At 64.6% G+C, this 112,699-nt stretch carries 102 protein-coding genes, 7 tRNA genes and 1 pseudogene (2 of these 110 running past the window's edge); 76 read left to right on the forward strand and 34 right to left on the reverse strand.

All coding sequences use genetic code 11. The features are described 5' to 3' along the window. A pseudogene (locus tag NH14_RS14870) lies at positions 1–159 on the forward strand (IS256 family transposase); its annotated part reaches 36 nt to the left of the window's first position; the annotation flags it as partial. 79 nt (positions 160–238) lie between these two features. On the opposite strand, the gene NH14_RS14875 reads toward NH14_RS14870, so the two are convergent. The 3 genes from NH14_RS14875 to fdxA form a co-directional block, all read right to left on the reverse strand. Further along, positions 239–314, reverse strand: a tRNA-Asn gene (locus NH14_RS14875). Between the two features lie 69 nt (positions 315–383). Next, positions 384–459, reverse strand: a tRNA-Asn gene (locus tag NH14_RS14880). A gap of 134 nt (positions 460–593) precedes the next feature. Next, positions 594–917 carry a ferredoxin FdxA gene (fdxA, locus tag NH14_RS14885; protein WP_035522616.1) on the reverse strand — a complete coding sequence of 108 codons (324 nt, stop codon included), beginning with the start codon at positions 915–917 and terminating at the stop codon, positions 594–596. A 277-nt stretch (positions 918–1,194) separates the two neighbouring features. Here fdxA and pncB point away from each other — a divergent pair, with 277 nt between their 5' ends. The 5 genes from pncB to NH14_RS14905 all read left to right on the forward strand — a co-directional run bounded on the left by pncB (position 1,195) and on the right by NH14_RS14905 (position 7,060). Beyond that, the gene (gene pncB, locus NH14_RS14890; RefSeq protein WP_035523036.1) at positions 1,195–2,397 is read left to right on the forward strand and encodes a nicotinate phosphoribosyltransferase; all 1,203 of its coding nucleotides are present in this window, start codon (positions 1,195–1,197) and stop codon (positions 2,395–2,397) included. Between the two features lie 81 nt (positions 2,398–2,478). Continuing rightward, entirely contained in the window at positions 2,479–3,153 is a 675-nt protein-coding gene (locus tag NH14_RS33495) for a LutC/YkgG family protein (RefSeq protein ID WP_035522619.1), read from the forward strand. Beyond that, positions 3,150–4,517 (forward strand): sodium:proton antiporter, encoded by a 1,368-nt coding sequence (locus tag NH14_RS14895; RefSeq protein WP_035522622.1) that lies wholly within the window; start codon positions 3,150–3,152, stop codon positions 4,515–4,517. Before NH14_RS33495 ends, NH14_RS14895 begins: the two co-directional genes overlap by 4 nt. 63 nt (positions 4,518–4,580) lie before the next feature. Next, positions 4,581–5,570 (forward strand): 2-hydroxyacid dehydrogenase, encoded by a 990-nt coding sequence (locus NH14_RS14900; RefSeq protein ID WP_035522624.1) that lies wholly within the window; start codon positions 4,581–4,583, stop codon positions 5,568–5,570. A 14-nt stretch (positions 5,571–5,584) separates the two neighbouring features. Beyond that, positions 5,585–7,060, forward strand: a complete 1,476-nt coding sequence (locus NH14_RS14905) for a DNA recombination protein RmuC (protein WP_035523038.1) — start codon at positions 5,585–5,587, stop codon at positions 7,058–7,060. 100 nt (positions 7,061–7,160) lie between these two features. On the opposite strand, the gene NH14_RS14910 is transcribed toward NH14_RS14905, so the two are convergent. The 6 genes from NH14_RS14910 to NH14_RS14935 form a co-directional block, all read right to left on the reverse strand. After that, positions 7,161–7,658 carry a GNAT family N-acetyltransferase gene (locus NH14_RS14910; protein ID WP_035522627.1) on the reverse strand — a complete coding sequence of 166 codons (498 nt, stop codon included), beginning with the start codon at positions 7,656–7,658 and terminating at the stop codon, positions 7,161–7,163. Beyond that, positions 7,658–7,933 carry a DUF3566 domain-containing protein gene (locus tag NH14_RS14915; RefSeq protein WP_035522630.1) on the reverse strand — a complete coding sequence of 92 codons (276 nt, stop codon included), beginning with the start codon at positions 7,931–7,933 and terminating at the stop codon, positions 7,658–7,660. Before NH14_RS14915 ends, NH14_RS14910 begins: the two co-directional genes overlap by 1 nt. 85 nt (positions 7,934–8,018) lie before the next feature. Beyond that, entirely contained in the window at positions 8,019–9,347 is a 1,329-nt protein-coding gene (moeA, locus tag NH14_RS14920) for a molybdopterin molybdotransferase MoeA (protein ID WP_035522633.1), read from the reverse strand. Positions 9,348–9,450: 103 nt separating this feature from the next. Beyond that, positions 9,451–10,080, reverse strand: a complete 630-nt coding sequence (gene mobA, locus NH14_RS14925; RefSeq protein WP_035522637.1) for a molybdenum cofactor guanylyltransferase MobA — start codon at positions 10,078–10,080, stop codon at positions 9,451–9,453. A 23-nt stretch (positions 10,081–10,103) separates the two neighbouring features. Further along, positions 10,104–11,216: a GTP 3',8-cyclase MoaA gene (gene moaA, locus NH14_RS14930; RefSeq protein WP_035522640.1), complete on the reverse strand. Its 1,113-nt coding sequence runs from the start codon at positions 11,214–11,216 to the stop codon at positions 10,104–10,106. Positions 11,217–11,405: 189 nt separating this feature from the next. Further along, a complete protein-coding gene (locus tag NH14_RS14935; protein ID WP_035523041.1) occupies positions 11,406–14,693 on the reverse strand; it encodes an Rne/Rng family ribonuclease in 3,288 nt (1,095 codons plus the stop codon). A 915-nt stretch (positions 14,694–15,608) separates the two neighbouring features. Between NH14_RS14935 and NH14_RS14940 the strand changes: the two genes are divergently transcribed. The 4 genes from NH14_RS14940 to NH14_RS14955 all read left to right on the forward strand — a co-directional run bounded on the left by NH14_RS14940 (position 15,609) and on the right by NH14_RS14955 (position 18,786). Further along, a complete protein-coding gene (locus tag NH14_RS14940; protein ID WP_052147834.1) occupies positions 15,609–16,646 on the forward strand; it encodes an RluA family pseudouridine synthase in 1,038 nt (345 codons plus the stop codon). Positions 16,647–16,720: 74 nt separating this feature from the next. Continuing rightward, the gene (locus NH14_RS14945) at positions 16,721–17,380 is read left to right on the forward strand and encodes an HAD-IIIA family hydrolase (protein WP_035522642.1); all 660 of its coding nucleotides are present in this window, start codon (positions 16,721–16,723) and stop codon (positions 17,378–17,380) included. Beyond that, positions 17,377–17,796 (forward strand): Rieske (2Fe-2S) protein, encoded by a 420-nt coding sequence (locus tag NH14_RS14950; protein WP_052147835.1) that lies wholly within the window; start codon positions 17,377–17,379, stop codon positions 17,794–17,796. The genes NH14_RS14945 and NH14_RS14950 overlap by 4 nt, the downstream gene beginning before the upstream one ends. Before the next feature lie 15 nt (positions 17,797–17,811). Next, the gene (locus NH14_RS14955) at positions 17,812–18,786 is read left to right on the forward strand and encodes a S49 family peptidase (RefSeq protein WP_035522645.1); all 975 of its coding nucleotides are present in this window, start codon (positions 17,812–17,814) and stop codon (positions 18,784–18,786) included. A 118-nt stretch (positions 18,787–18,904) separates the two neighbouring features. On the opposite strand, the gene NH14_RS14960 is transcribed toward NH14_RS14955, so the two are convergent. Both NH14_RS14960 and NH14_RS14965 read right to left on the reverse strand, forming a co-directional pair. Further along, positions 18,905–19,627, reverse strand: a complete 723-nt coding sequence (locus NH14_RS14960) for an SAM-dependent methyltransferase (protein ID WP_035522647.1) — start codon at positions 19,625–19,627, stop codon at positions 18,905–18,907. Continuing rightward, a complete protein-coding gene (locus NH14_RS14965) occupies positions 19,624–20,283 on the reverse strand; it encodes a Maf-like protein (protein ID WP_052147856.1) in 660 nt (219 codons plus the stop codon). The genes NH14_RS14960 and NH14_RS14965 overlap by 4 nt, the downstream gene beginning before the upstream one ends. A 319-nt stretch (positions 20,284–20,602) precedes the next feature. Between NH14_RS14965 and NH14_RS14970 the strand changes: the two genes are divergently transcribed. The 22 genes from NH14_RS14970 to nagZ all read left to right on the forward strand — a co-directional run bounded on the left by NH14_RS14970 (position 20,603) and on the right by nagZ (position 41,255). Continuing rightward, positions 20,603–21,268, forward strand: a complete 666-nt coding sequence (locus NH14_RS14970) for a DUF177 domain-containing protein (protein ID WP_035522651.1) — start codon at positions 20,603–20,605, stop codon at positions 21,266–21,268. Between the two features lie 130 nt (positions 21,269–21,398). Continuing rightward, positions 21,399–21,578 (forward strand): 50S ribosomal protein L32, encoded by a 180-nt coding sequence (gene rpmF, locus NH14_RS14975; RefSeq protein ID WP_018441573.1) that lies wholly within the window; start codon positions 21,399–21,401, stop codon positions 21,576–21,578. Positions 21,579–21,723: 145 nt separating this feature from the next. Beyond that, a complete protein-coding gene (gene plsX, locus NH14_RS14980; protein WP_035522654.1) occupies positions 21,724–22,881 on the forward strand; it encodes a phosphate acyltransferase PlsX in 1,158 nt (385 codons plus the stop codon). Then, complete coding sequence (locus NH14_RS14985) at positions 22,881–23,870, forward strand: beta-ketoacyl-ACP synthase III (RefSeq protein WP_035522657.1); 990 nt, start codon at positions 22,881–22,883, stop codon at positions 23,868–23,870. The genes plsX and NH14_RS14985 overlap by 1 nt, the downstream gene beginning before the upstream one ends. Positions 23,871–23,980: 110 nt before the next feature. Further along, the gene (gene fabD / locus NH14_RS14990; protein ID WP_035522660.1) at positions 23,981–24,919 is read left to right on the forward strand and encodes an ACP S-malonyltransferase; all 939 of its coding nucleotides are present in this window, start codon (positions 23,981–23,983) and stop codon (positions 24,917–24,919) included. Positions 24,920–24,960: 41 nt separating this feature from the next. Next, a complete protein-coding gene (fabG, locus tag NH14_RS14995) occupies positions 24,961–25,710 on the forward strand; it encodes a 3-oxoacyl-ACP reductase FabG (protein WP_035522664.1) in 750 nt (249 codons plus the stop codon). A 169-nt stretch (positions 25,711–25,879) separates the two neighbouring features. Continuing rightward, positions 25,880–26,119, forward strand: coding sequence for an acyl carrier protein (gene acpP, locus NH14_RS15000; protein WP_004197638.1), 240 nt, complete (start codon positions 25,880–25,882; stop codon positions 26,117–26,119). 198 nt (positions 26,120–26,317) lie between these two features. Next, the gene (gene fabF, locus NH14_RS15005) at positions 26,318–27,559 is read left to right on the forward strand and encodes a beta-ketoacyl-ACP synthase II (RefSeq protein WP_035522666.1); all 1,242 of its coding nucleotides are present in this window, start codon (positions 26,318–26,320) and stop codon (positions 27,557–27,559) included. Between the two features lie 31 nt (positions 27,560–27,590). Beyond that, a complete protein-coding gene (locus NH14_RS15010; protein WP_052147836.1) occupies positions 27,591–28,094 on the forward strand; it encodes a protein YgfX in 504 nt (167 codons plus the stop codon). Between the two features lie 233 nt (positions 28,095–28,327). Continuing rightward, positions 28,328–28,927 (forward strand): RNA polymerase sigma factor RpoE, encoded by a 600-nt coding sequence (gene rpoE / locus NH14_RS15015; protein WP_035522669.1) that lies wholly within the window; start codon positions 28,328–28,330, stop codon positions 28,925–28,927. A gap of 85 nt (positions 28,928–29,012) precedes the next feature. Next, on the forward strand, positions 29,013–29,666 hold the full coding sequence (locus tag NH14_RS15020) for a sigma-E factor negative regulatory protein (RefSeq protein ID WP_035523056.1): 654 nt from the start codon (positions 29,013–29,015) through the stop codon (positions 29,664–29,666). 6 nt (positions 29,667–29,672) lie between these two features. Then, positions 29,673–30,743: a MucB/RseB C-terminal domain-containing protein gene (locus NH14_RS15025; protein ID WP_035522673.1), complete on the forward strand. Its 1,071-nt coding sequence runs from the start codon at positions 29,673–29,675 to the stop codon at positions 30,741–30,743. A gap of 20 nt (positions 30,744–30,763) precedes the next feature. Beyond that, entirely contained in the window at positions 30,764–32,275 is a 1,512-nt protein-coding gene (locus NH14_RS15030; RefSeq protein WP_035522676.1) for a DegQ family serine endoprotease, read from the forward strand. 3 nt (positions 32,276–32,278) lie between these two features. Then, positions 32,279–32,587 (forward strand): glutaredoxin family protein, encoded by a 309-nt coding sequence (locus NH14_RS15035; protein ID WP_052147837.1) that lies wholly within the window; start codon positions 32,279–32,281, stop codon positions 32,585–32,587. 178 nt (positions 32,588–32,765) lie between these two features. Continuing rightward, a complete protein-coding gene (gene lepA / locus NH14_RS15040) occupies positions 32,766–34,559 on the forward strand; it encodes a translation elongation factor 4 (protein ID WP_035522681.1) in 1,794 nt (597 codons plus the stop codon). 41 nt (positions 34,560–34,600) lie between these two features. After that, positions 34,601–35,494 (forward strand): signal peptidase I, encoded by an 894-nt coding sequence (lepB, locus tag NH14_RS15045; protein ID WP_035522683.1) that lies wholly within the window; start codon positions 34,601–34,603, stop codon positions 35,492–35,494. 169 nt (positions 35,495–35,663) lie between these two features. Continuing rightward, a complete protein-coding gene (gene rnc / locus NH14_RS15050; RefSeq protein WP_035522684.1) occupies positions 35,664–36,878 on the forward strand; it encodes a ribonuclease III in 1,215 nt (404 codons plus the stop codon). Positions 36,879–36,986: 108 nt separating this feature from the next. Beyond that, positions 36,987–37,892, forward strand: coding sequence for a GTPase Era (gene era / locus NH14_RS15055; protein ID WP_035523058.1), 906 nt, complete (start codon positions 36,987–36,989; stop codon positions 37,890–37,892). A 31-nt stretch (positions 37,893–37,923) separates the two neighbouring features. After that, positions 37,924–38,910 (forward strand): DNA repair protein RecO, encoded by a 987-nt coding sequence (gene recO / locus NH14_RS15060; RefSeq protein WP_035522687.1) that lies wholly within the window; start codon positions 37,924–37,926, stop codon positions 38,908–38,910. Then, positions 38,907–39,674, forward strand: a complete 768-nt coding sequence (pdxJ, locus tag NH14_RS15065; protein WP_035522689.1) for a pyridoxine 5'-phosphate synthase — start codon at positions 38,907–38,909, stop codon at positions 39,672–39,674. The genes recO and pdxJ overlap by 4 nt, the downstream gene beginning before the upstream one ends. 49 nt (positions 39,675–39,723) lie before the next feature. Further along, positions 39,724–40,143 carry a holo-ACP synthase gene (acpS, locus tag NH14_RS15070; RefSeq protein WP_035522692.1) on the forward strand — a complete coding sequence of 140 codons (420 nt, stop codon included), beginning with the start codon at positions 39,724–39,726 and terminating at the stop codon, positions 40,141–40,143. Between the two features lie 71 nt (positions 40,144–40,214). After that, positions 40,215–41,255: a beta-N-acetylhexosaminidase gene (gene nagZ, locus NH14_RS15075; RefSeq protein ID WP_035522695.1), complete on the forward strand. Its 1,041-nt coding sequence runs from the start codon at positions 40,215–40,217 to the stop codon at positions 41,253–41,255. A 182-nt stretch (positions 41,256–41,437) separates the two neighbouring features. Here nagZ and NH14_RS15080 read toward each other — a convergent pair whose 3' ends face one another. From NH14_RS15080 to earP, 4 genes are all read right to left on the reverse strand, one after another. Further along, positions 41,438–42,823: a sigma-54-dependent transcriptional regulator gene (locus NH14_RS15080; RefSeq protein WP_035522697.1), complete on the reverse strand. Its 1,386-nt coding sequence runs from the start codon at positions 42,821–42,823 to the stop codon at positions 41,438–41,440. 227 nt (positions 42,824–43,050) lie between these two features. Next, positions 43,051–43,275 carry a hypothetical protein gene (locus tag NH14_RS15085; protein ID WP_152617076.1) on the reverse strand — a complete coding sequence of 75 codons (225 nt, stop codon included), beginning with the start codon at positions 43,273–43,275 and terminating at the stop codon, positions 43,051–43,053. A gap of 315 nt (positions 43,276–43,590) precedes the next feature. Beyond that, entirely contained in the window at positions 43,591–44,148 is a 558-nt protein-coding gene (gene efp, locus NH14_RS15090) for an elongation factor P (RefSeq protein ID WP_035522703.1), read from the reverse strand. Positions 44,149–44,290: 142 nt separating this feature from the next. Beyond that, complete coding sequence (gene earP, locus NH14_RS15095) at positions 44,291–45,583, reverse strand: elongation factor P maturation arginine rhamnosyltransferase EarP (RefSeq protein WP_052147838.1); 1,293 nt, start codon at positions 45,581–45,583, stop codon at positions 44,291–44,293. Between the two features lie 193 nt (positions 45,584–45,776). Between earP and uvrC the strand changes: the two genes are divergently transcribed. The 7 genes from uvrC to NH14_RS15130 all read left to right on the forward strand — a co-directional run bounded on the left by uvrC (position 45,777) and on the right by NH14_RS15130 (position 50,367). Then, positions 45,777–48,029, forward strand: coding sequence for an excinuclease ABC subunit UvrC (uvrC, locus tag NH14_RS15100; protein WP_035522706.1), 2,253 nt, complete (start codon positions 45,777–45,779; stop codon positions 48,027–48,029). A 150-nt stretch (positions 48,030–48,179) separates the two neighbouring features. Next, complete coding sequence (gene pgsA / locus NH14_RS15105) at positions 48,180–48,770, forward strand: CDP-diacylglycerol--glycerol-3-phosphate 3-phosphatidyltransferase (protein ID WP_035522709.1); 591 nt, start codon at positions 48,180–48,182, stop codon at positions 48,768–48,770. A 176-nt stretch (positions 48,771–48,946) separates the two neighbouring features. Beyond that, positions 48,947–49,022 (forward strand) — tRNA-Gly (locus NH14_RS15110). Between the two features lie 80 nt (positions 49,023–49,102). After that, a tRNA-Gly gene (locus NH14_RS15115) sits at positions 49,103–49,178 on the forward strand. Between the two features lie 124 nt (positions 49,179–49,302). Next, a tRNA-Cys gene (locus tag NH14_RS15120) sits at positions 49,303–49,376 on the forward strand. A gap of 134 nt (positions 49,377–49,510) precedes the next feature. Beyond that, entirely contained in the window at positions 49,511–49,783 is a 273-nt protein-coding gene (locus NH14_RS15125; RefSeq protein WP_035522712.1) for a DUF2164 domain-containing protein, read from the forward strand. An 83-nt stretch (positions 49,784–49,866) separates the two neighbouring features. Then, entirely contained in the window at positions 49,867–50,367 is a 501-nt protein-coding gene (locus tag NH14_RS15130; protein ID WP_035522715.1) for a GNAT family N-acetyltransferase, read from the forward strand. A gap of 27 nt (positions 50,368–50,394) precedes the next feature. Here NH14_RS15130 and NH14_RS15135 read toward each other — a convergent pair whose 3' ends face one another. The 4 genes from NH14_RS15135 to NH14_RS15150 form a co-directional block, all read right to left on the reverse strand. Further along, entirely contained in the window at positions 50,395–51,264 is an 870-nt protein-coding gene (locus tag NH14_RS15135) for a cytochrome c oxidase assembly protein (protein WP_035522718.1), read from the reverse strand. A 120-nt stretch (positions 51,265–51,384) separates the two neighbouring features. Further along, positions 51,385–51,831: a copper chaperone PCu(A)C gene (locus NH14_RS15140; protein WP_176329255.1), complete on the reverse strand. Its 447-nt coding sequence runs from the start codon at positions 51,829–51,831 to the stop codon at positions 51,385–51,387. A gap of 89 nt (positions 51,832–51,920) precedes the next feature. Further along, complete coding sequence (locus tag NH14_RS15145) at positions 51,921–52,592, reverse strand: SCO family protein (RefSeq protein WP_084225122.1); 672 nt, start codon at positions 52,590–52,592, stop codon at positions 51,921–51,923. 121 nt (positions 52,593–52,713) lie between these two features. Further along, a complete protein-coding gene (locus tag NH14_RS15150; protein ID WP_152617077.1) occupies positions 52,714–52,926 on the reverse strand; it encodes a hypothetical protein in 213 nt (70 codons plus the stop codon). A 71-nt stretch (positions 52,927–52,997) separates the two neighbouring features. On the opposite strand from NH14_RS15150, the gene otsB reads away from it, so the two are divergent. Both otsB and otsA read left to right on the forward strand, forming a co-directional pair. Then, positions 52,998–53,747 (forward strand): trehalose-phosphatase, encoded by a 750-nt coding sequence (gene otsB, locus NH14_RS15155; RefSeq protein ID WP_035522723.1) that lies wholly within the window; start codon positions 52,998–53,000, stop codon positions 53,745–53,747. Positions 53,748–53,812: 65 nt separating this feature from the next. Further along, on the forward strand, positions 53,813–55,246 hold the full coding sequence (otsA, locus tag NH14_RS15160; RefSeq protein WP_052147839.1) for an alpha,alpha-trehalose-phosphate synthase (UDP-forming): 1,434 nt from the start codon (positions 53,813–53,815) through the stop codon (positions 55,244–55,246). Between the two features lie 126 nt (positions 55,247–55,372). On the opposite strand, the gene NH14_RS15165 is transcribed toward otsA, so the two are convergent. After that, complete coding sequence (locus tag NH14_RS15165) at positions 55,373–57,220, reverse strand: ABC transporter ATP-binding protein (protein ID WP_035523066.1); 1,848 nt, start codon at positions 57,218–57,220, stop codon at positions 55,373–55,375. Between the two features lie 742 nt (positions 57,221–57,962). Between NH14_RS15165 and NH14_RS15170 the strand changes: the two genes are divergently transcribed. The 3 genes from NH14_RS15170 to NH14_RS15180 all read left to right on the forward strand — a co-directional run bounded on the left by NH14_RS15170 (position 57,963) and on the right by NH14_RS15180 (position 60,763). Then, positions 57,963–59,027: a glycosyltransferase family 4 protein gene (locus NH14_RS15170; RefSeq protein WP_035522726.1), complete on the forward strand. Its 1,065-nt coding sequence runs from the start codon at positions 57,963–57,965 to the stop codon at positions 59,025–59,027. A 301-nt stretch (positions 59,028–59,328) separates the two neighbouring features. Next, the gene (locus NH14_RS15175) at positions 59,329–60,195 is read left to right on the forward strand and encodes a hypothetical protein (protein ID WP_035522729.1); all 867 of its coding nucleotides are present in this window, start codon (positions 59,329–59,331) and stop codon (positions 60,193–60,195) included. A gap of 103 nt (positions 60,196–60,298) precedes the next feature. Continuing rightward, positions 60,299–60,763: a DUF2214 family protein gene (locus tag NH14_RS15180; RefSeq protein WP_035522732.1), complete on the forward strand. Its 465-nt coding sequence runs from the start codon at positions 60,299–60,301 to the stop codon at positions 60,761–60,763. A gap of 154 nt (positions 60,764–60,917) precedes the next feature. Here NH14_RS15180 and NH14_RS15185 read toward each other — a convergent pair. From NH14_RS15185 to NH14_RS15200, 4 genes are all read right to left on the reverse strand, one after another. Then, positions 60,918–60,992: transfer RNA gene (locus NH14_RS15185), tRNA-Val, on the reverse strand. A gap of 49 nt (positions 60,993–61,041) precedes the next feature. Further along, positions 61,042–61,788, reverse strand: coding sequence for a DNA polymerase III subunit epsilon (dnaQ, locus tag NH14_RS15190; protein WP_035522735.1), 747 nt, complete (start codon positions 61,786–61,788; stop codon positions 61,042–61,044). Between the two features lie 77 nt (positions 61,789–61,865). Next, positions 61,866–62,315 carry a ribonuclease HI gene (rnhA, locus tag NH14_RS15195; protein WP_035522736.1) on the reverse strand — a complete coding sequence of 150 codons (450 nt, stop codon included), beginning with the start codon at positions 62,313–62,315 and terminating at the stop codon, positions 61,866–61,868. Beyond that, positions 62,312–63,145: a class I SAM-dependent methyltransferase gene (locus tag NH14_RS15200; RefSeq protein WP_035522738.1), complete on the reverse strand. Its 834-nt coding sequence runs from the start codon at positions 63,143–63,145 to the stop codon at positions 62,312–62,314. The genes rnhA and NH14_RS15200 overlap by 4 nt, the downstream gene beginning before the upstream one ends. 19 nt (positions 63,146–63,164) lie before the next feature. Here NH14_RS15200 and gloB point away from each other — a divergent pair, with 19 nt between their 5' ends. From gloB to NH14_RS15230, 6 genes are all read left to right on the forward strand, one after another. Further along, positions 63,165–64,010, forward strand: a complete 846-nt coding sequence (gloB, locus tag NH14_RS15205) for a hydroxyacylglutathione hydrolase (protein ID WP_052147841.1) — start codon at positions 63,165–63,167, stop codon at positions 64,008–64,010. 154 nt (positions 64,011–64,164) lie between these two features. After that, entirely contained in the window at positions 64,165–65,808 is a 1,644-nt protein-coding gene (locus NH14_RS15210) for a transglycosylase SLT domain-containing protein (RefSeq protein ID WP_035522742.1), read from the forward strand. Positions 65,809–66,407: 599 nt separating this feature from the next. Then, positions 66,408–67,544 carry a glutamine-hydrolyzing carbamoyl-phosphate synthase small subunit gene (carA, locus tag NH14_RS15215; RefSeq protein ID WP_035522745.1) on the forward strand — a complete coding sequence of 379 codons (1,137 nt, stop codon included), beginning with the start codon at positions 66,408–66,410 and terminating at the stop codon, positions 67,542–67,544. 140 nt (positions 67,545–67,684) lie between these two features. Beyond that, entirely contained in the window at positions 67,685–70,939 is a 3,255-nt protein-coding gene (carB, locus tag NH14_RS15220; RefSeq protein WP_035522747.1) for a carbamoyl-phosphate synthase large subunit, read from the forward strand. Positions 70,940–71,159: 220 nt separating this feature from the next. Continuing rightward, positions 71,160–71,636, forward strand: a complete 477-nt coding sequence (greA, locus tag NH14_RS15225) for a transcription elongation factor GreA (RefSeq protein WP_035522750.1) — start codon at positions 71,160–71,162, stop codon at positions 71,634–71,636. Positions 71,637–71,705: 69 nt separating this feature from the next. After that, entirely contained in the window at positions 71,706–72,179 is a 474-nt protein-coding gene (locus NH14_RS15230; RefSeq protein ID WP_052147857.1) for a DUF4149 domain-containing protein, read from the forward strand. A gap of 100 nt (positions 72,180–72,279) precedes the next feature. On the opposite strand, the gene NH14_RS15235 is transcribed toward NH14_RS15230, so the two are convergent. Then, the gene (locus NH14_RS15235) at positions 72,280–72,822 is read right to left on the reverse strand and encodes a YhbY family RNA-binding protein (RefSeq protein WP_035522753.1); all 543 of its coding nucleotides are present in this window, start codon (positions 72,820–72,822) and stop codon (positions 72,280–72,282) included. Between the two features lie 266 nt (positions 72,823–73,088). Here NH14_RS15235 and NH14_RS15240 point away from each other — a divergent pair, with 266 nt between their 5' ends. The 11 genes from NH14_RS15240 (at position 73,089) to phoR (ending at position 85,681) form a co-directional block, all read left to right on the forward strand. After that, positions 73,089–73,751: an RlmE family RNA methyltransferase gene (locus tag NH14_RS15240; RefSeq protein ID WP_035522754.1), complete on the forward strand. Its 663-nt coding sequence runs from the start codon at positions 73,089–73,091 to the stop codon at positions 73,749–73,751. Between the two features lie 229 nt (positions 73,752–73,980). Beyond that, on the forward strand, positions 73,981–75,870 hold the full coding sequence (gene ftsH, locus NH14_RS15245) for an ATP-dependent zinc metalloprotease FtsH (protein ID WP_035522756.1): 1,890 nt from the start codon (positions 73,981–73,983) through the stop codon (positions 75,868–75,870). Between the two features lie 234 nt (positions 75,871–76,104). Further along, positions 76,105–76,914, forward strand: coding sequence for a dihydropteroate synthase (gene folP, locus NH14_RS15250; RefSeq protein ID WP_084225150.1), 810 nt, complete (start codon positions 76,105–76,107; stop codon positions 76,912–76,914). 81 nt (positions 76,915–76,995) lie between these two features. Next, entirely contained in the window at positions 76,996–78,348 is a 1,353-nt protein-coding gene (gene glmM / locus NH14_RS15255; RefSeq protein ID WP_035522759.1) for a phosphoglucosamine mutase, read from the forward strand. A gap of 381 nt (positions 78,349–78,729) precedes the next feature. Beyond that, complete coding sequence (pstS, locus tag NH14_RS15260; RefSeq protein WP_035522762.1) at positions 78,730–79,761, forward strand: phosphate ABC transporter substrate-binding protein PstS; 1,032 nt, start codon at positions 78,730–78,732, stop codon at positions 79,759–79,761. Positions 79,762–79,965: 204 nt separating this feature from the next. After that, on the forward strand, positions 79,966–80,952 hold the full coding sequence (gene pstC / locus NH14_RS15265) for a phosphate ABC transporter permease PstC (RefSeq protein WP_035522765.1): 987 nt from the start codon (positions 79,966–79,968) through the stop codon (positions 80,950–80,952). Further along, positions 80,949–81,845, forward strand: a complete 897-nt coding sequence (gene pstA, locus NH14_RS15270; RefSeq protein WP_035522768.1) for a phosphate ABC transporter permease PstA — start codon at positions 80,949–80,951, stop codon at positions 81,843–81,845. Before pstC ends, pstA begins: the two co-directional genes overlap by 4 nt. 15 nt (positions 81,846–81,860) lie before the next feature. Continuing rightward, on the forward strand, positions 81,861–82,697 hold the full coding sequence (gene pstB, locus NH14_RS15275) for a phosphate ABC transporter ATP-binding protein PstB (RefSeq protein WP_035522771.1): 837 nt from the start codon (positions 81,861–81,863) through the stop codon (positions 82,695–82,697). Between the two features lie 25 nt (positions 82,698–82,722). After that, positions 82,723–83,427 (forward strand): phosphate signaling complex protein PhoU, encoded by a 705-nt coding sequence (gene phoU, locus NH14_RS15280; protein ID WP_035522773.1) that lies wholly within the window; start codon positions 82,723–82,725, stop codon positions 83,425–83,427. Positions 83,428–83,492: 65 nt separating this feature from the next. Beyond that, positions 83,493–84,194, forward strand: a complete 702-nt coding sequence (phoB, locus tag NH14_RS15285) for a phosphate regulon transcriptional regulator PhoB (RefSeq protein WP_035522777.1) — start codon at positions 83,493–83,495, stop codon at positions 84,192–84,194. Positions 84,195–84,367: 173 nt separating this feature from the next. Further along, the gene (phoR, locus tag NH14_RS15290) at positions 84,368–85,681 is read left to right on the forward strand and encodes a phosphate regulon sensor histidine kinase PhoR (protein ID WP_035522780.1); all 1,314 of its coding nucleotides are present in this window, start codon (positions 84,368–84,370) and stop codon (positions 85,679–85,681) included. Between the two features lie 129 nt (positions 85,682–85,810). Here the strand turns inward: phoR and ppk1 are convergent, their stop codons facing one another. Beyond that, complete coding sequence (gene ppk1 / locus NH14_RS15295) at positions 85,811–87,874, reverse strand: polyphosphate kinase 1 (protein ID WP_035522783.1); 2,064 nt, start codon at positions 87,872–87,874, stop codon at positions 85,811–85,813. 228 nt (positions 87,875–88,102) lie between these two features. On the opposite strand from ppk1, the gene ppx reads away from it, so the two are divergent. Next, positions 88,103–89,692 (forward strand): exopolyphosphatase, encoded by a 1,590-nt coding sequence (ppx, locus tag NH14_RS15300; RefSeq protein WP_176329254.1) that lies wholly within the window; start codon positions 88,103–88,105, stop codon positions 89,690–89,692. A gap of 123 nt (positions 89,693–89,815) precedes the next feature. Here the strand turns inward: ppx and NH14_RS15305 are convergent, their stop codons facing one another. Both NH14_RS15305 and sixA read right to left on the reverse strand, forming a co-directional pair. Further along, a complete protein-coding gene (locus NH14_RS15305) occupies positions 89,816–90,634 on the reverse strand; it encodes a GNAT family N-acetyltransferase (protein ID WP_035522790.1) in 819 nt (272 codons plus the stop codon). Between the two features lie 146 nt (positions 90,635–90,780). Beyond that, on the reverse strand, positions 90,781–91,245 hold the full coding sequence (gene sixA, locus NH14_RS15310; protein ID WP_035522792.1) for a phosphohistidine phosphatase SixA: 465 nt from the start codon (positions 91,243–91,245) through the stop codon (positions 90,781–90,783). 154 nt (positions 91,246–91,399) lie between these two features. Here sixA and NH14_RS15315 point away from each other — a divergent pair. Further along, positions 91,400–91,476: transfer RNA gene (locus tag NH14_RS15315), tRNA-Pro, on the forward strand. 83 nt (positions 91,477–91,559) lie between these two features. On the opposite strand, the gene NH14_RS15320 is transcribed toward NH14_RS15315, so the two are convergent. Next, positions 91,560–92,243, reverse strand: a complete 684-nt coding sequence (locus tag NH14_RS15320) for a response regulator (RefSeq protein WP_052147842.1) — start codon at positions 92,241–92,243, stop codon at positions 91,560–91,562. A 430-nt stretch (positions 92,244–92,673) separates the two neighbouring features. Here NH14_RS15320 and imuA point away from each other — a divergent pair, with 430 nt between their 5' ends. The 3 genes from imuA to NH14_RS15335 are packed head-to-tail and all read left to right on the forward strand — an operon-like array spanning position 92,674 to position 98,611. Further along, on the forward strand, positions 92,674–93,519 hold the full coding sequence (imuA, locus tag NH14_RS15325) for a translesion DNA synthesis-associated protein ImuA (protein ID WP_052147843.1): 846 nt from the start codon (positions 92,674–92,676) through the stop codon (positions 93,517–93,519). Continuing rightward, positions 93,413–95,059 (forward strand): Y-family DNA polymerase, encoded by a 1,647-nt coding sequence (locus NH14_RS15330; protein ID WP_035523077.1) that lies wholly within the window; start codon positions 93,413–93,415, stop codon positions 95,057–95,059. Before imuA ends, NH14_RS15330 begins: the two co-directional genes overlap by 107 nt. A gap of 21 nt (positions 95,060–95,080) precedes the next feature. Next, complete coding sequence (locus NH14_RS15335; protein ID WP_152617078.1) at positions 95,081–98,611, forward strand: error-prone DNA polymerase; 3,531 nt, start codon at positions 95,081–95,083, stop codon at positions 98,609–98,611. Between the two features lie 61 nt (positions 98,612–98,672). Here the strand turns inward: NH14_RS15335 and NH14_RS15340 are convergent, their stop codons facing one another. Together NH14_RS15340 and NH14_RS15345 are read right to left on the reverse strand one after the other, a co-directional pair. Further along, on the reverse strand, positions 98,673–99,593 hold the full coding sequence (locus NH14_RS15340) for a dTDP-4-dehydrorhamnose reductase family protein (RefSeq protein WP_035522794.1): 921 nt from the start codon (positions 99,591–99,593) through the stop codon (positions 98,673–98,675). A gap of 13 nt (positions 99,594–99,606) precedes the next feature. Continuing rightward, on the reverse strand, positions 99,607–99,813 hold the full coding sequence (locus NH14_RS15345; RefSeq protein WP_035522796.1) for a heavy-metal-associated domain-containing protein: 207 nt from the start codon (positions 99,811–99,813) through the stop codon (positions 99,607–99,609). A gap of 169 nt (positions 99,814–99,982) precedes the next feature. On the opposite strand from NH14_RS15345, the gene cueR reads away from it, so the two are divergent. From cueR to NH14_RS15360, 3 genes are all read left to right on the forward strand, one after another. Continuing rightward, entirely contained in the window at positions 99,983–100,399 is a 417-nt protein-coding gene (gene cueR, locus NH14_RS15350) for a Cu(I)-responsive transcriptional regulator (protein ID WP_035522798.1), read from the forward strand. 328 nt (positions 100,400–100,727) lie between these two features. Continuing rightward, the gene (locus NH14_RS15355) at positions 100,728–100,874 is read left to right on the forward strand and encodes a DUF3563 family protein (protein ID WP_129562385.1); all 147 of its coding nucleotides are present in this window, start codon (positions 100,728–100,730) and stop codon (positions 100,872–100,874) included. Positions 100,875–100,983: 109 nt separating this feature from the next. After that, entirely contained in the window at positions 100,984–101,316 is a 333-nt protein-coding gene (locus tag NH14_RS15360) for a hypothetical protein (protein ID WP_035522800.1), read from the forward strand. A 63-nt stretch (positions 101,317–101,379) separates the two neighbouring features. On the opposite strand, the gene NH14_RS15365 is transcribed toward NH14_RS15360, so the two are convergent. Together NH14_RS15365 and NH14_RS15370 are read right to left on the reverse strand one after the other, a co-directional pair. Next, positions 101,380–102,225: a 23S rRNA (adenine(2030)-N(6))-methyltransferase RlmJ gene (locus NH14_RS15365; RefSeq protein ID WP_035522803.1), complete on the reverse strand. Its 846-nt coding sequence runs from the start codon at positions 102,223–102,225 to the stop codon at positions 101,380–101,382. A 169-nt stretch (positions 102,226–102,394) separates the two neighbouring features. Then, positions 102,395–103,366, reverse strand: coding sequence for a potassium channel beta subunit family protein (locus NH14_RS15370; protein WP_035522805.1), 972 nt, complete (start codon positions 103,364–103,366; stop codon positions 102,395–102,397). Positions 103,367–103,605: 239 nt separating this feature from the next. Here NH14_RS15370 and NH14_RS15375 point away from each other — a divergent pair, with 239 nt between their 5' ends. Next, a complete protein-coding gene (locus NH14_RS15375; protein ID WP_035522807.1) occupies positions 103,606–104,409 on the forward strand; it encodes a 3-hydroxybutyrate dehydrogenase in 804 nt (267 codons plus the stop codon). A gap of 15 nt (positions 104,410–104,424) precedes the next feature. Further along, positions 104,425–105,783: a DUF3734 domain-containing protein gene (locus NH14_RS15380; RefSeq protein WP_035522809.1), complete on the forward strand. Its 1,359-nt coding sequence runs from the start codon at positions 104,425–104,427 to the stop codon at positions 105,781–105,783. An 83-nt stretch (positions 105,784–105,866) separates the two neighbouring features. Here the strand turns inward: NH14_RS15380 and NH14_RS15385 are convergent, their stop codons facing one another. Beyond that, complete coding sequence (locus NH14_RS15385) at positions 105,867–107,066, reverse strand: amino acid aminotransferase (RefSeq protein WP_035522812.1); 1,200 nt, start codon at positions 107,064–107,066, stop codon at positions 105,867–105,869. Between the two features lie 268 nt (positions 107,067–107,334). Here NH14_RS15385 and uvrB point away from each other — a divergent pair, with 268 nt between their 5' ends. The 5 genes from uvrB to NH14_RS15410 form a co-directional block, all read left to right on the forward strand. Continuing rightward, entirely contained in the window at positions 107,335–109,416 is a 2,082-nt protein-coding gene (uvrB, locus tag NH14_RS15390) for an excinuclease ABC subunit UvrB (protein WP_035522815.1), read from the forward strand. 231 nt (positions 109,417–109,647) lie between these two features. Beyond that, positions 109,648–110,196, forward strand: coding sequence for an iron transporter (locus NH14_RS15395; protein WP_035522818.1), 549 nt, complete (start codon positions 109,648–109,650; stop codon positions 110,194–110,196). A gap of 63 nt (positions 110,197–110,259) precedes the next feature. Further along, positions 110,260–110,613, forward strand: a complete 354-nt coding sequence (locus NH14_RS15400) for a cupredoxin domain-containing protein (RefSeq protein WP_035522820.1) — start codon at positions 110,260–110,262, stop codon at positions 110,611–110,613. Between the two features lie 96 nt (positions 110,614–110,709). After that, on the forward strand, positions 110,710–111,555 hold the full coding sequence (locus NH14_RS15405; RefSeq protein ID WP_035522824.1) for an FTR1 family iron permease: 846 nt from the start codon (positions 110,710–110,712) through the stop codon (positions 111,553–111,555). Further along, on the forward strand, positions 111,552–112,699 hold the 5' portion of the coding sequence (locus tag NH14_RS15410) for a 4Fe-4S binding protein (RefSeq protein ID WP_035522827.1). Its footprint extends 283 nt past the window's final position; the window shows 1,148 of its 1,431 coding nt (coding positions 1–1,148); the start codon lies at positions 111,552–111,554; its stop codon lies off the right edge, out of view. Before NH14_RS15405 ends, NH14_RS15410 begins: the two co-directional genes overlap by 4 nt.

Below are 112,699 nucleotides of genomic sequence, written 5' to 3' on the forward strand. Positions count from 1 at the left end.
TCGCAGGCAGCGGCCCGCGGGCCGCTGCCTGAACTGCCCACGGAACTGCTGGATCAACTGGTCAAGGGGCCGATGACTCCGGTCGAGGTGCAGGATCTGATGCTGGCGTTCAACAAGGCCGTTATCGAGCGGGCAACGAGTGCAGCGATGTCTGGCCATGGCTTGATTCAATCAAAGGCCGAGCCGCCGCGCAAAAGAAAAAAGCCGTTGCGCAAGATACGCAACGGCTTCGATATTTTGGCTCCCCGACCTGGGCTCGAACCAGGGACCTACGGATTAACAGTCCGGCGCTCTACCGACTGAGCTATCGGGGAACAGCAGTACAGCTACAACCTTTTACTTCATGAAAAAGCCCGTTCTGGTTAACGGGCTTTTGTAAATCTTGGCTCCCCGACCTGGGCTCGAACCAGGGACCTACGGATTAACAGTCCGGCGCTCTACCGACTGAGCTATCGGGGATCAACAAAAGCAGAGAACGAGATTCTATGGGGTCTGGCGTAACCTGTCAACACCTTGTCGTCATCTTGTTATTCATTCCTGCAAAAAAGACGCCAGGAATTCAGAATGACGACGCCCCAACGGCAGAACGATGCTTAGCGCGCGAGCAGCGCGAGCTTGTCCTTCACGTCCTTGAACTCGTCGGCTTCCGGCAGCGGCGCCTTGGTCTTGGTGATGCTGGGCCAGCCCTTTGCCAGTTCGGCGTTCAGCTCGGTGAAGTGCTGCTGGTCGCCAGGCACGTCCTCTTCAGCGTAAATGGCGTTCACCGGGCATTCGGCAACGCACACGGCGCAGTCGATGCACTCGTCCGGGTCGATCGCGAGGAAGTTGGGACCTTCGCGAAAGCAGTCCACCGGGCACACATCGACGCAATCGGTATAGCGGCACTTGATGCAGCTTTCGGTCACAACGTGGGTCATTCAGGCAGCTCCTGCATGCTTGTATCGGGGGTAGGCGCGGGGTTGACGATGCGCCAAAACCAATATTGTAACTGATGCCGATTTTCCGCAGCCAGAGGTCCGCAGCGGTTCTTAGATCGTTTCGTGATTAGTTTATGCATCACGTCGGGCAAGCACGATTCATCTGCGCGTGCGGACCGATGCGACATGAGGGCTAGCCGGCGAGCCGCGGGCGCATTCGGGTAACATGCAGGCATCTTCGGCGCATGCCGTTTGCGGCACAGCCGCCTCGCTCATCATGATCATTACTTCGCTGCTCGATACCGACCTGTACAAATTCACGATGATGCAGGTGGTGTTGCATCATTTCCCCGCGGCCAATGTGGAATACCGGTTCCGCTGCCGTACGCCCGACGTCGATCTCGTCCCTTACGTCGACGAAATCCGCAGCGAGATCCAGAAGCTTTGCAGACTGCGCTTTGCCGAGCCCGAGCTCGAGTATCTGCGCAAGATGCGCTTCATCAAGGGCGACTTCATCGATTTTCTCGCGCTCTTCCATCTGAACGAGAAGTACATTTCGGTCGCGCCTTCGCCAAAGGGCAACGGCGAAATCGACATCGAAATCAAGGGGCCGTGGCTGCACACGATTCTCTTCGAGATTCCGGTGCTCGCCATCGTCAACGAGGTCTATTTCCGCAACACGCAGCAGCATCCGCAGTACGAGGAGGGGCGCGAGCGCCTGCGCCACAAGATCGAATTGCTCGGCGCGAAGCCTGAGTTCGCCGACTGCAAGATCGCCGACTACGGCACGCGCCGCCGCTTCTCGAAGCGCTGGCACGAGGAGGTGATCCTCACGCTCAAGGAGGATCTCGGCGAGCAGTTCACGGGCACGAGCAACGTCTACTACGCGATGAAGCACAACCTCACGCCGCTCGGCACCATGGCGCACGAGTATCTGCAGGCGTGCCAGGCACTCGGCCCGCGTCTGCGCGACTCGCAGATCTACGGCTTCGAGATGTGGGCGAAGGAGTATCGCGGCGACCTCGGCATCGCGCTTTCGGACGTCTACGGCATGCAGGCTTTCCTGCGCGACTTCGATATGTACTTCTGCAAGCTCTTCGACGGCGCGCGCCACGACTCGGGCGATCCGTTCGAGTGGGGCGAGCGTCTGCTCAAGCACTACGAGGACAACCGCTGCGATACACGTACGAAGACCATGATCTTCTCTGACGCGCTCGACATTCCGAAGGTGCTGCGCCTGTACGAGCGTTTTCGCGGGCGCTGCCGCCTCGCGTTCGGGGTCGGCACCAATCTCACCAATGATCTCGGCTATCAGCCGCTGCAGATCGTCATCAAGATGGTCCGCTGCAATGGCCAGCCGGTCGCCAAGCTTTCCGATTCGCCGGGCAAGAACATGTGCGACGACAAGGCTTATCTCGCGTATCTGCGTCAGGTGTTCGGCATCGAGCAGCCCACGGAAGAAGAGAGCGCGGGTCAATAAGCCCCTTTGCTCCAGGTCAGAAGAAAAGCGACGCCCCGGTATAATCGGCGCGTCGCTTTTCTTCATCTGTCGAGGTCGCGTATGGACTCCAAGGTCGACACCACGGCCGCCCGCCGCAGCATACTCGCGCGCATCCGCGCAGCGCAGGGCCGCGACGCGACGCCCGCCGCGCACGAGCGCGAAGCTGTCGCCGACTACCTCGCACGTCATCCGCAAGGACCGCGTCCGCCGCTCGAAGGCGATCTCGTTGTTCGCTTCATGGACGAGGCGAAGAAAATGGCGTCGAGCGTCGATGAAGTCGCGCAGCTCGCCGACGTACCCACTGCCGCCGCGCGCTATCTTGCCTCGCTCGGGCTCCCGACCCAGGCCGTTGCCTGGAAGGTGCTCGAATCATTCGACTGGGCCGGCGCGGGATTGAGCGTCGAATTTCGCAAGCCGGAGGACCGCGATCTCGTCGGCCTGACCGGATGTTTTTGCGCGACCGCCGAAACGGGCACGCTGGTTCTGCTGTCCAGCCCGCAAACGTGGGCCTCCGGCGCGCTGCTGCCCGAGACGCATATTGCCGTCGTGCCGGCGTCGCGCATCGTGGCCGGTCACGAGGACGCTTTCGCGCTCATGCGGGCCGAACGCGGCGAGCTGCCGCGCGCGGTCAACTTCGTTTCGGGACCGTCGCGCACCGGCGATATCGAACAGACCATCGTCCTCGGCGCGCACGGGCCGTATCGCGTGCATGTCATCGTCGTGAAGGGCGCATGACGGTTGAGGCGGCCGTCGTCGACGGCGCAACGCTTCCCGCTGCATGGGGCCTGCCGTTCGCGTGCATGCTGCTGTCGATCGCGCTCTTTCCGATGTTTGCGGCTACGTTCTGGCATCGCCACTTCGGCAAAATCTCGGCGGCCTGGGCCTTCGCGTTCCTGCTGCCGTTCGCGGCGACGCACGGTTTCGCGGCCACTTGGCCGCTCATGCTGCACGCGTTCTTCGACGAGTACGTGCCGTTCATCGTCCTGCTCGGCGCGCTCTATACGATATCGGGCGGCATCTGCGTGTACGGGAACCTGCGCGGCTCGCCGCGCACGAATACCGCGATTCTCGCGCTCGGCACTGTGCTCGCTAGCGTGATGGGCACGACCGGCGCGGCGATGCTGCTGATCCGGCCGCTCCTGCGCGCGAACGACAACCGGCGCCACAACGTCCACGTCGTCGTGTTCTTCATCTTTCTTGCGGCCAATGCGGGCGGCTCGCTCACGCCGCTCGGCGATCCGCCGCTGTTCCTCGGCTTTCTCAACGGCGTGGGTTTCTTCTGGACTACGCAGCATCTCGCGCTGCCGATGCTGTTCGTCTGCGGCGTGCTGCTTGCCGCGTTCCATGCGCTCGATTCGTGGTACTTCCATCGTTCGGGTGAGGCGCGCGCAGCGTTTCTCGATCCGACGCCGGATACGCCGGAGCTTTATGTCGGCGGCAAGCTCAACTTCGTGCTGCTCGTGCTCGCGATTGCGCTCGTGCTGATGAGCGGCGTCTGGAAGCCCGGCATCGATATTGCGTTGCCCGGCGTGCACCTCGAGTTGCAGAACCTCGTGCGCGACATGGGGCTGGTCGTGCTGGCGATCGTGTCGCTCGTGTTCGTGGCCCGCAAGGCGCGCGCGGACAACGACTTCGACTGGGCGCCCATCGTCGAGGTGGCGAAGCTGTTCGCGGGCATCTTCGTGACGATCGCGCCGGTGATTGCGATGCTGCGGGCGGGCGAGGCGGGCGTGTTCGCTGCGCTGATCCAGTTCGTGAACGGCGCGCCCGGCCAGCCCAACGACGCGCTGTACTTCTGGGCCACGGGCCTGCTTTCTTCGTTTCTCGACAATGCGCCCACCTATCTCGTGTTCTTCAATCTCGCGGGCGGCGACGCGCAGGCGCTCATGACGGGCGGTGCGAAAACGCTCGCGGCCATCTCGGCCGGCGCGGTCTGGATGGGCGCGATGACCTATATCGGCAACGCGCCGAATTTCATGGTGAAGGCGATCGCGCAGCAGCGCGGTGTGCGCATGCCGGGCTTCTTCGGTTTCCTGGGCTGGTCCTGCGCAATCTTGCTGCCGGTGTTCGCCGTGGCGACCTGGCTCTTTTTCGTCTAACGGTTGGGTTCGGCCCGACTTGTTGAGTTGACCTTTATTTGATCTGCAGTGCGGAGAGTACCCATGCAAAAAATTCTCGTGGCGAGGCCGATCTTTCCGGACGTGATCGATCGTCTCAAGCAGTATTTCGACGTCGACTGGAACAACGGCGAGACGCTGTCCGCCGACGCCCTCAAGGCGCGGCTCGCCGACAAGGACGGCGCGCTCACCATGGGCGAGCCGATCGACGCGGCAGTGCTGGCCGCCGCACCGCGCCTGCGCGTGGTTTCGAACATGGCGGTGGGATACAACAACTTCGACATGCCGGCCTTCAACGCGGCGAACGTGCTGGGCACCAATACGCCCGACGTGCTCAACGAAACCACTGCCGACTTCGGCTGGGCGCTGATGATGGCAGCCGCGCGCCGCGTGAGCGAATCGGAGCACTTTCTGCGTGCGGGCAAATGGCGCAAGTGGTCCTTCGACATGTTTCTCGGCGCGGACATTCACGGCTCGACGCTCGGCGTAGTCGGCATGGGCCGCATCGGCCAGGCGCTCGCGCGCCGCGCGCGCGGCTTCAACATGCGCGTGATCTATCACAACCGCTCGCGCGTCGCGCCCGAGATCGAGGCCGAACTCAATGCGGAATATCGCTCGAAAGAAGCGCTGCTCAAGGAGGCCGATCACGTCGTGCTCGTGCTGCCATATGTGCCGGCGAATCACCATACGATCGGCGCTGCCGAACTCGCGCTGATGAAGCCCACGGCCACGCTCACGAATATCGCGCGCGGCGGCATCGTCGACGACGCGGCGCTCGCCGAGGCGCTGCGCACGCGCCAGATCGCCGCTGCGGGACTCGATGTGTTCGAGGGCGAGCCGAGCGTGCATCCGGCCTTGCTTACCGTGGACAACGTGGTGCTCACGCCGCACATCGCGAGCGCGAGCGAAGGCACGCGCCGCGCGATGGCCAACCTCGCCGCCGACAACCTGATCGCCGCGCTGGGCGTTGGTCCGCGCGCGGGCCAGCCGCCGAACCCGATCAATCCGGACGTGATGGGGAAGGCGCGTACATGAACGCGGAGCCGTTGATGGCGGTGGCGACGCTCGTGCTTGCGGTCGCGCTGGCGATCGCGGTGTTCGCGCTGTTGCGTGCGCGCCGGGGCACGCAGGACGACGAGCACGCGGAAGCCATGCTCGACGCGCTCGACCAGTTGAGCGACCGCATCGCGGGTTCGACCGACAACCAGGCGCGCGCGGCCGAGCGCATCGAGCGCGAGTTGCGCAATGAAATCGCGCGCACCGCGCAGGCCTCGCGCAGCGAGTTCGGTGGAGGCTTCGCGCAGGTGCAGCAGGGGCTCGCCGCACATCTCACAAGCATCGCGACCGTACAGAACGGCCAGTTGGAGAGCTTCGCGCAGCAGCTCGAAGCGGTGCGCCAGAGCCAGCAGTTGCAGGCGCAACAGGCGCGCGACGAGCAAGGCCAGGCGCTGCGCCATTTCGGCAATGTGCTTAATCAACAGCTCGCGCAGCTGAGCGAGGCCAACGACCGCCGCCTCGCCGAGGTGCGCGCGACGCTCGAACAGCGCCTGAAGGACATCGAAGCCAACAACGCGGCCAAGCTCGAAGAGATGCGCCGCACCGTCGACGAGAAACTGCACGCGACGCTCGAACAGCGCCTCGGCGAATCGTTCAAGCTCGTCTCCGACCGGCTGGAGCAGGTCCATCGCGGGCTGGGCGAGATGCAGACGCTCGCGGCGGGCGTCGGCGACCTGAAGAAAGTGCTCACCAACGTGAAGACGCGCGGCACATGGGGCGAAGTGCAGCTCGAAGCGCTGCTCGAACAGATGCTCACGCCCGAGCAGTTCGCGAAAAACGTGGCGACGGTGCCGGGCAGCAGCGAGCGCGTGGAGTTCGCGATCCGGCTGCCGGGGCGGGGGCTCCAGAGTGGTGCTGTCGGGGCAAGCCCGGACAGCGCGCCGGTCTGGCTGCCGGTCGACGCCAAGTTCCCGCGCGAGGACTACGAGCGGCTCATCGATGCGCAAGAGCGCGCCGACGCGGCCGGCATCGAGGAAGCCGGCCGCGCGCTGGAAGCGCGTGTGCGCGCCGAGGCTCGCACCATCGCCGAGAAATACGTCGCGCCGCCGCACACGACCGACTTCGCGCTGCTGTTTCTGCCCACCGAAGGGCTTTACGCCGAGATCCTGCGCCGCCCTGGCCTCACCGATCTGTTGCAGCGCGACTACCGCGTGAGCGTCGCGGGCCCGACCACGTTGACGGCGCTGCTCAACAGCCTGCAGATGGGTTTTCGCACGCTCGCGATCGAGAAGCGTTCGAGCGAGGTCTGGCAGGTGCTGGGCGCGGTGAAGACGGAGTTCGGCAAGTTCGGCGAAGTGCTCGCGCGCACCAAGTCGCAGCTGGAGACCGTAACGCGTTCGATCGAAGCCGCCGAAGTGCGCACGCGCGTGATGAACCGCAAGCTGCGCGAGGTCGAGGCCTTGCCTGGCGAGGCTGCGTCGAACCTGCTCGGCGATGCGCTACGCAACGGTGAATGCGGCGACGAATGACGCGCGCGTCGCGCAGGCCACCCAACGAAGCATTTCCCAAAAGACATCGGGCCGTCCGCAGATCGCTGCGGACGGCCCGATTTTCATGCTGCTGGCGTTTTTAGCTCGCGACCGGTTCGGCAGGCGCCGCAAGCTGGTCGAGCGCATCGCCCGTCACGCGCACCACGCGCCAGTCGGGCAGGATGGTTGCGCCCATCTTCTCGTAGAAGCGGATGGCCGGCGTGTTCCAGTCGAGCACGGTCCACTCGAAGCGGCCGCACTTGCGCTCCACGGCAATGGCCGCGAGGGCGCGCAGCAGCGCCGTGCCCAGTCCCGTGCCGCGCTGCGACGGCTGCACGTACAGGTCTTCGAGATAGAGTCCGCGACGCCCGAGGAAAGTCGAGTAGTTGTGGAAGAACAGCGCATAGCCGACGATGCGGCCCGCGTCCTCGGCCACCAGTGCCTCGGCCGCCGGGTGCGCGCCGAACAGCGCATCGGCGAGTCCTTCGGGCGTGCCCGTGAAGAGGTGCGTGAGCTTTTCGAACTCGGCGAGTTCGTACATCAGCGCGTGCATGGCGCTGACGTCGGCGGGCGCGGCTGCGCGGATCGTAGCGGCCATCACGCCTCCTCGGGTACGTCGGAGAGATGGATCTCGATGCCGCCGAAGCGCGCGGCGACCCAGTTGTACAGGTGGCAGGCAATCCACAGCAGCACGAAGCCGACGATTGCATTGAGGATCAGCGCGCTGAACACGGTGCCGAGCTCGAAGGTGCCGTAGCGGAAGAACGCGACTACCGCGACGAGCAGCACGACCGGAACGCTGAAGGTCAGGTACACGAGGATGAGAGCCTTCGCGGTCTGTCCGGCGGCGATGAACGAAATCTGTTTTTTCATGTGAATCGGTCCGTAGGTCGAGGGGACGTCTCAGATGGACGCCGAATCATGTTGAACGATGCGGTGACGGGTCATGGGCGCGGTGCTAGACGAGGCCGTCGAAGAGCATGATGTCGACGGTGTCGCCGGCATCGAGGTCGGCGCTTTCGTGGGCGAGTACGATGAAGCAGTTCGCCTCGCTCATCGTGCTGAGCGCGCCCGAGCTTTGCGAGCCCGTGGGCGCGACACGCCACTGGCCCTGCGCATCGCGTCCGGCGACGCCGCGCTGGAATTCGGTGCGGCCCGGGCGCTTTTTGATGGGCATTTCGCAGCGCGCCGGAATGAGCGGCATCGGCTGCGGCGCTGCGCCCGACATCGCGATCAGCGCGGGGCGCACGATCTGGTAAAACGCGACCATCGTGGCGACCGGATTGCCTGGCAGCCCGAACAGCAGCGCCGCGCGGCCGGCGCCGGGACGGCCGCCCGACCAGATGCGGCCGAACGCGAACGGGCGGCCCGGACGCATCGCGAGGCCCCAGAAGGACACGTCGCCGAGCGTCTGCAACTGGGTGCGCGTGAAATCGGCTTCGCCGACCGAGACGCCGCCCGAGGTCAGCACGACGTCGGCGCTTTCGGCGGCGGCCTTGAGCGTGGCCGCGAGCGATTCGGGGTCGTCGCGCACGCGGCCGAGATCGATCGGCTCGGCGTTCAGGCGCTGGAGCATCGCGCCGAGCGTGTAGCGGTTGCTGTCGTAGATGCAGCCGGCGTCGAGCGGCTCGCCAGGCGAGCGCAACTCGTCGCCGGTCGAGAAGAACGCCACGCGCAGACGCCGCTTCACCGCCACGTCGACAATGCCGAGCGAGGCCATCAAGCCGATGTCGCTCGCGCGCAGCACACGGCCCGCGCGTAGCGCCACGCCGCCGCGCGCGAGATCTTCGCCTTTGCGGCGGCGGTTTGCGCCGGGTGTCACGGCATCGGCGCGGAAGGTGACGGCTACGGCTTCTGCGCTCCCGCTATGCTCCACGCGCTCCTGCGGCACGACGGTGTCGCAGCCGGCGGGCATCGGCGCGCCGGTCATGATGCGCACGCACGCTCCCGGCGCGATGGCGCCTGTGTAGGGATGGCCGGCAAACGCCTTGCCGGCCACGTCCAGCGTGAGCGTCGCACCAGCGGGCGCAGCCTGTGCGAGCAGCGACGCGCCGTCGAAGGCATAGCCGTCCATGGCCGAGTTGTCGTGCGCGGGCACGTCGATAGGCGAGATCACGTCTCTCGCGAGCACGCGCGCAAGCGCATCGCGCAACGGCACGCGCTCGCTTTGCGCGAGCGGCGTGACCCACTGGAGCACGATGGTCTGGGCGGCACTGACGGGCAAGGCTTGTGGGTCGAACTGGCCAAGGCTTCCTGCGCTGCCGGAAATACTGTTAAGCGTGGTCATGGAGTGGAGAAGCGTCGCATCCGCACGGATGGGTGTGGCGATCGTCCTGGGGGGCGTGCATCAGGCCGGTGGCGGGCGGCGGCAGTCGAGCCGGACGCGCTCGTCAGGCACGGTCGAGCTCGGCAAGTTCCTGTAAGGAATTGACATTGTAAAACGCACGCTCGTCGGCAAAGACCACTTCGGCCGCCGTGTGGCGCGCGTACCACGCACGCACCTTGCGCTCTCCCGCGTCAAGGAACGCGGCGAGATCGCCGGCGAGCGAAGTGTGGACGAGCGCGAAGACGGGGTGCAGGCTGACTTCGCCGGCCGCGTTCACCGTGGTTGCGGTGGCGATGAGTGTGCCTCGCGCGTGCGCCGCCTCGGCCAGACGCGCGCCGAGATCGGCGGGCAGCCATGGCGAATCGCACGGCGCGCTCAGCAGCCATTCGGTGCGGGCGGCGCGCAGGCCGGCAAGCAGTCCCGCGAGCGGGCCGGGGTAGTCGGGCAGCGTATCGGCGATGACTTGCGCGTGCCACGGCGCGCCGAGTTCGGCATAGACATCGTGGTTGCGATTGGCGCTAATGACAAGTGCGCTGACTTGTGGCGCGAGGCGCGCCAGCACATGGGCGGCGAGCGGCTTGCCTTGCAGGCGCTGGAGGCCTTTGTCGACACCACCCATGCGCTGGCCGCGACCGCCCGCGAGCACTAGGCCGGTGAGCGCAGCGGTGGGGATGGCGGGCGAAGCGGAGGGCATCGGCGTATCGATGTATCGCAGTATCAGCCGCCGATATAGGACATTTCGATACGGCGTTCTTCGCCTGCGGCCGGCGCGGCGTCGCTGCCGCGCAATTGCGAATAGCGGTCGGTCCGCTGCTCCCAGATCTGGGCAATCGTGGCGGAAATAGCTTCGTCGCTCGCGTCGCCTCGCAGCAGCGCGCGAAGGTCGTAGCCCATCGAGGCGAACAGGCACAGATACAGCTTGCCTTCAGTCGAGAGCCGCGCGCGCGTGCAATCGCCGCAGAATGCGCGCGTGACGCTGGAAATCACGCCGATTTCGCCGGCGCCGTCCGCGTAGCCCCAGCGCTGCGCCGTTTCGGCGGCGCTGTGCGCTTCGAGAGCGACGAGCGGGAAGTGCTCGGCGATGCGCGCGACCACGTCGGCGGACGGCAGCACCTCGGCCATGTTCCAGCCGTTCGAAGTGCCCACGTCCATGTATTCGATGAAACGCAGCGTCACGCCCGAGCCGCGGAAGTGGCGCGCGAGCGGCACGATCTCGCTGTCGTTGGTGCCGCGCTTGACGACCATGTTGACCTTGATCGGATCGAGACCGACCGATTGCGCGACCGCGATGCCATCGAGCACGTCGGCGACCGAGAAGTCGGCGTCGTTCATGCGGCGAAAAAGCGCGTCGTCGAGCGCGTCGAGGCTCACCGTGACTCGTGTGAGGCCCGCGTCGCGCAATGCGCGCGCCTTGCGCGCGAGCAGCGATCCATTTGTCGTGAGCGTGAGGTCGAGCGGTTCGCCTTCGGTCGTGCGCAGCTTCGCGAGACGCTCGATCAGGAATTCGATGTTCTTGCGCAGCAGCGGCTCGCCGCCGGTCAGGCGGATTTTGGTGACCCCGTGCGCGACGAAAAGCCGCGCGATACGTTCGATTTCTTCGAGCGAGAGAAGCGACGAATGCGGCAGGAACGGGTAGTCCTTGTTGAAAACCGCACGCGGCATGCAGTAGACGCAGCGGAAGTTGCAACGGTCCGTGACCGAGATGCGCAAGTCGCGCAACGGCCGCGCGAGGGCGTCGACCAGCTCGCCAGACGGCGCGCGCGCGGTCTGCGCTGCCGGGCTGGGCGGCAGCGAGCGGATGTCGGCAACAGGGATGATGCGTCGGGGCATGGTGTCTTCGCTCTATCGTTGGTTCGATTTTAGCCGAACCTCGCCTTGCGCACCGACAAGGGTGAATGCTGATATATCAAAAAAAAGCCCGCCGGGAGCGGCGGGCTTCGTGTCGCGATGCGGTGTTGCCGCCGGGGGCGGAAGCGGCCCAAAGGCCGACTTCCGTTCCGACTGACTCGCGTGTGCCGGTTAGGGCTGGCGGGTCGTCTCCACCTGCTGCATCGGCGCGCTATCGGCCGGCGGCAGGGGCTTGCGCTCGCGCGGCACGCGGGCGGGCTTCACCACCTGGGCGGCGGCGTCCTGCGCCGCGCGCAGCTTGGCGGCGTCGGTGTTGACCCACTCGAGGCCTGCCGATTCCAGCATCGGACGCAGCGTGTCGGCCGTGGCCGCAACGCTCGTTTGCGTGTGACGCTGAGTCGCGGGCTCGGCGACCGGCGCTGCCGCTTCGGCTTGTGCCACGACAGCTTCGGCACGCGTCTCGACAGGCGCGGGTTGAGCGACGGCAGCCGGTTCGGCGGTCGCTGCGGGCGGGGCCTCTACGCGATCCTCGCGGAACACCGGCGCTGTGGCTGCTGCGGGTTCTTCGGCCTGCACGGCCGGCGTTGCAGCAACTGCAGCCGGTTCCACCGCGGTTTGAGCCGGGGTGGCGGCCGCGACCGGTTCGATGGCGGGCGCGGCAGGTGCGGCAGGTGCCACAACCGGCGCTTCGGGCGCGGCAGCAGCAACCGCGGTTTCGACCGGTGCGGCCGCCGGTGCTTCAACAGCCGGTGCTTCGGCCGCTTGCGCGGGTTGTTCCGCTTGAGCCGAATGGACGGCTTCGGCGGCGGCAGCAGCTGCGACCGGCAAGGCCGTCACGACCACCGCTTCGGTGACGGAGGTGTGAACGACGGTTTCGACGCGCTCAACCTGCTCGACAACGGGTTGTTCGACAGCAGGGTATGCGGCGGCCACGTCGTCGGCGTTCTCGTCGGCGCCGGTTGCGCCTTCGAGCCCTTGCGAGCCTTCCGCATCGCGCTCGCGGCGACCACCACGGCGACCACGGCGGCGGCGGCGGCGTTCTTCACCTTGCGGTGCGCCGTCTTCCTCGGTGCCGGCATGGGTCACGCCGTCAGTGAGGGCGGCCTGGGCGGCTTCGGCGACCTCGGCTTCAGTACTTGCGGCGTCGAGGCGCGCCTCTTGTGCCTCGGCGGCCTCGGGCTGCTGCTGACGGCGGCGTTCGCCACGTTCGGCGCGCTCACCACGCTCCGTGCGTTCACCGCGTTCACGGCGCTCGCCACGTTCCTGGCGTTCGCCGCGCGGAGCGGCTTCGGCTGCTTCGTTGCGGTCCTGGCCACGTTCGACGCGTTCGATGCGCTGCTCGCGTTCGGCGCGGGGCTCACGGCTCTCGCGTGCTTCACGCGGTTCGCGTTGCTCGCGCGGCTCGCGCTGTTCACGGGGGGCGCGGCCTTCGCGGCTGTCGCGACCTTCACGACCTTCGCGCGGCTCGCGAGATTCACGCGGCTCGCGCGATTCACGCGGTTCGCGTTCCTCACGGCGGCCCGAGGGCTGGCCGGCGCGTGCGCCGCCTGCCGCTTCGCCACGGCCTGCCGCGTCGCGGCTACCGCCACGGCGGTTGCGGTTGCGATCGCCGGAGCCCGCGCCAGCCTTCTCGCCACGCTCGGTGCGTGCTTCGCGTGCCGGACGGCTGGCCTTCTCCTGCTGCTCGGCCGGTGCCGGCGCGGGAGCCGGTGCCGGCGCGCCGCCGAAGATGCGCTTGATGAAGGCGAAGAAGCCGCCGCCGCTTGCCGGCGCGGCTGCGACCGGTGCGCCAACGGGCATCGGCTCGGCCACGGGCTTGGCCTGGGCGGTGGGCGCCGGACGTTCGGGCGTGATGCCCTTCACCGCGGCTTCCTGCTTCGGCTTGGCTTCGGCCGTGCGCTTGCTGTAACCGGTCTCCGACTCGAGCTCGCGCGCAGCCTCTTCGGCCATCTTCCACGAGGCGCGCGGGTCGTCGAGGCGCGCATCGTCGTGACGCAGGCGCTCGAGCTTGTAGTGCGGCGTTTCGAGGTGCTTGTTCGGGATCAGCACGACGCCGACCTTGAAGCGCGACTCGATCTTGTTGATTTCCGCGCGCTTCTCGTTGAGCAGGAAGGCGGTCACTTCGACCGGCACCTGGCAATGGATTGCCGCGGTGTTTTCCTTCATCGCTTCTTCCTGGATGATGCGCAGGACCTGAAGCGCCGACGATTCCGTATCGCGGATATGACCCGTGCCGTTACAGCGCGGGCAGGTGACATGGCTGCCTTCCGAGAGCGCCGGGCGCAGGCGCTGGCGCGAGAGCTCCATCAGGCCGAAGCGCGAGATCTTGCCCATCTGCACGCGCGCGCGGTCGTGGCGCAGCGCGTCTTTCAGGCGCTGCTCGACTTCGCGCTGGCTCTTGGCCGACTCCATGTCGATGAAGTCGATCACGATCAGGCCGCCCAGGTCGCGCAGACGCAGCTGGCGCGCGACTTCGTCGGCGGCTTCGAGGTTGGTGCGCGCGGCGGTTTCCTCGATGTCGGCGCCCTTGGTGGCGCGCGCCGAGTTCACGTCGATGGCGACGAGCGCCTCGGTGTGGTCGATCACGATTGCGCCGCCCGAGGGCAGCGGCACCGTGCGCGAGTACGCGGTCTCGATCTGGTGCTCGATCTGGAAGCGCGAGAAGAGCGGCACGTCGTCGTGGTACCGCTTCACCTTGTTGACATTGTCCGGCATCACGATATCCATGAAGGCGCGCGCCTGGTCATAGATCTCGGTGGTGTCGATGAGAATTTCGCCGATATCGGGCTGGAAGTAGTCGCGGATCGCGCGGATCACGAGGCTCGATTCCAGATAGATCAGCATCGGCTGGCCGGACTGGCCGGCTTGCGATGCGGCTTCGATGGCGCGCCACAGTTGCAGCAGGTAGTTCAGGTCCCACTGGAGTTCTTCAGCCGATCGGCCGATGCCGGCCGTGCGAGCGATGATGCTCATGCCGTCCGGCAGTTGCAGCTGCGCCATGGTTTCGCGCAGTTCCTGGCGGTCGTCGCCCTCGATGCGGCGCGACACGCCGCCGCCGCGCGGGTTGTTCGGCATGAGGACGAGGTAGCGGCCGGCGAGCGAGATGAAGGTCGTGAGGGCGGCGCCCTTGTTGCCGCGCTCTTCCTTCTCGACCTGGACGATCAGTTCCTGGCCTTCCTTGAGGGCGTCCTGAATGCGCGCGCCGCGCATGTCGACGCCATCGCGGAAGTACTGGCGGGCGACTTCCTTGAACGGCAGGAAGCCATGGCGATCTTCGCCGTAGTTGACGAAACACGCTTCGAGCGACGGCTCGATGCGGGTGACGATGCCCTTGTAGATATTGCCTTTGCGTTGTTCGCGTCCGGCGGTTTCGATGTCGATGTCGATCAGCTTCTGTCCATCGACAATAGCGACGCGCAGTTCTTCCTGCTGCGTCGCGTTGAACAGCATTCGTTTCATTGAACGGCTCCAGTGCGGCTTCGCGCGCGGCCCTTGTCCCTCGACGGCGCCCGGCGCTTCGCCGGGCTGCATGGGGGGAGAGGGTCGCGGCAAGCCGCGCCTTATTGTGTTTTCACAAGCACGCTGGAGCAGGAACGATGGCGGGGAGAATTGCCTTGCGGGCGGCCGGTCCGGCGTTGCGTTGCCATGGACGGGCCGCGTGGGCACATGCGAAATACGTCTTCAAGAGCAGCCAGACGCGCGGGGGCACGGTTTTCCTGCGCTTCCGATCCGTCTGTCGCCGCTGGTTGCCCGCTTGCAGCCGCTGATTGCCGGCTTGCGTCGTGCTTGTGTGCGTTGGCGGCAAACTGCGCCACGCACGATCGCGACAGGATATGGGCCGCAGCCGCGAACTGCGCGCGCTGCTGGCCGGATCTGCTTTGCGGCCTCGGGCATCGAGCCCAGGGCCGCGCACGGGAAGCTTTCAGAAACGCCCGTCTTCCCCCTCGGGGTGTCTCGCCACTTTTGACGTCGCCATATCCCGCACATTGCCGGGACGCATCAGGCGCTCGCCGTATTTTCGCCACCAGCGCGTCGGGCTGCAGTCGCTCGAAAACGTTGCGACCGCGCGGCATGACTCGCCGGATAAATTCTTTATACCAACCTTCCGTTACCGTCGGAGCCCGCCTCGACCGAACGTGCCTGTGGGCGCCGTCCCTGCCGCGCGGACTTCCGTGCGTGCAACTCGTTGCATCTCTAAAACGGGTGAGCAACCGGCCCCGGGCGCAAGTAAAATATCCGTTTATCGCTTGCCGCCTGCACATGTCGCGCGGTCAAGATCCCGGAGAAGCGCCCTTGGGTATTCATCGGGCGAATCAGGAACTTTTCGGCCGTTTGGCCTGCCGTCGCGTCAGCGCTGGGCAAATTATATTCAGAATGAAAGGGTTAGGCAAAATATCCCAGAATCAGGTCGCGAGCGACCAGGTTTCGTTCGTCGAGGTCGACGAAGGCTCCGCCGGTCAGCGGATCGACAATTTCTTGCTGCGCGTGTGCAAAGGCGTGCCGAAAAGCCATATCTACCGGATTCTGCGCAGCGGGGAAGTGCGCGTGAATAAGGGGCGAATCGACGCGCAGTACCGGCTCGAGATGGGGGACGTCGTGCGCGTGCCACCCATGCGCGTTGCGCAGCCAAGCGAGCCGGCAGGCGCGGCGCCCGTGCCGGCGGCGCACTTCAGCGTGCTGTACGAGGACGAGGCGCTGCTGGTGATCGACAAGCCCGCCGGCGTGGCCGTGCATGGCGGCAGCGGCGTGGCGTTCGGCGTGATCGAGCAGCTGCGCGCGGCGCGGCCGCACAGCAAATTCCTCGAGCTCGTGCACCGGCTCGACCGTGAGACCTCCGGCGTGCTGATGCTCGCGAAGAAGCGCTCGGCGCTGGTCGGCCTGCACGAGCAGATGCGCGACAACAAAACGGACAAGCGCTATTACGCGTGCGTCCACGGCGAATGGGCGAGCGACTGGGGGCGCCGGCGCGCCGTGAAGGAGCCGCTGCACAAGTATCTGACCCCGGAAGGCGAGCGGCGCGTGCGCGTACAGCCCGACGGCCAGCCGTCGCATACGGTGTTCAATCTCGTCGAGCGCTGGCCCGGCTATGCGCTCCTCGAGGCCGAACTCAAGACCGGCCGCACTCACCAGATCCGCGTGCATCTCGCGCATCTGGGGCTGCCGATCGTCGGCGACGCCAAATACGGCGACTTTGCGCTCAACAAGGCGCTAGCGCGCACCGGCGCGAAGCCTGGCGTCAAGCGTATGTTCCTGCATGCGCACCGGTTGAAGCTCACGCACCCGATCACGGGCGCGCCGCTGCAATTCGAGGCGCCGCTGCCGCCCGAGTTGCGCAGCTTTGTCAGCGACTTGCGCGCGCAGCGCGAAGCGGCCGGCGAAGGCGAGAGCTGCACCGCTGCGCGGCCCGAATAAGGGCGCGGCGCTGCTGGGACATCAACCGGGGAGCATGCCGGACTCAAGAATTACAGTGTTTGGAGAAGGACCGCATGGCCCGAGAGCAATTTGACCTGATTGTGTTCGATTGGGACGGTACGCTGATGGACTCGACCGCCCACATCACCCGCAGCATCCAGGCCGCGTGCCGCGACCTGGGCCTGCCGGTGCCCGGCGACGAAGCCGCGAGCTACGTGATCGGCCTTGGCCTGCGTGAGGCGTTGCAGATTGCCGCGCCTACGCTCGATCCCGCCGACTATCCGCGCCTCGTGGAGCGCTACCGCATCCATTACCTGCTGAAGGACCAGCAGATCGAGTTGTTTGCGGGCGTGCGCGAGATGCTCGCCGAACTGCGCGACACGGGCTATCTGCTCGCGGTGGCGACCGGCAAGAGCCGGGTGGGGCTGAACCGCGCGCTGGCTGAAGCTAACCTCACGAGCCTGTTCGACGGCACGCGCTGCGCCGACGAAACCTTCTCGAAGCCGCATCCGGCCATGCTCCAGGAGCTCACGCGCGAACTGGGGCAGGATCTGAACCGCACGGTGATGATCGGCGACACGACACACGACTTGCAGATGGCCGCGAATGCGGGCGCGGCGGCCGTGGGCGTGGCTTATGGCGCGCATTCGTCGGGCGCGCTGGCCGGGCTTGCGCCGCGGTTCATCGCGCCGGACGTGGCCGCGCTGGCCGGCTGGCTGCGGGAGCATGCATGAATGCACAGCCCGGTGCGAGCAAAGCCCGTGAGACGGGCCACGCGCCCGTGCGCGTGTGCGCCGCCGAGGAACTCGTCGAGGGCGGCGCGGGCCAGCGCCTGAGCGCAACCTACGCGGGCGGCGACGCCGTCGTGTTCTTCGTGCGCTACGGCGGCGAGGTGTACGGCTACCTGAACCGCTGCGCCCATGTGCCGATGGAACTCGACTGGGTCGAGGGGCAGTTCTTCGAGTCCTCGGGGCTCTATATCATGTGCGCGACGCATGGTGCGATCTACCAGCCCGACACGGGCAAATGCGTGGGCGGGCCATGCCGCGGCGCCCGTTTGCGCGCGGTGCGCGTCGAGGAACGCGACACGCCCGAAGGCCGTGCGGTATTCTGGATCCCGGACGATGATTTGAGTCCGACCCCATCCTGATTTTGTTACCCACGCATGTCCGATAATCTGACCCCTGATGACGCCGGCGGCGGCAAGCCCGGCTGGGAGCGCGAGGCGCTCGAGCGTATCGCCATGGCCGCGATCACCGAGCAACGCTCGGCGCGGCGCTGGAAGATCTTTTTCCGCTTCGCGTTTCTCGCGGTGCTGGTGCTGCTCGCATGGAGCATCCTCGACCTTTCCGGCGCGCGCGTGGACAGCGGCGGCCGCCACACGGCGCTCGTCACGCTCAGTGGCGAGATTTCGGCGGACACGCCCGCGAACGCCGACGATATCAATAGCGCGCTCGACAGCGCTTTCGACGACGACGGCACCGCCGGTGTGATTCTGCACATCGACAGCCCCGGCGGCTCGCCGGTGCAGGCCGGCATCATCAACGACGAGATCCGCCGCCTGCGCGCGAAATACCCGGCCATTCCACTGTACGTGGTGGTGGGCGACATGTGCGCTTCGGGCGGCTATTACATTGCCGCCGCCGCTGACAAGATCTATGTGAACAAGGCCAGCATCGTCGGCTCGATTGGCGTGTTGATGGACGGCTTTGGCTTTACGGGCCTGATGGACAAACTCGGGGTCCAGCGCCGCCTGCGCACTTCGGGCGAGAACAAGGGATTTTACGACCCGTTCTCGCCGAATACGCCGAAGATGGACGCGCACGCGCAGGAGATGCTCGACCAGATTCACCAGCAGTTCATCGACGCTGTAAAAGCGGGCCGCGGCAAGCGCCTGAAGAATGAGCCGGACCTCTTCTCGGGCCTTTTCTGGACTGGCCAGAAGAGCGTCGAGCTTGGTCTCGCCGACGGCTTCGGCGACAGCGACTATGTGGCGCGCGAGATCATCAAGGCGCGGGACATCGTCGACTACACGGTCAAGCAAGGCATCACCGACCGCGTCGCGAAGCGCTTTGGCGCAAGCGTCGGCTCGGCGGCCGTGCATTCGCTGATTTCCGGCGGGAAGGTCTCGGTGCGCTGATTCTGCATAGATTCTGCGCAAGCGGGGCTCGATCCCACTTAAAAAGCGGCCGCTATGCGTTGCACAGCGGCCGTTTCATTCTGCGGTGGCGCCTGCGCGAGCGACGCTCAGTTCGCCCTCAGTTCGCCAGCAGCAGGAAGATCGCGGGCCGCTTGTGCAATTCGGGCGCCGGCTTCTTTTTCCATTCGGATACGGCGCGGCTCACGATCGTCTCGCTGGGAAGCGTGAGGTCGGCGGCCACGCATACGAGCGTGGAAGGTGCGCAGGTTGCGAGCAGCGCGTCGAGCAGCGCGCGGTTGCGATAGGGCGTTTCGATGAAGATTTGCGTCTGCTTTGCCTTGCGGGAGATCTGTTCGAGCTCGCGCAGCTTCTTCGTGCGCTCGTTCGCGTCCACGGGCAGATAGCCGTGGAAAGCAAAGCTTTGTCCGTTCAGGCCCGAAGCCATCAGCGCGAGCAGGATCGAACTCGGCCCGACGAGCGGCACGACCTTGATGCCGCGCTCGTGCGCGCGCCGCACCAGCAGGGCGCCCGGATCGGCCACGGCGGGCACGCCGGCTTCCGAAACCAGCCCCGTGTCGATGCCGGCCAGAAGCGGCGCGAGCAGTTTGTCGATCTCGCCCGCGGGCGTGTTGACGTTGAGTTCGCGAATCTCGATTTCCTGGATCGGCCGCGTGGTTCCGACGCGCTTCAGGAACGCGCGTGTGGTCTTGGCGTTCTCGCCGATATAGCTGGCCAGCATGCCCGCGCGTTCGCGCACGGGGGTGGGCAGGACGGCGGCGAGCGCGGCGTCGTCGCCGTCACCGAGGGTATTGGGGATCAGGTAGAGCGTGCCCGTGGTCATTGCCGGGTCTCCTGCGGCGCCAGTAGCGGATTCAGCAACGGATAGCCGGCGGCGAGCAGCATGCGCGTGAGCGCGATGAGCGGCAGGCCGATCAGTGCGGTGGGGTCGTCGGACTCGATCGCTTCCAGCAGCGCGATTCCCAGCCCTTCCGATTTCGCGCTGCCCGCGCAGTCGTAGGGCTGCTCGGCATGCAGGTAAGCGTCGAGCGCGGCGTCCGGCAGGTCGCGAAAGCGCACCGTGGTCACGACATCGACGGTATCCGTTTGGCCAGTAGCGGTGTCGAGCAGACTGAGTGCACTATGGAACAACACTTCGCGACCGCGCATCGCCCGCAGTTGCTCGAGTGCGCGCTCGTGGGTGCCCGGCTTGCCGATCTGGTGGCCGTCGAAAGTCGCCACCTGGTCTGAGCCGATCACGAGCGCGCGCCCGGCACCGGCCGGTAAGGCGGCGGCCACGGCGCGGGCTTTGGCTTCGGCCAGGCGCAGCGCCGTGGCGGCGGGCGTTTCGCCGGGTTGCGGCGCTTCGTCGATGGCCGGCACGGCGGTGTCGAAAGGAATGCGCAGGCGCTCGAGCAGCTCGCGGCGGTACCGTGAGCTGGAGGCGAGAATCAGCGCGGGTCGGCCCGGATGCCGGGCGGGTGCAGCGGTTTCCTGCATGATGGTCGGATCGTGAATAATGGTCGTGGAGCGGTGCAGGGCGAGTAAGGTATTCGGCAGTGTCATGTTCCAGCGGATTTGCCAAAATACTCAAGCCGCGCAGGGGCTTGCGAGCGTGAGCTTAAGTGTTTGACTCGCAAAGATAAAGACGTTATGATTTTGGGCTTTTCATCGGTACGCTTGCCTCGTGCCGCCTCGTGCGTCTGGTCGATGCCCGATCGAGCCAAAGAGGAAAGCGGGCAGATAAGAATACAGATCGGCAGCAGTGTAGGGCTTTTGCGCCGCCTGCGGGCCGCGCGTCTGGAGCAGGAGAGCGCACATGACCGAACATTCTGGTAAGCCTGCGGGTGCCGGCGCGGATAAAGGCGCGCAGGGCGCGCTTAATCCGCGCGATCTCGACATTTTCGAATTTGCGCGTAGCGGGCGTGGCGCATCGGGTACGGTGCGTCTTTCGCAACTGCCGCGCATGCTAAACGAAGTCCCGGCCGATGCGCCAGATCGCGATACCGCGTTCACATGGCAGGCCGAGGGTTTCACGCAACAGGAATTGCAGGACAACGGCACCGAGGGGCCGCAGTCGTATCTGCGGCTCGCGATTCACGGCGCCGCATGGCTTACGTGTCAGCGTTGCCTCGCTCCCTATGAGCAGGCGTTCAACGCGGACCCGGTCTTCCGGATCGTCCAGACGGAAGATGAGGCGGACGAGTTTTCGCTCGACGACGATGAATTCGATGTGATTGTGGGCTCGCGCCATTTCGATCTCGTCGACTTGATCGAAGAGGAGTTGTTGCTCTCGCTGCCGCTCGTGCCGAAGCACGAAGTTTGTCCGGAAGTTCACGAAAGCCTCGCCTCGGGTGCCGACGGCGCGGATGGTGTGGATTCCGTCGACGACGTGCCGGAGCAGGAAATCGAGCCGGAAGAGCGCGTCAACCCGTTTGCGGCGCTCGAATCGCTCAAGAAGGACGGTCCCGGCAGCAAGCACTAAGGTTTTACCGGGTGGCTGCGGGTGGCGTGCAGTATCGATTCGTGGCCCAGTCCCGGAGTCCGGTCATCCCCCCAGGGTGGCGGCGGCCGGATCGGGCTGTGTTAGAATTTGGAAATTTTCAGGAGTTATCATGGCAGTTCAACAAAACAAGAAGTCGCCGTCGAAGCGCGGCATGCACCGCTCGCACGATTTCCTCACGGGCGCGCCGCTGGCTGTCGAGCCGAGCACGGGTGAAGTGCATCTGCGTCACCATATCAGCCCGAACGGCTACTACCGCGGCAAGAAAGTCGTCAAGACCAAGAACGACTAATCGTTCCAGCGTGCGGCACGACGGCCCGAATCCGGGCTTGCTCGGCGCTGCACATGGCGATTCCGTTCGCTTGACAATTTTTCGGCTCGGCAAAAAAGGCGGCATTCAACTGCCGCTTTTTTGTGCCTGAAATCCGTCGCACTCCATGACCGTTACGCTCACGATAGATTGCATGGGAGGCGACCACGGTCCGTCCGTGACAGTGCCCGCCGCAGTCAATTTCGTTCGCACGCATCCCGATGCGCGACTGCAACTGGTGGGCATCGAGACGGCGATCCGCGCCCAGCTCAAGAAGCTGAAAGCGCAGGACCTCCCCGCACTTTCCGTCGTTCCCGCCACCGAGGTCGTCGAAATGGACGATCCGGTCGAAGTCGCCCTTCGCAAGAAGAAAGATTCGTCGATGCGCGTCGCGCTCAACCGCGTCAAAGAAGGCGAGGCGCAGGCTTGCGTCTCGGCCGGCAACACCGGCGCGCTGATGGCCGTCTCGCGCTATGTGCTCAAGACGCTGCCCGGCATCGAACGGCCGGCCATCGCGTTTGCGCTGCCCAGCGAGCGCGGCTACACCACGATGCTCGACCTCGGCGCGAACGTCGACTGCGAGCCGCAGCATCTGCTGCAGTTCGCCGAGATGGGCCACGCGCTCGTCGCCGCGCTCGAGGGCAAGGACCGTCCGACCATCGGGCTCCTGAACATCGGCGAAGAAGTCATCAAGGGCAACGACACGATCAAGCGTGCGGGCGAGCTGCTGCGCGCGAGCACGCTGAATTTCCGCGGCAACGTGGAAGGCAACGACATTTACAAGGGTACCGTCGACGTTGTCGTCTGTGACGGTTTCGTCGGAAATGTCGCGCTGAAAACGTCGGAGGGCCTCGCGCAGATGCTCAACGACATGATCAAGGAAGAGTTTGGCCGCTCGTGGCTCACGAAGCTCATGGCGCTGGCTGCGCTGCCGGTGCTCATGCGCTTCAAAAAGCGCGTCGATCACCGCCAGTACAACGGCGCGGCGCTGCTTGGCCTGAAAAGCCTCGTCTTCAAGAGCCATGGCTCCGCGGACGCTTATGCGTTTGAGTGGGCGATCAAACGCGGGTATGATGCCGTCAAAAATGGCGTGCTGGAGCGTCTCACGCGTGCCATGGAAGAAAACGCCAGTTCACTCGAACAGGCCGCCGGTGCGTCTTCCAGCGGCCAGAACAGCGCCGCCTCAAGGGCTCCCGAGGAGCCGCCCGCGAGTCCATCCGCGAGCTTACCCGCTCAGACGGCGGGCGAACTGCCGCCCGGCGCCGCATCATCCTCGAAGGCATAATGGCTCAATCGACTCTCTATTCCCGCGTGCTCGGCACGGGCAGTTTTCTTCCGCCTGAGCGCGTCACCAATCAGGATCTGGCCGAACGTCTCGCCGCGAAAGGCGTCGAGACGAGCGACGAGTGGATCGTCGCGCGCACCGGCATCCACGCGCGCCACTTTGCGGCGCCGGACGTCACGACCAGCGATCTCGCACTAGCTGCTTCGCAGCGCGCGATTGCGGCCGCCGATGTCGACCCGCAATCGATCGACCTCATCATCGTCGCCACCTCCACGCCCGACTTCGTGTTCCCGAGCACCGCCTGCCTGCTGCAGAACAAGCTCGGCATCCGCAATCACGGCGCGGCGTTCGACGTGCAGGCTGTGTGCTCGGGCTTTGCCTACGCCGTTTCGGTGGCCGACAGCCTGATCCGCAGCGGCCAGCACAAGACGGCGCTGATCGTGGGCGCGGAAACGTTCTCGCGCATTCTCGACTTCAACGATCGCACGACCTGCGTGCTGTTCGGCGACGGCGCGGGCGCGATCGTGCTGCAGGCGTCCCACGAGCCGGGCGTGCTTTCGAGCGCGCTCCACGCCGACGGCAGCTATGCGCACATTCTCTGCACGCCGGGCAACGTGAACGGCGGCGTGATCGCCGGCAATGCGTTCCTCCATATGGACGGCCAGGCGGTGTTCAAGCTCGCCGTCAATGTGCTCGAGAAGGTCGCGATCGAGGCGCTCGAAAAGGCGCAACTCACGGCCGACCAGATCGACTGGCTGATCCCCCATCAGGCCAACATCCGCATCATGCAGGGCACCTGCCGCAAGCTCGGCCTGCCCGCCGAGCGCATGGTGGTAACCGTGGGCGAGCACGGCAATACCTCGGCAGCTTCGATTCCGCTCGCGTTCGACGTCGCGGTGCGCGACGGCCGCATCAAGCGCGGCCAGAACGTGCTGATCGAAGGCGTCGGCGGCGGCTTTACCTGGGGCGCTTCGGTCATCCGCTTCTGACCTGCCCGAAGCGGGCGCTCCCGCTTGGGCCGCTGCGACACGCGCGGCCCCGCAAGCGCGCTTCAGCGGAGCGCATCGCTCATCCGTTTTGATCGAATTTTGGGGACGTTATGAAATTTGCGTTCGTATTTCCAGGACAAGGCTCGCAGGCCGTCGGCATGCTCGACGCCTTCGGCGACAACGCCATCGTGCGCGATACGCTCAAGGAAGCGTCCGATGCACTCAATCAGGACCTCGGCAAGCTGATCGCCGAAGGCCCTGCCGAGGAACTCAATCTCACCACGAACACGCAGCCGGTCATGCTCACCGCCGCGTACGCCGTTTATCGCGCGTGGCAAGCGGCGGGCGGCCCGGCGCCGGCGATCGTCGCGGGCCATAGCCTGGGCGAATACACGGCGCTCGTGGCCGCGGGCGTGCTTGCTTTCCGCGACGCCGTGCCGCTCGTGCGTTTTCGCGCGCAGGCTATGCAAAGCGCCGTGCCGGTGGGTGAGGGTGGCATGGCCGCCGTACTGGGCCTCGACGACGACACCGTGCGCGCGGTCTGCACCGAAGCCGCAGTGGAAAGCGGCGGCGTGGTCGAGGCGGTCAACTTCAATGCGCCTGCGCAGGTCGTGATCGCGGGCCATAAGGGCGCGGTCGAAAAGGCCTGCGAAATCGCCAAGGCGAAGGGTGCCAAGCGCGCATTGCCGCTGCCGGTTTCGGCGCCGTTCCACTCGTCGCTGCTCAAGCCCGCTTCGGACCAGCTGCGCGAATACCTCGCGAACGTCACGCTCAATGCGCCGGCCATCCCGGTCGTGAACAACGTCGACGTGGCCTTCGAAACCGATCCCACGAAGATTCGCGACGCGCTCGTGCGCCAGGCCGCTGGCCCGGTGCGCTGGGTCGAGTGCGTGAAGGCGATCGCTGCCCAGGGCGCGACCCATGTGATCGAGTGCGGTCCCGGCAAGGTGCTGGCGGGCCTCACGAAGCGCATCGACGGCAATCTGACCGGCGCCTCGGTGGCCGATCCGAAATCGCTCGACGAAGCGCTCGCGTTTCTCAAGGCTTAAGCCGCCGCATCGAAAAGTATCAAACGCAACGGATTCGAACGATGGAAAAAACTCTCGACAATCAGGCCGCGATCGTGACCGGCGCTTCGCGCGGCATCGGCCGTGCCATTGCGCTGGGACTGGCGCGCCAGGGCGCGATGGTGATCGGCACGGCAACGAGTGAAGCCGGCGCGCAGGCCATTACCGCCGCTTTCGAAGCTGCGGGCGTGAAGGGCCGTGGCGTGGTGCTCAACGTCAACGACGCGGCTGCGGCCGAGGCGCTCATCGACGCGACGGTCAAGGAGTTCGGCGGCCTCGCGATTCTCGTCAACAATGCTGGCATCACGCAGGACAACCTGGCGATGCGCATGAAGGACGACGAGTGGGACGCGGTGCTCGACACCAACCTGAAGTCGGTATTCCGCCTCTCGCGCGCCGTGCTGCGCCCGATGATGAAGGCGCGCGCCGGCCGCATCATCAACATTACGTCGGTGGTCGGCTCATCGGGCAACCCGGGCCAGGCCAATTACGCGGCGGCCAAGGCCGGCGTCGCGGGCATGACGCGCGCACTGGCGCGCGAGATCGGCAGCCGCGGCATCACGGTGAACTGCGTGGCGCCGGGCTTTATCGACACCGACATGACCAAGGATCTGCCCGCGGAGCAGCAGGCCGCGCTTCAGCAGCAGATCCCGCTGGGCCGTCTGGGCAGCCCGGAAGACATCGCGCATGCGGTGGTTTTTCTGGCCTCGCCGCAGGCGGGCTATATCACGGGCACTACGTTGCACGTAAATGGCGGGATGTATATGTCTTAACCGGAATCGGGTACTATCCGCGCCTCGATGCGCTCTGGCGAATAACCTCGCCAGACGCGTGCGCGAATAGCCGTTCCGGAACCGCGAGCGCCGCTTTTCAGCCAGGTCAAACCTGATAAAATGCGCGCACTCGCATTTATGAGCTCACTTTTTTTCCCTTGGAGGGGTAATGGACAACATCGAACAGCGCGTCAAGAAGATCGTCGCCGAGCAACTGGGCGTCGCCGAAGCTGAAATCAAGAACGAAGCTTCGTTCGTGAACGATCTGGGTGCAGACTCGCTCGACACCGTGGAACTGGTGATGGCCCTCGAAGACGAATTCGGCATGGAAATCCCCGACGAGGAAGCCGAGAAGATCACGACGGTTCAGCAAGCGATCGACTACGCTCGCGCGAACGTCAAGGCTTAAGCGTCTGTTCCTTGCCCGGGCTGGCGCGCGCACGCGAGTTGCTCGCTAGCGGCCCGCGAGGATGCTTGCCCGTGAAACCGCGAAAACCCGCCGCATCTGCCGCGGGACATCGGCCGGTCAACTAGCCACAGGGCTCACAGGAGCATTTCCTGCGGCCTCTGTGGCTTTTGTTTTGTCATCTATGGAAAAGGGGTTACCGTGAGCCGCCGTCGAGTTGTTGTTACAGGCCTGGGGCTGATTTCGCCTGTTGGCAATAATGTTGCCGACGGGTGGGCCAATCTGGTCGCCGGAAAGTCCGGCATCGCCAACATCACGAAGTTCGACGCTACGAACTTCTCGACCCGTTTTGCCGGCGAAGTGAAAGGCTTCAACGTCGAAGACTACATGCCGGCGAAAGAAGCACGTCACATGGATACGTTTATCCATTACGGCATTGCTGCGGGCATCCAGGCGATGCAGGACAGCGGCTTCGAGATCACCGAAGAGAATGCCGAGCGCGTAGGCGTGGTGGTGGGCTCGGGCATCGGTGGCCTGCCCATGATCGAAGTGACGCAAACGGAGCTGCTCAACCGCGGCCCGCGCCGTATTTCCCCGTTCTTCGTGCCGGCCTCGATCATCAACATGATCTCCGGCCACCTGTCGATCAAGTACGGCATCAAAGGCCCGAACCTTGCAATGGTTACGGCCTGCACGACCGGCCTGCACTGCATCGGCGAGGCCTCGCGTCTGATCGAGTACGGCGACGCCGACGTAATGATCGCGGGCGGCGCTGAGTCGACCGTCTCGCCGCTCGGTATCGGCGGCTTCGCGGCGGCGCGCGCGCTTTCGCAGCGCAACGACGATCCGGCAACGGCGAGCCGCCCGTGGGACAAGGACCGCGACGGCTTCGTGCTGGGCGAGGGCGCCGGCGTGATGATCCTCGAAGAGTACGAGCACGCGAAGAAGCGCGGCGCGAAGATCTACGCGGAAGTCGGCGGCTACGGCATGAGCGGCGATGCGTATCACATGACCGCTCCGCTCGAGGACGGTGACGGCGCGCGCCGCTGCATGCAGTACGCGATGCGCAACGCGGGCGTGAACGCGAACGAAGTGGACTGGGTCAACGCGCACGGCACTTCGACGCCGCTCGGCGACATCGCGGAAACCACCGCGATCAAGCGCGCGTTCGGCGACCACGCGAAGGACATCGTCGTCAATTCGACCAAGTCGATGACCGGCCACCTGCTGGGCGGCGCGGGCGGCCTGGAGTCGGTATTCTCGGTGCTGGCCGTGCACAATCAGGTGTCGCCGCCGACGATCAACATCTTCAATCAGGATCCGGCGTGCGATCTGGATTACTGCGCGAACACCGCGCGGGACATGAAGATCGACGTCGCGCTGAAGAACTCGTTCGGCTTCGGCGGCACCAACGGCACGCTCGTTTTCAAGCGCTTCGCTTGAGCTGTCGCTAAAAGCGGCTAGTGAGCCCGATGTGATCGCCTCGTGCGACACGGCGGCCGTGCCGGCGCAGATGCATGCGCCGGCCGGCTGCGACACCTTTCTCGATGCGCGGCGCACGCGTGCGCCGCGCATCGCCTTGCGCCCGTCCTGGGCACTGCATGCGCTGCTGCTTGCCGGCGTACTGATTGCGACTACCGCGTTTTTCACGACGTTCGCGCCCTGGCTTGGCGCGTGGCGCGCTTTGCCGCCGGCGCTTGCGCTCGGCGTGGCCGGGCTGCTCGCTTTCCAGGCATGGCGCCGTGCGCAGCCAGCCTTCGTCGAAATCGGGGCTGATCGTTTCGCTGCGTTTGCGCGCACCGGGGTGCAGCTTGTCGACGGGCGCCTGCTCGGCGCTTCGCAGTGGGGCGCGGCGCTCCTCGCGCTCGTGGTGGAAGAGGGCGGGCGCCGCAAAATGTTGCTAGTGGCTGCCGATTCTCTCGATGCCGAGACATTCCGCATCCTCGCAGTAAGTGCGCGCAGCGCGTCCGGCCGTTAATGCATTCAAGCGCCATCGCGCTTGTGTGGCCGGCGGCGTTTTCGGTTTCGCGTACCCGCATTTTTCCGCATTGTCCGCATTGTTTCTGGCCGCACCACCGCAGCCAATCTTGCGCTGCGTCTGCCAGAGCGCTGTAACGACTGTAACGGTGTTACGCGTGTAACTTGAGGGCGTGGCGGTAACGCTACAATGGTGCCCCCGCGTCCACTTCAATGAGCTAACGGATTTTTCAGGTGAGCGAAAAAGAAATTGACCAGTTGCTGGTCGAGCGCGTGCAAAAAGGCGACAAGGCTGCGTTCGAACTGCTGGTCTCCAAGTACCACCGCAAGATCATCCGCCTGATCTCGCGCCTCGTGCGGGATCCCGCCGAGGTCGAAGACGTGGCGCAGGACGCCTTTATCAAGGCGTATCGGGCACTGCCGCAGTTTCGCGGCGAATCTGCTTTCTATACGTGGTTGTACCGAATTGCTGTCAACACGGCGAAGAACTACCTTGCGACCCAGGGAAGACGCGCCCCGACATCCACCGAAGCAGATGCAGAAGAAGCGGAAACTTTCTCGGACGCCGATCAACTAAGGGATATCAACACGCCCGAGTCGATGTTGATGAGCAAGCAGATCGCCGAGACGGTCAACGCTGCCATGGCGGTTTTACCGGAAGAACTGCGCACCGCCATTACTCTTCGGGAAATTGAGGGTTTGAGTTACGAGGAAATCGCCGAAATGATGGGCTGCCCGATCGGCACCGTCAGATCGAGAATTTTCCGTGCTCGCGAAGCCATTGCGGCAAAATTGCGTCCGCTGCTGGACACACCGGAAGGCAAGCGCTGGTAGTACGCCAGCACTGCGCCGGGCACGAGCGCAATTCATTGGATGTGGGTGTGTCACTACGGGGCTCTGTAAGAAAATGGGGAGCATCATGGGGTCGGTTTCGATGCAATCGGTGTCAAGCTCGCGCGGCGAGCAACTGTCCGCCTTCGTCGACGGCGAAATGGCTGGCGATGAACGGCATCTGAACGCTATTCTTTCGGGGCTCGATCACGAGGGCCGCGAGGTCTGGTCGAGCTATCACCTGATCGGCGACGTGCTGCGCTCCGACGACCTGGCAATGCGCCCGGCCGCGAGCCAGTCGTTCATGGCGGGCTTTGCCGCGCGTTTCGAGGCGGAGCCGCACGTGCTCGCGCCGGCAGCTTTGCCGGCGTCGGAACAATCCGCCGCGCATAACGGGCGCGTCTCGCGCATTCTCGCGCTGCGCCGCCGCGTCGTGCCGTCGCTGGCCGTGGCCGCTGCGGCCGCTACGCTCACGTGGATCGTCATGCCGCAGATGCGCGGCGTCGGCATGGCCGGCGCGCCGCAGATCGCCTCGGTGCAATCTGCCGGCGATCACGTCCAGCGCGTGGCCATGAATACCGTTCCGGTGCAGACGGCCGCGGCCATGCAGGACGGCAATATCATTCGCGATGCGCGTCTGGACGAATATCTCGAAGCGCACCAGCAGTTCGCGCAGCAACCGGTCATGTCGGATTCCATGCCGTTCATCCGGTCCGCCGCCCTTACCACGCAAGGCCAATAAAGTCTGATGCAGATAGCGCGGTTCAATAAAACGACGATCTCGGGGCGGTTGCCGGCATTGCTATGCTGTGCAGCCGTAATGTTCACCGCTCTGTCTGCCGCCACGCACGCACACGCGCAAGGCACGCCGGCTGCCGCCGCGGCAGACCCGGCCGCTCGCCAGAGCGCCGTGCAGTGGCTCGACCGCATCCAGCAGGCTGCTCAGCAGCTGAATTACACGGGTACCTTCGTCTACCAGCGCGGCGCGTTCGTGCAGTCCTCGCGCATCACGCACTACGCGACCCGGAGCGACGGCGAGTACGAGCAGCTCGAAAGCCTCGACGGCAAGCCGCGCAAGATGCTGCGCCACAACGACGATCTCTACACGTTCGTGCCCGAGCGCAAACTGTGCGTCGTCGAAAAACGCCAGAACAAGGAAGCCTTCCCCGCGCTGCTCGCTACGAATGGCGACCAGGTGCTCGCCGTATACGATCCGAAGATGCTGGGCAGCGACCGTGTGGCCGGCATCGACAGCAACGTGATCGAGCTCGATCCGAAGGACGCTTACCGTTTCGCCTACAAACTGTGGGTCGATGCAAAAACGGGTCTGCTGCTGCGCGCGCAGACGCTCGACCCGTCGAATGGCCAGGTACTCCAGCAGCTCTCCTTTACGCAGGTGAGCATCGGCGTGCCGGTGGACAAGGCGCCGATCGCGGCCGGCATGCGCAATACCGCCGGCTGGACGGTCGTGCGTGCGCCGCTGCAAACGGTCGACATGCAGGCGCAAGGCTGGACCTTCGCGCAGACCGTGCCGGGCTTTCGCATGATTCGCGAAGTGCGCCGCCCGATGGCCGCGCGCGACGCCAACGAGCCGCCCATTCCCGTCGATCAGGCCGTGTTTTCCGATGGGCTTTCGGCCGTCTCCGTGTTCGTCGAGCCGGTCGAGCACAACAGCCGCAAGGAAGGCTCGGGTAGCAGCGGCGCGACCCATGTGCTCGTGAAGCGCAGCGGGGACTACTGGATCACTTTGCTTGGCGAGGTGCCACAGAGCACGTTGCAGCAATTCGCGTCTGCCATAGAATACAAGGCTCCCAAGTAACTGCTACGGCCGATTTCGATATGACGATCCTCCCGCTGCGCAAATTCTTCGCGGCCGCGGCGGTGGCGGCGTGCCTGCCGTTCGCCCCGCTCACGGCATCGGCGGCGCCCGCCGCCAATCTGCCGGACTTCACCGATCTCGTGGACAAGGTGGGGCCTTCCGTCGTCAACATCCGCACCACCACGCGCGTGACGCTCTCGCAGCGCGGGCTGCCGCCGGGGATGGACAACGGCGATATGTCGGAATTTTTCCGCCGCTTCTTCGGTATTCCCATGCCGCAAGGGCCGCAGGGCGGCCAGTCGCCGCGCGGCGGCCAAGGTGGCGGTCAGGGTGGCGGGCAGGACTCCGGACCGGATAGCGGCAACGACACCGAGCAGAGCAGCGGCGTGGGCTCGGGCTTCATCATGACGGGCGATGGCTACGTGATGACCAACGCGCACGTCGTCGACGATGCGGACAGCATCTACGTCACGCTCACCGACAAGCGCGAGTTCAAGGCCAAGCTGATCGGCGTGGACGACCGCACCGACGTGGCAGTCGTGAAGATCCAGGCCAGCAACCTGCCGGCCATTACGATCGGCGATTCGAACAAGGTGCGCGTGGGCGAGTGGGTGCTGGCAATCGGCTCGCCGTTCGGGCTCGAAAACACCGTCACCGCGGGCATCGTGAGCGCGAAGGGGCGCGATACGGGCGACTACCTGCCGTTCATTCAGACCGACGTGGCCGTGAACCCCGGCAACTCGGGCGGGCCGCTCATCAACATGCAGGGCGAGGTGATCGGCATCAACTCGCAGATCTATAGCCGCACCGGCGGCTTCATGGGTATTTCGTTTGCGATCCCGATCGACGAGGCGATGCGCGTGGCCGATCAGCTCAAGGCCACGGGCAAGGTCACGCGCGGCCGGATTGCGGTGGCGATCGGCGAGGTGACCAAGGACGTGGCCGATTCGCTCGGTCTGCCGAAGGCACAGGGCGCGCTGGTGTCGAGCGTCGAGCCGGGCGGCCCGGCTGACAAGGCGGGTATCCAGCCGGGCGACATCATCCAGAAGTTCAACGGCCAGACCGTCGAGGCGGCTACCGACTTGCCGCGCATGGTGGGCGACACCAAGCCGGGTACGCGCTCGACCATCACGATCTGGCGCAAGGGCGCGACGCGCGATTTGCCGATCACCGTGGCCGAGTTGCAGCCGGACAAGGGCACGAAGACCGATCAGCGCAAGGCGCCGGAGCCGAAGCCGCGCGCGGCGAATGCGCTGGGTCTTTCTGTGACGGACCTCACCGCCGACCAGATGAGCCAGCTCAAGATCAAGGGCGGCGTGATGGTGGAGTCCGTGGATGGCCCGGCGGCGCGCGCGGGCTTGCAGAAGGGCGACATCATCCTGCGCGTGGGGGACACGGATATCACGAGCGCAAAGCAGTTCCTGGAAGTCACGTCGCGGCTCGACTCGCAGAAGATGGTGGCGATTCTCGTGCGTCGCGGCGACAACACGCAGTTCGTGCCGCTTCGCCCGCGCAATCCGGGGCAGAAGTAACCGATGAACGCCCCTGCCTTGAAGCCGGCCGTTACGGGTTCGCGCACGGGGGCGCATCTCGTGCTGTATGGCCGTGCGTGGTGTCATCTGTGCGAGGACATGCGCGCGGCGCTGGAGCCGTTGGCGGCAGCGGCGGGGGCGCACATCGAGGTGATCGATGTCGATTCCGACCCCTCGCTGCAAGCGCGCTACGACGAGCTCGTGCCCGTGCTGGTTTGCGATGGCGTTGAACTGTGTCACTACCATCTCGACGAGGCGTGCGTGCGTGCGGCATTGGGCCTGCGCGCTACGGCGCGCGATGGGGCCTCATGAGGCGTCGCAGGGTGTCATAGGGGGGCGTAGGGCGTCGCTGCGCCGTAATACATCCGTGACTTACCGTACCGTTCGCCGGAAGCGCCCCTTTTCGGCTAAAATAGATCGTTTTTTCATCTGTTTACGAGGCGTGTCCAGCTTTCGTTGGGGCGCGCCTTTTTCGCTTGATCGGTACTGAATGGATCATATTCGTAACTTCTCGATCATTGCGCACATCGACCATGGCAAGTCGACGCTCGCCGATCGCATCATCCAGTTGTGCGGTGGCTTGTCCGACCGCGAAATGGAATCGCAGGTGCTCGACTCGATGGATCTCGAGCGCGAGCGTGGCATCACGATCAAGGCGCAGACTGCCGCGCTCACGTACAAGGCGCGTGACGGCAAGGTCTACAACCTGAACCTGATCGACACGCCGGGGCACGTCGACTTCTCGTACGAAGTCAGCCGCTCGCTTTCGGCGTGCGAGGGTGCGCTGCTCGTCGTCGACGCAAGCCAGGGTGTGGAAGCGCAGACCGTGGCGAACTGCTACACGGCGATCGAGCTTGGCGTGGAAGTCGTGCCGGTGCTCAACAAGATCGACCTGCCCGCCGCCAACCCCGAAAACGCGATCGAAGAGATCGAGGACGTGATCGGCATCGACGCCACCGACGCCACGCGCTGCAGCGCGAAGACCGGCATGGGCGTGGACGACGTGCTCGAATCGCTCATCGCCAGGGTGCCGCCGCCCAAGGGCGACCCCGATGCGCCGCTGCAGGCGCTCATCATCGACTCGTGGTTCGACAACTACGTGGGCGTGGTGATGCTCGTGCGCATCGTCAACGGCACGCTGCGTCCGAAGGACAAGATCAAGCTCATGGCCACCGGCGCGCAATATCCGGTCGAGCACGTGGGCGTGTTCTCGCCGAAGTCGCGCAACCTGGAATCGCTCTCGGCGGGGCAGGTGGGCTTCATCATCGCGGGCATCAAGGAACTCGCCGCCACCAAGGTGGGCGACACCGTCACGCACGCGACCAAGCCGGCCGAAGAGCCGCTGCCGGGCTTCAAGGAAGTGAAGCCGCAGGTGTTCGCGGGCCTCTATCCGGTCGAGGCGAACCAGTACGACGCGCTGCGCGAATCGCTAGAAAAGCTCAAGCTCAACGATGCCTCGCTCCAGTACGAGCCCGAAGTTTCGCAAGCGCTGGGCTTCGGCTTCCGGTGCGGCTTCCTTGGCCTGCTGCACATGGAAATCGTGCAGGAGCGTCTCGAGCGCGAGTTCGACATGGACCTCATTACCACGGCGCCTACCGTGGTGTACGAAGTCGTGCAGGCCGACGGCACGCAGATCATGGTCGAGAACCCGGCGAAGATGCCGGAGCCCTCGAAGATCGGCGAAATTCGCGAGCCTATCGTCACGGTGAATCTGTACATGCCGCAGGACTACGTCGGTTCGGTGATCACGCTCTGTACGCAAAAGCGCGGCAACCAGATCAACATGCAGTACCACGGCCGTCAGGTGCAGCTCACCTACGAAATCCCGATGGCCGAAATCGTGCTCGACTTCTTCGATCGACTGAAGTCGGTGTCGCGCGGCTATGCGTCGATGGACTACGAGTTCAAGGAGTACCGCAGCGCAGACGTCGTGAAGGTCGACATGCTGATCAACGGCGAAAAGGTCGATGCACTGTCGATCATCGTGCACCGCTCGCAGTCGCAGTATCGCGGCCGCGAAGTGGCGGCGAAGATGCGCGAGATCATCCCGCGCCAGATGTACGATGTGGCGATTCAGGCGGCCATTGGCGCGCACATCATCGCGCGTGAGAACATCAAGGCGCTGCGCAAGAACGTGCTGGCCAAGTGCTATGGCGGCGACATCTCGCGCAAGAAAAAGCTGCTCGAAAAGCAGAAGGAAGGCAAGAAGCGGATGAAGCAGGTTGGTTCTGTGGAAATCCCGCAGGAGGCGTTCCTCGCGATTCTCCGGGTCGAAGACAAATAAGCCGGGCAGATAAGCAGATAAGCAGAACAACGGACCTTTCCATGAATTTTGCGCTGATTCTTTTTGTGCTCGTCGTATTGACGGGCATCGCGTGGGTTGCAGACAAGCTGGTGTTCATGCCGCGCCGGCGCCTTGCCGCCGATGCGGCGATCGCCGAATTCGACCGGCAGCAGGCACGCATTGGCGAGCGCTTCGCCGACGAGAACGCGCCCGCGACGCGTCAGAGCTTGCGCAACGAAAAGCTGCGCCAGCCGTGGTGGCTCGAATACACGGCCAGCTTCTTTCCCGTGATCCTGATCGTGTTCTTCGTGCGCTCGTTTGTCGTTGAGCCGTTCAAGATTCCGTCGGGCTCGATGGTGCCGACGCTCCTCGTGGGCGACTTCATCCTCGTGAACAAGTTCGATTACGGCCTGCGTTTGCCGATCACCAACACGAAGATCACCCAGGGCCGCGCGCTCCAGCGTGGCGACGTGGTGGTGTTCCGCTATCCGAAGGACGAGTCGGTCGACTACATCAAGCGCGTGATCGGTTTGCCGGGCGACGTGGTTGCCTATCAGGACAAGCAACTCACGATCAATGGCAAGCCGGTACCTGAAACGCCACAAGCCGATTACTTCGACGAAGAGCGCATCGGCTATGCGAAGCAGTTCACCGAAGACCTCGACGGCCGCAAGAACAACATCCTCAATAATCCCGCCGTGCCGCCGTTCATCATGGGCGCGGAAGATTATCCGTATCGCGACAACTGCCAGTACAACGCACGCGGCGTGATCTGCAAGGTGCCGCCGGGCCATTACTTCATGATGGGCGATAACCGCGACAACAGCGCGGACAGCCGCTACTGGGGCTTCGTGCCCGACGCCAACATCGTTGGCCGCGCGTTCTTTATCTGGATGAACTTCAGCAGTCTGAAGCGCATCGGCTCGTTCGAGTAATGCGCGTTTGATGCGCGTCCGCGCCTGCAAAATGCACGTGACTCGCGTGTGATTCGCAGCGCATCTTCGCACGCTACTTGAAGAACCGCCGGTAACGTCGCTTCATCATGGTTTTTCGCCCGCTGGCCGGCGTTTTCGCCGGGGCCGGCGGGCGCGTTATACTCTCCCCATGCCCCTATCTCCGTTGGAAAGCCGTTTGCGCTACGAATTTCGCAATGCGGAATTGTTGCGCCAGGCTTTGACCCACCGCAGTCACAGTGCCACGCATAACGAACGCCTCGAATTCCTCGGTGATTCGGTTCTGAATTGCGCGGTGGCGGCCCTATTGTTCCAACGTTTTAGCAAACTGGACGAAGGTGACCTCTCGCGCGTGCGTGCGAATCTGGTCAAGCAACAGTCGCTTTACGAGATCGCTCAGGCCCTCAATATTGCCGATGGCTTGCGCCTCGGCGAGGGCGAACTGCGCAGCGGCGGTTTCCGCCGGCCTTCGATTCTGGCCGATGCGCTCGAAGCGATCTTCGGCGCGATCTTTCTCGACGGCGGCTTCGACGCCGCCCAGACGGTCATCAAGCGTCTCTACATCCCGATCCTCGACCATATCGACCCGCGTACGCTCGGCAAGGATTCCAAGACGCTGCTGCAGGAATATCTGCAGGGTCACAAGATCGCGCTGCCGACCTATACCGTTGTCGCTACGCATGGTGCGGCGCACAATCAGCAGTTCGAAGTCGAATGCACGGTGCCCAAGCTCGACGTGAAGGTGTCGGGTTCGGGGGCGAGCCGTCGCGCGGCCGAGCAAGCCGCCGCGAAGAAGGCGCTCGATGAGGTCATGGCCGCTGCGCCCGCGCTGGTCGCCAAGCCGCGTCGCTCGAAGGGCGCACGCGCGCCCAAGGCCGAACTCGAAGTCGTGCCCGGCGTGACGGGCGTGCAGGGCGCGCTCGACCTGCGCTCGCCCGAGCGTCGTGCGCGCGGCGAGCGTCCGGGCGCCGGCGCCTACCATGCCGCCACGGCGGGCGAGGAGTCGGCCGAACGCACGGCTGCAAATGCGGCGGCCGCGCCGCTCGCGGTGATTCGCGCGGCGCACGTGCAAGAGCGCGGTGCGGAGAAGGGCGAACGCGCCTCCACGGAGAAGTCGGCAGAAAAGCCTGCCGATAAATTCGATGCTGTGCCATCCGCCGGTTCGATTGCGCCACGCTCGGCGCGCAGCCGCGATGCACAGGCCAGCAACGGCGCGCCCGGCGCGGGAGACGATCCGTCGCCGGGCGCGCCGTCCAGCGCATCGAACGGTTCATCCACGGCAGGGTCGACTGGCGGGTCGTCTGCGGGCTCCGCCGCTGAACTCGGCACAGCGGTGCCTGTGCGAGCCGCCGATGCCGGCCACTGATTCAACCCTGGTGCGCGGCGCTTGAACCGTTTGAACCGTTTGAACCGTTTGAACCGCGCGCGCCCTGTTTCCGCTTAGTTTCCTTTGCTTCATTACTCCGGTCCGATCATGAACGCACCTACTTCCACTCCTGCCGGTTTCCGCTGCGGCATGGTCGCGATCGTCGGCCGTCCGAATGTCGGCAAGTCCACGCTGATGAATGCGCTGGTCGGCCAGAAGATCAGCATCACGTCGCGCAAGGCGCAGACCACGCGCCATCGCATCACCGGCATCAACACGGTCGAAGACGCGCAATATGTTTTCGTCGACACGCCGGGCTTCCAGACGCGCCACAGCACCGCGCTCAACCGCTCGCTCAATCGCGCCGTCACCTCGACGCTCAGTTCCGTCGATGCGGTGCTGTTCGTGATCGAAGCCGGCAAGTTCGGTCCCGACGACCAGAAAGTGCTCGACCTGATTCCGCCGAACGCGCCCACGATCCTCATTGCCAACAAGATCGACCGCGTGACCGACAAGGCCACGCTTTATCCGTTCATCGAGGGCGTGCAAAAGCTGCGCGAATTCCGCGAGATCGTTCCGCTCTCGGCCAGGAATCCCGACGACATCAAGCGCCTGCTCGAAACGCTCAAGCCGTATCTGCCCGAAGGCGAACCGATTTACGGTGAAGATGACCTCACGGATCGCAGCGAGCGCTTTCTCGCCGCCGAGATCCTGCGCGAAAAAGTGTTCCGCTGGACCGGCGACGAGCTGCCGTACACGAGCACGGTGCTCATCGACAAGTTCGAGCAGGAAGGGCGCCTGCGCCGCATCTTCGCGACGATTCTCGTCGAGCGCGACACCCAGAAGGCCATGGTGATCGGCCAGAAGGGCAGCAAGCTCAAGCAGATCAGCACCGAGGCGCGTCTCGACATGGAAAAGCTGTTTGACGGTCCGGTCTATCTCGAGACCTTCGTGAAGGTGAAGAGCGGCTGGGCCGACAACGAGGCCGGCCTGCGCGCTTACGGTTACGAGTGATCCGCTGCGAGTGCGAGGCGCAGGTACCAGGATGAATGACGGCGCAGCCGGAACCCTGAACGACGACTGGCCCGCACCCGAGGCGGGCATGAACGCCGACGACCCCGACTTCGAGTCGCCCGCCGGCGACCGCGCGCGCGCAGCGCGCGCGCCTGCGCGTGGCGCGCGCAAGTCGGCGTCCGCCGCGCACGGCGATCTTGCCGAAGGCGCCGATGTCACGCTCGAGCGCGGCGCCTCATCGCGCACCTCGCGCAAGACCAGCGCACGCTCCACTTTGCCGCGCGCACCGCGCAGCGCGACGCCCGATTACCGCGTCGCCGAACAACCCGCGTTTGTGCTGCACAGCTATCCCTGGCGCGAAACCAGCCTCATCATCGACGTGCTCACGCGCGATCACGGCCGCGTCGCGCTCGTCGCGAAGGGCGCCAAGCGTCCGCACTCGGCGCTGCGCGGCGTGCTGCAAACCTTCCAGCCGCTCACGCTTTCGTGGACCGGCAAGGGCGAAGTGCGCACGCTCACCGGCGCCGAATGGGTGGGCGGCATGCTGCCGCTCGCCGGGGATGCGCTGCTGTGCGGCTTCTACGTCAACGAGCTGCTCGTGAAGTTCTGCGCGCGCGAAGATCCTCATCCGCCGCTGTTTCGCCACTATGTCGTGACGATGACGCGTCTCGCCCACGACGAGCCGCCCGTGCAGGTGCTGCGTTCGTTCGAGCGCGTGCTGCTGCGCGAGACCGGCTATGCGCTCGCGCTCAACCGCACGGTGAGCCGCCAGGCCGTGGTGGCCGAGGGGCGCTACGTGTTCGATCCCGAGCGCGGCGTGCGCGAGGCCTCCGACGAATGGCCGGCGCAATGGCCCGTGCTTTCCGGCCAGACGTTGCTCGACATGGAAGAGGACGATTACCATCGACCCCAGACCGTCACGCAGAGTAAGGCGCTGATGCGTTTCCTGTTGCACACTTACCTTGGCGGCACGCCGCTCGCGACGCGCCAGATCCTGATCGACCTGCAGAATCTATGAGCTTCTTCCTTACTTCGCCCAATGTGATCGACCTCGGCGTCAATATCGATCACGTCGCCACGCTGCGTAATGCGCGCGGCACCGCTTATCCCGACCCGATCCGCGCGGCGCTGCTTGCCGAAGAGGCGGGCGCCGATGTCATCACGCTGCATCTGCGTGAGGATCGCCGGCATATCGTCGATGCCGATGTGCGCAAGCTGCGCCCGCTGCTCAAGACGCGCATGAACCTCGAGTGCGCGGTCACGGCCGAGATGCTCGACATCGCGTGTGAGATCAAGCCGCAAGACGTCTGCCTCGTGCCCGAGAAGCGCGCCGAATTGACCACCGAAGGCGGCCTCGACGTGGCAGGGCAGTTCGACGCCGTGGCCGCTGCCTGCCGGCAGCTGGCCGATGCGGGTATCCGCGTGTCGCTCTTCATCGACCCGGAGGAGACGCAGATTCGCGCGGCGCACGAAACCGGCGCGCCCGTGATCGAGCTGCATACGGGCCGCTATGCCGAAGCGCACGAGGCCGCCGAACAGCAGCGCGAGTTCGAGCGCGTGGTGCTGGGCGTGAATTGCGGCATCGGCCTCGGGCTGAAGGTGAATGCGGGTCACGGGCTGCACTACACGAACGTGCAGCAGATCGCCGCCATCGACGGCATTCACGAGCTCAACATCGGGCATGCGATCGTCGCGCAGGCGATCTTCGCGGGCTGGGAGAACGCGGTGCGCGAGATGAAGGCGATCATGGTCGCGGCGCGTCTTGCCGCGACGCGTGCGTGATCGCTGTCTGATCGACCCACTCACTGGCCCACTCGGCGACGAGGAATGCATGGCGATTTACGGCATCGGTACCGACATCATCCAGGTGAGCCGCGTCGCGGCCGTCATGGAGCGCACCGAAGGGCGCTTTGCGCAGCGCGTGCTCGGCCCCGACGAACTCGCGGTTTATCAAGCGCGCAAGGCGCGTTCGGAAAAGCGCGGGCTCGCCTATCTGTGCACGCGCTTTTCCGCGAAGGAAGCGTTCTCGAAAGCCATCGGCCTCGGCATCCATATGCCGATGACCTGGCGCGCCGTGCAGACGCTCAACGCGCCCGGCGGCAAGCCTTACATGGTGGCCTCGGGCGAGCTCGCGCAATGGCTCGAGGCGCGCGGCATCACCACGCAGGTCTCGATCACCGACGAACAGGACTACGCGGTCTCGTTCGTGGTCGCTGAAACTGATCAACCCACCGCTCAACCGGTGCGCTGATTTTCAATCCCGCCGCGCCCGGCAGACGCCGCGCGCGGTTTTTTCATGCCCATTCAACGCCAGATCGATCGATGAAGAGAATTCCCGGACCGGTCATGCTCGACGTGGTCGGCACGACGCTCAACGACGACGACATCCGCCGTCTCGCGCATCCCTCAACCGGCGGCGTGATCCTGTTCGCGCGCCACTACGAAAACCGCGCGCAGCTCGTCGCGCTCACGGACGCCATCCGCGCGGTGCGCGACGACCTGTTGATCGCCGTCGACCACGAGGGCGGCCGCGTGCAGCGCTTTCGCACCGATGGCTTCACGGTGCTGCCCGCGATGGGGCGCCTTGGCGCGCTGTGGGACAAGGACGTGCTGCTCGCCACCAAGCTGGCCACGTCGGTCGGGTATATCCTCGCGAGCGAGCTGCGCGCCTGTGGTATCGACTTGAGCTTCACGCCCGTGCTCGACCTGGGCTACGGCCAGTCGAAGGTGGTGGGCGACCGCGCGTTCCATCGCGATCCGCGTGTCGTTACGCTGCTCGCCAAGAGCCTGAATCACGGTCTCGCGCTCGCGGGCATGGCGAACTGCGGCAAGCATTTTCCGGGGCACGGCTTCGCGAGCGCCGATTCGCACGTCGCGGTGCCGGTGGACGAACGTCCGCTCGAGTCGATTCTCGGCGAGGACGCACAGCCTTATGACTGGCTCGGCCTTTCGCTCGCGGCCGCCATGCCGGGGCACGTGATCTATCCGAAGGTCGACTCGAAGCCGGCCGGCTTTTCGCGCATCTGGGTGCAGGAGATTCTGCGCGAGCGCCTGCGCTTCACGGGCGCGATCTTCAGCGACGATCTCTCGATGGAGGCCGCGCGCCAGGGCGGCACGCTGACCGAGGGTGCTCGCGCGGCGCTCGAGGCCGGCTGCGACATGGTGCTGATCTGCAATCAGCCGCACGAGGCGGAGAAGGTGCTCGACGCGCTGCGCACCGCCGAGCCCACGCGCGAGGCACAGGCGTCGGCGAAACGCCTCAGGCGGCTGCGTCCGCGCGGCAAGGCGTTGCGCTGGGACAAGCTCGTGGCCGATCCGGCCTATCTGTCCGCACAGGCGTTGTTGCGTACCGTGTTGCCTTGAGCGTCGCTCGCGCGGGCGGCCGCATGTTACGCGTTACGTAACACGGCGCGCGCACACGGCTGCCGAAAAACGAAACGGCGACGAAACAACGACGAAACAACGACGATACGGCGAAAAAAGCGGCGGCCCTTCGAATTCGAAGAGGCCGCCGCTTTTTTTGTGCGCCAGAAACGTCGCGGGCGTTAGTTCAGCCGCATGCGCTGGAGCTTGTTGTAAAGCGTTTTCGGGCTAATGCCGAGGAGCGACGCGGCGCGGTGGCGCGTGCCGCCTACGGCGTCGAGCGTGGCGCGGATCAGCATTTCCTCGACATCGGCGAGCGGCGTGCCGACCGTGACCTGCACGCGGCCGCCGTTGACTTCGCGCGGCGAGACGCCGCTGGTTTCCTCGGCCTGCAATGTTTCGAGGATGTCGCCGGACGCATGCCACGCGCGCTCGACGCGCTCGTGCAACTCGCGCACGTTGCCGGGCCAGTCGTAGGCGAGGCACTCGCGCAGGAAGGCGGGCGCGACAAGCCGGGTTGTGCCGGTCAGGCCGCGTGCGTGCGCTTCGAGATTGAGTTCGTCGATACGTGCCGCGGCGAGCAGCGCAGCGTCGTCTTCGCGCTCGCGCAGCGGTGGCAATTGCACTGACGCCGCATCGAGGCGCATCCACAAATCCTCGTGCAGCAGGCCCTGCCGGACCGCGTCGCGTGGCACTGCGCGCGTGGCCGCGATGAGGCGGAAATCGGTGCCCACTTCGCTATTGCCGCCCACGCGCATGAAGGTCTGCGAATCGAGCGCGCGCAGCAGCACTTCCTGTTCGGCGCGCGGCAACTCGGTGAGTTCGTCGATGAAGAGCGTGCCGCCGTTTGCCTGATCGATGAGACCGGGCTCGCGCTGCTCCGCGCCGTTGAACGCACCGCGCTCATGGCCGAAGAGCAGGTTCGCGAGCGGGCGACCGGCGGCGGTTTCGGCCGCTCGCGCATGTGCGTCGCAGACGATGAATGGACCCTTGCGGCGGCGGCTCAGCTGATGCAGCGTGCGCGCCGCCACTTCCTTGCCGGTACCGGCCTCGCCGTGCACGAGGATCGCCGATTCGGTGGGCGCGAGTTGTTCGAGTGCGTCGTAGACGTGCTGGATCGCGCTGCTGCGGCCCAGCATCGGGCCGAAGCGGCCGAGTTCGCGCAGCATTGCGCGTAGCGCGCGGACTTCCTCGGTCAGCTCGTAGGGGCGCGGAATGCGTGCCAGCAGGCTGCGCAGGCGCGGAATATTGACGGGCTTGAGCAGATAGTCCCAGATGCCGTGGCGCAGCCCTTCGATCGCGCTTTCGACGGTCGCGTTGCCGGTCATCACGATCACCGGCAACGCGCCGCCAGGCGGCTGGGCGGGCAGGTGAGGCAGCAACTCCAGGCCGCCGCCGTCGGGCAGGTTCAGGTCGACGAGCACGACATCGGGGATGAAGCGTGCGAGTGCGGCGCGCGCATCGGCGAGCGTGGCCGCGGTATCGACGGAAAAGCCGTCGGCAGCCAGGATGGCCGAAAGGCCGGACAGGCTGTTGGGATCGTCTTCGACAATCAGGGCGTGTGGCATGGCGGAAGCGGCTTACGGATGAGCGCGGGTGCGCCGGGCAGGCACGCTTGCGCACATGCCCGGCTGGCGGCGAGCAGGCGCGACGTGGCGGCGTACTGTGGCGCGGCACGATACAGGTGGTTTCACGGAAACCACCGAGATGTTTCGAAGTATGTTGTTCAGTTCCGGTCCTCCCAGATTGACGGCAGACGCGCGGCAACGCGCGAGCCCGCCGCAACGTGCAACGCTCAAGCCGTACTACCCCCATGCTGCAAGCAAGCCGCCCCATCGAGCGCCGGAGCGACCGTGCCGCGAGCCACTTCATCGGTGAATCGATCCGTGTCGACCCGTGGTGCGGCCAGTGCGCTTCGCTGTTCGAGCTTCATGAGCGCGTCGTTCACGAGCGCGTTCCGGATGACACTGGCCTGGCCTGGCCACTGCTTCCAGGTGCATGCAGCGATGTCGTTATTCATTGTGTTTCTCGCGGTTCGGAGAGAAGCGATACTCGCCGGCTGCGTCATCGCGAGAGCATCTCAAAAAGGAACCAGCAGAAACTGTGCCACGAGTGTTATGCCTTGCCGCTGCGAGATGCGTCTGATTTGCGTCCCTGAATAACCGGTAAGGATTTCCCATGTAGTCACAAACATACACGTTCGTGAAAAAAAGAAAAAGCGCCCCTTGGGGCGCTTTCATTTTTTGCACTCGCCATGCATCGAAATGGCGTTGCGTGCGCTTGCGGAAACGTTGCGGATGCACTCGTGCGCCGCAGGCGCATGCAGACGAGCGCTTTAGGCGCGGCTGCGGTACTCGTTCGTACGCGTGTCGATTTCGATCTTGTCGCCGATGTTGCAGAAGAGCGGCACTTGCAGTTCGAAACCGGTGTTCAGCTTGGCGTTCTTCAGAACCTTGCCCGACGACGTGTCGCCCTTGACGGCCGGTTCCGTGTAGATGATTTCGCGCACGAGCACGGTCGGCAGTTCGACCGAGATGGCCTTCTCGTTGTAGAACACGACTTCGCAAGCCATGCCGTCTTCGAGGTAGTTCAGGGCGTCGGCCATCATTTCGCCTTCGACTTCGTACTGGTTGTAGTCGGCGTCCATGAACACGTACATCGGGTCGGCGAAGTACGAGTACGTCACTTCCTTGCGATCGAGCACGACGACGTCGAACTTGTCGTCAGCCTTGTACACGGTTTCCATGCCCGCGCCGGTCAGCAGGTTCTTGAACTTCATCTTCACGACGGCGGCGTTGCGGCCCGATTTGTTGTACTCGGCCTTCTGCACGACCATGGCGTCGTTGCCAATCATCACGACGTTGCCGACGCGGAGTTCCTGTGCGGTCTTCATAATAAAAAACAGTCCTGTCCAGATTAAATAGCTTCAAGTGTGCGCGACGGCAAACGTCGCAAGCGGTTCGAATGGTGTGTCCCCTTGATGACTGGGGGAACGAAAATCGAAGCGCTTGAGACGGGTGCCGTCGGGTAACCGCTTATTTTAACTGAGTTTTTGCGAATTCGGCTAGATTTCCGCCGAGATCGCCGGCTTGCGCAAGTTCGCTTGCCCATGCCTGCGCCCGGGCCTTTAACGCGGGCAAATATTGCGCAAAATCGCGCCAGTCGGGTGAGGGCGGCGGGATCTGCGGGGGCGCGTCGACGGCGTTGGGCGTGCGCTTCGGGGCATCGGCCGCAGGGACGGCATTGCCGTTCCAGGCGTGCCAGAACCGTGCGAGCGCGTTGCGCGGCGCTTCGTCGAGCGTACGCGCATAGTGTTCGAGCGCCGCATCGAGCTTGGGCAGATGGGCGTCGTCCCCCTGCGGGTAGATCTGCCAGACGAACGGACGGGCGGCCCACTGCGCGCGCACGAAGGAGTCCTCGCCGCGCACGAAATTGAGGTCGCTGACCCATAGCAGCGCGTCGTAGCCGCGTTGCTCCGTGAAGGCGAGGCCGTGCGCGCGCAGCGACCCACGCTCGGCGCGTGCATGGGCGTCGAACGACGCGACGCCGAAAAAGCGCGCAAGCGCGCCGGAGATGCGTCCCTGCGGCACGAGCAACACGATCGGCGTTGGACTGTCGCACCATTGCTGGAGCAGGGCGTCGATGGCTGGGTTCTCGTAAGCAAAGAGCGAGATCACCGTGGTTTGCGGACCTGGCGGCGGATCGCCGGTGGCGTTTTGCCACCACGCTGCGCGCGCCTCGACCGAGCGCTCGAACGCCGCGCGTGCCTCGTCGAGATCGCGCTCCTTGAGCACGCCGCCAGTGCCGGGGCCGAGGCCCGGGAAAAAGAAGTGCTTGAGCAGCGGGTAGCGCGGATGCGGCGAGGGACGCAGATGGAAATCGGCGACCCAGTCTTCGGCGCTCAGATATTCGAGGTTCAGCCACACGGGCGTGCGCTCGCGCTGCGCCATCGCGGCCACATAAACGCCCGGCAGTTCGCAGGCGAACGCTTCGATCACCACATCGGCGATCTGGAGCGTCTCGCCCGCGTGCTCGGGCTCGTGCCAGTGTTCGATCACGACATCTTCGACGGTCTGCGTCGCCCGCCCGGGATCGAGCGCGGGGCACAGCTTCTGGAACGCATGCGGATCGTCGACAAAGATGCGCACTTCCCAGCCGTGCTCGTGCGCGAGCTGGCGCGCGAGGCGCCAGCAGACGCCGATGTCGCCGAAATTGTCGATCACGGCGCAGAAGATGTCGCAGGCGATGCGCGATGTGGCAACTGATTCGGCAGCATCGGATGCCGCGTCGCGTTGGATGCTTGCTGCGGGACGTTTGCTGTGTGGCATGACGGAGGTGGGGGCAGGTGCGGGGCCGCAAGCGCGGACATCGAGGCGATGCGGGCCGTGAAAGCCGACGGACTCGGCCCGCGCGCGGAATGATCTAAACTTGCAATTCTAAGACACCCGCATGACGGCGTCGCGCAGGTGGCGCGGCCTGCCTGCTGACGCTACCCCACGCCACGCCACGCCCCCAGACTGGATGACCGCTCCCACCGATCCCGACGTTTTCGACCCGAAAGAGGTCCTGGCGCAGCTCCCGCATTTGCCCGGCGTGTATCGCTATTACGACGTGCAAGGCGCGGTGCTCTACGTAGGCAAGGCGCGCGACCTGAAAAAGCGCGTGTCGAGCTACTTCACGAAGACGCAGCTTTCGCCGCGCATTGCCATGATGGTCACGCGCATTGCGCGCATCGAGACCACGGTGACGCGCTCGGAGGCCGAAGCGCTGCTGCTCGAGAACAACCTCATCAAGGCGCTGACGCCGCGCTACAACATCCTCTTTCGCGACGACAAGTCGTATCCGTTTCTCAAGCTCACGGGGCACAAGTTTCCGCGCATGGCGTACTACCGGGGCGCAGTCGATCGCAGCAACCAGTACTTCGGGCCGTTTCCGAGTGCTTCGGCGGTGCGCGAGAGCATTCAGATCCTGCAGCGCGTGTTCCAGCTGCGTACCTGTGAAGACTCGGTCTTCAACAACCGCACGCGGCCGTGCCTGCTGCATCAAATCGCGCGTTGCACCGCGCCGTGCGTGGGCGCGATCAGCGCGGACGATTACGCGCGCGACGTGAGCAACGCGTCGCGCTTTCTGCTCGGCCGCCAGAACGAGGTGATGAAGGAGCTGGAGACCAAGATGCACGCGTTCGCAGCCGAGCTGAAGTTCGAGCAGGCGGCGGCGGTGCGCAACCAGATGAGCTCGCTCGCGATGGTGCTGCATCAACAAGTCATCGAAACCGGCGGCGAGAGCGACGTCGACATTCTCGCGGTGGTGGCGCTGGGCGGGCGGGTCTGCGTGAATCTTGCGATGGTGCGCGGCGGCCGGCATCTGGGCGACAAGGCGTATTTCCCGGCTCATGTCGAACGCGCCTTGACCGACGAGGAAGGCGGCGTTGCAGAGGAGATCGACGGCGAGACCGTGCTGGCGGCATCGGCGCTGAAGTCGTTGCCGTCGCTCGCGCGCAAGGCCATGGTGTCCGCCGCGGGCGCGCATGCTGGCGAGGAAGGTGAGGAAAGCGGCGACGTGAGGGGGCCTGCCGGCGAGGACGCCGAGGCCGATCCGCTCGCGTTCGCAGCGGATCTCGCGAACGAGGCACAAGAGGCACAAGAGGGCGAGGCGGGCAGCGATTCCGCGGCGTCCCGTGCAAGCGCGCGCCGCAAGCGCGAGACGGGCATCGAATCCGAAGTGCTCGACGCGTTCATCGCCCAGCATTACTTCGGCAACCGCGTGCCGCCCGTGCTTGTGGTGAGCCATCCGCCGGCGAACCGCGAACTCGTCGACGTGCTCAGCGAGCAGGCCGGCCACAAGGTCACGCTGCTGCGCCAACCGCAAGGACAAAAGCGCGCATGGCTCGCGATGGCCGAGCAGAACGCACGGCTCGCGCTCGCACGCCTGCTCTCGGAGCAGGGCTCGCAGCAGGCGCGCACGCGCACGCTCGCTCAGATGCTCGGGCTCGAACTCGACGATCTCGCGCATCTGCGCATCGAGTGCTTCGACATCAGCCATACGATGGGCGAGGCGACCCAGGCGTCGTGCGTCGTCTATCACCATCACAAGATGCAATCGAGCGAGTACCGGCGCTACAACATCACCGGCATCACGGGCGGCGACGACTACGCGGCCATGCGCCAGGTGCTCACGCGGCGCTACGAAAAGATGGTCGCGCAATCGGCGCGCAACGAGGCCGATGCGGGTGATGAAGTGCAGGTCTCGCCAACGTCCGCCACGACCGACGGTGCCGATGTCGGCACCGCGCAGCCCGAAGGCACGCAATCACCCGCGCCCGGCGGCACGCTGCCGAACATCGTGCTGATCGACGGCGGCAAAGGACAGGTCGAGATCGCGCGCCAGGTGTTCGACGAGCTGGGGCTCGACCCCGCGATGCTCGTGGGCGTGGCCAAGGGCGAAGGGCGCAAGGTCGGTCTCGAGACCCTTGTGTTCGCCGACGGCCGCGCGCCGCTCGAACTGGGTAAGGAGAGCGCGGCACTGATGCTGATCGCGCAGATCCGCGACGAGGCGCACCGCTTCGCGATCACGGGCATGCGCGCGAAGCGCGGCAAGACGCGCCAGACTTCGCGGCTCGAAGAGCTCGAGGGCGTGGGCGCGAAACGCCGTCAACGCCTGCTCGCGCGCTTCGGCGGCCTGCGCGGCGTGATGGCCGCGAGCGTGGAAGATCTGGCGAGCGTAGAGGGCATCTCGCACGCGCTCGCCGAGCAGATCTATCAACAGCTTCATTGAACCCGCGATTGAGTTCGCGATTAAGCTTGCGGTTGATGTCGCGACTGCGTTACCCGCCGCGCTGCCTTACGTTTGCTTGTGGCGGGTCCGGTGACGCGGCACAATTGCATCTCCCATTGCAATCTCCTCCCTGACAGACTGCGCCACACGATGCCGTTCAATATTCCAATTCTTCTGACATGGCTGCGGATTGTGCTGATTCCGCTCGTGGTTGGCGTGTTCTATCTGCCGGAAACGGTGCTGAGCCCGATGCACCAGAACGTCGCGGCGATGGTGATCTTCGTGCTCGCGGCGCTCACCGACTGGTTCGACGGCTATCTCGCGCGGAAATGGAATCAAACCTCGTCGTTCGGCGCGTTCCTCGATCCGGTGGCCGACAAGCTCATGGTGACGGCCGCACTGCTGGTGCTCGTGCATCTGCAACGTCTTGACGCAGCCATCGCGCTGGTGATCGTGGGACGCGAGATCGCCATTTCGGCGCTGCGCGAATGGATGGCGCAGATCGGTGCGTCAAAAAGCGTCGCCGTCAACCAGCTCGGCAAATTCAAGACGGCCTGCCAGATGGTGGCGATCCCCATGCTGCTGTTCTATGCGCCGCTGACGATCGGCGGGCACACGTTGTTCGACTCGCGTGTGTGGGGCACGTGGCTCGTCTATGTGGCAGCCGTGCTGACGATCTGGTCGATGCTCTATTACATGAAGCTCGCGTGGCCCCAGATCCGCGAGCGGGGGAGCCTGTAAGCGGCGCAACCCGGACTCCCGCGAATCTTTTTTAAAAAGATCGCCAGAGGGGGTTGACACGATTCAGCGGCTTATACATAATCTCACTTCTCCGCTGCACGACAAGCAGCAAACGAAGCAGATGCGGTGGAGATCGCTGAAGTTAGGCGGTAAATCAGCGGCGAAGCAGTAAAAATGCGGGAGTAGCTCAGTTGGTAGAGCGCAACCTTGCCAAGGTTGAGGTCGCGAGTTCGAGACTCGTCTCCCGCTCCAGATTTTAGGGGCAGCGTGTCGCAAAGTAGGGCTGCGAAACGAGGCGCCAGAGTAGTAAAAGGCAGTTCAGCAGTAAAAATGCGGGAGTAGCTCAGTTGGTAGAGCGCAACCTTGCCAAGGTTGAGGTCGCGAGTTCGAGACTCGTCTCCCGCTCCAGAATTCCGGGGAAGCAGCGCTTCCCCTTTTGTTTGGCAGGCCGCAAGGCCGCCGCACAAAATCTGGCCGATGGTTGTGCGCGCAAGCAGTGCAGTGTGCACGGAACATCGAACAGTCCGTTTTTGGCGCGATAGCAAAGCGGTTATGCAGCGGCCTGCAAAGCCGTGTAGGCCGGTTCGACTCCGGCTCGCGCCTCCAGGTAAGACAAGAAAAGCCACCTTCGGGTGGCTTTTCTTTTTTCTACCGCGCATTCGATGCCTGGCTAAACGGATGATGTGCTGTCCCATGGGTTCGAGCACAATCGACGCATCCCTTTTCTGCGGACTTTCGCCATGCCCATCGAACTTCCCGAAGACGCGCGCGCTGCCGCGATTGCGTCGATACAGCGCTATTTCGACGCCAACATGGACGAGCCGATCGGCAATGTCGCTGCGGGCGGTCTGTTGGGTTTCTTCCTCGAAGAAATCGCGCCCGCTGTCTACAACCGGGCGATCGCCGATGCGCAAGACCGCATGCAGGCGCGCATCGTTGAACTCGACATCGATCTGCACGAAGAGCCGTTTCAGTACTGGCGCAAGTTCGACTCGCCGCGCCGGCGCAAGTGACCGTTGCGCAGCAGACCGCTGTTTGTGCCGTGCGCGCGCCGCAGGGCATAATCGGCGTTTCAGCACGCCTTGACGGAAATCCCATGATTGCGCAGCCCCTCGCATTGCCCACCGCACAACTCGACTGGCAATGGACCGCATTCGATGCGCTTTCTTCGCGCGATGTCTATGAAATGCTCCGGCTGCGTTCGGCGGTGTTCGTGGTCGAGCAAAACTGCGTGTACGGCGATATCGACGGCCTCGACGGCGATGCCTGGCATCTGTTCGCGTGGGGCGAGCGGGACGGTGCGCGTGAGTTGGCGGGATATCTGCGGGTGCTGCTGCCCGACGCGCAGGATCCGGACGTGCGCATCGGCCGCGTGGTGACGTCGCCGAACTTTCGCGGCATCAAGCTCGGCAATGGCTTGCTCGAACGCGCGATCGCGCACATTGCGCGGCAATGGCCGGGCGTGCCGATGCGGCTGCACGCCCAGGCGCATCTGCAGAAGTTCTACGGTGCGTTCGGCTTCGAGCCGGTTTCGGAGATCCACGACGAAGATGGCATTCCGCACGTGTGGATGCGCTCGGAGCAGCGCTGCGCGTAGTGTCCCGTATAAACGCTTTGCGCGTGCTCAGGTGTGTTGGGCGCTATGCGAATGCCGTGCGGCTTCGCGCGCGCCTTGCGTGCGCTTAAGCCGCCCGCGAGCAGAAAGCCGCATCCAGTGGCGCAGCGCGATCAACGCCCCAACCACGCTCATCATCGACCCCGGAATCCACAGCAGCAGGCCGCCGATCTGCTGATCGCGCATCGGCGAGAGCCATGTGAATGCGCGTCCGCAAATCGAATAGATCGGATAGAGCTCGTGCGACGTGAAGAAGATGAACGCGCCGAGCACGATTTGCGGCGGAATGGCCGCGATCACCACCAGCACGCGCTTGCCGGGCGCGAGACGCGCGGGCGGCGCGGGGCGCGGATCTAGCACGAGCCACCAGAACAGCAGGCCGTCGATCACCATGCTCCAGTTCATCACGCGGTAGAGCCGCCAGTCGAGCATGGCGATGAAGTGGATCGGCGAGAGCAGCCAGAAGTAGATGAGCCCGACGAACAGCGTCACCGCGACCACCGGATGCATGACGACGTCGAGCATCGCTCGCACCGGCCGCGCGTTCAGCGCGGGCCGCACGAAGCGTTGCCGCCACGCGAACGGGATGCCGGCGCGCAGCGCCGCGCCCGGATAAGCGAGCGCAATGAAGAACGGCCCGAGATGGTGCAGCACGAGATGCTGCGCGCGATGCATGAAGAACTCATGCTCGAAGAAGTAATCGAGCCGCGTATGCAGCGCGACATAGAGCGCGCCGAGGCCGAACCAGAACGAGATCTGGCGCGGCAGCGAGACCCTCGCATGGCGCTGGCCGCGTATGAACAGCACCGCCGCCACGGTCACGGCGATCACCACCGTTGGCGACGGCTCCCACGGATCGAGCCAGTAGAGCAAGTTCATCGCGAGCCTCCATGCAGGTTCATCGCGAGCCTTTACGCAGGTTCACCGCGAGCCTTTACGCAGGTTCGACACGGCTTTTACGCAGGTTCGTCGCGGGCTTTCGCACGGGTTCATCGCGCATTACTGCTGCGACGGCGGCTTCACCGCGAACGGCGTGTCGAGCGTCGCACCGTCCGAGAACTGCAGCTTCACATGCACCGTGTCGCCGGGCGCGATCTTGTGCTTCGCGTGTTCCAGCATCAGGTGATAGCCGCCCGGTGCGATCGAGAGCGTGCCGTGCGCGGGCACCGTGGCCTTGTGCACCATCATCATCTTCTGCGTCGAACCGTTCGAAACGGTCTGATGCAACATCACCATGCCGTAGTCGTCGCTCGTCACGTTCACGAGGTCGACCGGCTTGTCCCCGTCGTTCTTCAGCGTGACGTAACCCGCCGCCGGCAGATCGTTGGGCAGCCAGCGGACCCAGGCGTTCTGCGCGGTGAGCGCGGCGTCGGCGGCATGCGCTGCAGGCGCGAACGCAGCGAACGCGCAGGCGAGGGCGGCGCTCCAGCGGGTCACGGGGTTCATGCGAGTCACACCGCGGGACTTCATTTTCATCGTCATGGCTGTTCCTGTTGCGAGTGGTCCGAAAACCGGGTTGAGGGTCGCGCCGGCGCCTATGCCGCCGGGCCGATCACGCGGCGCACGTCGTGCGCGATGGCGTCGGGCGAGTCCTTGTCGGTGGCGAGCAGGCGCGCGTGGCCTTGCGCGTCGAACACGTAGACGGCCGAGCTGTGCGTGACTTCGTAGCTACCGTCGGGGTCGCGCTGTTCCATCTGATACGCCACGCGATACCGTTTAGCCAGCGACTCGATCTGCGCATTGGTGCCGGTGAGGCCTAGCGCGTGCTGGGCGTCGAACGCGTTCACATAGGCGTGCAGCGCCTGCGGCGTGTCGCGGGCGGGATCGACGCTGATGAAGAGTATCCGCACATGCTGTGCGTCGGGTCCGAGTTTTGCTATGACCTGCATCAGCCGCGCCATCGTTTCCGGGCAGACGTCCGGGCAATGCGTGTAGCCGAAGTACACGAGCGTGGTATTGCCGTGCAAATCCGCACTTGTGATGGGCTTGCCGCTGTCTCCGGTGAGCGCGAACATGAGGTCGGGCAGATGGCCGCTTACGTTGGTGAGCTGCCAGGGCTCGGCCGCGCGCGTGCAGGCGCCGAGGAGTACGGACCCGGCGGCGAGCGTCAGCAGTGCCGCGAGGCGTGCCCGGCGCAGGCGGGCGAGGCGGGCTACTGCGCGGGATACGAAGCGTGACGGACGTGAAGTGTCGAACCGGGGGAACAAAGGCTGTCTCGTTAATTCGATTTACAAGTACGGGGCAAAGCGAGCCCACGCCGTGTCGCTGGACTGTAGCAAAATTGGGTACTCGTTGCGCCGCGCGGCTCGGCGCGGCGGCGTGGCAGGGTCAATTTGACGCACATAATGTGCCGGCAGAGGTCGATCTGCATTGGCAGGCAATTTGTGGCAAGACGGCACCGGCGCAAAAAAAGCGTCCGAACACATCGGCATCGACACGGTGTTCGTCATCGAGCGTCAGGCTGGCGTGGTAAGGCCGGCGCAAAAGCGGCGCGGGCTTTCCTTTCTCGAAAATCACGACGATGCGCGGTAAGATGCGCACACTTTCTTTCGGCGGGCGAACGCTCGCTGGATCACCGCCCGGCCCATGCGCCGAGGGACGAAACGAACCTGATGCAAGTACTTCCGGCTGAATTGCCGTTCGACAAGACGGCGTTTTTCTTCGATTTCGACGGCACGCTCGTCGACCTTGCGCCCACGCCTGACGGCGTGCTGGTACGCCCAGACATGCTGGCGCTGCTCACCGTGTTGCGCCGTGCGACGCACGGCGCGGTGGCCATTGTCTCCGGGCGCGGCGTCGAGAGCATCGACACTTTCCTCGGCATGCCCGATTTGCCGGTCGCGGGCCTGCACGGCGCGGAGCGCCGCGACGCAAACGGCGATACGCAGCGCGTCGGCTTCAACGATCAACGCCTTCTGCACATGGAGCAGGTGCTCGCCGACGTGGTGCGCACGCACGTGGGCATGCTGCTCGAGATCAAAGGCGCGGCGCTCGCGCTCCACTACCGCAATGCGCCCGAGCACGAGAATGTGGCGCGTGCGATCACCGAAAGGCTCGCCGCCGAATTCGCCGATGCCTACGTGCTGCAGCCCGGCAAGATGGTCTACGAGATCAAACCGAAGGACGTCGACAAGGGCCGCGCACTGCGCGCTTTTCTCGACGAGCCGCCGTTCGCGGGCCGCACGCCGGTGTTTGCCGGCGACGATCTGACCGACGAAAAGGGCTTCGCCGTGGTCAACGCCGAGGGTGGCCTGTCGATCAAGGTCGGCGGCGGCGACACGATCGCGAAAACGCGTGTCGAGTCGGTCGAAGCGCTGCTCGCGTGGCTCGATGCGCTCGTTGCGCCCGCCCGTGGCGTCTGATCGGCGTCTGCTTTGGCGCATATGCGGTCGCACCTAATTTCTTTTCTGCACGGAACCTGCACCTCATGAGCCGATTGATCATCGTGTCGAACCGGGTCGCGCCGATTTCCGAAGGCGGCCCGGCTGCGGGCGGTCTCGCGGTCGGCGTCTACGACGCGCTCAAGGAAACTGGCGGCATGTGGTTCGGCTGGAGCGGCGAGGTGCTCTCGTCCGGCCAGCCGCAGATCCAGCTCGAAGAGCGCGGGCCGGTCACTTTCGCGACCATCGGCCTGCTGCGCCGCGATTACGACCAGTACTACCGCGGCTTTTCGAACGCCACGCTCTGGCCGGCGTTCCACTATCGCGCCGACCTCGTGCAGTACGACCGCAATGAATACGCAGGCTATTGCCGCGTGAACGCGTGGCTCGCGCAACAGCTCGTGCCGCTCCTGCGCGACGACGACGTCATCTGGGTCCATGACTACCACCTGATTCCGTTCGCCGAGGCGCTGCGCGCGGCGGGCGTGAAGAACCGCATCGGCTTCTTCCTGCACATTCCGTTTCCGGCTTCGCAGGTGCTGCTGGCGGTGCCGCCGCACCGCGAACTGGCTCAGGCGCTGTGCTCGTTCGACCTGCTCGGCTTCCAGACCAGGCCCGATTTGCGCGCGTTCTGCGATTACATCGTGAACGAGGCGGGCGGCTCAGTCGCGAAGCGCGCCGATGGCCTCACGCAGATCGAGGCATTCGGCAAGACGCTTTGCGCGAACGATTATCCGATCGGTGTTTATCCCGACGAAGTCGCCGAGCTCGCAAAAGACGGCGAGCGCGGCAAGCCGGTGCGCACGCTCAAGGCCACGCTGCATGGCCGCAAGGTCATCATGAGCGTGGACCGGCTCGATTACTCGAAGGGCCTCGTCGAGCGCTTTCGCGCGTTCGAGCGGCTGCTCGAGCACTCGCCAGCGCAGCGCAACAAGGTGTCGTTCGTGCAGATCGCGCCGCCCACGCGCGCCGACCTGCACGCATATCAGGACATCCGCCTGCGGCTCGAGGCCGAGTCGGGCCGTATCAACGGCCGCTTCGCCGAGCTCGACTGGACGCCGATCTGGTACATCCATCGCCAGTACGAACGCGCCGTGCTAGCGGCGCTCTTTCGCGCTTCGCACGTGGGCTACGTCACGCCGCTGCGCGATGGCATGAATCTCGTCGCGAAGGAATACGTTTCCGCACAGGATCCCGAGAGTCCGGGCGTGCTGGTGCTCTCGTGCTTCGCGGGCGCCGCGCAGGAATTGGGCGGCGCGCTGATCGTGAATCCGCTCGACATCGACGGCATGGCCGACGCGCTCGGCAAGGCGCTCGCGATGCCGCTCGCGGAGCGCCTCGCGCGCTATAACGACATGATGGTGCAATTGCGCGAGAACAATGTTTCGGTCTGGCGCGATCGCTTCATGCGCGATTTGACGGGCGTGGCTGCGCGCGCTGGCGTGTCGTTGCCGGCTGTGGAACCCGCGCAGCAATCGTAGGGGCAGGGCACGCTCCGATGTGTCGCAAGCACATCGGGCGCCGCCGAAAACGAAAAAGCCGCTTCATGCAAGAGCAAGATGCGGCTTTTTCGTTTGGCGCGCACGCCGCGCACAAAGCGCCTGGCGTCAGGCCACGTGCTTTTCGTCGGCCTTCTTGCTGCCCAGATGGAGCGTGGACGGCTTGCCATACTGCTTGGCGAGCAGGTCGCGGTACAGGCCCGGGCGATTGCGCAGTTCCTCGGGGCTACCGTCGTCGATCACCTTGCCCGAGCTCATCACGATGATCCGGTCGAAGTTGTGCAGCGTGGAGAGCCGGTGCGCAATGGCGATCACGGTGCGTCCCACCATCAGCCGGTCGAGCGCGTGCTGGATGGCTTCTTCCGAGGCGCTGTCGAGTGCCGAGGTGGCCTCGTCGAGCAGCAGGATCGGCGAATTCTTGAGAATCGCGCGTGCGATTGCGATGCGCTGGCGCTGGCCACCCGAGAGCTTCACGCCGCGGTCGCCCACGATCGTGTCGTAGCCTTCGGGCATGGCTTCGATGAAGTCGGCGCAACGCGCCTCGCGGGCCGCGGTGAGCACTTCTTCGCGGCTTGCCTCGGGGCGGCCATAGGCGATGTTCTCGTAGATCGAGCGGTGCAGCAGGGAAATGTCCTGCGGCACCAGCGCGATGGCGTGGCGCAGGCTGTCCTGCGTGACGTGGGCGATGTCCTGGCCGTCGATCTTGATCGAGCCGCTCTGGGTGTCATAGAAGTGTTGCAGCAGCGCGAGCACGGTGGTCTTGCCCGCGCCCGACTTGCCGATCAGGCCCACGCGCTGGCCTGCCTGGATTTGCAGGTCGAAGTGATCGAGAATCGGCTTGCGGTGCGGGTACGCGAAGGTGACGCCTTCGAAGTCCACGCGGCCGCCCTGGGCCACGAGCTCGGTGGCGTCGTCGCGGTCGGGCATGCCGTGCGGCTCGAGCAGCGTCTGCACGGCTTCGGCCAGACGCGCGACGTGCTGCGTGACGTCCACGAGCGCCACGGCCAGGTCGCGCGTGCCATGCAGGATCGTGAAGCCGAGCGAACTCACCAGCACGATGTCACCTGAAGTGGCCTTGCCCTGGTTCCAGAGCCACAGCGCCCAGCCGAGCAGGCCGGCGGAGAGCATCGCCGTGATCACGGCGTGCAGCAGGCGCAGTTTTTCCAGATAGAGCAGGCTCGAACGGCGCGCGTCCATCTCGGCTTTCACCGTCGTGCCAAAACGTTTTTGCTCGCGCAGCGTCATGCCGAAGGCGCGCACGAGCGCCATGTTGCCGATCACGTCCACCAGTTCCCCGTCGACGGCGGCCGCTTTGGCGGCGAAGGTGTGGTGGCGCGCCGAGCCGCGTCCGGCCAGCTTGAAGAGAATGACCGAAAGAATAGCCGAGCACAGCAACAGACCTGCTGCCATCAACGGATTGACCGAAATGATCATGACGATGGCGCCCGCCACGGCGATGCATGGCGGCAGCACGTTCCAGGCAGTGGTGTTCTCGGCCGTGTAGACGGCGTTCGAGGTGGCGGTGATGCGGCTTGCGAGCGTGCCGGGCTGCTTCTCCGCGTAGTAGGTGTTCGAGTGGCCGCTCAGGTACTGGAAGAGGTCGCGCCTCAAGTCGCCCGTGACCGTAACGAAGGTGTGCGCGGCGAACCAGCCGCCCAACCGCCAGAGCAGGTTGTCGGCGGCAATCAGGCCGACGAGGATCGCGAATGCCGTCCACAGCGGACCCGGATGGTGGCGGCCCGCGCCGAGCACGTCGATCAGATGCTTGATCGCGTACTGCGAGGCGAGGGCGCAGCCGACGGCTGCGAACACGCTGGCGAGCACGACGGCGTGGGCGAACGGATGGCGCTTGATATAGCTGAACAGGAACGCAAGTGGCCGCCGCGCATAGCTCGCGAGCTTTGCGTTGTGGGCGTTACGCTGGGCGATGGTCAGATGTTGTTCCAATTGATCGATGGTCGGTCTGGCGGAGCTTTGTCCGTGCAAGGTAGAAAAAGAGACAAGAAGGCGCGCAACGGCAAACCTGGTGGAATTCCCGCATTGTAAACACCCCACGCGCGAGCCGCACGGCTTATGCCCAGGGGACGCGAATCTTATCGCGACTATGCCGCAGCGAGGACTCCTTGAGGACATGTTGTCGCGTCGGAGGCTCGATGAGTTCTAGCGGCGCTTTTCGGGATACAATTACAGATTGCGTTGTAGCACGCCAATGTGCTCACATGCCGCGCCGTACCGCAGGCGCGACCCGCCCCCGAGCCGCAATATCCAGGAAACCAGGGTCAGATAAAAAGCAATTTGACCGCGATTTCGAAGCCGCGCTGTTCGGAAGCGAACCCAAAATCTAGAACGGGCTTAAAAAACAAGGGGTTGCGGAGTGTTTCCGCTTTGTAACAACGTAAAGAGTTTGAAATCACGTGGTCGGGTATGGGTGCAAACCCGGATAATGCCGACTCGAACGGCGTAGGGAATTTGACAGCATCAATGTCAACGACCGCGAACCCTGCGCGTTTACCGCCTGAGCCGCCGCTTGTGTCAACACAACACTTCACAACTGCGTCGGTCTGTGTGCCGGCCTGCCGGCGCGGTTAGCGGTACGGAACGCCTGGTGGGGCGTGCGGCAAGGAAGCCGCGGCTCGCGAGGTCGATTGTCAAAATTGCAGTACTTAGCCCGATTATTTCGAGGAAGGAGTTCACCACTATGCGAATCGCTCAAATTGCTCCGTTGCACGAGGCGGTTCCTCCCAAGCTGTACGGCGGCACGGAACGGGTGGTCTCCTACCTGACCGAAGCGCTGGTCGAGCAAGGGCACGACGTCACGCTCTTCGCCAGCGGCGATTCGGTTACCTCGGCAAAGCTCGAAGCATTCTGGCCGCAGGCGCTGCGCCTCGACCCGACGATTCGCGACGTGATGGCTCCGCACATGTTGCTGCTCGAAGAAGTGCGCCGCCGCGCGGACGAATTCGACGTGCTGCACTTCCACATCGACTACTACCCGTTCTCGCTGTTCCAGCGTCAGCCGGTGCCGTTCGTCACGACCATGCATGGCCGTCTCGACCTGCCCGAACTGCAGCCGATCTTCAACGCGTTCAACGACGTACCGGTGGTCTCGATCTCGGACAACCAGCGCATCCCGCTGCAGCAGGCCAACTGGCAGCAGACCGTCTACCACGGCCTGCCGGAAGACGTGCTCAAGCCGATCCCGAACGTCGAGCCCGGCTACCTCGCATTCCTCGGCCGCGTTTCGCCGGAGAAGGGTCTTGACCGCGCGATTCGCATCGCCCAGCAGGCGGGCATGAAGCTCAAGGTCGCCGCCAAGATCGACAAGGCCGACCGCGCCTACTACGAAGAAGTCATCAAGCCGCTGATGGCGCTGCCGCACGTCGAGTACATCGGCGAAATCGGCGAGCACGAAAAGCGCGAGTTCCTCGGCAATGCACATGCACTGGTGTTCCCGATCGACTGGCCGGAGCCCTTCGGTCTCGTCATGATCGAAGCCATGGCCTGTGGTACGCCTGTCATCGCGTTCAAGCGCGGCTCGGTGCCGGAAGTCATCGAGAATGGCGTGTCGGGCTTTGTCGTCGAAGACGAAATCAGCGCGGTCGCGGCGGTCAAGCGCCTGTCGACGCTATCGCGCGAGAAGGTGCGCGGCGCGTTCGAGGCACGCTTCTCGTCGAAGGTGATGGCACGCAACTACGTTGCCGTGTACGAAGACCTGTTGCGCCAGAAGCACCGCACGGTGCTGCGCGAAGTCAACGCCGGCTAACTGGCGTTTGCCGGGCCTGCGCGTTTGCAAGGCAAGCGCACAGGCAACCTCCGGCAACCCCGGGCAACCCGCCATTCCAACGCCCCGGTGCTGTGCACCGGGGCGTTGTCGCATTTTCGCCGCATCCGCTTGCGGGACGACGCAAACGCATCTGCGAGCGTGAGGGGCGGCGGCAATGTCCCTATAATGGCCGTTCCGCGAATTCCGCAATTCATTTACGACAGCTGCGCGTGACAACCGCGCAAGACGACGTTGCATGACGACCACTGCGCAACACAAACGCGACCTCAGGAGAAGTGCCTTGGCGAGATCCCGACCGACGCGCGCCGCCGCCGCCGTTCCCGGTGCCGGGAAGCTGTTCGCGCTGCGCGCGATCGGTCTCGTGATTCTTGCGCGCTGGCTCCACTCGATGGGAGACATGAATTTCCTGGTTGCGCTGCGAGGCATGGCTTCGTCGCCGGTCGCGTGCCTGAATCTGATCTTCCTGTTTCTGCTGATCGTGCTGCCCGGCGGGAAGGCGCGCGCTGAGCGGCCGTTCCATCCACTGCCTCAATGGCTGCGCCAGGCGTTGCGCGTCTTCGGTGTGCTGGGCTGCCTGTTCGCGCTGTGGTCGATTGGCATGTTCGTGTGGGCTGACGGCTGGCGGCGCGCGGTGCAGGCGATCGAGGCCACCAACGGTTGGCTCGTCGTGGCGCCGGCGCTTTATGCGGCCGTGGTCTGGATCTGCCGCCCGCGCGCATTGTGGCGCACCAACGTGGCGGCGCGGCGCTTCGCGATCGGGCGCTACGCGGTATCGGTGGACGCGGTGACGCGCACCACGGTTGTATGGCTCGAAAGCCGCAAGGTCGGGCAGTACGATGCGCGCGAACTGTCGGTGCGCTGGCCGGTGGATATTCAGCCGGCAGCCGATGCGGCACACTCCACACCGGCTGCTGAATCGGCCGCCTCGACTGGATTGATGACGCCTGTCACATCGCCCAAGCCCGCTGCGCCGGCGCGCAGCGCCGAGCGCCGGCCGAAGATCGAGTTGCTGTGGGATTCGCCGGCGGCGGCGGGCCACAATCGCCAGACCGTTCTGCGCGTGAGGCTCGCCACTGAAGGCGACCGCGTCGCTGCGCGCGCGCTCGATGCCATTCTGAAACAGGCCTGGCCCGCCGTGGCAGCGTGAGGGTGCACCGGGCGGACCGCCCGGCAGCGCCGCTTCAGGCAGTCCCGCGCGAAGGGTATTCGCGCAAGCCTGTCGATCTCGTCGTCGTTTCGAAGGAGTCGCGATGCTCATACGCTGGTTGCTTGCTGCCGTTCACCTGCTGGCCTTCGGCCTTGCGCTGGCGTCGATTCTGCGGCGCACGCGCGGCCTGCGGCGCTGCACCTCCACTGAAGCGCTACCCCAGATTTTCAGCGCCGACAACGGATGGGGCATCTCGGCGGTCTTGTTGATCGTGACCGGAGCAATGCGCGCGTTCGGCGGCTTCGAGAAAGGCGCCGACTATTACCTGCATGAGCCGCTCTTTCACGTGAAGATGGGTGCGCTCGTGCTGATTCTGTTGCTCGAGATTGCGCCGATGATGGCGCTGCTGCGCTGGCGGCTCGCCGTGCGTCGCGGCGATGTGCCGGATCTCACTGGCGCGGCGAAGTACGCGCGCATCGGGGCATGGCAGACGGTGTTGCTCGTCGTGATGGTAATTGCCGCGACGGGGATGGCGCGCGGAGTTGGTATGAGCATGCTCGGCGAGTAGTGCGGCTCGTTATTAGCGGACTTCGGAAGAAGAGGGTGGTTTATATCGTCATTCTGACTACTGCAGGATTTGCTCGCCGGAAATGAAAAAACCCCGTTGCGTACGCAACGGGGTTTTGATCTTCGGTGCTTGTCTTTACCAACACCAGGAATTCTGGTGGGTAGTACTGGGATCGAACCAGTGACCCCTGCCGTGTGAAGGCAGTGCTCTACCGCTGAGCTAACCACCCGAAGAGATTCAAATTATGCCGGGCATTTCCGATCTTGTAAAGGCCTTTTTTAAGTATTTTGCGTAGTCCCTGCGTTCTCGTCGGCAGTGGCCGGTTGCGTGCGCCATACCGAGGTTCCCTTCATCGCTTTGTCGAGACCGTCGAGCAGCGCTTCGTGCGCGGCGAGCTCCTCTTCGCTTGCAGCGATCACGGGCAGCAAGAGCGTCTCGAACTTCACGCGCGGCGTCGCTATAGCGCCGGGGTTTTCGGTGGTGCCGGCCATGTCGATGACGAGACTTTCCTGGCCGCGCGTCATCGCCAGATAAACCTCGGCGAGCAGCTCCGAGTCGAGCAGTGCGCCGTGCAGCGTGCGGTGCGCATTGCTGATGCCGAAGCGGTCGCACAGCGCGTCGAGCGAATTGCGCTTGCCTGGGAAGATCTGCTTGGCCTGCACCAGCGTGTCGATCACCTCGCCGCAATGTTCCCGGAACGCCGGCTTGCCGATCAGCGCGAGCTCTGCGTCGAGAAAGCCGATATCGAACGGCGCGTTGTGGATGATGATGTCGGCGTCGCGCACGAAGTCGAGAATTTCGTTCGCGACCTCGGCGAACTTCGGCTTGTCCGAGAGGAATTCGGTCGTGAGGCCGTGCACGGCCAGCGCGCCCGGATCGCTGTCGCGTTCGGGGTTGACGTAGAAGTGCAGGTTATTGCCCGTCAGGCGGCGATTGACCAGCTCGACGCAGCCGATTTCGATAATGCGGTCGCCCGTGCGAGGGTTCAGGCCGGTGGTTTCGGTATCGAGAATGATCTGTCGCATGTCGTTTGAAGCGTGATGGCGTGTGGGGCGGGGGTGGCGCGCCTGGCGAAGCGCGCCGTACGTGGCGTGTGCGCCGCTCAGAGTTCGGCGAGCGTGGCGACGCCGCGGTTCGCGAGCGCATCGGCGCGCTCGTTCTCCGGATGTCCGGCGTGGCCCTTGACCCAACGCCACTCCACCTCATGTTGCGCGACGAGCGCGTCGAGGCGCTTCCACAGGTCGTCGTTCTTGACGGGTGTTTTCGCAGCCGTCATCCAGTTCTTCTTCTTCCAGCCGTGGATCCATTCGCTGATGCCTTTTTGCACGTATTGCGAGTCGGTGTGCACGATCACCTTGCACGGACGCTTGAGCGCGTCGAGCGCGGCGATCACCGCCATCAGTTCCATCCGGTTGTTGGTCGTGCCGGGCTCGCCGCCGAACAGTTCTTTTTCCTGTGCGCCGAAGCGCAGAAGCGCGCCCCAGCCGCCGGGGCCGGGGTTGCCCTTGCAGGCGCCGTCCGTGAAGATTTCGACGAATTCGGGTGAGCTCATGAGTCCTTGTTGCGAGTAGGGGAGGGAGTGGTAGCCGCGGGCGCCAGGCCTGCAGCCAGCGCCGGTTTCTTGACCTTCACCTTGCCGACGAGGCGCATACCGCGTACGCGCTTGATGGCCGAAACCATATAGATGGCGCCGAAGATCGGCCACCAGCGGTCGCCGGCGGCCTCCATGAAGGTATAGCGCCCGAGCCAGTTCTCGGTGGCGAGCGGCGGACGATAGCAGCCGAAGCGTCCGCGTTCAAGCTCGAAGCCGAGCAGCTTGATCCAGTCTTTCAGGCGCGTGAAGGCGATCAGGTCTTCGCGCGCGGGCAGGAACGGGTGTCCCGTAAGTTTCGCCGCCGACTGTCGCGCACCCCACAGCGAGAGCGAATTGAAGCCGACGATCAGCAGTTGCCCTTCGGGCATCAGCACACGCTCGGCTTCGCGCAGCAGGCGGTGCGGGTTGCTCGTGAATTCGAGCGTGTGCGGCATCACGATGAGATCGACGCTCTGCGCCTCGAATGGCAGATCGAGGTGGTCGCACCAGACCGTGCTGCGCCCGTCCGGCGCATGGAGTGCGCCGGACGGCGCCAGGGCGGATAGCGGCTCCGCGCCCGGCACGGTGTATGGCGCGCTCGCGGCGCTGGCCGCGTCGAGCACGAGGCCCCGGCACGACATGCGGTTCTCGCGCAGGGCGTCGAGCTGTGGCAGGCCGAGCTGCAGCGCATGGTAGCCGAAGATGTTCGACACCACGCGGTCGAGCTGCTCCTGCTCCCAGCCCAGCACGTACCGGCCTGCGGGCGATTCGGTCCAGGCGGGCCAGTCTATAATCGTTCTGTCAGACATGTGAAAAGTTCGCCGCCCCATGAATAGTCCGCTTGAGCACGCATCCGTGCCGGCCGCCACGCTTGCCGCCAACTTCGAATACGTACCGGTTCCGGCTTTTGAAGATAACTACATCTGGGTCGTGTCGGACGGCTGTAATGCCGTTGCCGTCGATCCGGGCGACGCCGCGCCGGTTCGCGCGTATCTGGCGAAGCGAGGCTGGCGGCTTGTCGCTATTTTACTCACCCATCACCACAACGACCACGTCGGCGGGGTGGCCGACCTGCTTTCGGATGAGTGCGTGCCCGTGTACGGCCCGGCTGGCGAGGCGCTTGGCCCGCTCGACAAGTTCGTCACGCGCGTGAAGGGCGGCGACGCGGTGCGTCTGGATGCGCCTGCGCTCGACTTCAAGGTGATGGACGTGCCGGGGCATACTCGTGGCCATATCGCTTATTTCCAGGCTGCGGACCCGTCGGGCAAGTCGCACCTGTTCTGCGGAGACACGCTGTTTGCCTGCGGCTGCGGGCGCCTCTTCGAAGGCACGCCCGCGCAGATGCTCGCGTCACTCGATTCGTTCGCGGCGCTGCCGGGCGGCACGGAAGTGCATTGCGCACACGAGTACACGCTCTCGAATATCCGTTTCGCGCTCGCTTGCGATCCGGGCAACGCCGACCTGCGCGACTGGAGCCACCGGGCACATGCGTTGCGCGAGCGCGGTATTCCCACCTTGCCCACCACTATCGCGCACGAGCGTGCCGTCAACCCCTTTCTGCGATCCGGCGATCCGGCCGTTCAGGCAGCGCTTGCCGAGGCGCTGCACGAAACGGTGACGGACCGGCTGGCCGCGTTCGCGCTGATGCGCGAATGGAAGAATCGGTTCCGCTGACCCAACGGGCCGCGCGGGCATTCTCATCCCAAAAGTATGGAACATCGTGCAAGCTGCGGATTTTCTTGGGATTTCTCCAATTATTCCGATTGACGGAAACGTGTGCGTTCCGTACTATCGGCTGCAAATTCCCGCCATTAGCAAGTAGACGTTCATGCGATTTATCCTAAGCGCGCTGCTGGTCCTGATGCTCGCAGCCTGTGCGAGCGGGGGGCCGACTGCGAACTCGCTTTCCCCAGCCGATCCCCAGGCGCGTGCCGACGCCATCCGCAAGACCTCCGCAGCCAAAGAAACGATCAACGTCGACAAAGGTTCGGTCGACCAGCTCACGAGCCCCGACGCTGACCTGTGGGCGCGCATTCGCCGCGGCTTCCAGATGCCCGACCTGCAGAGCGACCTGGTCGACATGAACGCCCAGTGGTATGCGCAGCGCCCCGACTACGTCGCGCGCATGACCGAGCGTTCGCAGAAATATCTCTACCACATCGTCGAGGAGCTCGAGGCCCGCCACATGCCGACCGAGCTCGCGCTGCTGCCGTTTATCGAATCCGCGTATAACCCGCAGGCGCTTTCCGTCGCGAAGGCGGCGGGCATGTGGCAGTTCGTGCCCGGCACGGGCCGCACCTACAACCTGAAGCAGAACATGTGGCAGGACGAGCGCCGCGACGTGCTCGCTTCCACCAGCGCGGCGCTCGACTACCTCACGCGCCTGCACGACATGTTCGGCGACTGGTATCTCGCGCTCGCAGCCTACAACTGGGGCGAGGGCAACGTGCAGCGCGCCATCGCGCGCAACCAGGCTGCCGGTCTGCCGACCGACTACGCGAGCCTGCGCATGCCCAATGAGACGCGCAACTATGTGCCCAAGCTGCAGGCGGTCAAGAACATCGTGATGAACCCGCAGCAATACGGGCTGGTGCTGCAGTCCATCCCCAACCACCCGTACTTCGTCACGGTCACCACGTCGCACGACATCGACGTGGACGTCGCGGCCAAGCTTGCGAATATGACGCCTGACGAGTTCCGCTCGCTCAATCCGTCGTTCAAGAAGCCGATCATTCTTGGATCGAGCGATCCGCAGATCCTGTTGCCGTTCGATAACGCCGCCGCCTTCGAGCGCAACCTGAAGTCGTACTCGGGTCAGCTTTCGTCCTGGACCACCTACACGACCGATTCGCGCGCCACGCCAGCGGCCATTGCGCAGAAGATCGGCGTGGATGCCGATACGCTCATGTCGGTCAACAAGATTCCGGCGGGCATGCGCCTGAAGGCTGGTTCGACGCTCGTGGTGCCGCGCACCGACGACGGCGACGACGAGGACATCAGCGCCGATGTGGCCGAAAGCGCCGTGCTGGCCATGGAGCCGGATGTGCCCGACACGCGCAAGATGCTCATCCGCGTGCGCCGCAAGCAGTCGATGGAAGCGGTGGCGGGACGCTATGGCGTCTCGGTCGGCCAGCTCAAGGCCTGGAACAAGACGCACCGCGACGCAGTGAGCCCCGGTCAGGTGCTCGTGCTGCACGTCCCGGTCGGCAAGGCGATGCCGAGCGAGCCGGGCCCGGAGCGTCTGGCGACGAATGTTTCCGGCGGTGGCGTGCAGCGCATCGGGACCCGGGTTGCAGACACAGGTTCCAAGTCGCGCTACGATAAGAAGCACGGTCGCGCGCACACCGAGGTCGTCAAGGTTTCCGAGCCGGTCAAGGGAAAGGCTTCGGGCGCCGCGCCCACCAAGGCGTCGAAGGGTACGGCGAGCCGCCCGAAGGCCGGAGCCCAAACGCAGAAGCAAAAATCCAAATAGCGGCTGGCGAAGGATGCTCAATCGTGCACTGCGGGGGCGGTGCACGGTATTTCGCTCCGATCACTTTTGCCAATTGGTGCTAGCGCCGTCGCCCTGCCGGGTGACGGCGCTTTCTTCATTTGCGGGGAAAACGGTGCGACCGTAGCTTCGATCTGCTGCGAATGAACGGCGCTATCCTTGCTGAGCACTTCTCGACGGCTATAGTGGAAAGGGCGCTGTGCCAGCTTGCAGCGGCGCGACGCCCGACGAGCGTAATCCCGAAATTTGAAAGAAAGGGCGTTTTCGCGCTATAATTTCAAGGTTTGAGCTTATCAACCCGCACCCTAGCGCCTACCTCCCCCATTCGTTCATCCGCCGCCCGCGCTTTCCGTTTCTACTGGCTGGCTGCCGCCCGATCGAGCGTCACAAACGCACCTTCGCGGCCCGGCGCCCGACATACGGTCAAACACGGAAAAGTCGCGTAAGCAGACTGCGGAGCGAGCCGCGCGCGCGTCCTGGTCGCCATGATCGGGGTGCCGACGCCGCAGCCGTTCCCGGGTCGCAAGACACGCAACGTCGGATAACAGGTCGGCACAGGGTGCTCCCCCAAGGAGTCTCCCGTGTTGCCGTCATTCTCTCCCGCTCTGCTCGCGCTCGCCGACGGCACGGTCTTTCGTGGTTACTCGATCGGCGCGCCGGGTCATACGATCGGTGAAGTCGTGTTCAACACGGCCATCACCGGTTATCAGGAAATCCTGACCGACCCGAGCTACGCTCGCCAGATCGTCACCCTCACGTATCCGCATATCGGCAACGTCGGCGTCAACGCCGAAGATGTCGAAGCCACGAAAGTCCATGCCGCCGGTCTGATCATCCGCGACCTGCCCGCGCTCGCCTCGAACTTCCGCATGGAGCGTACGCTCGGCGACTATCTGAAGGACGAAGGCGTGGTGGCGATCGCCGGCATCGACACGCGCAAGCTCACGCGTATCCTGCGCGAAAAGGGCGCGCAGAACGGCGCTATCCTCGCGGGTTCCGACGACGAAGCCAAGGCCATCGAACTCGCGCGCTCGTTCCCGGGCCTCGCGGGTATGGACCTCGCGAAGGTCGTCTCGACCGAAAAGCCGTATGAGTGGACGACCACCGAGTGGCGTCTGGGCGAAGGCTACCGCACGCAGTCGGCACCGAAATACAAGGTCGTGGCGTTCGACTTCGGCGTGAAGCAGAACATCCTGCGCATGCTGGCCGAGCGCGGCTGCCATGTCACGGTGCTGCCGGCGCAGGCCAGCGCGGCCGACGCGCTCGCGCTCAACCCGGACGGCGTGTTCCTCTCGAACGGCCCCGGCGATCCGGAGCCGTGCGACTACGCGATCAAGGCCACCCAGGAATTCATCGCGCGCGGCATCCCGACCTTTGGCATTTGTCTTGGCCACCAGATCATGGGTCTCGCGCTCGGTGCGAAGACCATCAAGATGAAGACCGGCCACCACGGCGCGAATCATCCGGTGAAGGATCTCGGCGATGGCCGCGTCGTCATCACGTCGCAGAACCACGGCTTCGCGGTGGACGCCGACACGCTGCCGGCGAACACGCGCGTCACGCACGTCTCGCTCTTCGACGGCACGCTGCAAGGCTTCGAACTCACCGACAAGCCCGCGTTCTGCTTCCAAGGGCACCCGGAAGCGTCGCCCGGTCCGCATGACATCGGCTATCTGTTCGACCGCTTCACCGCGCTGATGGACAAGGCGAAGGCGTAAGCGTCCATCGAGCGAGCCAGCAGGAACGAGCAGAGCAGGGGTGCGCAGCGAGCCGGAGCCAAAACGGCCCACGCGCGTACCCGGCGGCGAGCAGCAAGCCGCAAGACGTAAAAGACACAGGAATATTTAGCGAGAGCGTTATGCCCAAGCGGACAGACATCAAGAGCATTCTCATCATCGGCGCGGGTCCGATCATCATCGGCCAGGCCTGCGAGTTCGACTACTCGGGCGCGCAGGCGTGCAAGGCGCTGCGTGAGGAAGGCTACAAGGTCATTCTCGTCAACAGCAATCCGGCGACGATCATGACCGACCCTAACACGGCCGACGTCACCTACATCGAGCCGATCACGTGGGAAGTGGTGGAGCGCATCATCGAGAAGGAGCGCCCCGACGCGATCCTGCCGACGATGGGCGGCCAGACCGCGCTGAACTGCGCGCTCGACCTGCACCATCACGGCGTGCTCAAGAAGTACAACGTCGAGCTGATCGGCGCGTCGCCGGAAGCGATCGACAAGGCCGAAGACCGCCAGAAGTTCAAGGACGCGATGACGAAGATCGGCCTTGGCTCGGCAAAGTCGGGCGTGGCCCACTCGATGGAAGAAGCGATCAAGGTTCACGCCGAGATCGCCGCGTCCACCGGTACGAGCGGCTATCCGATCGTGATTCGCCCGTCCTTCACGCTCGGCGGCTCGGGCGGCGGCATCGCCTACAACCGCGAAGAGTTCGAAGAGATCTGCAAGCGCGGTCTCGACCTCTCGCCCACGCGCGAATTGCTGATCGAAGAGTCGCTGCTCGGCTGGAAGGAATACGAGATGGAAGTGGTCCGCGACAAGGCGGACAACTGCATCATCGTCTGCTCGATCGAAAACCTCGACCCGATGGGCATCCACACGGGCGACTCCATTACCGTCGCGCCGGCGCAAACGCTTACCGACAAGGAATACCAGATCCTGCGCGATGCATCGCTCGCGGTGCTGCGCGAGATCGGCGTGGACACGGGCGGCTCGAACGTGCAGTTCTCGATCAACCCGCGCGACGGCCGCATGATCGTGATCGAGATGAACCCGCGCGTGTCGCGTTCGTCGGCACTGGCCTCGAAGGCCACTGGCTTTCCGATCGCCAAGGTTGCCGCGAAGCTGGCCGTGGGCTACACGCTCGACGAGCTGCGCAACGAGATCACGGGCGGCCAGACGCCGGCTTCGTTCGAGCCGACCATCGACTATGTGGTCACGAAGATTCCGCGTTTCGCGTTCGAGAAGTTCCGCGAAGCCGACCCGCGCCTTACCACGCAGATGAAGTCGGTGGGTGAAGTGATGGCGATCGGCCGCACGTTCCAGGAGTCTTTCCAGAAGGCGCTGCGCGGCCTCGAAGTGGGCGTCGACGGTCTCGACGAGAAGACCACGAGCCGCGACGAAGTCATCCGCGAGATTGGCGAAGCCGGCCCGGATCGCATCTGGTACGTGGGCGACGCGTTCCGCGTGGGCATGACGCGCGAAGAGATCTTCGAAGAAACCGCGATCGACCCGTGGTTCCTCGCGCAGATCGAAGAAATCATCCGCAAGGAAGAGGCCGTCAAGGGCCGCACGCTCGCAAGCCTCTCGAAGGATGAGCTGCGCTTCCTCAAGCAGAGCGGTTTCTCGGATCGCCGTCTTGCGAAGCTGCTCGGCGCGACTGCCGCCGACGTGCGCCGCCGCCGTATCGAGCTGAACGTGCGCCCGGTCTACAAGCGTGTGGACACCTGCGCGGCCGAGTTCGCCACCAAGACCGCCTACATGTACTCGACCTATGAGGAAGAGTGCGAGGCCAGCCCGACCACCAACAAGAAGATCATGGTGCTGGGCGGCGGCCCGAACCGGATCGGCCAGGGTATCGAGTTCGACTACTGCTGCGTGCACGCCGCGCTGGCGATGCGCGAAGACGGCTACGAAACGATCATGGTGAACTGCAACCCCGAGACCGTTTCGACCGACTACGACACGTCCGACCGTCTGTACTTCGAGCCGCTCACGCTCGAAGACGTGCTCGAAGTCGTGGACAAGGAAAAGCCCGTTGGCGTGATCGTGCAGTACGGTGGCCAGACGCCGCTGAAGCTCGCGCTCGATCTCGAAGCGAACGGCGTGCCCATCGTCGGCACGTCGCCCGACATGATCGACGCAGCCGAAGACCGCGAGCGCTTCCAGAAGCTGCTGCAGGACCTGAACCTGCGTCAGCCGCCGAACCGCACGGCGCGCGCCGAAGACGAAGCGCTCAAGCTCGCCGACGAAATCGGCTACCCGCTCGTCGTGCGCCCGTCATACGTGCTGGGCGGCCGCGCCATGGAAATCGTCCACGAGCCGCGCGACCTCGAGCGCTACATGCGCGAGGCCGTGAAGGTGTCGAACGATTCGCCGGTGCTGCTCGACCGCTTCCTGAACGATGCGATCGAATGCGACGTGGACTGCATCTCGGATGGCGACGCCGTGTTCATCGGCGGCGTGATGGAGCACATCGAGCAGGCGGGCGTGCACTCGGGCGATTCCGCGTGCTCGCTGCCGCCGTACTCGCTGTCGCAGGAAACGGTCACGGAACTCAAGCGTCAGACGGCCGCGATGGCCAAGGCGCTCAACGTGGTCGGACTGATGAACGTGCAGTTCGCGATCCAGCAGGTTCCGCAGGACGATGGTTCGAAGAAAGACATCATCTACGTGCTGGAAGTGAACCCGCGCGCCTCGCGTACCGTGCCGTATGTGTCGAAGGCCACCAGCCTGCCGCTCGCGAAGATCGCGGCGCGTGCGATGGTCGGCCAGAAGCTCGCGCAGCAGGGCGTGACGAAGGAAGTCGTGCCGCCGTACTTCAGCGTGAAGGAAGCGGTGTTCCCGTTCGTGAAGTTCCCGACCGTCGATCCGGTGCTCGGACCCGAAATGCGCTCGACGGGCGAAGTGATGGGTGTGGGCAAGACCTTCGGTGAAGCGCTCTTCAAGTCGCAGCTCGCGGCCGGTTCGCGCCTGCCCGAGTCGGGCACGGTTTTCATCACCGTGATGGACGCGGACAAGCCCAAGGCCGTCGAAGTCGCGCGCATGCTGCACGAGCTCGGCTACCCGCTCGTCGCGACGCGCGGCACGGCTGCTGCGATCGAGGCGGCCGGCGTGCCGGTGAAGGTCGTGAACAAGGTGAAGGATGGCCGTCCGCACGTGGTCGATATGATCAAGAACGGCGAAATTTCGCTCGTTTTCACAACGGTCGACGAGACGCGCGCGGCGATTGCCGATTCGCGATCGATCCGCATGAGCGCCCAGGCGAACAAGGTCACGTACTACACCACGATGTCCGGTGCACGCGCTGCTGTCGAGGGTTTGCGTTACCTGAAGAACCTGGAAGTCTATGATTTACAAGGACTCCATGCTCGCCTAAACTAAGGCTTCGATTGTCTGTCTAATAGTAAATAAGGCAGACAACAGGCTGAATACCAGGCTGAATGTGCCGCGGTTAAGCGGCGTCCCAACAGGGTTTTCCAGGCTGCGCCAGTGCGCGCCGCCACCCTTGCGGGATGCACTTGACCGCGGTGATTTTTTTTATGGCCGCAACGATTGTTGGTGCGGCATCAATACAGCCCCAAGTGGCTGAACGAGTTGTTTTATGAGCACGATTCCCTTGACCAAGCGCGGTGCAGACCAGCTTCGCGGAGAACTGCAGCGCCTGAAATCCGTCGAGCGTCCGGCGGTCATCAATGCGATCGCCGAAGCGCGCGCGCAGGGTGATCTGTCGGAAAACGCGGAATACGACGCCGCGAAGGAAAAGCAGGGCTTTATCGAAGGCCGCATCGCGGAAATCGAATCGAAGCTGGCGGCTGCGCAGATCATCGACCCGGCGTCGCTCGAAGCCGATGGTCGCGTGGTGTTCGGCTCGACCATCGACCTCGAGGACCTCGACTCGGGCAAGACGGTCACTTATCAGATCGTCGGCGACGACGAAGCCGATCTCGAGCACGGCCTGATCTCCGTGAGCTCGCCTATCGCACGCGCGCTGATCGGCAAATTCGAAGGCGATGTTGCCGAAGTGCAGGCCCCCAGCGGCGTGCGCGAGTACGAAATCATCGACGTCCGCTATATCTGACGTAGCGGGAACGTGAATACCTCGGTGAATACATCGACGAATTCGGCTAACGGCCCGGCTTCGCCGCTCGTGGCGCACCGTGTGTTCGCGCTGCTGGCCATGTTGTGGGTGGGCAGCCAGGTGACGATCGGTTATGCGGTTGCGCCCGTGTTGTTCACCTCGCTCGATCGCGCGATGGCGGGCTCGCTTGCCGCGCAGCTTTTTCGCATCGAGGGCATGGTGGGCGCCGTGAGCGGCGTGCTGCTGCTCGGGCTCGCGAATGTGCTGATCCGCCGGGGCGAAACCGGCTACCGGCGGTTGCGCTGGCTGCTGATCGGTATGCTGCTGTGCGTGCTGATCGGTTATTACGCGCTGCAGCCGTTCATGAACGCCATGCGCATGAATGCATTGCAGGCAGGCGTCGACATTGCGCATTCGGCCTGGGCGAGCCGCTTTGGCATGCTCCACGGCGTGTCGAGCGCGTTCTATCTGGTCCAGAGCGTGCTGGGCGCGTGGCTCGTCTGGCTGCTGCCGTCCGCGCGCGGTGCGCAGGCGCGGCGCTGAGGCCGTTCAACGGCGCTCTCGGGGCGCTGCTCGCGCGATAGCTATTCAGGTACCCTCTGGTAAGAAGGTAAAAAAGCGCGGCATACTGGCCGCGCTATTCTTACTTCGAGCCTTGATGGGCTCGCTTCGAGCTGGTCTGGCGCTTCTTGGCGCGCTTGACGTTGCCGCCTTGGGTGACGCGCTCATTGCCCTTGACGACGACCTTTTGCGACTTCGGTTTGCGCATCGGGTTGTCCGAAGGCTTGACGACCTTCACGGTGCGAGGCGCGGCGTGCTTGCCGGCTTCGCGCGCGCTCGGCACGTCGCCCGCAGGGCGCTTGACGGTGCCGCGCGCGCCGGCGCGCACCATGGTGGTTTTCGGCTTGGCCGTCTCGGGCTTGTAGATCACGAGCAGCTTGCCGATGTGCTGGATGGGCGCCGAGTTCAGGCGGTCGCAGATTTCTTCGTAGATCGCGATGCGCTCTTCGCGCTCGTCGCCGAACACGCGCACCTTGATGAGCTGGTGCGCGTCCAGGTGGACCTCGATTTCCTTGAGGACGGCGTCGGTCAATCCCTCGGCGCCGATGAGCACGACCGGTTTGAGCGCGTGAGCGGCGGAACGCAGTTCGGAACGCTGTTCGGCAGTAAGAGTGAGGGCGGGCATGGGATGTGGCAGACTCGATTAAAATGACGGCGCCCGCCAGTCAGCGTGAAACACCGGCAGGACAGGCCACACAATGAGGGGCCGCCGGGCGGGGAGCGCGTCGAAACAATGGAAAAACCGTGGAGAACGGCGTGGCGCGGGCAGATGCCAGCGAGCGAGGCGGTGAGAACCACGCGCCTGCAAGCAGACGGGCCGCGACGACCGCACGAATTAAACGCGTATTATCCGCTAAAAGCGCGACATCACGCAGCAAGAGTTCACCTTTAATGGCAAAAAACCGCTTCAATCAGTCGTGGCTGCACGACCATATTAACGATCCGTACGTGAAGATGGCGCAACGGGAGGGCTATCGCGCCCGCGCTGCGTACAAGCTCAAGGAAATCGACGAGCAGGACAAGCTGATCCGCCCGGGTATGGTGATCGTCGATCTCGGCGCGGCGCCGGGCAGCTGGAGCCAGTACGTGCGCAACAAGCTCGTGCAGAGCTCGAAACGCGACGACCAGCGTCAGGGCGGGATCGACGGCACGATCATTGCGCTCGACATCTTGCCGATGGAACCCATCGCCGACGTGCAGTTTTTGCAGGGCGACTTCCGCGAGGACGCCGTGCTCGCACAGCTGGAAGAAGCGGTGGGCGGCCGGCCGGTGGACCTTGTAATTTCCGACATGGCACCCAATCTGTCGGGAGTGGCGTCAGCAGACGCCGCGCGTATCGAACACGTATGCGATCTCGCGCTCGAATTTTCGCAGAATCATTTGAAATCTGATGGTGCCCTTTTAGTAAAATGCTTCCACGGCAGTGGTTACAGCCAGATCGTCGAGAAGTTCAAGCATCAGTTCAAGGTCGTGGCCGCGCGCAAACCGAAGGCTTCGCGCGATAAATCGTCCGAAACGTTTATATTGGGCAAACATCTGAAGCGACCCCGCTAATTGTTCAGGCAGCCGGGGTGGGTCAAAGATCGGCTCCAGTGCGCAACGCGTGTTGCAGGAACTGTGAAGATCGCCTCGAATCGGCTTCGAGACGCAGTCCCGACAAGGCGCTCAGGCTATTTCCGTCTTAGCGAAACGTTATGGCGAGCCCCTGCGTACTGGATTAGAATGCTTTGGTGGTGTCGCAAGGCAAATGTAGGCGCCCGTCTATGAGTGAAGGAGTGGTGCTTTGAACAACAACATGTTTTCGAAGGCAGCGGTGTGGCTGGTAATCGCACTGGTGCTGTTTACGGTGTTCAAGCAGTTCGACAAGCCCCGTGTCCAGGAAGGCGTTTCGTACTCGCAGTTCATGGACGACGCGAAGGCCGGCAAGGTCAAGAGCGTCGTGGTGCAGGGGCGGAACCTCACCGTCACTCCGGCCGACGGCCAGAAGTATCAGATCGTTTCCCCGGGAGACATCTGGATGGTCGGCGACCTGATGAAATACGGCGTGCAGGTGAGCGGCAAGGCTGACGAAGAGCCCAATGCGCTTGTTTCGGCGTTGTATTACCTTGGACCGACAATTCTGATCATCGTGTTCTGGTTCTACATGATGAGACAGATGCAGGGGGGCGGCAAAGGCGGTGCGTTTTCCTTTGGTAAATCGCGCGCCCGCTTGATCGACGAGAACAACAACGCGGTCAACTTCTCCGACGTCGCGGGCTGCGACGAAGCCAAGGAAGAAGTGTCCGAACTCGTCGACTTCCTGCGCGATCCGCAAAAATTCCAGAAGCTGGGTGGGCGCATCCCGCGCGGCGTGCTGCTGGTCGGCCCTCCGGGCACCGGTAAGACGCTGCTCGCGCGCGCCATCGCCGGCGAGGCGAAGGTGCCGTTCTTCAGCATCTCGGGCTCGGACTTCGTTGAAATGTTCGTCGGCGTGGGTGCGGCCCGCGTGCGCGACATGTTCGAACAGGCCAAGAAGCACGCGCCGTGTATCGTGTTCATCGACGAAATCGACGCGGTCGGCCGTCATCGCGGCGCCGGCATGGGCGGCGGCAACGACGAGCGCGAGCAGACGCTGAACCAGATGCTGGTTGAAATGGATGGCTTCGAGGCGAATTCGGGCGTCATCGTGATCGCGGCAACCAACCGTTCGGACGTGCTCGACAAGGCGCTGCTGCGTCCGGGCCGTTTCGACCGCCAGGTTTATGTCGGCCTGCCTGACATCCGCGGCCGCGAACAGATCATGAAGGTGCACCTGCGCAAGGTGCCGATCGCCAATGACGTCGACGCAGCGGTCATCGCGCGCGGCACGCCGGGCTTCTCGGGCGCCGACCTCGCGAACCTCGTGAACGAAGCGGCACTGTTTGCGGCGCGCCGCGGCAAGCGCATCGTCGAGATGCAGGACTTCGAGGACGCCAAGGACAAGATCTTCATGGGTCCGGAGCGCAAGTCGGCGGTCATTCGCGAAGAGGCGAAGCGCGCGACGGCGTACCACGAGTCGGGTCACGCGGTCATTGCGAAGCTGCTGCCGAAGGCCGACCCGGTGCACAAGGTCACGATCATTCCGCGTGGCCGTGCCTTGGGCGTGACGTGGCAGTTGCCGGAGCACGACAACGAGACCTATTCGAAAGACTATCTGCTTGATCGTCTGGCCATCCTGTTCGGCGGCCGCGTGGCGGAAGAACTGTTCATGAACCTGATCAGCACGGGTGCCTCGGACGACTTTAACAAGGCCACCCAGACGGCCCGCGCGATGGTTACGCGCTTCGGCATGACCGACGCGCTTGGACCGATGGTCTACGCCGACGACGATAATGACGGCGGCGCGTTCGGCAAGGGTTTCACACGCGCGATCTCGGAAGCTACGCAGCAGAAGGTCGACGCGGAAATCCGCCGCGTGCTCGACGAGCAATACGGCCTCGCGAAGCGGCTGCTCGATGAGAACCGCGACAAGGTGGAAGCCATGACCGCCGCGTTGATGGAGTGGGAAACGATCGACGCCGATCAGATCAACGACATCATGGCCGGACGTCCGCCGCGCTCGCCGAAGAACACCCCGTCGCCGGGTGATGCGCCTTCGTCGGGCGGCAGCACGGGCACTGAGGTCAAGCCCGGCAACGCCACCGCACCGGCCTGACCGGACACGGCGCCAAGTCGACTAAAGCTGCGGGCCGGTGTGATGTTCACATCGGCCCGTTTTGCATTTCTGGTCGTGCATCATTAAGTTACATATCTGACGTTTATTGACGTGCTCAATCTGACCTCGCAGGGTAATCTGCCAAACGCGCCGCTTGATGCGCTCTCCAACACGGCTGCGCCCGAACCGCTTGTCTGCGGCCGTTTCACACTGACTTTCGAGCGTCCGCTCGTCATGGGAATACTCAACGCCACGCCCGATTCGTTTTCGGATGGCGGCCGGTATCTTGCCTTCGACGATGCATTGCGCCGCGCCGAGCAAATGTTGTCGGACGGCGTGGACATGATCGACATCGGCGGCGAGTCGACGCGTCCGGGCGCGCCGCCCGTTGCGCTCGATGAAGAGCTCGAGCGGGTGATTCCGCTGGTCGAGCGATTGAAGGGCGCGAACGTGCCGCTTTCGATCGACACCTACAAGCCGGAAGTGATGCGCCACGCGCTGGCGGCGGGCGCGGATCTGATCAACGACGTCTGGGGTTTTCGCATGCCGGGCGCGATCGATGCGGTGCGGGCGAGCAATTGCGGGCTGTGCGTGATGCATATGCTCGGCGAGCCGCGGACCATGCAGATCGGCGAGCCCGATTACGAGGATGTCGTGCGCGAGGTGCGCGAGTTTCTGCAGGCGCGCTGCGCCGAACTCGAGGCAGCGGGCGTAGCGAAGGGGCGAATTAGCGTCGACCCGGGTTTTGGCTTCGGCAAGTCGGTGGTCGAGCACAATTACACTTTGCTCGCGCATCTGCGCGAGACGGCGCCCGTTGCGACGGGCGGCGCGTCGTATCCGATTCTTGCGGGCATGTCGCGCAAGTCGATGCTTGGCGCGCTCGTGAACCGGCCCGCGCCCGAGCGCGTGGCGGCCAGCGTGGCGGCGGCGGTGTGCGCGGCCCAGCAGGGCGCGGCCATTATCCGCGTGCATGACGTCGCGGCAACCGTCGATGCGCTCAAGGTCTGGGGCGCCATGCGCGACGCCGCGCGTCAGCGTCATTAGGGCCTGTTATTAGTATGAATAAGCCCTAAGAACACGGCGCACGAATGCGCCGCAAAACAATGCCAATATGAGGTTCGAATCATGGGTCGTCGCTATTTTGGAACCGATGGGGTTCGCGGCAAGGTCGGCGAATTGCCGATCACGCCGGATTTCGTGCTGCGTCTAGGTTACGCGGCGGGTAAGGTGCTGGCTGGCGCGGCAGGGGAGTCGCGTTCGCGTCCGTCCGTGCTGATCGGCAAGGACACGCGCATTTCGGGCTACATGCTCGAGGCCTCGCTCGAGGCGGGGCTTTCGGCCGCCGGCATCGACGTGATGCTCGCGGGGCCGATGACGACGCCCGGCATCGCCTATCTCACGCGTGCGTTGCGTCTTTCCGCGGGTGTGGTGATCAGCGCTTCGCACAATCCGTACTTTGACAACGGCATCAAGTTCTTCTCCGCCGATGGCAACAAGCTGCCTGACGAAGTCGAAACGCAAATCGAGGCGCAACTCGAGTTGCCGCTCGATTGCGCACCGTCGGAGCAGCTCGGCCGCGCGCGCCGCCTGGACGATGCGGGCGGCCGCTATATCGAGTTCTGCAAGAGCACGTTCCCTCAGGCGTTCAACCTGCGCGGGCTGAAGCTCGTGGTCGACTGCGCGAACGGCGCGGCCTACGATATCGCGCCTCATGTGTTTCATGAGCTGGGCGCGGACGTGATTCCCATCGGTGTCTCGCCGAACGGTTTCAACATCAATGACGGCGTGGGCGCGACTGCGCCCGACGCGCTCGTGCGTGCGGTGCGCGCGAATCACGCCGACCTCGGCATCGCGCTCGATGGCGATGCGGACCGTCTGCAGATCGTGGATGCGCAGGGCCGCCTCTATAACGGCGATGAACTCCTCTATGTGCTCGTGAAGGATCGCATCGCAACCGACGGCAAAGTCGATGGCGCGGTCGGGACCCTGATGACGAACCTCGCGGTCGAGCAGGCGCTCGAGCGCATCGGCGTGCCGTTCGTGCGCGCCAATGTGGGCGACCGCTATGTGCTGGAGCAACTGCGCGAGCGTGGTTGGCTGATCGGTGCGGAGGGGTCGGGGCACATTCTCTCGCTGGACCGTCACACGACCGGCGACGGCATCGTCTCGGCGCTGCTGGTGCTCGCGGCGATGAAGCGCAGCGGCCAGGCCTTGGAAGAACTGCTCGACGGCGTGACGTTGTTCCCGCAGAAGCTCATCAACGTGCGCATCGCACAGGGGGCCGACTGGAAAGGCAACGCCGAGATCCAGAAGGCGATCGCCGATGCGCAAACCGAGCTCAAGGGCAAAGGTCGCGTGCTGATCCGCGCTTCGGGCACGGAGCCAGTGCTGCGCGTGATGGTGGAAGCGCGCGACGAGCTCGACACGGTTCAGTACGCCGAATCGATCGCCGATACGGTCAAGCGCACGATCGCCTGACGCGGGCGTTGCCGGCGCGATCCTGCACTATCCAGCGCCGGTCGAATGCGGTGTCGTGCAACCGGCATGACCGGTTCTGCATGTATTTCGGCTGAAGCAAACGTTTCACTTTTGCGTCAGCCTCCTCCTACCCCATGCAGGAGGCATTTTGCGCATCCGACCCCCGGCTGCGCGCCCAATGCCTCCTGCATGCCCGCCGCCCGCGAGCGTCCCGGCCAATGGGGCGTGTCCGCCTTTGCAGCAGGCGCATCGCGGTGAATGCGCCTGGCTTTCAGCCGGTAATCGTTCTGTCACGGCTGCTTCATGAATCGTCACGTTACTGTCACAAAGAGCCCCTAAGCTTCGCGGTGTTGTTTATCCGCTCACACACCTGGAGGCCACATGAAACTGATGCAAACCGCGCTCGCTGGCGTTGCTGGCGCGCTTTTCGCGATCGCAGCGCAAGCTGCTGACATCACCGGCGCGGGCAGCACCTTCGCAGCACCGATCTACACGAAATGGGCGGACGCCTATCAGAAGTCGGGTGGCGGCAAGGTCAACTACCAGGGCATCGGCTCGTCGGGCGGCATCAAGCAGATTCAGGCCAAGACTGTTGATTTCGCGGGCTCGGACGCCCCGCTGAAGGACGATCAACTGGCCAAGGACGGCCTGTTCCAGTTCCCGACGGTGGTGGGCGGCGTCGTGCCGGCGATCAACGTGCCGGGTATCAAGGCTGGCGAAATCACGCTGTCGGGCCCGGTGCTCGGCGACATCTACCTCGGCAAGATCAAGAAGTGGAACGATCCGGCCATCGCTGCGCTGAACCCGAAGGTCAAGCTGCCTGATCTGGACATCGCCGTGGTCCGCCGCGCCGACGGTTCGGGCACCAGCTTCATCTGGACGAACTACCTGTCGAAGGTCAACCCCGAGTGGAAGACCAAGGTCGGCGAAGGCACGACCGTGAACTGGCCGACCGGCACGGGCGGCAAGGGTAACGACGGCGTCGCGGCCTTCGTGCAGCGTCTGCCGGGTGCAATCGGCTACGTCGAATGGGCCTACGCCAAGCAAAATCACATGGTCTACACTGCCATGAAGAACGAATCGGGCGCGGTCGTTCAGCCGGCCTCCGAAACGTTCAAGGCCGCAGCGGCCGGCGCGGACTGGAAGAAGTCGTTCTACCAGATCCTCACGAACGAGCCGGGCAAGGACGCATGGCCGGTCGTCGGCGCGACCTTCGTGCTGCTGCACACGGCGCAGGACAAGCCGGAGCAGGGCAAGGAAACGCTCAAGTTCTTCCAGTGGGCCTTCAAGAACGGCACGCCCGCTGCTGACAGCCTCGACTACATCTCGCTGCCGCAGTCGGTCGTGAGCGAAATCGAGTCGCAGTTGAAGGAGAAGGTGAAGGACGCCAGCGGCAAGGCGATTGCCGAGTAAGGCGGACTGGTCTCGCTGAATGGCAGGGCCGAAGCAAGGGCCGCCGCGCACACCGCGCGCGGCCCGTTCTGCTTGCGTAATACACGCAAGCACGTAATACACCCGCTACGATGTGCCGTCCGATGTGTCACCGGGCGGCCGGCGGTTCCGGAACCGCATCAACGTCGCGAGCCTGAGGTTCGCGGCCACTGGAAACAGCTCATCATGTCCGACGTCCCGCTCGTCTCGAACCCGCCTGGCAGCGCCGCGCAGCAGCACGCGCCCAGCCCGGCAGGGGACATCATTTTCGGCGGCCTCGCACGCGGCGCCGCCATCGTCACGCTGTTGCTGCTCGGCGGCATCATCGTTTCGCTGATCGTCGCTTCGCTGCCGGCGATCCACAAATTCGGTCTCTCATTCCTCTGGACTGCTGACTGGGATCCTCCCAGCGAGCAGTTCGGCGCGCTCGTGCCCATCTACGGCACGATCGCCACTTCGCTGATCGCACTCATCATTGCCGTGCCTGTGAGCTTCGGCATCGCGCTCTTTCTCACCGAGCTCTCGCCCGCGTGGCTGCGCCGCCCGCTCGGCATCGCGATCGAACTGCTCGCCGCAATCCCGTCGATCGTCTACGGCATGTGGGGCCTGCTCGTGTTCGCGCCGATCTTCGCGCAGTACTTCGAGAAGCCGATCGGCCAACTGCTGGGCGGCATGCCGATCATTGGCGCGCTGTTCCAGGGCGCGCCCATCGGCATCGGCATGCTGTGCGCGGGCGTGATTCTCGCGATCATGATCATTCCGTACATTGCCTCAGTGATGCGCGACGTGTTTGAAGTCACGCCCGTGCTGCTCAAGGAGTCGGCCTACGGCATCGGCTGCACGACCTGGGAAGTCATGTGGAAGATCGTGCTGCCGTTCACCAAGACTGGCGTGATTGGCGGCGTGATGCTCGGCCTTGGCCGTGCGCTCGGCGAGACCATGGCCGTCACGTTCGTAATCGGCAATACGAACCTGCTCGACAACGTGTCGCTGTTTTCGCCCGGCAACAGCATTACCTCGGCGCTCGCCAACGAATTCGCCGAAGCGAGCCCCGGCCTGCATACCGCCGCGCTGATGGAGCTCGGCCTCATTCTGTTCGTGATCACGTTCATCGTGCTCGCGATCTCGAAGCTGCTGCTGCTGCGCCTCGAAAAGTCGGAGGGCGCACGATGAGCGAACCGACGATGAAGATTCCCGGCGCAACCTACGGTCCGGAACTGGAGCGCATGCGCGCGAAGCTGCAAGGACGCCGCAAAGTGACCAACGCGATTGCCCTGACGCTTTCGCTGGCCGCGATGGCGTTCGGCATTATCTGGCTCGTGTGGATTCTCTACACGACGCTCTCGCTTGGCGTTGGCGGCCTTTCGGTGCAACTGTTCACGCAGTCGACGCCGCCGCCGAACACCGACGGCGGCGGTCTCGCCAACGCGATCGTCGGCAGCCTGATGCTGGTGGCCGCCGCGACGCTCGTGGGCACGCCGATCGGCATTCTCGCGGGCGTCTATCTCGCCGAGTATGGCCAGAAAAGCTGGCTCGCGAGCGTGACGCGCTTCATCAACGACATTTTGCTGTCGGCGCCGTCGATCGTCGTGGGCCTGTTCGTCTATGCGCTCGTGGTCGCGAAGATGGGGCATTTCAGCGGCTGGGCGGGCGCGATTTCGCTCGCACTCCTGCAGATTCCGATCGTGATCCGCACGACCGAGAACATGCTCAAGCTGGTGCCGAACAACCTGCGCGAAGCGGCTTTTGCGCTCGGCACGCCGAAGTGGAAGATGGTGCTCTCGATCACGCTCAAGGCGTCGGTCGCGGGCATCGTGACGGGCGTGCTGCTCGCGATTGCGCGCATTGCCGGCGAGACCGCGCCGCTGCTCTTCACCGCGCTGTCCAACCAGTTCTTCAGCGCCGACATGAATCAGCCGATGGCAAACCTGCCGGTCACGATCTACAAGTTTGCGATGAGCCCGTTCGCGCAGTGGCAGTCGCTCGCCTGGGCCGGCGTTTTCCTGATCACGCTGGGCGTGCTGGGTCTGAATATCCTCGCGCGCACCATCTTTTCGAAAAAGTAAGGGCGGAGTCATCCGATGAATATGGCAGAGAGTCACTTCAACACTACGGCGCCGTCCGGCATCGGCCCCGCCCAGGGCAACCGCGGCCTCATGTCGGCCAAGCCGAAGATCGAAGTCAAGGATCTGAACTTCTTCTACGGCAAGTATCACGCGCTCAAGAACATCAACCTGCAGATTCCCGAAGGCAAGGTGACCGCGTTCATCGGCCCGTCGGGCTGCGGCAAATCCACGCTCTTGCGCACGTTCAACAAGATGTACGCGCTCTACCCGGAGCAACGCGCCGAGGGCGAGATCCTGATGGACGGCGAGAACCTGCTCACGTACAACCGCGATATCTCGCTGCTGCGCGCGCGCGTGGGCATGGTGTTCCAGAAACCGACGCCGTTCCCGATGTCGATTTACGACAACATCGCGTTCGGCGTGAAGATGTTCGAGAAGCTCTCGCGTCCCGAGATGGACGATCGCGTCGAGTGGGCGCTCACCAAGGCCGCGCTCTGGAACGAAGTGAAGGACAAGCTCGGCCAGAGCGGCTACGGTCTTTCGGGCGGCCAGCAGCAGCGTCTGTGCATCGCGCGCGGCATTGCGATCCGCCCCGAAGTGCTGCTGCTCGACGAGCCGTGCTCGGCGCTCGACCCGATTTCGACGGGCCGCATCGAAGAGCTGATCGCCGAGCTCAAGAGCGATTACACGGTGGTGATCGTGACCCATAACATGCAGCAGGCCGCGCGCTGCTCGGACTACACTGCCTACATGTACCTCGGCGAGCTGATCGAATTCGGCGACACCGAGAAGATCTTCATCAAGCCGGTCCGCAAGGAAACGGAAGACTACATCACCGGCCGCTTCGGCTGACCGCCGAGCCGAGAAGGGGAACAACATGTCCGATAAGCATCTGTCCAGCCAGTTCGACGCCGACCTGAATCTGATTTCCTCGAAGGTGCTCGAAATGGGCGGCCTCGTGGAATCGCAGATCATTACGGCGATGCAGGCCTTGAACGAGTTTGACGGCGAAGCCGCCGCGCGCGTGATTGCCGCCGAAGACCGCCTCAACACGATGGAAGTCGAAATCGATGAGGAGTGCAGCAACATCATCGCGCGCCGTCAGCCGGCCGCGCGCGATTTGCGCCTCGTGCTCGCGATTTCGAAGACCATCACGAACCTCGAGCGCGCCGGCGACGAGGCCGAGAAGATCGCCAAGCGCACGAAGCGCCTGATGGAAGACGGCGCGTCGCGCACAGTCAACATCGCCGAGATCAAGGTCTCGGGCGAGATGGCCGTGTCGATCCTGCGCCGCGCGCTCGATGCGTTCGCTCGTCTGGACACGGTGGCCGCCGCGCAGATCGTGCGCGACGACAAGGCTATCGACGAGGAATTCCGCGCCTTCGTGCGAAAGCTCGTGAGCTACATGATGGAAGACCCGCGCACGATTTCCGTGGGCCTCGACTATCTGTTCATCGCCAAGGCGATCGAGCGCATTGGTGACCACGCGAAGAACATCGCCGAATTCATCATCTACATCGTGAAGGGCACCGACGTGCGGCACAAGTCGCGCGACGCGCTCGAACGCGAAGCGCTTAGCTAAATATATGTAGCGCATTCATGCGCGTATTCAACCGTTTCAACAGGTCTTAAGGTCAAGAGGTGCCGATGCCCAGCAGCATTCTCGTCATCGAAGATGAGCCCGCAATTTCCGAGCTGATTTCCGTGAATCTGCAGCACGCGGGTCATTGCCCGATCCGTGCCTATAACGCGGAGCAGGCGCAAAGCCTGATCAGCGACGTGTTGCCCGATCTCATCCTGCTCGACTGGATGTTGCCGGGCAAGTCGGGCGTGAATTTCGCGCGCGATCTGCGCAACAACGAGCGCACGAAGCATATTCCGATCATCATGCTGACCGCGCGCGGCGACGAGCAGGACAAGGTGCTCGGCCTCGAGATCGGCGCCGACGACTACGTGACGAAGCCGTTCTCGCCGAAGGAACTGATGGCGCGCATCAAGGCGGTGCTGCGCCGCCGCGCGCCGCAGCTTACCGAAGACGTGGTCGCGATCAACGGGCTGAAGCTCGATCCGGCCACGCACCGCGTCGCCGCTCACGCGGAAGGCTCCGAGATCAAGCTCGATCTCGGCCCGACTGAATTCCGCCTGCTGCACTTCTTCATGACGCACCCCGAGCGCGTGCACAGCCGCACGCAATTGCTCGATCAGGTGTGGGGCGATCATGTGTTCGTGGAAGAGCGCACCGTCGACGTGCATATCAAACGTTTGCGTGCGGCGCTCAAGCCGGCGGGGTGCGATGCTATGATCGAAACGGTGCGCGGCAGCGGCTACCGTCTCGCGAAGGGCGCCTGAAGTTTGCGGTTTGCCCGAAATTCGCCTGTAATAAGCTCGTCATTCGCATCAAGCCTGCCTGAATAACGGCAGTAATACGCTGGCGCGCGGCGTTTCACGCGGCGCCGGTGCTCCGAATCCGCAGCGCCCCGGTCCGGACCGTCATTCTCTTCGAACTCTTCGAACGCAGGAACATGAACATCATCTGGGCGCGCGCCCTTGTATCGATTGTGTTGCTCGCGCTCGTGTGCGCGGGCCTTGGCGCGCTCTTCGGCGTCAAATTCGCGCTGGCGGTGGCCGTCGTCGTGCTGATTGGCCAAATCCTCTTCGGCACCTTCCACAAGCAGCGCCTCTGGCGCCTGCTCGACGCGCCCGTCTACGGCGAAGTGCCGAGCGCCCCCGGCGTCTGGGGCGAAATCTATTACCGCCTGCACAAGCTCGCCAAGCGCTGGCACGCCCAGGTGCGCCAGGTGGAGCAGCAGCATTCGCGCTTCATTCAGGCGATCCAGGCGTCCCCCAACGGCGTGGCCATGCTCGACGACCACGACCAGATCGAGTGGTGCAACGCCATCTCCGAGGTGCATTTCGGCCTCGATGCGAAGCGCGACCTGCGCCAGCACATCACCCATCTCGTGCGCCAGCCCGACTTCGTGCGTTACCTCAATTCGCACGAGTACCAGGACATGCTGATCATGCGCGGCATGGGCGCGAAGCGCCAGAACGTGATTTCGGTGCAAGTGTTTCCGTACGGCGAGCACCGCAAGCTCGTGCTGTCGCAGGACATCACCGAGCTCGAGCGCACCGACGCCATGCGGCGCGACTTCGTCGCCAACGTCTCGCACGAACTGAAAACGCCGCTCACCGTGCTGTCGGGCTTTCTGGAGACGATGCGCGAACTGCCGCTCTCCGAGGACGAGCGCGAGCGCTATTTCGATCTCATGGAGCAGCAGGCGTCGCGCATGCGCCATATCGTGACCGACCTGCTGGTGCTGGCGAAGCTCGAAGGCGAGGGGCGCGAGCCCGGCGAGCAGATGATCGACATGCGCGCGGTGCTCGGCCACGTGCGAGAGGACGCGGAAAGCCTCTCGGGCGGACATCACCGGATCACGGCCGATTTCGACGATGGTTTGAGCGTGACTGGATCGGAAACCGAAATATTGAGCGCGCTCGGCAATCTCGCCACGAATGCGGTGCGCTACACGCCCGATGGCGGCTCGGTGCAACTGTTGTGGCGCACGGAAGGCGGACAGGCGGTGTTCTCGGTCACCGATAGCGGTTATGGCATTCCCGCGAGCGACATTCCGCGCCTGACCGAACGCTTTTATCGCGTGGACCGCAGCCGCTCGCGCGACACGGGTGGCACGGGGCTCGGTCTCGCGATCGTCAAGCACGTGCTGCAGCGCCACGATGCAGCACTCGAAGTGAAGAGCGAGGAAGGGCGCGGCAGCACTTTCACGGTGCGCTTCCCGGCCGCGCGCACGGCGCGCCGGCAGCCGGCGCCGGTGTGAGGCGCGCGTATTTTTCTCCGGCTTGCAAAATAAAAAATGCCGCTTCGATTTGAAGCGGCATTTTTGCATCGTGGCTTATGTGCCGGTTTATGTGCCGGTTTATGTTCCGATTGTCACGGAAACATCGGCTCAAGAACAGAACTTCGCCAGCAGGTTCATTTGCGCATTGCGCACGGCCTTGCCGGCGCGGCGGCGCCGGTAATGGCCATCGCTCTGCATGAGCCACGCGCACTGATTATCGCCGAGGAACATCGACAGGCCTTCGGCAATCACGCGGCGCTTCAGGCGCCGGTCGTGGATCGGGAACGCCACCTCGACGCGGCGGAACAGGTTGCGGTCCATCCAGTCGGCGCTCGACAGATAGACGTTCTCCACGCCGCCCGCGTAGAAGTAGTAGATGCGGTGATGCTCGAGGAAGCGCCCGACGATCGAGCGCACCGTGATGTTTTCCGAAAGCCCCGGCACGCCCGGCTGCAGCGAGCACACGCCGCGAATGATCAGGTCGATCTTCACGCCGGCCTGCGACGCCTCATAGAGCTCGTCGATCACCGTGGGTTCGAGCAGCGCGTTCATCTTCGCGACGATGCGGGCCTTCTTGCCGGCGCGCGCGGCGTCGGCTTCGGCGCGGATCGACTCGACGAGACGCGGATGCAGCGTGAACGGCGACTGCCACATCTCGTGCAGTTGCAGCTCGCCGCCGATGCCCGTGAGCTGCTGGAACACGTGGTGGACGTCCTCGCAGATTTTCGGCTCGGAGGTCATGAGGCCGAAGTCGGTATAGAGGCGCGCCGTGCGCGGATGGTAGTTGCCGGTGCCGAGGTGCGCGTAGCGGCGCAGCGCCATGCGGCCGTTCACGGCCACGCGGCGCACGATCAGCATCATCTTGGCGTGGCACTTGTGGCCCACCACGCCGTAGACCACATGCGCGCCCACGGCTTCGAGCTGCGAGGCCCAGTTGATATTGGTTTCCTCGTCGAAGCGCGCGAGCAGCTCCACCACGACCGTCACTTCCTTGCCGTTGCGCGCGGCCTGCATGAGCGCGTCCATGAGCGGCGAATCGGTGCCGGTGCGGTAGATGGTCTGCTTGATCGCCACGACGTTCGGGTCGTTGGCGGCTTGCAGCAGCAGTTCGAGCACGGGCTGGAAGCTCTCGTACGGGTGATGCAGCAGCACGTCGCCCTGATCGATCACGTCGAACAGGTTGGTGTTGGCGGCAATGCGTTGCGCAATCGCGGGCACGTGCGGCACGAACTTCAGATCGGGACGATCGACCTTCTCGGGCAGTTGCATGAGGCGCACGAGATTGACGGGGCCGTCGACGTAATAGCAGTCCTTTTCATTCAATCCGCTTTCATCGAGCAGACGCCTCACGAGATGCACCGGCGTCTCCGCCGAGACCTCGAGCCGCACCGCATTGCCCAGATGGCGCGCGGGCAGTTCGCCCTGCAGCGCCACCCGCAGGTTCGTGATTTCGTCTTCATCGACGAATAGCTCGCTGTTGCGCGTAATGCGGAACTGATTGCAGCTGCGCACGACAAGGCTCGGGAACAGTTCGCCCACGAAGCGCTGCAAGAGCGAGCCGAGCAGCACGAAGCCGTGCTGGAAGCCCGACAGTTCCTGCGGCATGCGCACGAGGCGCGGCAGCGCGCGCGGCGCCTGCACGATGCCCATGACGGCCTGGCGGCCGAAGGCGTCCTTGCCTTCGAGTTCGACCACGAAATTCAGGCTCTTGTTGAGCACGCGCGGGAACGGGTGCGCGGGGTCGAGCCCGATCGGCGTAAGCACGGGCAGCAGCTCGTCGACGAAATACTTGCGCGCCCACGTGGTTTGCGCCTCGTTCCAGGCGTCGGTGCCATGAAAGTAGATGCCTTCTTCTTCGAGCGCCGGCAGCACAGTATCGTGCAACATGCGGTACTGACGATGCACGAGGCGCTGCGCGCGCTCGACCACCAGCTCATAGACGTGCTGCAGCGACATGCCGTCGGGCGTGAGGGCGCCTGGATTGTCGCGCATCTGCTCCTGGAGCCCGGCCATGCGGACTTCGAAGAATTCGTCGAGATTGCTGCTGGTGATGCAGATGAAGCGCAGGCGCTCCAGCAAGGGAACGGCTGGGTCGGCGGCCTGTGCAAGCACGCGCTCGTTGAATCCCAGAATGCCCAGTTCGCGATTGAGTAGGGGATAGCGGATGGACATTGGTATTGAATGCGGAATTCCAGGGGGCGATTCGAACGGACGCTCGGAAATTCTCACAGTTTCGTGACGTTATTATGAAATTTGGTGTGTCATAAATTCTACGCTCCATTTTCACGTATTCGACACGTCTCGCGGCAAAGATGCAGGGTGGGTCAGGGCGTCCCTCGCGGGGCGCTGTGGTCCACAACCGGTGCGAGGGCTGACATGGGGAAGTCGGGTACGCTTAAAATGGCTTATTTGGACAGCGCGGCGGCCGCCCAGCGAGACCGGATGGCCGTGCTCGCACGAATGGAGCTCGCCCCCTCGATGGTCACCAATCCGCAACTGCTAGCCGCCGTCGATCTCGGTTCGAACAGCTTTCGTCTGATCGTCGGCCGGGTCGAGGAAACCGACGCCGGCAGCCAGATCTATCCCGTCGATGCATTGCGCGAGCCGGTGCGTCTTGCAGCCGGCCTCTCGAAGGAAAAGATGCTCGACCGCGCCTCGCAGGTGCGCGGCTGGGACGCGCTCAAGCGCTTTGGCGAACGCCTGCGCGACTTCCACCCGGACCACGTGCGCGCGGTGGCCACCAACACGCTGCGCGTGGCCAAGAACGCGCGAGAATTTCTCGTCGAGGCGGAAAAAGCGCTCGGTTTCCCCATTGAAGTGATCGCGGGCCGCGAAGAGGCGCGCCTCATCTACGCGGGCGCCGCGCATTCGGTGCCGGCGAGCGCGGGCAAGCGCTTCGTGGTGGACATCGGCGGCGGCTCGACCGAGTTCATCATCGGCGCGCACTACACGCCGATCCGCATGGAAAGCCTCTATATCGGCTGCGTGAGCCATAGCCGCCAGTTCTTCCCGGCCGGCAACGTCGACGAATACACCATGCGCCAGGCCGAACTGGCCGCCACGCGCGAGATCCAGATTATTTCCTCCGACTATCGCAAGACCGGCTGGGACCAGGCGATCGGCTCATCGGGCACGGCGCGCGCGCTCGCCGAACTCGTGGAAGCAAACGGCTTCAACGACCCCGGCATCACGCACGGCATCTCGCGCGGCGGCCTCGAGCGCCTCAAGCGCGCGCTCATCAAGGCCGAGAACGTCAACCGCCTGAAGCTCGTCGCGCTCAAGCCCGACCGCATTCCGGTGCTGGCAGGCGGCCTCTCGATCATGATCGCCGTGTTCGACGAACTGGGCATCGATTACGTCGACACCACCGACGGCGCGCTGCGTCTGGGCGTGCTATACGACCTGCTCGGCCGTTCGCAGCATGAGGACATGCGCACCGTCACCGTGGAAGGTTTCATGCGCCGCTATGGCGTCGATCGTGCGCAGGCGGCTCGCATCGGCGATCTGGCGGTGGGCTTCTACGACCAGTTCGAAGAGCCCGACGAAGAGCGCCGCGAGGAAAACCGCATGTTCCTCGGCTGGGCGGCATCGCTGCACGAGATCGGCCTGTCGATTTCGCACAGCGCGTATCACAAGCATTCGGCCTATATCGCCAGCAACGCCGACATGCCTGGCTTCTCGCGCACCGACCAGGCGCGCCTTGCCGCGCTCGTGCTCGGCCACGTGGGCAAGCTCGGCAAGCTCTCACAAACGCGCGACGTGGAATGGCCGCTGCTGTTCTGCCTGCGCCTCGCGGGCCTCTTGAGCCGTCGTCGCGCCGATGTCGGCCTCCCGCAGATCAAGGTGATCCAGGAAGGCGACGGCTACGAAGTGCTGCTGCCGAACGCGTGGGTGCAGAACAATCCGCTCACCGATTACAACCTCGTTCAGGAAGCGGCCGAGTGGGGCAAGGTCGGGATTCCGTACCGCGTGGTGTATTCGGACGACTGATTCACTACGACTGACACGCGAAGACGGTTCGCGCGCAAGCGAGAACGCCCGGCCTGCGAGCCGGGCGTCGTGCTTTGTGGCGCTGCTTTGCGCTTGTCCGCGGCTATCTGCGCCTATGGACGCTCAGCGCGCGGAGGCGTTGCCGAGGAAGTGGCGAGCGTAGCGCTCGTTGATATCCGAGAGGCGGAACAGCGTGAGGAAGTCGGCGCAGTTGAAGTCAGGGTCCCAGGCCGGCGCACCGCAGATCTTCGCGCCAAGGCGCAGATAGCCCTTGATGAGCGGCGGCGGCACGGCGGACGCGCCCGTGCGCAGTTCCTCGACGGGCAGCGGCGTGTGCGGGAACGCGCGGTACTCGGGCGCCGTGAGCGCGCTGGCTTCGAGCGAGGCGTAGAGATTGGCGGCGTAGTGGCCGCCGTCGGCCATCGCGACGCTTGCGCAGCCGAGCATCGTCTCGTAGCCGTTGTGCGTCATGTAGGCGCCAAGGCCGCCCCACAACGACATGATGACCGAGCCGCTGCGATAGTCGGGATGCACGCACGAGCGGCCCACCTCGACCATCTTGGGGCGCAGGTGCGCGAGGCGCGATAGATCGAATTCGCTCTCGGCGTAGAGACGCCCGATGCGCGCGGCCTGGTGGGGCGGCAGCACGCGGTAGGTGCCGACGACCTTGAGCGTGTCGAGATCGCGCACGAGCAGGTGATCGCACCAGCTGTCGAAGGCGTCGACGTCGAGGCCCGCCGGGCCCGCGAGGCGCGCGCCCATTTCTTCGGCGAACACGCGGTAGCGCAGGCGCTGCGCTTCGCGCAGCTCTTCGTCGCTGCGCGCCCAGGCCACCTGCAGGCGATGCTGCGGGGTGACCGTTTCTTCGGCGCGCGGCAGGCGCCGATTCGACTCGAAGAGGCTCGCAGCGAACGGCAGGGAGGGCGTCGGCAGATCTCGCATGGGGCGTCCTGGTCGGAAGTAAAAGAACTTTTCCGGCAATTTAGTAAGACGCGGTTACGGTTCCGTGAAGACGCAATGACGATTCGGTGACGCGCTGTAAGGCCGATGTGAAGTGGGCAGAGGATGAGGCCCGCGCCGCAACGGCGCTAGACGAGATCGGGCGTGATGGCGGCGAGCAGGACCGCATCGCCGTCGCCGTTGCGCTCGCGGCTTTTGATCCAGAAGACGCCGGCTTTCTTCATCGCCCAACTGCGGCGGGTGTCTTCGGTCGACAAGAGGCGCGCGGCCACCTCGCCGAGCGTCGGCTGATGGCCGATCACGACGACCGTGGAAGCGATGCCTTCGGGCCAGCCGGCCGCCGCGAGCACGGCGTCGATGCTGGCGTTCGGTGCGATTTCGCGCACGACGCGGTACTGGTCGGTGAGCGCTTCGGCGGTTTGTATCGTGCGCGCGGCGGGGCTCGCGAGGATCACGGCGTCATCGGGCAGGCGCGCGCGCAGCCAGCGCGCGACGTTTTGCGCCTGCTTGCGTCCGCGCGTGGTGAGCTGGCGGGCGAGATCGCTCGCGGCGATGTCTTCGGCTTCGGCATGGCGCCAGAGGATGAGGTTCATTTGAGGGTTCTCTTGGGGGCGGTGCGAGTGGGGGGGGCGTTTCCACACGGGTTTACTGCATGGTGCACGCGGGGGGAGGCGGCGGCAAGGTATCCGCCTTGAGCAATGTGGGTTTGACGATCGCTGAAAGATGACGATATAATCGGCGATTCGTCGGAGCGTAGCGCAGCCTGGTAGCGCATCTGATTTGGGATCAGAGGGTCGTAGGTTCGAATCCTATCGCTCCGACCACGACATTGAAGGGCTTGGCATGTATGTGCCAAGCCCTTTTTTTGCGCGGGTGCGGCGTTGCCGGGCGGGTTCTCGGGGATGTCTCAAGAACTGACCAGCCCGTGGAGCATTGCGTACTGAATCAGCTCCGCGTTGGAGGTCAGGTGCAGTTTGCGCATTGCCGCCATTTTCTGAGTGCCGACTGTGGAAGTCGTGCGGCCGGAGCGGCGGGCAATTTCGGTGAGTGACATGCCGCGCGCTATTAACTGGACGATTTCGCGCTCCTTGCGCGAAAGCGCGAATTTGCGTTTGATCTCTGTGGGTGGGGCGGATGCCGAAAGCCTTCGTGCGACCATATCGGAGACGGCGATTTTGCTTCCAGAGCACGCATACTGACAGACCTTCATGAGTTCGCTCAGCGACTCGTCTTTGGTGACGATTCCGGCAACGCGTGCGTGTATGAGTTCTCTGATTATGCTGATGCTAGTTGTCATCGTGAAGACGACAACAGGGATGGCGGGATATTTGAATCTGAGCCACCGGATCAGCGCCATGCCGTCCGTTTCGGGAGCATCCCAGCACATTGCCAGATCGGTGACGATCAGATCGCAAGGGGCTTTGTGCAAGGCGTTCAGCAAATCGAGTCCCGATTGTGCAAGTGCGGCTATCTGATAGCCGCGCAGGTTCGCAAAGCTTGCTGCAACGGCCAGTCGTACGATGGGATGATCATCGGCAATAATGACGCGAACGCGATCGGGAGTATCGGCGGGATTTTCGTGGCCCTTCAAAATTAGCACTCCTTTAATGTTTGTATTTCGTTTAATTGCGGCTGGATCGCGGCGATTTGCTGTATCTCTTCCTGGCTTCTGAGCGCGGCGCTTTCCTGATGGGGAATTTCATCCTTAAATGAAGGCGGCTATGGAGACTCTGTCAAATAACGCGGAATCGATAAATAAGATTATTTCTACGCGGATTTATTTTTATGCCAGGTAAATATTGCGTGTGGTTGTGCAATTACGCCTGGAGAGGAATTTTTCGAAAATATCGTCATGTTCATGAGGCGATGCCGGGGGCGATGCACATCCACTTCCCCAACCACGTCAAATACTGTATAAATATACAGGTATCGGCGAGGCCTTTCATGCTAAGCCGGCTATCCCGTCATGCCCCATTTCGCGTTGGGCAGGGCGTTTTATTCCCTTTTTCCAGAGCGCAATCATGGCGGCATTCCAGTTTGCGGCGGCGCACCTGCCGCCCCGGCTGCAAAGCCGGGTCTGGCAGGGCAATCAACTCGCGCACGCGGGCGAGCGCACGGTGGCGAGCGGCCATGCCGCGCTCGACGCCCAGTTGCCCGGCGCGGGTTGGCCCGCGGGCAGCCTGACCGAGCTGCTCGTCGAGCAGGGCGGCATCGGCGAGATGCGGCTCGTCGCGCCCGTGCTGCATACGCTCACTGCGCGGGCGGGGCGGCACGTGCTGCTCGTCGCGCCGCCGTGGCGGCCATACGCGTGCGCGCTCAAGGCGTGGGGAATCGCGCTCGAGCGCCTGATCTGGGTGCGCGCGAGCGAGGATGAAGCGCCGTGGGCCGCCGAGCAGGCGCTCAAGCAGGATGGCATCGGCGCCGTGCTGCTCTGGCAGCCGAAGGCGCGCGCCGATGCTCTGCGGCGGTTGCAGGTCGCCGCGCAGGATTCGCAGTCGCTGGCGTTTCTGATGCGTCCGCCCGCTGCGCGCAGCCAGTCGTCGCCGGCGCCGCTGCGCATGGTTTGCACGCCGGTGCCGCCGCCCGAGGATGCGCGCCTGAATCGCCGTGAATGGATGCAGCTCACCGCTGTGTCCGTCGATATTTTCAAGCGTCGCGGGCCGCCGCCCGCCCAGCCACTCGTCATCACTTTGCCGCTGCAGGAGTCGGTGCTGCCCCAGCCGGGCGCATTGCCGGCCGCGCCGTGGCCCGGGATCAATCATGTTGTGGATCGCCGTCACCTTGCCGTTGTTGCCGCTGGAGGCCGTGAGGCCGCCCGTGCCGCTCATGTCGCCAGCACTGGAGTCACTGCGGGCCAGTCGACCTGACGAGGCCACGGGGCAGGACGCGCAGAGCGCGCGCTGCTACGCGCTTGCCGATCACGCGCGCATCCTGATGGTCGATCTCGATGCGTTTCGCCTTGGCGTGCAGCCGGGCAGCACGCGCGCTCATGCGCTTGCGCTCGCGCCGGGACTCGTGCTGCTCGAACCCGATCCGGCGCGCGAGACGCGCGCGTTCGAGGCGCTCGCGCTTGCGCTGCTCGTCTACACGCCGAAGGTGTCGCTCGCGCAGTCGCATACGCTTTTGCTCGAAGTCGGGTCCGGGCTGCGTCTTTTCGGTGGCGTGCGCGCGTTGCTGGCCAAGGTGGCGGCCACGGTGGCCAGTTGCGGCCACGCCGCGCGCATCGCCTGTGCGCCCACCGCCTGGGGCGCGTGGGTGCTCGCGCAGGCGCGCGCGAGCGCCGGGGCGCATGCGGCGCGGCGCTTTCGCGTGCTGAAGGACGCCACGCTCGTGCGCGCGCTCGACGCGTTGCCGGTCGCGCTTGCGCCGTTCGCCGCGCAGCACGCGCAGGCGCTCACGCAGATCGGCTGCGCGACGCTCGGCGATTTGCGGCGGCTGCCGCGCGATGGCATCGTGCGGCGCTTCGGCGACGGCGTGCTAGCCTGGTTCGCGCAGGCGCGCGGCGAGGCGCCCGATCCGCGCGCCTGGTTCGCCGCGCCGCCGTCGTTTCACGCGTCGCTCGAATTGCAGGCGCGCGTGGAGAGCGCCGAGGCGCTGCTGTTCGCCGCGCGTCGTCTCGTGATGCAGCTGGCCGGCTGGCTGGCCGTCCAGCATGGCGCGTTGAGCAGCTTCGAGCTGCGGCTCGAGCACGAGCTGGCGTCGCGCCACGCGCCGCGCACGTCGAGCCTCGCGCTATCGTGGGCCGCGCCTTCGCGCGATGCCGAGCATCTGCTATGGCTGTTGCGCGAGAAGCTCAATCAGACCGTTCTGGCAGCGCCCGTGATCGGCCTTGCGCTCGTCGCCGATCAGGTGAGCGCTTATGCGCCGCCCACCGACACGCTGTTTCCCTCGCCGGAGGCGTCGGACGCGTCGCTCTCGCAACTGTTCGAGCGCATTGGCGCGCGCATCGGCGAGCAGAACGTGCTGCAGCTGTTCGTCGAGGACGATCACCGGCCCGAGCAGGCGATGTCGGCGCGAACCTGGCGTACGAGCCGCGGTGCGGCTGCGCGCCGAACGGCCGCGCGCAAGCCGCGCGATTCACGCAAGGCGGGCGGTCAAGCCGATGCGCAGCAGGAAGCCGCGCCCGTGCAGACGGCCTTCGATCTGCCCGAGGTGCCGCTGCCGTCGCAGCCGCGCCCGGCATGGCTGCTCGAAAAGCCGCTCAAGCTCGCGATGCGCGGCGACCGGCCGGTTTATCGGCGGCCGCTCAAGACGCTCACGCGTACCGAGCGCATCGAATCGGGCTGGTGGGACGGCGAGGGCGTCGGGCGCGACTACTACGTCGCCGCCGACGATCAGGGGCGCATGTTCTGGCTGTACCGCGAGCGCATTGGCGGGCAGTGGTATCTGCAAGGGCTTTTTGGCTGACGCCGTTTCATCTTCAGCATCATGTCGAACAGCGGGGCGGGCGCATCGTTGCCTGCACAACCTTATTCGCCGGGATCGGCGCTGCCCGATTATGCGGAGCTGCACTGCCTGAGCAACTTCACGTTCCTGCGCGGCGCGTCGCGCCCGGGCGAGCTGGTCGAGCAGGCGATCCGGCACGGCTATCGCGCGCTTGCGATTACCGACGAATGCTCGCTCGCCGGCATCGTGCGCGCGTATAGCGCGCTCAACGAGTACGACGAGGCGCACAAAAAAGCGCATGACAATGCCGCGGCGGCCGGTGCCGTGCCTGCGCCTGGCCCGTTCGTGCCCTCGCTGCATCTGCTGATCGGCAGCGAGCTGAATCTCGTCGATGAAAACGGCGCGCCGTTCTGCACGCTCGTTGCGATCGCAATGAATCGCGAGGGCTACGGCAACCTGTGCGAGCTGATCACGCTCGCGCGCTCGCGCGCGGACAAAGGCCACTACCGCGTATATCCGTCCGACTTCACCGATCCCGAGCCGGAATTCGCGCATCTCAAGCACCTGCGCGACTGCGTGCTGCTGCTCGTGCCACAGCGCGCGGCCACGCTCGCGCAGACGCTGCGCGCCGCGCACTGGCTCGCGGGTTTCGCGGCCGAGCGTGCGTGGCTCGCGCTCGAACTCTGGCAAACGGGCGGCGACGACACGCAGATCGAAGTGCTGCGCCACGTCTCGCAGGAAAGCGGCTTGCCGCTCGTGGCGGCGGGCGGCGTGCTGATGCACGCGCGCTCGCGCAAGCCGCTGCAGGACACGCTGAGCGCGGTGCGCATCGGCAAGCCGCTCGCGTCGTGCGGCCGCGCGCTGGAGCCGAATGCCGAGCGCCATCTGCGCTCGCGCGTGCGGCTCGGCGCGCTGTATCCGCGCGATGCGCTCGACGCGACGCTCGAAGTCGCGCGCCGCTGCACGTTTTGCCTGAGCGAGCTGGCCTACGAGTATCCCGAGGAGCTCGTGCCTGCGGGCGAGACGCCCACCTCGTGGCTCGAAAAGCTCGTGATGCAAGGCGCCGCCGCGCGCTGGGCCGACGGTCTGAACGAGAAGCGCAGCAAGCAGATCGCAGACGAGCTCAAGCTGATTGCCGAGCTGAAGTACGAAAAATACTTTCTCACGGTGCACGACATCGTCCGCTTTGCTCGCTCGCAGAACATTCTGTGTCAGGGGCGCGGCTCGGCGGCGAACTCGGTGGTCTGCTACTGCCTCGGCATCACGGAGATCGACCCGGTGCGCATGAACATGCTCGTCGCGCGCTTTCTGTCCCGCGCGCGCAACGAGCCACCCGACATCGACGTCGACTTCGAGCATCAGCGGCGCGAAGAGGTCATTCAGTACATCTATGGCAAGTACGGCAAGCGCCGCGCCGCGCTGGCCGCAACGCTCATCACGTACCGTTCGCGCAGCGCGCTGCGCGACGTGGGCAGGGCGCTCGGTCTCGACAACGCGCTCCTCGAAAAACTCGCGGGCGCGCATCAATGGTGGGACGGACCCGATTCGATCGCGAACCATCTGAAGGAAGCGGGTTTTTCGCCCGACTCGCACGTCACGCAGCAACTGATTCGCCTCACGCGCGAGCTGCGCGGCTTTCCGCGCCACCTCTCACAGCACGTGGGCGGCTTCGTGATCGCGCGCGACAAGCTCTCGCGTCTCGTGCCCATCGAGAACGCGGCGATGAAGGATCGCTACGTGATCGAATGGGACAAGGACGATATCGATGCGCTGCGCCTGCTGAAGGTGGACGTGCTCGCGCTCGGCATGCTTTCGGCGATCCGGCGTTCGCTCGAATGCGTCGCGTTGAGGCGCGGGCTGCCGGAGTTTCGTGTGCAAGACATTCCTTCCGAGGATCGGGCGGTCTACGAGATGTGCTGCCACGCGGACACCGTGGGTGTGTTTCAGATCGAATCGCGCGCGCAGCAGAGCATGCTGCCGCGTTTGCGCCCGCGCGAGTATTACGACCTCGTGATCCAGGTGGCGATCGTGCGGCCTGGGCCGATACAGGGCGACATGGTGCATCCATATCTGAAGCGCAGGCATGGAAAGGAAAAGGTCGAGTATGCGAAGGAGGAGTTGCGCCCGGTGCTGGAGCGCACACGTGGCGTACCGATCTTCCAGGAGCAGGTGATGCATCTCGCGATGGTCGCCGCCGACTATACCGCCGAGGAAGCCGACAAGCTGCGCCGCGCGATGGCCGCATGGCGGCGCGATGGCGACCTGCGGCCGTATCAGGACGACCTCAAGCGACGGATGATGAAGAAGGGCTACACCGAGGATTTCGCGAACCGCATCTGCAAGCAGATCGAGGGTTTCGGCGACTACGGCTTTCCGGAGAGCCACGCGGCGAGCTTCGCGCTGCTCGTCTACACGAGTTCGTGGCTCAAGCGCTACGAGCCCGCCGCGTTTCTGGTCGGACTGCTGAATAGCCAGCCGCTCGGATTCTATTCGCCGTCGCAGCTCGTGCAGGATGCGAAGCGGCACGGCGTGCAGGTGCGCGCGCCCGATATCGCGCTGAGCGACTGGGCGTCCGTGCTGGAGGTGCGCGGCCAGCCGGGCGTGCGGCCCGATGCCGATGGCGCATCGGCCCGCCGCGCCGAGGTGGCACGTTATCGTGCGCTGTTGAGTGCCGCCGCGCTCGTGCGCAACGGCGTGATGGGCGCGGCCGGCGCAGACGCGGGAAATGGCTGCGGGCTTGAACGGGAGCATGACGGCGTGCACGGCCGTGATGACCGGCGAAAATGGCGCCGCCCGTTCATGCGCGGTCTCAGGTGCATCGTGCGCGCGAGTCTTGATCTGCCCCCCCGGCATTACGGGCGCCGAGGCCCGGCGGTGCGTCTGGGCTTCAGCCTCATCAAGGGGTTTTCGGAGGATGCCGCGCAGCGCGTGATGGCCGCGCGTGCTCGGGCGCCGTTCGTCGACGTCGACGATCTCGCGCGCCGCGCCGCGCTCACGCGCCGGGAGCTTGAGGCGCTCGCGGCGGCCAATGCGCTTGCGAGCATCGCGGGGCATCGGCGCGAGGCGTGGTGGGCCGTGACCGCGCAGCACGCGGTGCCCGCGCTATTGCGCGATGCGCCCGTGGCCGAAGCGCGGCTCGCATTGCCGCGCGCCTCGGAGGGCGCGGAGATCGTCGCCGATTACGCGAGCCTGCGCCTCACGCTCAACCGCCATCCGCTCGAACTGCTGCGGCCGGGGCTGGCGAAGCAGCGCTTTCGCAGCGCGGCGCAACTGGCGCAGTGCCGTCACGGCGTGCTTGCGCGCGTGTGCGGCATCGTCACGGTGCGGCAGCGGCCTGGCACGGCGAACGGCACGATCTTCGTCTCGCTCGAGGACGAAACCGGCTCGGTCAACGTGATCGTGCACGCGACGCTCGTGGAGTCGCAGCGCAGGGAACTGCTCGGGGCGTCGTTGCTGGCCGTGGCGGGCGTCGTGCAGCGCGAGGGCGAGGTCGTGCATCTGGTCGCGCACCGGCTGGAGGATCACAGCCGATTGCTCGGGCGGCTCGCGACCCAGAGCCGCGATTTTCATTGAGGGGGAAGCGCGCCGGGTACGGCACGGGGTGCCCGCCCGGCGGTTGTGGTTTGCCCGGCGCTTACTGGGCCTCGCCCGGACTGCGCGCGAACGCGTCGAGCACCGCACGAATGCCCGCGTCGAAGGGCGTGCGCCGACCGATCCCCAGCGCTTCGAGCCGCCCCGAGTCGAGGTGGCAGTCGCGCGGACGCGGTGTCGCGTCCGTGGGCGCCGTCTGCGCGACGAGTTGCGCCTCGATGCCGAGCGCGCGCGCGATGCGCTGCGCGATGTCGTATTTGGTCATCGGTTCCTCGCCGGACCATTGCGCGATGCCGCGCACCGTGCTGCCGTCCGCGCAGCGCGTGAGCAACTCGCGAATCACGAACGCGACGTCGGGCGTGAAGGTCGGATAGCGCGTGGCCCAGGCGTCCATCACCGCGGGCACGGCGCCAGCCTGCGCAGAAGCGCGGATCGCCGGCACGAGGCTCGTGACCGCCGATTCCTGCCAGTCGACGATCGGGCCGTACAGCAGCGGGAGGCGCAGCACGAGCGCGTCGTCGGCGGTGTCGAGCAGCGCGCGCTCGCCTTCGAGCTTGCTGCGGCCATAGGCGTTGAGCGGATTCGGCTCGGCATCGGGCAGATAGGGCGGGTACGCCCCGTCGAACACATAGTCGGTGGAAATCGACAACACCCACGCGCCGCGCCGCCGCGCGGCCGACGCAATGCTGCGCACGGCGTCGACATTGAGTGCGCGCGCTGCCGCCGGATCGTGCTCGCACACGTCGGGGCGGCGCTCGGCGGCGGCAATCACGATGGCGTCGGGCGCCTCTTTGGCGACGAATGCATCGACTGCGCGGGCGTCGCGCACGTCGAGCGCCACTTGCCCCGCGCCCACGCGGCTGAATGCGGTGGGCACGACCTGCCAGTTCGTCCCCGCTGCAAGCTCGCGCATGAGCGCGCGACCGAGCAGCCCGGAAGCCCCTGTTACGGCAACCTTGAACATGGCGCGCCTCGGCTCAGGCGCCAGCCGTGCCCGTGACGGTGTAGCCCGCCTCGTCGATAGCGGCCTTGAGCACCTCGGCGCTTTGCTTCGACTCGATGCTCACGCGGCCCGAGGCCAGATCGATCTCGACCTTCGCGGCGGCGTCGTGTTCGTGGATCGCGCGTGTGACGGCGCCGACGCAGTGTTGGCAGCTCATGCCTTCGACGTTGAACTGGATCATGGTGTTTTCCTTCTGAAAGAGAGCGGATAAGAAGCAAATGAGGCCGTGGCCGGATTTTGCCAGTGACTGACTTTGCTGGTGACCTGGCTACCAGGCTGCGAGGATGCTACACCTTCCCATGGTTGGAAGGTGTAGCATCGAATCATCGAAAGAAATACGGGAGCGCAGCATGAATATCGGCGAAGCGGCGCGCGCATCGGGCGTCACGGCAAAAATGATCCGCTACTACGAGAGCGTTGGCCTGCTCGCGCCGAAGGGGCGCACGGAGTCCGGCTACCGCGTCTACGGCATGGAAGAGGTGCACGCGCTGCGCTTCATCCGCCAGGCGCGGCGGCTGGGTTTTCTCGTTGAAGATATCCGCCGCCTGCTCGCGCTCTGGCATGACCGCTCGCGCGCAAGCGCCGAGGTCAAGGCGATCGCGCTCGAGCACGTGTCCGAACTCGACCAGCGCATTGCCGAACTCACGCAGATGCGCGACACGCTCAAGCATCTGGCAGCCCACTGCCACGGCGACGAGCGGCCGGACTGCCCGATCATCGAACGGCTCGCCGATCCGGAACCGGTGGCGCCAGACGCCGCGGCCTGAACTTGCAGGCGGGCGGGAGAGGTGGCGGATCGAGGCCCGGAGGTGCAACCCATGCTGGCAAATTGTCGCAACTTTCGCGATGTTATGCACAAGTCTGGTGCATTTCAACGCGTGATGCGAGAGCGTTTGCCGGAGTTGCCGACAAAATCGCCGGTAAATCATGATGTTGTCCAAATCGCCCCTATGCACCATTCCAGAATGGAATGCACCGCATTCGATCAATTCACTGGCAAAGCCGGTTGCAATCGTTATAATGCGGGTTATCCCTTACGAGGGTAATCCCTGATGCAAATCCACCGGGGATACACCGATCCTTGGAGAACACATCATGTTTGCATACCTTCTTGAAAAGCTGAGCAACTGGTTTGAAACTGCAGAGCGTCGCCGCCGTGAAGCGTATCTCTCGACGTCCGCAGACCTCGTGCAACTCGAGCAGCGCATCCGTTTGATCGAAATGCACGGCTACACGCGCTAAGCAGTCAGCAGCGTTCCGCATTGCCACAAACCCCGCATCTGGCGGGGTTTTGTCATTTCTGGGATAACGTCTTGTATAGAACCAGAGGCGCTTTGATCGGGGGATATGCATGAAGTCGAATCGTTCTCGTCGCAGGCGGGCGAGCCACGCGCTCATGGCGAGCGCCTTTCTGGCGGCGGCGCTGGCGAGCGCCGGCGCGCATGCAGGCGGCAAACCATTGATTCTGGACACGCAGCAAGGCATCAGCGACGGCCAGTCAGGCATGGTGCTGCAGAACGCACCGCTTTCGGCTCAGCCGATGGTGCAGGCTCCTTCGCTGCCCACGCTGAACGGGACTGGCGCGGACGGCTCGCAGGTGCCGATCATCGTCGCGCCCTATGTGGAAGTGCCGGGTGGCGGTGGACGGCCGCCTCGGCCAATGCCACGGCCCACGCCGCAATAATGGCGGCGTGCATCGGGCATCGGGCAGCGCCGCGTGGCCAGCGCCACGCGGGGAGCGTGAATCTCAGTCGCCGCGCGATTCGATCTTGAATTGCGCACCGTCGTCCATGCTGAGCGCCTTGACAAGCCACGGCATGGTTTCCTTGAGCGTGGCCGCGAGCGTGTAGGGCGGATTCAAGATGAACATGCCGCTGCCGTACAGACCGAAACCGTCTTCAGGGGGGCGGCTGACCGAGAGCGTGACGTGCAGCCAGTTCTTTTCCTGGATGCGCTTCAACTGCTCGGGAAAACGCTGCGATTCGGGCCGCGTGACCTGCGGATACCAGACCGCGTAAGTGCCGGTGGCAAAGCGCTGAAGCCCTTCCTCCACGCACGCGATGGTGCGTGCGTAGTCGCGTTTGTCCTCGAACGACGGATCGATCAGCACGAGCGCGCGGCGCGGCGGCGGGGGCAGCAGCGCCTTGATGCCGTCGAAGCCGTCGCCCGCGTGGATCATCACGCGGCGGCCCGCATCGCGAAAGCGGTGGCGCAGCACGTCGATCTCCGTGCTGTGCAGTTCGAACAGACGCATGCGGTCCTGTTCGCGCATCAGCCGCCAGGCGAGATAGGGCGAGCCGGGATAGAAGCGCAGTTCGCCGTCGGGATTGAGCGCCGCGACTTCATCGACATACTCGGCCAGCATCGCCGGCAGATCGGTGCGGCCCCAGAGCTTGCCGATGCCGGTGTCGAATTCGGCGTTCTTCGTGGCGTAGCCTTCGCGCAACGCGTAGGCGCCCGCGCCCGCATGGGTGTCGATGTACCAGTACGCCTTGTCCTTCTTGCCGAGGTATTGCAGCAGTTGCACGACGACGGCGTGCTTGAGGACATCGGCGTGATTGCCGGCGTGGAAGGCGTGACGGTAGCTCAGCATGATGGGGCGGACGCGAGGTCGGTGGGGATCGAAAAAAATGCAGGCAAGTGCGAGTGCGGCCCGGTAAAGCATGAGGGCGCGCAGGCGGGGCCGCGTATTTTACAACCCCGGCCCGACTCCGGCACAACCACCCGGCATACCGCACCGATCGCCGTGCGCACAGCGGGCCTCAATCGTAGCTGTCGCCGACTATCGCTTCGATCTTTTCCTTCACCTCGGGCGTGATCTTCTGTGCTACTTCGCGCGCCAGCATGTTTTCGCCGATTTGCTCGACGCGCGACGCGCCGGTAATCACCGTGCTCACGTGCGGATTCTTGAGGATCCACGCGAGCGCGAGCTGACCCACCGTGCAGTCCAGCTCCTTCGCGAAGTCCGCGAGCCGGCCGACGATCTCATTCTTGTCGGCGTCGGTGACTTCCTTGCGCAGCCAGTCGTAGCCCTGCAACAAGGCGCGGCTGCCGGCCGGCACGCCGCCACGGTATTTGCCCGTGAGCATGCCCGAGGCAAGCGGGCTCCATGTGGTGAGGCCGAGGCCGATGTCTTCATAGAGCCGCCGGTATTCGCTTTCCACGCGGCGGCGGTGGAACAGGTTGTACTGCGGCTGCTCCATGACGGGCTTGTGCAGATGATGCCGGTCCGCGATGTCCCACGCGGCGCGAATTTCGTCGGCGCTCCATTCCGACGTGCCCCAATAGAGCGCCTTGCCGCGCGAGATCATGTCGCTCATGGCCCAGACGGTTTCCTCGATGGGCGTGTTCGGATCGGGGCGATGGCAGAACACCAGATCGACGTAATCGAGCTGCAGCCGCTTGAGCGAGCCGTCGATGGCGTTCATCAGGTACTTGCGGTTGAGCGTGTGATACTGGTTGGGCGCCTCGCTCAAGCCCCAGAAGAACTTGGTGGACACCACGTAGCTCACGCGCGGCCAGGCGAGTTCCTTGAGCGCCTGACCCATGATTTCCTCCGATTTGCCGCCCGCATAGGCCTCGGCGTTGTCGAAGAAGTTGACGCCCGCGTCGCGCGCCGCAGCAAGCGATTCGCGCGCGAGATTGCGATCGACCTGATTGCCGTAGGTGACCCACGAGCCGATGGACAGTTCGCTGACTTGCAGGCCCGAGCGGCCCAGTCGCCGATAGTTCATGAACGCCTCCTTGTAGAGCGGCCAACTTAGCATGATCCGTGCGCGTGCGCTGAGGACTCGCGGCGCACGCCAACATTGTCGGGATCGACGTCGCGGCGCACGGGCTTCATGCACAATAGCGCGGTTGGCTGCGGCGCAACATCCGGCCGAATGGCGTAGGCAAATCCTTAAGCCATTCGACAGGTTTGACGGTATGCGTGCGCTGGAGTCTCATCTCGTCTACTACCTGGAGGTGCTCGATGTCGTCTCTCACTCTGAATATGAAGCTCGATGGCAAGGTTGCAGTCGTTACTGGCGCGGCCAGCGGCATCGGCAAGCAGATCGCGCTCACTCTCGCGCAGGCGGGCGCGGCGGTTGCCATCGCCGACCTCAACCAGAGCGGCGCCGACGCCGTGGCCGCGGAGATCAAGGGCGCGGGCGGCAAGGCCATCGGCGTGGCCATGGACGTCACGAGCGAAGAGGCTGTGAACCAGGGCATCGACCGCGTGGCGGCCGAGCTTGGCCCGGTCGACATCCTCGTTTCGAACGCGGGCATCCAGATCGTGAACCCCATCGAAAACTACGCGTTCTCCGACTGGAAGAAGATGCAGGCCATTCACGTGGACGGCGCGTTCCTCACCACCAAGGCCGTGCTCAAGCATATGTACAAGGACGATCGCGGCGGCGTCGTGATCTACATGGGCTCGGTGCATTCGCACGAGGCTTCGCCGCTCAAGTCGGCGTATGTCGCGGCCAAGCATGCGCTGCTGGGTCTCGCGCGCGTGCTCGCGAAGGAAGGCGGCAAGCACAATGTACGCTCGCACGTGGTTTGCCCGGGCTTCGTGCGCACGCCGCTGGTGGAAAAGCAGATTCCCGAGCAGGCCAAGGAACTCGGCATTTCCGAGGAGGAAGTGGTCAAGCGCGTGATGCTGGGCGGCACCGTCGATGGCATCTTCACGACGGTCGAGGACGTGGCGCAAACGGTGCTGTTCCTCTCGGCGTTCCCGAGCGCGGCCTTTACGGGCCAGTCGTTCGTGGTGAGCCACGGCTGGTTCATGCAATAACGCGGAGAGCCGGCCATGGCGCAGCGCAAGAAAGGGCGGGTCGAATCGGGCGCGGTCGGCGATGAGGCCGGCGCGCGCACTGGAACCGGGTTGCGATCCAATGGGCGATCCGAGGCAGGTTCCGCCAAGGAGCCGGGCTCGCCGGCGCGCGCAAAGCCGGCGCCTTCGTCAGCCGCGCGCCCGCAGTCGTTTGTGTCGAGCTGCGCGAGCGAGTCCGGGCAGTGGGAAACCATCGCGCTCACGCTGCAAGGCGGCGGCGCGCTGGGTGCCTACCAGGCGGGCGTCTACGAAGGCCTGGTCGAAGCCGGCATCACGCCCAACTGGATCGCGGGCATCTCGATCGGCGCGCTCAATACGGCGCTGATCGCGGGCAACGCGCCCGAGCATCGCGTGGCGCGGCTGCGCGAGTTCTGGGAGACGATCTGCCAGCCCGCGTACACGCCGCCGTTGCCGGCCTTCATCGAGCATGCTTTGTTCAACTCGGGCGAGGCCATCCGCAAAACCTTCACGGCCATGCAGGCGGCGAGTGCGGTGGTCGAAGGCCAGAAGGGCTTTTTCGTGCCGCGCGTTCCGCCGCCGCTGCCGCAGGCGTCCGGGCATCCGGAGAAGGCGAGCTATTACGACACCAAGCCGCTCAAGGCCACGCTCGAACGCCTGTGCGACTTCGATCGCATCAATTCGCGCGAGATTCGCGTGTCGGTCGGGGCCGTGAACGTGGCGAGCGGCAACTTCGCCTACTTCGACAACGCCACCACCAAATTGCGGCCCGAGCACTTCATCGCCTCGGGGGCGTTGCCGCCTGGTTTCGCGGCGGTGGAGATCGACGGCGAGTATTACTGGGACGGCGGGCTGATGTCGAATACGCCGCTCTACGAGGTGATCCAGACATCGCCCCGGCGCGATACGCTCGCGTTCCAGGTGGATTTATGGAGCGCGCGCGGGCCGGTGCCCGACAGCATCGCCGACGTTCAGGGCCGCGTGAAGGACATTCAGTATTCAAGCCGCACGCGTCTCGTGACCGACATGCTCCAGCGTGCACAGCGTTACCGGCATGTGCTGCGCGAGGTGCTGGATCGCGTCGCTCCCGAGCATCGGGACGACGCATGGGTCAAGCTGGCCGACGAGCTCTCTTGCTCGAAGAAATACAACGTGATCCACCTGATCTACCGGCAGAAGGAGTACGAGGGCCACTTCAAGGACTTCCAGTTCGGCATCTCGACGATGCGCGAGCACTGGGCGAGCGGCCTGGAGGATATTCGCGCGTCGCTCGCTCAGCCGGACTGGCTCGACAAGCCCGACAACGACTCCGGCTTTGTCACGCACGACATTCATCGTGACAGCCGGGGGCCCGGCAATGGGGAGCACGGCAGCTAGCGAGCAGCGCCTTCAGAAAACAAAAAGCGCCCGTTCTTTCGAACGGGCGCTTTTTTTCCTGCCTGTGTTGTGCCGGTGTTGCCTTACTTCAGCACTTGCACGACGGCGTGAGCCACGGCGTCGAGGTTGCGCGTGTTCAGCGCGGCCACGCAGATGCGGCCCGTGCTCACGGCGTAGATGCCGAATTCTTCGCGCAGGCGATCGACTTGCGCCGCCGTCAGGCCCGAGTACGAGAACATGCCGCGCTGTACGTTGATGAAGTTGAAGTCGCGGTCCACGCCCGCTGCCGCGAGGCGCTCGACGAGGCCCGTGCGCATTGCGCGGATGCGGTTGCGCATTTCGCCCAGTTCGGTTTCCCACATCGCGCGCAGTTCGGCCGAGCCGAGCACCGCTGCGACCACCGAGCCGCCGTGCGTCGGCGGGTTCGAGTAGTTCGTGCGGATCACGCGCTTGAGCTGCGAGAGCACGCGTGCCGACTCTTCCTTGCTGTTGGTGATGATCGACAGCGCGCCCACGCGCTCGCCATACAGCGAGAACGACTTCGAGAACGACGACGAAACGAACACGTTGAGTTCCGAAGCCGCGAACAGGCGCACGACTTCGCCGTCTTCGGCGATGCCGTCACCGAAACCTTGATAAGCGATGTCGAGGAACGGCACGAGGTTGCGCGCCTTCACGGCCTCGATCACCTGCTTCCACTGGTCGATCGTGAGGTCCACGCCGGTCGGGTTGTGGCAGCAAGCGTGCAGCACGACGACGGTGCCCGCGGCGTAGCTGTTGAGCGCGTTCAGCATGCCTTCGAAGTTCACGCCGTTGGTCTGCGCGTCGTAGTACGGGTAGGCGACCACTTCGAAGCCCGCGCTTTCGAACAGCGCACGGTGGTTTTCCCAGCTCGGGTCGCTGATCGCGACCTTGGCGTTCGGGTTCACGCGCTTGAGGAAATCGGCGCCGATCTTCAGTGCCCCCGTGCCGCCCAGTGCCTGCGCCGTGACGACGCGGCCTGCCGCGATCAGCGGCGAGTCGTCGCCGAGCAGCAGCTTTTGCACGGCTGCGTCATAGGCGGCAATGCCTTCGATGGGCAGATAGCCGCGCGGCAGACCGGCTTCGACGCGGGCCTTTTCCGCCTCGCGCACCGCGCGCAGCAGCGGAATCTTGCCTTCTTCGTTGGTGTACACGCCCACGCCGAGGTTCACCTTGGTCGCGCGCGTATCGGCGTTATAGGCTTCGTTCAGACCCAGGATCGGGTCGCGGGGGGCGAGTTCGACAGCGGAAAAGAGGGACATGATGATTCGGCAAAAGTGAGTGAGAAGCTCGGTGGGCCGCGCGCTGCGGGTATTGCGGGTTGCGTCGGGCAGCCGGCCACGCAGCTCGCCATTGTAACGAATCCTCGGGCCGTTTTTTCGCCGACAGCGACATTGGCGGGGCCATTTTTTCAATGCCGACCGACGGTTGGGCGCCGGATGGCTCGCCATGGCCCGCCTTGGTGAGGGCAGCGGCGAGATTGCGCAAGACGCTAGAATAGTTGTTTGCTCCGCGCCCAGGATGTCACCCATGTCCGACCACACCGTCGCCGACGCGCCCGCGCTCGACGAGTCGAAGTTCGTTCAGTACGAAGGCTCGCCGTTTCAGCTCTACCAGCCGTATCTGCCGGCCGGCGACCAGCCGACCGCCATCGAAACGCTTGTCGAAGGGGTGGAGGACGGTCTTTCGTTTCAGACCCTGCTTGGCGTGACCGGCTCGGGCAAGACCTTCACGATGGCTAACACGATCGCGCGCCTCGGCCGCCCGGCCATCGTGTTCGCGCCCAACAAGACGCTCGCCGCGCAGCTTTACGCCGAATTCCGCGAGTTCTTTCCGCGCAACGCGGTCGAGTACTTCGTCTCGTACTACGACTACTATCAGCCGGAAGCTTATGTGCCGCAGCGCGATCTCTTCATCGAGAAGGATTCGTCGATCAACGAGCACATCGAGCAGATGCGCCTTTCGGCCACCAAGAGCCTGATGGAGCGCCGCGACGTGGTGATCGTCGCGACCGTCTCGGCGATCTACGGTATCGGCAATCCGTCCGAGTACCACCAGATGATCCTCACGCTGCGCCAGGGCGACCGCATCGGCCAGCGCGACGTCATCGCGCGCCTGATCGCGATGCAATACACGCGCAACGAGCAGGATTTCCAGCGCGGCACCTTCCGCGTGCGTGGCGACACCATCGACATTTTCCCGGCCGAGCACGCCGAAATGGCTGTGCGACTCGAACTCTTCGACGACGAAGTGGAGACGCTGCAACTGTTCGATCCGCTCACGGGCCGCGTGCGCCAGAAGATTCCGCGCTTCACGGTCTATCCGTCGTCGCATTACGTGACGCCGCGCGAGACCGTGCTGCGCGCGGTCGAGACGATCAAGGCCGAACTGCGCGAGCGGCTCGAGTTCTTCCACAGCGAGGGCAAGCTTGTGGAGGCGCAGCGTCTGGAGCAGCGCACCCGCTTCGATCTGGAAATGCTCCAGGAACTGGGCTTCTGCAAGGGCATCGAGAACTACTCGCGGCACTTCTCGGGCGCGCTGCCCGGCGAGCCGCCGCCCACGCTCGTCGATTACCTGCCCACCGACGCGATGATGTTCCTCGACGAATCGCACGTGCTGATCGGCCAGTTGAACGGCATGTACAACGGCGACCGGGCGCGCAAGGAAAATCTCGTCGACTACGGTTTTCGCCTGCCTTCGGCGCTCGATAACCGGCCGCTCAAGTTCAACGAGTTCGAGCGCAAGATGCGCCAGGTCGTATTCGTCTCGGCCACGCCCGCCGACTACGAGAAAAAGGTTACGGGCCAGATCGCCGAGCAGGTGGTGCGCCCGACCGGTCTCGTCGACCCGGTGATCGAAGTGCGCCCGGCCGCCACCCAGGTCGACGATGTGCTCGCCGAGATCAACGAACGCGTCGCCGTGGGCGAGCGCGTGCTGGTGACCACGCTCACCAAGCGCATGGCCGAGCAGCTCACCGAGTTTCTCGCCGACCACGGCGTGAAGGTGCGCTATCTGCACAGCGACATCGACACGGTCGAGCGCGTGGAGATCATCCGCGACCTGCGTCTGGGCACCTTCGACGTGCTGGTGGGCATCAACCTGCTGCGCGAGGGCCTCGACATTCCCGAGGTCTCGCTCGTGGCGATTCTCGACGCCGACAAGGAAGGCTTCCTGCGCGCCGAGCGCTCGCTCATCCAGACCATCGGCCGGGCGGCTCGCAACGTGAACGGCAAGGCGATTCTCTACGGCGACCGCATCACCGACTCGATGCGCCGCGCCATCGACGAGACCGAGCGCCGCCGCGCCAAGCAGATGGCCTTCAACGAAGAGCACGGCATCGTGCCGCGCGGCGTGGTCAAGCGCATCAAGGACATCATCGACGGCGTCTACAACGTGGACGACGCGCGCGCCGAACTGCGCGAGGAGCAGGAGCGCGCGAAGTTCGAAGACATGAATGAAAAGCAGATCGCGAAGGAGATCAAGAAGCTCGAGAAGCAGATGATGGACTACGCGAAGAACCTCGAATTCGAGAAGGCGGCGCAAACGCGCGACCAACTCGCGGTGCTGCGCCGGCGCGTGTTCGGGGCCAACGTGGATGATCACCCGGCCTGAGCGGGGTCGAGCGGCCTGAGCGCCGCCGTAAGCCAGCACGCCGTAAGCCAGCATTAAGGAAGCCTCGCTAAAACCCTGTTGCAGTGAGGTTTTCCGCGTGCGGCACTTTGTTCCGCGCCGGCATAGGTGTTAAACTCCGCCATTATTGAGAATTGTTCGCATTATCGTTATTACGTACATGTGCGCAACGGTTCGATGGTCAAATCATTCATAAGAACACCAGGAGTTTCGATGCGGATCCATTCTCTCTTGCGCGGCACCGTCGTCATTGCAGCCGCGAGCGCGGCGTTCGCGGCCCAGGCGGCCGAATACCCGATCGGCAAGCACCAGATCCAGGGCGGCATGGAAATCGGCGCGGTTTATCTGCAGCCGATCACGATGGAGCCCGAGGGCATGATGCGCAAGGCGTCGGATTCCGATATCCACCTGGAGTCGGACATCCACGCGGTGAAGAACAACCCGACGGGCTTCGCCGAAGGCGACTGGATGCCGTATCTGCAGGTTCGCTACGAACTGACCAAGCCGGGTTCGAGCTACGTGCAAAAAGGCGACCTGATGCCGATGGTCGCGAACGACGGCCCGCACTATGGCGATAACGTCAAGCTCGCAGGCCCGGGCAAGTACCACCTGAAGCTGATCGTCGAAGCGCCGATGCAGACGGGCCACATGGCATTCGGCCGTCACGTCGACAAGGAAACCGGCGTGGGTCCGTGGTTCAAGCCCATCACGCTCGAATACGACTTCCCGTTCGCGGGCATCGGCAAGAAGGGCGGCTATTAATCGTCGCTATTAGTAGCGACTAGTCGCTGAAAATCGCTGGACTCGATGGAGCAGGTAACACCGATGACTGGAATCCGGAAGTTTGCGGCGCTTGCGCTGTGTGCGTCTTTTGCAGCGTCGCTCGCGGGCGTGGCCAACGTGGCGCACGCCGAGGATCTTCCGACGTTCAAGCTGGAAATGAACGACGGCAAACTCAACCCCGCGCGCATCGAGGTGCCGGCGGGCAAGCGCATCAAGATCACGGTGCACAACACGGGCAAGGGCGCGGCGGAGTTCGAAAGCGTCCAGCTGCGCAAGGAGAAGGTGCTGGCGCCGGGCGCGGACTCGTTTGTCGTGATCGCGCCGCTGGATCCGGGCGAGTACAAGTTCTTCGACGATTTTCATCAGCAGGCGCAGGGCGTGATTGTTGCCAGGTGAGTGTTGCCAAATGAGCGTTGCCAGGTGACTGGCATCGTCGAAACGTCGTAGCAGGGAACGTGGCCGGTGCGTGAGCCGGCGGCAGGAGGTGTATTAATGGGTCAGGTCTTGTTCATCGTCTGGCGGGAGAGCGTCGAAGCGCTGCTCGTCGTCGGTATTCTTTATGCGTGGTTGAGAAACGGCGACGACGATGCGCGTCGCGGTTTGCCGTATCTGTGGGCAGGCGTGGGTGTCGGCGTGCTGGCGGCGGTCGCGCTGGGCGCGGCGCTCGTGGGCTTCACGGAGGTGCTCTCCGGCGATGCACAGGACTACTTCCAGACCGGCATGGTGCTGGTTGCGTGCGTGCTGATCGTGCAGATGGTGCTGTGGATGAAGCAGCACGGACGCACGCTCAAGCGCGAGATGGAGCAGTCGCTCGAGCAGACCACGCGCGATGCGAACTGGTGGGGCATCACGGCGCTCGTTGCGCTCGCCATTGCGCGCGAGGGCAGCGAGACGGTGATCTTCCTGTACGGCCTCGGCTTCGGCCAGTCGGGTCACGTGGATGCGAGCCAGTACATGGCCGTGCTGCTGGGCCTCGGCCTTGCGTTCCTCACGTTCTACCTGCTGCAACTGGGCGGCAAGGTGTTCTCGTGGCGCCACTTCTTCCGCGTTACCGAGATCATGCTGCTGTTTCTCGGCGCGGGCCTGTTCCAGACCGGCGTGGACAAGCTCATCGATAAGGAAGTCCTGCCGACGATCGTCGACCAGGTGTGGAATTCGTCGGCGATCCTCGACGATTCGAACACCTTCGGCTCGCTCGTCGCGACGCTTACGGGCTACCGCGCGCATCCGGCGCTCATGAACCTGATCGCCTATGCGGTGTACTGGCTCGTGGTGTGGTTCCTCGCTCGCCGCGCGGACAGTCGCGCCGCCGCCGTGACCAAGCGGAAGGCAGCATGAGTTGTTCGTTGAGCCAAGGCCCGGCCCGGCAGCCGCTGAGGCAGGGCTGGCTCGCCCAGGCGGGCCAATGGATGCAGCGGCACGGTGCGGTCATTCGCGCCGTGCAGTGGGTAGTGGTGGCGGTCTATGCGTTCCTGATTCTCGTGCCCGCCGTCATGCCGCTGCCCGGCGATACGGCGCATCTGTGGAATAACCTCACGCTCGCGGCGCAGTTCGTGTTCTGGGGCATCTGGTGGCCGTTCGTGCTGCTCTCGATGGTGCTGCTCGGGCGCGTATGGTGCGGCGTGCTGTGCCCCGAAGGCGCGCTCACCGAGTTCGCCAGCAAGTTCGGGCGCGGCAAGTCCATTCCGCACTGGATGCGCTGGGGCGGCTGGCCGTTCGTGGCGTTCGGCCTCACCACCATCTACGGACAGATGGTGAGCGTCTATCAGTACCCGAAGGCGGTGCTGCTCGTGCTGGGCGGCTCCACGCTCGGCGCGATGGTGATCGGCTTTCTGTACGGGCGCGAAAAGCGCGTCTGGTGCAAATATCTCTGCCCCGTGAACGGGGTTTTTTCGCTTCTGGCGCGTCTTGCGCCGTTTCACTTCAAGGTCAACGAAGACGCGTGGCGCAATTCGTACACGCACGGCGAGCATGGCGGCAAGCGCGTGATCCCCGTGAACTGTGCGCCGCTCGTGCCGCTGCGCAATATGAAAGGCGCAGCGTCGTGCCATATGTGCGGGCGCTGCAGCGGCCACCGCGACGCAATCGCGCTCACGTGGCGCTCGCCCTCGGAAGAAGTGGTGGCGCTCGGCGACAAGCAGGCGAGCGGCTGGGACACCGCGCTCATTCTGTACGGACTCCTTGGCATTGCGATCGGCGCGTTTCACTGGACCGCCTCGCGATGGTTTGTCGACCTCAAGCAGTCGATCGCTGGCTGGCTCATCGATCAGAACATCACCTGGCCGCTCGAAACCAATGCGCCGTGGTTCCTGCTCACGCATTATCCGGAGCAAAACGACGTGTTCTCGTGGCTCGACGGCACCATGATCGTCGGCTATATCGTCGTGACGGGGCTCGTTTACGGCACGGTGCTGCTCGCGATTCTCGCGCTCTCGACCGTATTCGTCGGACGTTTCGACATGCGCCGGCTCCATCACTTTGC

This window comes from Paraburkholderia sacchari (assembly GCF_000785435.2).
GTDB lineage: Bacteria > Pseudomonadota > Gammaproteobacteria > Burkholderiales > Burkholderiaceae > Paraburkholderia > Paraburkholderia sacchari.

Excerpts from the sequence above, each read along its gene's own strand:
- acpS (WP_035522692.1), top strand. The coding sequence starts at position 39,724 with ATGGCGATTTACGGCATCGGTACCGACATCATCCAGGTGAGCCGCGTC.
- fdxA (WP_035522616.1), bottom strand. The coding sequence starts at position 917 with ATGACCCACGTTGTGACCGAAAGCTGCATCAAGTGCCGCTATACCGAT.
- NH14_RS15080 (WP_035522697.1), bottom strand. The coding sequence starts at position 42,823 with ATGCCACACGCCCTGATTGTCGAAGACGATCCCAACAGCCTGTCCGGC.
- rpmF (WP_018441573.1), top strand. The coding sequence starts at position 21,399 with ATGGCAGTTCAACAAAACAAGAAGTCGCCGTCGAAGCGCGGCATGCAC.
- NH14_RS15355 (WP_129562385.1), top strand. The coding sequence starts at position 100,728 with ATGTTTGCATACCTTCTTGAAAAGCTGAGCAACTGGTTTGAAACTGCA.
- NH14_RS14985 (WP_035522657.1), top strand. The coding sequence starts at position 22,881 with ATGGCTCAATCGACTCTCTATTCCCGCGTGCTCGGCACGGGCAGTTTT.
- rnc (WP_035522684.1), top strand. The coding sequence starts at position 35,664 with ATGCCCCTATCTCCGTTGGAAAGCCGTTTGCGCTACGAATTTCGCAAT.
- greA (WP_035522750.1), top strand. The coding sequence starts at position 71,160 with ATGAGCACGATTCCCTTGACCAAGCGCGGTGCAGACCAGCTTCGCGGA.
- uvrB (WP_035522815.1), top strand. The coding sequence starts at position 107,335 with ATGTCCGACCACACCGTCGCCGACGCGCCCGCGCTCGACGAGTCGAAG.
- pstA (WP_035522768.1), top strand. The coding sequence starts at position 80,949 with ATGAGCGAACCGACGATGAAGATTCCCGGCGCAACCTACGGTCCGGAA.
- pdxJ (WP_035522689.1), top strand. The coding sequence starts at position 38,907 with ATGAGCTTCTTCCTTACTTCGCCCAATGTGATCGACCTCGGCGTCAAT.
- NH14_RS15035 (WP_052147837.1), top strand. The coding sequence starts at position 32,279 with ATGAACGCCCCTGCCTTGAAGCCGGCCGTTACGGGTTCGCGCACGGGG.
- NH14_RS15385 (WP_035522812.1), bottom strand. The coding sequence starts at position 107,066 with ATGTCCCTCTTTTCCGCTGTCGAACTCGCCCCCCGCGACCCGATCCTG.
- NH14_RS14900 (WP_035522624.1), top strand. The coding sequence starts at position 4,581 with ATGCAAAAAATTCTCGTGGCGAGGCCGATCTTTCCGGACGTGATCGAT.
- NH14_RS15345 (WP_035522796.1), bottom strand. The coding sequence starts at position 99,813 with ATGATCCAGTTCAACGTCGAAGGCATGAGCTGCCAACACTGCGTCGGC.
- recO (WP_035522687.1), top strand. The coding sequence starts at position 37,924 with ATGAATGACGGCGCAGCCGGAACCCTGAACGACGACTGGCCCGCACCC.
- NH14_RS15395 (WP_035522818.1), top strand. The coding sequence starts at position 109,648 with ATGCGGATCCATTCTCTCTTGCGCGGCACCGTCGTCATTGCAGCCGCG.
- NH14_RS14910 (WP_035522627.1), bottom strand. The coding sequence starts at position 7,658 with ATGGCCGCTACGATCCGCGCAGCCGCGCCCGCCGACGTCAGCGCCATG.
- NH14_RS15340 (WP_035522794.1), bottom strand. The coding sequence starts at position 99,593 with ATGTTCAAGGTTGCCGTAACAGGGGCTTCCGGGCTGCTCGGTCGCGCG.
- NH14_RS15305 (WP_035522790.1), bottom strand. The coding sequence starts at position 90,634 with ATGCGAGATCTGCCGACGCCCTCCCTGCCGTTCGCTGCGAGCCTCTTC.
- NH14_RS14970 (WP_035522651.1), top strand. The coding sequence starts at position 20,603 with ATGACCGAACATTCTGGTAAGCCTGCGGGTGCCGGCGCGGATAAAGGC.
- NH14_RS15140 (WP_176329255.1), bottom strand. The coding sequence starts at position 51,831 with ATGAACCCCGTGACCCGCTGGAGCGCCGCCCTCGCCTGCGCGTTCGCT.
- NH14_RS15210 (WP_035522742.1), top strand. The coding sequence starts at position 64,165 with ATGCGATTTATCCTAAGCGCGCTGCTGGTCCTGATGCTCGCAGCCTGT.
- NH14_RS15020 (WP_035523056.1), top strand. The coding sequence starts at position 29,013 with ATGGGGTCGGTTTCGATGCAATCGGTGTCAAGCTCGCGCGGCGAGCAA.
- earP (WP_052147838.1), bottom strand. The coding sequence starts at position 45,583 with ATGCCACACAGCAAACGTCCCGCAGCAAGCATCCAACGCGACGCGGCA.
- mobA (WP_035522637.1), bottom strand. The coding sequence starts at position 10,080 with ATGCCCTCCGCTTCGCCCGCCATCCCCACCGCTGCGCTCACCGGCCTA.
- NH14_RS15030 (WP_035522676.1), top strand. The coding sequence starts at position 30,764 with ATGACGATCCTCCCGCTGCGCAAATTCTTCGCGGCCGCGGCGGTGGCG.
- NH14_RS14915 (WP_035522630.1), bottom strand. The coding sequence starts at position 7,933 with ATGAAAAAACAGATTTCGTTCATCGCCGCCGGACAGACCGCGAAGGCT.
- NH14_RS15135 (WP_035522718.1), bottom strand. The coding sequence starts at position 51,264 with ATGAACTTGCTCTACTGGCTCGATCCGTGGGAGCCGTCGCCAACGGTG.
- NH14_RS15170 (WP_035522726.1), top strand. The coding sequence starts at position 57,963 with ATGCGAATCGCTCAAATTGCTCCGTTGCACGAGGCGGTTCCTCCCAAG.
- gloB (WP_052147841.1), top strand. The coding sequence starts at position 63,165 with ATGAATAGTCCGCTTGAGCACGCATCCGTGCCGGCCGCCACGCTTGCC.
- pstS (WP_035522762.1), top strand. The coding sequence starts at position 78,730 with ATGAAACTGATGCAAACCGCGCTCGCTGGCGTTGCTGGCGCGCTTTTC.
- NH14_RS14940 (WP_052147834.1), top strand. The coding sequence starts at position 15,609 with ATGAAAGGGTTAGGCAAAATATCCCAGAATCAGGTCGCGAGCGACCAG.
- glmM (WP_035522759.1), top strand. The coding sequence starts at position 76,996 with ATGGGTCGTCGCTATTTTGGAACCGATGGGGTTCGCGGCAAGGTCGGC.
- NH14_RS15375 (WP_035522807.1), top strand. The coding sequence starts at position 103,606 with ATGTCGTCTCTCACTCTGAATATGAAGCTCGATGGCAAGGTTGCAGTC.
- NH14_RS14955 (WP_035522645.1), top strand. The coding sequence starts at position 17,812 with ATGTCCGATAATCTGACCCCTGATGACGCCGGCGGCGGCAAGCCCGGC.
- efp (WP_035522703.1), bottom strand. The coding sequence starts at position 44,148 with ATGAAGACCGCACAGGAACTCCGCGTCGGCAACGTCGTGATGATTGGC.
- lepA (WP_035522681.1), top strand. The coding sequence starts at position 32,766 with ATGGATCATATTCGTAACTTCTCGATCATTGCGCACATCGACCATGGC.
- NH14_RS14945 (WP_035522642.1), top strand. The coding sequence starts at position 16,721 with ATGGCCCGAGAGCAATTTGACCTGATTGTGTTCGATTGGGACGGTACG.
- sixA (WP_035522792.1), bottom strand. The coding sequence starts at position 91,245 with ATGAACCTCATCCTCTGGCGCCATGCCGAAGCCGAAGACATCGCCGCG.
- folP (WP_084225150.1), top strand. The coding sequence starts at position 76,105 with ATGGGAATACTCAACGCCACGCCCGATTCGTTTTCGGATGGCGGCCGG.
- moeA (WP_035522633.1), bottom strand. The coding sequence starts at position 9,347 with ATGACCACGCTTAACAGTATTTCCGGCAGCGCAGGAAGCCTTGGCCAG.
- pstC (WP_035522765.1), top strand. The coding sequence starts at position 79,966 with ATGTCCGACGTCCCGCTCGTCTCGAACCCGCCTGGCAGCGCCGCGCAG.
- NH14_RS14950 (WP_052147835.1), top strand. The coding sequence starts at position 17,377 with ATGAATGCACAGCCCGGTGCGAGCAAAGCCCGTGAGACGGGCCACGCG.
- pncB (WP_035523036.1), top strand. The coding sequence starts at position 1,195 with ATGATCATTACTTCGCTGCTCGATACCGACCTGTACAAATTCACGATG.
- NH14_RS14935 (WP_035523041.1), bottom strand. The coding sequence starts at position 14,693 with ATGAAACGAATGCTGTTCAACGCGACGCAGCAGGAAGAACTGCGCGTC.
- otsB (WP_035522723.1), top strand. The coding sequence starts at position 52,998 with ATGCAAGTACTTCCGGCTGAATTGCCGTTCGACAAGACGGCGTTTTTC.
- NH14_RS15405 (WP_035522824.1), top strand. The coding sequence starts at position 110,710 with ATGGGTCAGGTCTTGTTCATCGTCTGGCGGGAGAGCGTCGAAGCGCTG.
- era (WP_035523058.1), top strand. The coding sequence starts at position 36,987 with ATGAACGCACCTACTTCCACTCCTGCCGGTTTCCGCTGCGGCATGGTC.
- ppx (WP_176329254.1), top strand. The coding sequence starts at position 88,103 with ATGGCTTATTTGGACAGCGCGGCGGCCGCCCAGCGAGACCGGATGGCC.
- NH14_RS15360 (WP_035522800.1), top strand. The coding sequence starts at position 100,984 with ATGAAGTCGAATCGTTCTCGTCGCAGGCGGGCGAGCCACGCGCTCATG.
- NH14_RS15365 (WP_035522803.1), bottom strand. The coding sequence starts at position 102,225 with ATGCTGAGCTACCGTCACGCCTTCCACGCCGGCAATCACGCCGATGTC.
- uvrC (WP_035522706.1), top strand. The coding sequence starts at position 45,777 with ATGACCGCTCCCACCGATCCCGACGTTTTCGACCCGAAAGAGGTCCTG.
- plsX (WP_035522654.1), top strand. The coding sequence starts at position 21,724 with ATGACCGTTACGCTCACGATAGATTGCATGGGAGGCGACCACGGTCCG.
- otsA (WP_052147839.1), top strand. The coding sequence starts at position 53,813 with ATGAGCCGATTGATCATCGTGTCGAACCGGGTCGCGCCGATTTCCGAA.
- NH14_RS14895 (WP_035522622.1), top strand. The coding sequence starts at position 3,150 with ATGACGGTTGAGGCGGCCGTCGTCGACGGCGCAACGCTTCCCGCTGCA.
- NH14_RS15330 (WP_035523077.1), top strand. The coding sequence starts at position 93,413 with ATGTTGTGGATCGCCGTCACCTTGCCGTTGTTGCCGCTGGAGGCCGTG.
- NH14_RS15240 (WP_035522754.1), top strand. The coding sequence starts at position 73,089 with ATGGCAAAAAACCGCTTCAATCAGTCGTGGCTGCACGACCATATTAAC.
- NH14_RS15235 (WP_035522753.1), bottom strand. The coding sequence starts at position 72,822 with ATGCCCGCCCTCACTCTTACTGCCGAACAGCGTTCCGAACTGCGTTCC.
- fabG (WP_035522664.1), top strand. The coding sequence starts at position 24,961 with ATGGAAAAAACTCTCGACAATCAGGCCGCGATCGTGACCGGCGCTTCG.
- NH14_RS14905 (WP_035523038.1), top strand. The coding sequence starts at position 5,585 with ATGGCGGTGGCGACGCTCGTGCTTGCGGTCGCGCTGGCGATCGCGGTG.
- phoR (WP_035522780.1), top strand. The coding sequence starts at position 84,368 with ATGAACATCATCTGGGCGCGCGCCCTTGTATCGATTGTGTTGCTCGCG.
- NH14_RS15335 (WP_152617078.1), top strand. The coding sequence starts at position 95,081 with ATGTCGAACAGCGGGGCGGGCGCATCGTTGCCTGCACAACCTTATTCG.
- NH14_RS15125 (WP_035522712.1), top strand. The coding sequence starts at position 49,511 with ATGCCCATCGAACTTCCCGAAGACGCGCGCGCTGCCGCGATTGCGTCG.
- NH14_RS15200 (WP_035522738.1), bottom strand. The coding sequence starts at position 63,145 with ATGTCTGACAGAACGATTATAGACTGGCCCGCCTGGACCGAATCGCCC.
- NH14_RS15085 (WP_152617076.1), bottom strand. The coding sequence starts at position 43,275 with ATGAATAACGACATCGCTGCATGCACCTGGAAGCAGTGGCCAGGCCAG.
- phoU (WP_035522773.1), top strand. The coding sequence starts at position 82,723 with ATGTCCGATAAGCATCTGTCCAGCCAGTTCGACGCCGACCTGAATCTG.
- NH14_RS15025 (WP_035522673.1), top strand. The coding sequence starts at position 29,673 with ATGCAGATAGCGCGGTTCAATAAAACGACGATCTCGGGGCGGTTGCCG.
- dnaQ (WP_035522735.1), bottom strand. The coding sequence starts at position 61,788 with ATGCGACAGATCATTCTCGATACCGAAACCACCGGCCTGAACCCTCGC.
- ppk1 (WP_035522783.1), bottom strand. The coding sequence starts at position 87,874 with ATGTCCATCCGCTATCCCCTACTCAATCGCGAACTGGGCATTCTGGGA.
- fabD (WP_035522660.1), top strand. The coding sequence starts at position 23,981 with ATGAAATTTGCGTTCGTATTTCCAGGACAAGGCTCGCAGGCCGTCGGC.
- NH14_RS14960 (WP_035522647.1), bottom strand. The coding sequence starts at position 19,627 with ATGACCACGGGCACGCTCTACCTGATCCCCAATACCCTCGGTGACGGC.
- pstB (WP_035522771.1), top strand. The coding sequence starts at position 81,861 with ATGAATATGGCAGAGAGTCACTTCAACACTACGGCGCCGTCCGGCATC.
- NH14_RS15380 (WP_035522809.1), top strand. The coding sequence starts at position 104,425 with ATGGCGCAGCGCAAGAAAGGGCGGGTCGAATCGGGCGCGGTCGGCGAT.
- phoB (WP_035522777.1), top strand. The coding sequence starts at position 83,493 with ATGCCCAGCAGCATTCTCGTCATCGAAGATGAGCCCGCAATTTCCGAG.
- imuA (WP_052147843.1), top strand. The coding sequence starts at position 92,674 with ATGGCGGCATTCCAGTTTGCGGCGGCGCACCTGCCGCCCCGGCTGCAA.
- cueR (WP_035522798.1), top strand. The coding sequence starts at position 99,983 with ATGAATATCGGCGAAGCGGCGCGCGCATCGGGCGTCACGGCAAAAATG.
- NH14_RS15180 (WP_035522732.1), top strand. The coding sequence starts at position 60,299 with ATGCTCATACGCTGGTTGCTTGCTGCCGTTCACCTGCTGGCCTTCGGC.
- acpP (WP_004197638.1), top strand. The coding sequence starts at position 25,880 with ATGGACAACATCGAACAGCGCGTCAAGAAGATCGTCGCCGAGCAACTG.
- rnhA (WP_035522736.1), bottom strand. The coding sequence starts at position 62,315 with ATGAGCTCACCCGAATTCGTCGAAATCTTCACGGACGGCGCCTGCAAG.
- lepB (WP_035522683.1), top strand. The coding sequence starts at position 34,601 with ATGAATTTTGCGCTGATTCTTTTTGTGCTCGTCGTATTGACGGGCATC.
- moaA (WP_035522640.1), bottom strand. The coding sequence starts at position 11,216 with ATGCCCCGACGCATCATCCCTGTTGCCGACATCCGCTCGCTGCCGCCC.
- NH14_RS15370 (WP_035522805.1), bottom strand. The coding sequence starts at position 103,366 with ATGAACTATCGGCGACTGGGCCGCTCGGGCCTGCAAGTCAGCGAACTG.
- NH14_RS33495 (WP_035522619.1), top strand. The coding sequence starts at position 2,479 with ATGGACTCCAAGGTCGACACCACGGCCGCCCGCCGCAGCATACTCGCG.
- NH14_RS15130 (WP_035522715.1), top strand. The coding sequence starts at position 49,867 with ATGATTGCGCAGCCCCTCGCATTGCCCACCGCACAACTCGACTGGCAA.
- carB (WP_035522747.1), top strand. The coding sequence starts at position 67,685 with ATGCCCAAGCGGACAGACATCAAGAGCATTCTCATCATCGGCGCGGGT.
- pgsA (WP_035522709.1), top strand. The coding sequence starts at position 48,180 with ATGCCGTTCAATATTCCAATTCTTCTGACATGGCTGCGGATTGTGCTG.
- nagZ (WP_035522695.1), top strand. The coding sequence starts at position 40,215 with ATGAAGAGAATTCCCGGACCGGTCATGCTCGACGTGGTCGGCACGACG.
- NH14_RS15400 (WP_035522820.1), top strand. The coding sequence starts at position 110,260 with ATGACTGGAATCCGGAAGTTTGCGGCGCTTGCGCTGTGTGCGTCTTTT.
- NH14_RS14965 (WP_052147856.1), bottom strand. The coding sequence starts at position 20,283 with ATGCAGGAAACCGCTGCACCCGCCCGGCATCCGGGCCGACCCGCGCTG.